We start from the raw sequence: 115,343 nt of genomic DNA on the forward strand, positions 1-115,343 counted from the left end.
TGAGGATCAGAAAGCTTGTTTGAATCGATGTATTTCATCCGCAGATTATGCACGAATGCTAAGAAATCCGGAGTGCAAATATTAACCAAAAAGAAGATCGTTTTTTGATTTATGAAAGAGATCTATTAAAGGGTATTAATAGATTAGATAAAACAAATATTATCGAAAATCTTTAATACCCCAAATTACCAAGAATAAAATCAGAAACCTGTAAACTAGGCAAAAACTAGCACTATAAAGTCTTGCACTTATAGAATCACACCAATTACGTTTAATTACACCCACCGGTAGTCCATTTATTAACTACTTCACTATACCACTCCATAATCTTTACACGCTCATCCCAATACTGTGCTCGGTTATATGCAGAACGAATGCGGTTCTGTGGCACATGGGCAAGCTGACGTTCAATTGCATCCGAATTAAACAAATTTGATTCATTTAGCACAGTACTAAACAAAGATCTAAACCCATGAGTTGTCATTCGACCTGTATAACCAGAACGCTTAATGACAGCTAAAATTGATTCACTACGCATAGGTTCTTTATTATTTAATCTGTGTGGGAATAATAGATCTTGGTTGTGTGTCAAACGTAGCGCCTGAAGCTCATCAATCATCATATCTGTTAAAGGTACACGATGGGGTAAACCGTTCTTCATACGCTCAGCAGGGATATCCCACTTACGTTCTTCAAGATCAAATTCTTCCCAACGTGCTTGCAACAACTCACTTACTCGAACGCCAGTCAACATAACAAGAATGATTGCATGGTGAGTCTGAGCATCTGCTGGATAGGCTTTAATCCTTCTAAGAAATTCAGGCATTTCACTTTCAGGTAATGACGCTAAATTCTTCACTTTTTTATTCTTAAGCGCATAAACCAAATCACTGGCTGGATTGTCATATCGGTAGCCGTGGGCTATGGCATATTTCATCACCATACCGCATCGAGATAGCGTACGTTTAGCTACTTCAGTAGAACCTCTAGCTTCAATTTTTTTAATAACCTGCAAGATCTCAGGTGCTTGAATCTGATTGATTCGTTTATTTGCAAGTGTACAGTAAAGCTCGTCCAAAGAAGCTCGTACATTACTAATATGTTTAGATGACCAAGTCTCTCTTTGATTATCAAACCAATCTTCTGCCACCTCTTTAAAAAATGGCTTGATGTCTTCGTATAAGACTGACTTAGAATGCTTGTATTTCAGGTCAAGGGCAAGCTCTCTTGCTTTCTTTAAGCTCATATCAGGATATGGACCCAGTGACTCTGACTTGCGCTCACCATGAACGGTATAGCGTACATTCCAATATTTTTGCCCTGCCGGCATCACCAGAAGCGACAGCCCATTCTCATCCGAAAGACGATATCTTTTATCTTGTGGTTGCGCTTTTCTGCATTCTGTATCTGTGAGTTTCATCTGTATTCACCCTTTATCTAGACTAAAAATAATTGGGTAAATTTTCCCAATTATTACCCGCAGAAGGCAAAAATTGGGTCACACAGCTTAGGACAGGATCGGACAATACAGCCAATAAAAAAGCCCTTAAACATTGAATTTAAGGGCTTTTTTACATTCAGTCGAACATCTCTGAATTGAATTTTGGTGGAGATGGCGGGAGTTGAACCCGCGTCCGCCAGCACTACGCTCGAGAATACTACATGCTTAGATATCGTCTATTGATTTAGCTCTTTGTGACCCGACGAACAGGGTACAAATCGCGATCCTTTAAGATTTAGTATAAGACCCCAAGGCTTGATCTTATACGGACTTGTGTGCGTTCGCTTCAGTCGGGACCCCTAACCACAAGTATTCAGGGATGCGGACAAGCTGCCCTTAGGCAGCTAGAGCGTAAGTTTCGTCGTTTGCGACTAAAATATGCAAATTTGATTTACGAGAGAAAATGCGCTCTCGACATGCATCTATGAGTTTCATCACCAGCGTCGAAGCCAGAAACATCCCCAAAGTAGCGTCATCATAGCATAACTGCAAAAAATTGCGATGCAATTTCGAAACAATTACACATTGATCTGCGCTTAATTACATAATTGCGTTAATATTTTATTTTTCAAGACCGCAAAAGAAAAATATATGAGCTATTTATTGGCACTCGATCAAGGAACGACTTCAAGTCGTGCGATCATTTTTAACGAACATGGACAAGTTCAAGCTACAGCTCAACGGGAAACCCATATTCAAACCCCACATTCGGGTTGGGTGGAGCAAGATGCTCAGGAAATTTGGAGTACCCAAATTGCCGTCGTACAGCAAGCGCTCGCTTCTGCCCGTATCCTCGCCAAAGACATTAAAGCCATTGGCCTGACCAATCAGCGTGAAACCACTGTGGTTTGGGATAAACGCACAGGTCAACCGCTCGCTCCTGCAATTGTCTGGCAAGACCGCCGTGCAACCGAGTGGTGTGGGCAACTAACTCAACAAAACCTCAATGACCTCATTCACAAAAAGACCGGTTTACGTATCGACCCCTATTTTAGTGCTGGGAAATTGGTCTGGTTATTAGAACACACCCAAGGTCTACGTGAACTCGCAGAGCAAGGTCATGTGGCTTTCGGCACGATTGACAGTTGGTTGGTGTGGAACCTGACACAAGGTGCAGAGCATGTGATTGAAGCAAGCAATGCCTCACGAACCATGCTAATGAACTTGCAGCAACAAGCTTGGGATGAAGAACTCTTAGAATTATTTGATATTCCCCTTTCGGTCCTTCCTAAAATCATCAGTTCAGATGAATATATTGCAGATACCGCTACAGGTTTACTTGGCGCAAACATTCCCATTACCGGCATTTTAGGTGATCAACAATCTGCGCTATTTGGTCAATCTTGTTTTGAAGCCGGTACAGCCAAAAATACCTACGGTACAGGCTGTTTCATGTTGTTTAATACCGGCACTGAAGTTCAATATAGTCAAAATAAACTACTCTCGACATTGGCGTGGAAAGCACAAAACCAAACCCATTATGCACTCGAAGGCAGTGTCTTTATGGCGGGTGCCATTGTGCAATGGCTAAGAGACGGTTTAGGGATTATTCAAAAAAGCAGTGATGTTGAAAAACTCGCGTGCCAAGTGGAACATACCGATGGCGTAGTTTTGGTTCCAGCCTTTACTGGGCTAGGTGCTCCGCATTGGGATAGTGATGCCCGCGCCCTCCTCTGTGGAATGTCACGTGGTACCAATAAATCCCACATTGCACGTGCCGCTCTAGAGGCCATTGCCTTTCAAGTGTCGGATGTATTGACCGCCATGCAGTCAGACCTGTCTAGTCCACTTAAAGAACTCAGTGTCGATGGCGGTGCCAGTAGCAATGATATGCTGATGCAATTTCAGGCCGATATTTTAAATGTGCCTGTACTGCGTCCTAAACTTTTAGAATCAACTGCATGGGGCGCTGCCGCAATGGCCGGACTCAAAGCGGGTGTGTTTTCAAATCTTGATGAAATTGCTGCATCATGGCAATTAGAACGTGCTTTTGAACCAAAAATGAATGCTGATCAACGTGAATTTCATTTGGCTCAGTGGCAATCTGCACTCAAACGGGCGCGCTCGGATCTTTGATTTTTTTCAATCAACGCCGTATGCAATAAAAAACCGCTCGAATGAGCGGTTTTTTTATGCTTGATGTTATTTAGTGTGCATGACCACCACCCACACCTGCTTTAGGTCGTGGACAGAGCCAAATGATCAATGCAGCGAATATAAATATACCCGCCAGTACTAAAAACACATGATTGGCTGAAAGCGTTAAGGCTTCTTTATCCACCAAACTGGAGATATATCCCAAAGCAGCTTCTGAACTCATTCCATGATTCACCAAGGTATTTTGTACCTCAGTAGCATGTAAATTACTGACCATTTCACTGCGTGCGACTTTGGTTTGATCATCCCAAATGGTAACAGCAATCGATGCGCCAATAGCCCCAGCCATGGTTCTTAAGAAGTTCATCAATCCTGCTGCAGATGCCATGTCTTGTGGCAGTACCGATGCCAAGGCCATATTGGACAAAGGAATAAAGAAAAATGGAACGGCAAAACCTTGTAATATTTGCGGTAAAGCCAAAGCCATAAAGTCTGCATCCGTGGTCCAAAAGGCGCGCATAAGAGTTACACCGCCCAAGATACTTAAACCAAAACTCGCTAAAGCACGTTGATCGTACTTGGTTGCAAGCTTCGCAACAATTGGCGACATGGTCAGACTACCGACGCCCATCGTTGCCGTGAGATAACCTGCCCACGTTGCGGTATAGCCCAAGTTGATCTGTAACCACTGCGGAATCAGGACAATACTGCCAAAAAAGGCACCAAAACCAAAGGCCAAAGCCAAGACCGAAATGGTAAAGCTTCGGTACTTAAACAGCAGTATATTCACCACTGGATGCCGCTCAGTCAGCTCCCAAATCGTAAAAACGATCAACCCGACAAATGCCGTCAGTGCCAGTACCACGATAAATGGATGATTAAACCAATCTCGTTCATGACCCAAGTCCAACATCAATTGCAAGGCACCGATCCACAACACCAACAGCAGTAAACCACCGCGGTCAATTTTCAATTTCTGTGTTGGAGTTTCAGCCGTTTTCAGTAAGCGCATCGCTGCGATTGCACAACCGATCCCGACAGGAATATTGATAAAGAAAATCCAATGCCAAGATAAATTATCACTGATCGTACCACCCAAAATTGGACCTAAAATGGGGCCAACAACAGTGGTCATTGCCCACATCCCCATGGCTTGGGATTGCTTTTCAGGAGGGAAAATGCGCATTAACAACGTTTGGCTCAATGGCATAATCGGGCCACCAAACAAGCCTTGCCCAATTCGGCAAAACACCAACATTTCCAAACTGGTCGATAAACCACACAGTATCGAAAATACGGTAAAGCCAAACAGGCTAATCACAAAAACCCGTACAGAACCAAAGCGCCCAGCGAGCCAACCCGTTAATGGCACGCAAATCGCCTCGGCTACGGCATAGGAGGTAATGACCCATGTCCCTTGGGATGCCGACACTGCAAGACTACCGGTGATATGCGGCACTGATACATTGGCAATGGTCATGTCGAGCACAACCATAAAGTTCGCCAACGCCAAGACCAAGGCAGCGAGAATCAGACGACCACCTTTTAGGTCAGTCATTTGCATTTGCTGATTCATAGGCAATTACTTCGATTTCAGATCAATCGTCGCTTCCATAGACAGCCCCACACGGAGTGGGTGTTCTGCCAACTCTTTTGGATCCAAACGAATCCTCACAGGTAAACGCTGAACCACTTTAATCCAGTTTCCTGTGGCATTTTGTGCCGGAATCAAGGCAAATGCTGAGCCTGTGCCACCAGAAAAACCGGTCACTGTGCCATTAAATTTAACTTTGTCACCATACAGATCAGACGTCAGTTCAACTTTTTGACCCGCTTGCACCCCTGCCAATTGACTTTCTTTAAAGTTGGCATCGACATATAACTGAGAGACAGGCACCACCATCATTAATGACGTTCCCGGTGCAATGCGTTGCCCAACTTGAATATTGCGACGTGTCACTACACCATCAAAGGGTGCTTTAATTTGTGTACGTTCTAAGTCCAACTGAGCTTGTTGTAGACGTGCTTGTGCAATTAAAACATCTGGGGTTGAATTTTCATTGCTGTCTTGAATTAATGCATCATTTGCAGCTTTATTACTTTGTGCCGCTTTTTGACTAGATTTGGCTTGAGCAAGTCCTGCTTGTGCCACATCAAAACTGGCTTTAGCGGTATTCACAGCACTCTGCGCTGTGCTTAATTCTTCTTTAGAAATCGCACCTGAAGCAGCCAATTGTTGACGACGTTGTAATTCATCTTGAGCTTTATTCAGATCGGCTTGTGCCTTGGCGACTTGTGCGCTTGCACTATGAATTGCATCATCACTGACAAAGATTTGTGAGTTTAAAGAACTACTATTCGCCGCAGTTTGTTTGTATTGGCGTTTTGCTTTAAGTAATTCAGCCTGTGCCTGAGCTAAGGCAATTTCAGCATCACGAGCATCAATGCGAACAAGCACATCGCCTTTTTTCACTTGCTGCGTATCACTCACCAAAACCTCTGCCACTTGCCCCGTGACCATCGAGGTAATCGACGCTGTTTCTGCACCGACATAGGCATTATCGGTACTGACGGAATGATTTAGAAATATTGACCAAATCAAATACATCACCAAAGCAATCACGATCAATACAGCCACTATACCAAGGCCTTTTTTTCTGCGTGCTTTTAATTCCTGATCGGTGGGCTGCTTTGTAGATGGGGTTTCTGGCAGGTTACTAACGGTATCTGTCATAGATTTGTCCTAAATCTAGCAGACTTGGTCATGGCATCATGAGCTTTGCAAAGCATGTCAACTTTGCTGTCAGATAATGGTGTCGTGAGAAAGTCTATCTTCTTCAATTTTCCGGCATTTTAAAGCTAAAAAATCATATCCTGAGAATAGAAAATGTAACTCGTCAGTCTTTTTTTCGTCGGCAACAGGATAAAATCATGCCCTGCTGCCAATACTGGACTTTATTTTTTCATCATTTTGAATGTGTTAACTTAAAAATGGCTTAATAAGCATACGATGCAATCGCCGTTGCAATCGCTTTACCTTCATCATTAACCATGGTCATACGCATAGTGCAACCCTTACGGCCTAAACGTAAGGTTTCAGCTCGTGCAACGAAATACTGTCCACGTCCTGGCGCCAAATAATCCACACGCATATCGACGGTCGCTAAGCGAGATACCTTTTTACTCGTTTCTGCTAGATCTTCAGCTGTGGCCTTTTTATACAATTCTGCCATTGCAGAGATACCACCGATACTGTCGAGTAAAGTTGCCGCAACACCACCATGTAAAATTTGGAATGCGACATTTCCAATTAAATTACTGGCCATATCCACACGTGCTTCGATCTGACCATCAATCACCGTCATTTTCATGGCATTGTGTACAAAAAATGGGGAGCTGTTAAATGCTTGAGCAATGTTATTTAATAAAGTATCGATTTCAATCTTCGAGTTTAGGTCAATATTACCGGTCCAACTCTTATTTACATCTGTCATAGCCTACTCGAATCGCTGTCATTGAATAAAAAAATAATACGGGGTGCGCCAAACCCTCATTATGCGTCTACAATAGTCAAAGTTTAATACTGATCAATGAGATTGTTATGACCTATACGTTCAATCGTCCAGCTTTTCCTGCTACCCGCATGCGTCGCATTCGTAAAAATGACCAGCTTCGTGCCATGGTGCGTGAAACTCAACTGACGACTGATCATCTCATTTATCCAGTATTTGTGTTGCCAGGCCAGCAACAAACTCAAGACATTCCAAGCATGCCAAACGTACAGCGTCTATCTGCTGACTTGTTACTAAGAAAGGCAGAACGTTTACTCGAATTGGGTGTTTCAAAATTAGCTTTGTTCCCAGTTACACCACAGGAAGATAAAAGCTTAACGGCTGAAGCAGCTTGGCATGAAGATGGCTTAGTCCAAAGCACCATCCGCTTATTAAAAAAAGAACTACCAGAAATGGTTCTCATCACTGATGGTGCGCTCGACCCATACACCACACATGGTCAAGACGGTATCATTGATGATACCGGCTATGTACTGAATGATGAAACCGTTGAATGCTTAATTAAACAAGCGCTCAGCCATGCCGAAGCGGGTGCAGATGTGGTTGCACCTAGTGACATGATGGATGGTCGTATCGGTGCAATTCGCCAAGCCCTTGAAGCCAATGGCCATATCTATACCAACATCATGGCTTATTCTGCAAAATATGCGTCTAGCTTTTACGGGCCATTCCGTGATGCGGTAGGTTCTTCAAGCAACCTCAAAGGTGGCAATAAATATAACTATCAAATGGACATCGGTAACCGTGCAGAAGCTTTACATGAAATCGCACTGGATATCCAAGAAGGCGCCGACATGGTGATTGTAAAACCGGGTATGCCGTATTTAGATATCGTCCGTGAAGTCAAAGATAATTTCGGTGTTCCAACATTTGTCTATCAAGTGAGTGGCGAATACGCCATGTTGGCAGGTGCCATTCAAAATGGTTGGCTGTCTGAAAACGTGATTATCGAATCGCTTATGAGCTGCCGCCGTGCAGGTGCAGATGGGATCTGGACTTACTTTGCTGAAGATGCAGCACTCATGTTGAAAGACATGAAATAACCTGCAAAGCCTTCCTGAAATGGTAACGTTCAGGAAGGCTTTTTTTATATCTGTAAAATTTAAAAAACAGTCTTGGAAGAAAAACTTCGGCGTTGCTGAAGTTAAGATCAAACTCATACATTCATCGGTTAAAAGAACATGAATATTGCCATTATTGGGGCGGGTATTAGTGGTTTACTCAGCGCATTAGAACTGGTTGAACGCGGTTGTACGGTGACGATTTTCGACCAACAACGCACAGGCTCTGCCGCATCATGGGCTGGTGGTGGCATCCTCTCCCCGATGTATCCTTGGCGATATCCCAATGAAGTCAATGCGCTCGCACGTTATGGCAAGCAGAGCTACCAAAAATGGAATGAAAAATTAAAACCTATGACTGGGATTGATTTTGAAATTCATGAAACTGGCATGTTGATTTTTGATGAAGATGATTTTGAAATTGGCTTAGATTATGCCCGTTTGCACCAAGACCCAATGCAACACGCTGATTATTTACAATCCGATCAAATTGAGCAGATTAATCCTCACATTTCAGCACGCTTTGCACATGGAATTTATTTTTCGCAATTAGCCAACATCCGTAATCCACGACTTTTGCAGTCATTAACGGCTTATTTACAGCAGCATCCCAAAGTTCAGATTTATGAACATTGCCCGATCCGCCAATTAAACCGTTCGGACAATCGTATCCAGTCCATCACCACCGCAGATGGTACGCAACATACAGCAGATCAATTCGTTATTGCCACGGGCGCTTGGTCAGCCGCATGGAGTGAACAACTAGACATTGAGATACCCGTACAACCCGTGCAGGGACAAATGCTTCTCTTTAAAACTCCGCAGAACTGGTTGCCGACCATGTGCATGAATAAAGTTATGTACTTAATTCCACGCCAAGACGGTCATGTGGTTTGCGGCTCAAGTATGCGCCAATGTGGCTTTGATACTCAGACCACAGATGCAACCTTGCGGCATATTCAAGAATCCTGCTTTGACATGGTACCAGAGCTTGCCAACTTTCCGATTGTGAAGTCTTGGGCTGGCCTGCGTCCATCTTCCCCTGAAGGGATTCCGTATATTGGGCAGATGCCAAATTACGACAATCTATGGGCAAATTTTGGGCATTTTAGAAATGGTTTATGCATGGGACCAGCTTCAGCTCAGTTATTGGCTGAACTGATGACTGGGGAAACACCTTCATTCAATGCAGACAACTATAGTCCAACTCGCCTGTTTCAAGATGCGTTATTAAGCGTCGACTAATGGTCAATAGGCCAATTTCAACTAAGCCAATAAATCCTGTAAGGCTTCTTTTAACGTCGGAAATTTAAACTCAAAGCCTTGCTGTAATAAAGCAACTGGCTGAACCAATTGACCATTTAAAATTAATTGCGATTGCTCACCCAATAAAATTTTAAAAACAATTGCAGGCACATTGAGCCACGGCTTTTTGGCTAATTGACGTGCTGCAATCTGCGCAAATTGAGCCTGTGTCGATTTTTCAGGCGCAACTAAATTAAAAATATGCGGATCGATTGGCGTGGGTTCAAGCAATGCATGTTTTTTCTCTGCTTGTTTCATTAAAAACAGCATACTTCGGATCACATCTTGTATATGTATCCACACAAAAGGCTGCCGACCGGAACCTATTTTGTTGACCAAATTGAGCTGAATCGGTCGCAGCATTTGCGGTAAGATTCCGCCACCTTCAGCCAAGACCACACCTAGTCGTGTGATAATGGTATTTTGTTCAGGAAATTGGCGTGTGACTTGCTCCCAACTTTGGCATAGCTCTGACATAAAAATGGCTTGTGGTGCAGCATTTTCATCGCACACTTTTGTCCATTGTTCTTCAATATCAATACCATAATAGCCAACAGCCGAACCTGAAATAATGCATTTCGGAAAAATTTTACGTTTACGTAAATATTGATACAGCGCTTCTGTGGTTTTGACCCGACTTTCTAATAATTGCTGTTTACGCGTCTCTGTCCAGCGACCTTTGCCGATACTTTCACCTGCAAGATTAATCACATAATCAATTCTGTCATGAGGAATTTGATCGAGCTGCTGTACCCAAGTTAAATGTGGTGATTTAGAAATACGCCCAGCCTTACGACTGAGCCCAATCACTTTATAATCCGCAGCTAAAAGTGCCTTGATGAGATGTGTGCCAATAAAACCGCTGCCACCCGTCAGCAGTACTGTGGGCTGATGCATAATTTGTTCTTATCTATATGAAATAATACTGTTATCTATAGAACAAGATCACCAGATGATCAAGCTTTATGCGCCAAACTTTTGAGAAGCCATCCGCTGTGCTTGCGGACCATAAAACCAATAGGTGATTAAATACAAAGGGATAGCCATCAGTAATAACATGATCACCATTAAACTCATAAACTGAGGATGTTGAACATAGAGCATTAAATTTTGCCAAATTTCAGGATCTTTTCTTGAAAAAATTGCGATACCCAAAAGTACAAAACCAAAATTATATAACCAAAAAATCAGGCTAAAACCTAGGGTAAATTTTTTACGTTCTGCCTGTGTCGGTGCTCTCTGATTTTTATTTAAAAACCGAAATAACACCACGATCATGGCAATCAGATAGGGTACGACCGTTAAAATACCACCCACACCCTGTGGCAATAATGCTGCGATCACACCGCAAATACAGGTCATGATTAAACAAATGAAAAAAAACAAGAAAAAATAACGTGTTAAAGACACCATGACCCTAACCCAAGAAGAAGTTGACACCTAGTATAAAAAAAAATGCATTTTTTTTCATTTTCATGTCAACCAATCTGTAATCAGCTACGTTATATAGGGTACAAGGTCTGTAGCAACCGATGATTTGGACGGCATCCACAATGTTTCGGTGACCTTTTTAAAAGCAATAAGTTTCATTTTGAATTTAAGTATAAACAGCAGCCATCACTTAAATTTGAAATCGATTTTTTGACCGACGATTTCATCATCACTCGAATCGTCGGTCTTTTATTTTGTGCCTTATGTATTCAGCATTTAATTTTTATATTCTACACCCAAAAAAATCAGCCGATAAAATATCGACTGACTAAAAACTTGCTGCAACTTTAAAATAAGTCACAACAGCAAAGCCATGTTATGCAGCACAATAGCGATTACGCCCCTGTCTTTTCGCTACATAGAGGTTTTTATCGACCTGATCCAAAAATTGCATTCGATTATCTAGATCTGATGGAATAATGGTTTTTACCCCCATGCTGAGTGTGACGAGTTCAGACACCGCTGAAGCTTTATGCGGTAATCGTGCAGCACGCACGGCCTCCATAATTCTATCGGCCATCACTGCTGCTGCTGCCTCATTGGTTTCTGGTAAAATCCAAGCAAATTCCTCACCACCAAAACGCGCGACTAAATCACGAGGTCGTGTACAACAAGATTCCAAACTTTTCGCAATTTGACGCAGACATGTATCCCCAATCACATGACCATTCAAGTCGTTGTATTGTTTAAAATAATCCAAATCGATCAGAATTAAACTCAGTGGCTTTTGTGTGCGTATCGCGTTCAACCATTCGCGTTGATAAAAGTCATCAAACAAACGTCGATTGGCAATACCGGTTAAGCCATCTTTATATGAATATTCTTCGAGCTGACGTTGCAATTTTTGTAACTGTTCTTCTTGTTTTTTACGTTCGGAAATATCAAACATAAATCCTACGAGGCAATCTACATCACCATTTGGTTTACGCACGACATGCACAACATCACGTATCCAAAGATATGAACCATCCTCTTTAAGTGCGCGATAATCTGCCTCATGATCTATACCAGCCATCGACTGCGAAACACAATAATTCAGCACAAAATCACGGTCTTCCTCATGCATACGTGATGCCCAGTCCTGAACGGTGCGCCAAGTATTTTGCTTCCAACCGAGCAACTTTTCAATTTGCGGTCCAATATAGCTGAATGTTTTACTGTCCCAATCAATACACCAAGGAATGGCTAATGTAGACTCTAATAAAGTCTTATACACCATACTATTTGCAAGTTTTTCTTCATCAAAAGGATTATTTGGCATGTTGCATCTCCTGCTACCCCAAATGCAGGTAATACACCTGCTGTACAACAATTGATCTATATACAGGATTAGAACAACATTTTATATTCCTAGTTCTTGGTATTTTTTAGCCTAATTTCAAATCTCTGCTATTTGAAATGTGCAATCCATCAAACAAAGAGTAATAACAATGAACCAGCTCTGCTATTTTGAAATTCAAAGCTCCGATCCAAAGCGTGAAGTGGCCTTTTATTCTGCGGTTTTCGGTTGGTCATTTATCCCAGTTGAAGGGCTACCGATTCAATACTTCCGTATTGAAACTCAAGGCATTCATGGTGGCCTCTTAGAGCGCCCTGCTCAGACTCCACCAACGCACTGCGGCACCAATGCATTTACCTGTAGTTTTGAAGTTGAAGATTTCGACCATATCGCTGAGAAAATTTTGGCGCAGGGTGGTCAAATTGCCATGGAAAAATTTGCGATTCCTGGTCAATGTTGGCAAGGCTATTTCTTAGACCCAGACCACAATACCTTTGGCCTCGTACAAGTCGATCCAAATGCACAGTAACAGCTTAGATTGATGACCTTGTAACTGTCGAGAACGACTTAGTTTGACGTATGAATGATTAATCACCCTCGAAAATGTGAACATCTGTGATACTTTAGACCCCAATCAATTTTTTTGATTTTTGGGGGCTTGCATGACTGTTCGTTTTTTTCATACTTCTGATTGGCATTTAGGACAATTCTTCTATAACCACTCACGTGACTACGAACACGAACAGTTTCTTCATTGGTTACTCGAACAAATAGAACAAAAGCAGCCGCATGCCCTGCTGATAGCTGGCGATATTTTTGATGTCATCAACCCAGCTTCCAAAGCGCAAAAACAGCTCTATCAATTTTTAGCCGATGCGCATGTGCGTGCCCCGCACATGCAAACCCTGATGATCGCAGGCAATCATGACTCAGGTTACCGTATTGAACAAGTTGAGCCATTATTAGAAAAATACCATGCCAAAGCTGTTGGCGTGGTCCATAAAAATACTGAAGGTCAGCTCGATTTAGACCGATTACTCGTGCCTATTTATGATGAACACAAAAATATTGTGGCATGGTGTCTAACCTTACCTTTTTTACGGGCTGCCGAGATCACCGGATTCAATGATCAAACCACCAATAGCCAAAACGCTATTACCTATGTGCATCAGCAATTAATTGCGGAAGCCAAAGCACGTAAAACTTCAGATCAAGCCTTAATTTTAATGTCACATGCCCACATGCAAGGCGGTGAAACGTCGGACTCAGAGCGCCCGATTATTATTGGCAATGAAGAAGCGCTTTCGACTGCCCTATTTGATGATGTAATTGACTATGTCGCACTTGGGCATTTGCATAAACCGCAAAAAGTCGCACAGACCCATATCCGTTATAGCGGCTCACCGATTCCCCTGTCATTTAGTGAAATTAATTATAAGCACCAAGTGCTTGAGATCAGTATTGATCCAACTCAAACAGATGAATCACGCTTTCAAATGGGGTCCTTAGCAATTCCGCGCAGTGTGCAATTGCATCGCATCAAAGGCACAATTCCAGAAGTTTTGGCACAATTATCTGCTTTGGCGAGCGGTGAAATTGAAGATATTGATCAGCGTGAATATGTCGAAATTGAATACCATACCGACACCCCGCCTGCACCTAATTTAAGACAGCAGTTTGAAGAGGCTTTAGCGCCGAACCGTTATCGGTTGGTGCGCATCAGCCGCCGTTATTTAAACTCAGATCAAAATAATCAGCAACAAGCCGCAATCAACCTTGATCCACCTACGCCTGAAAAATTATTCCAAAACCTTTGGGAAAAACAAGGCTATGGTGCTGATGACACCGTAATGAAAGATTTTTTAAGTTTGGTCGATGAAGCACAAAAATCACTTGAAGATGATGTGAACGCTTAAGGAATTGCCATGAAAATTTTATCTATACGTATTAAAAACTTGGCATCTTTAGCGGGTGAACATTTTATTGATTTTGAATCTGAGCCTTTAGCCAGTGCAGGCTTAGTAGCAATTATTGGCAAAACTGGTGCAGGTAAATCAACCATTTTAGATGCCATGTGTTTGGCGCTGTTTAATCGTGTGCCACGTTTAAAAGACAGCGATGGTAAACTGATCGATATCGATGGTTCAGAGTTGCCAACCAACTCACCGCAAACCGTATTACGCCGTGGCACAGGTCAAGGCTTTGCCGAGCTCAGCTTTGTTGCCCAAGACCAAAAAGTCTATTCAGCGCGTTGGGAAATTAAACGTGCCCGTGAAAACCCAAATGGCAAATTGCAAAGCGTACAGCGTTCACTGAAATGCTTAACGGATGGCAGTGTCGTTGCAGATAAAACTAAAGCGGTTGAGAGCCAAATTTTACGCATTACTCAACTCAGTTTTGAGCAATTTACTCGTGCTGTTTTACTGGCTCAGTCAGAAGTGACCGCTTTTTTAAAAGCGCGTGATAATGAACGTGGCGAGCTATTGGAATATCTGACCAATTCCAGTATTTTCGGAAAAATTGGTCAATTGGCCTTTGAAAAAACTAAACAAATTGCCAATCAGCGTAAAGAGCTGGAAAATGTTTTAGGACATATTGAAATATTGTCTGATGAAGATCTAATAACAACCACGAATCAATTCAATACGGTTTCTACAGAATATAAAAAGCTGGAAATAGAAAAATCAGCGTTCGAAAAAAATCAACAGTGGTATGAACAAAAGCAAAAATACGAAACTGATGTGCAAGCACGTCAGCAACAACTACAAAATCAGCAACAACAACTTGATGCACTTGCGCCTGAAAAGCTACAACTGCAACAACTTGAACGCTTTTCATCTATACGCCCAAGTGTAATTCAACAAAAAAATATCAAGCTTGAAATTGCACAATTACAGCCGCAATTGACACATGCACAACAGCATTTTTCAGAGATTGAACAACAATTCAATGCTGAAAAAACCATCTTTGAAAAAATAGATACAGAACAAAAACAACAGCATCAATTTGAGATTCAACATCAAGACAAAATTAAACTGGTGCGTGACCGGATTGCTGAACGTCTTGTATTGGTAGATCAATTACGCAAAGCGCAAGGTGATTTTAAAGAGATTGAAAACCAACTTGTTCCGCATATCAACAATGAAAAACAGATGAAGGAACAGCTTGAGCAACTGCAAACCAATATTGCTCAACACACGGCACAGCTAGAAAGTTCAAATCACTTTGCCTCACTCGATGATGCACTTTCAGCGCATATCACACAGACTCAACGATTTATTCAAAGTTATGCACAATTTGAAAAAAATTATGGCAATGTGCAACAAGCCAATACACAATTACAGACACAACAAAAACAACTTGAAAAATTAACGCAAACATTTGGGCAAGAAGATGCGCTCAATCAGAAAATTTCATCACTACGTTACGAACGTGACCAGCTTTTACAAAAATTAAATCAGCTCAATGTTGTTCAGCAACAATGGCAAAGCTTCCAAAATATTGATGCTGAAAACAACAATCTCATGACGGTGAAACGTACACTAGCTCAGCAAATTAAACAAAGTCATACGCAGCTAAAAACGGCCGAACTTACCTATCAAACGCAGAAAAATGAGCGTGAAAAACTGCAACACATGTTGCAACAACAGCGCTTACTGAATACGGAAAATATTGAAAAATTGCGTGCAGATTTGGTCGATGGCGAAGCGTGTTTAGTCTGTGGAAGTACCCATCATCCTTATTCAGAAAAAGAAGCTTTTTCTGATGAATTACTGAAACTACAAACGCAACAAGAACAACAAGCACTTGCATTGGAAAAAGTGGCTTTCGAAGCTTGGCAAAAATTACAAACCACCTCCACTCAGCAAACCGCGTTAATGGATGCCAATGCGCAACAGCTAGCGACCTTAAAAATACAACTAGATCAGGCAAAAAATGCGCTTCAACAACAATTAAATATTCTAAATATTTCTTTTGATTTTTCACATCAGCATGAAGCCTTGGCGCAACTGATTCAGACAAGAATCAATGAATCACAACAAGCGCAAAAACAAACTGAAGATGCCTTAATTTCACATGAAAATGCTCAAAAACAAAGTCATGCACTCATAACTTCAATTCAACAAACCACACAGCACTTATCCAGTGTGCAACAAGCTGAAATCAATATTCAGCATATTCTCATTGTGTTGAATGACGTAGAAAAAAAATTATGGGAACAGTCGACTTTAAGCGCGGCTGAACAGATTTATCACACACTACAACAACGTCAAAATTACTTAAAGCAACGCCACGAGTTAAATACTCAATATAATCAAACTTCACAACAGCTTGAGCACTATCAGCAACAAATTAAATTTAGTCAGGAAAAAATTCAAACGGCTCAAAATCTAATTGAAAATTTAACAATTGAGGGCAAAAAAAATAGTGATATTGCGATTCAAACTATTTTTGAGATGACCCAAACACAAGTTGAAAAACCACATGATTGGTTAAATGATTTTGACCAAAACAGACAACTGTTACAGACGAGATTCAATCAGGCTCGTCAAACATTCGATCAAGTACGTCAAGCCTTTGAAACCAGTCAAAGTCGCTTAAAAGAATACCTCACCCAGCAAACACAATTAGTCACTCAAATGAGGCATGTTGAAAATACGCTTCAACAATGGATGAGCCAAAATTCAGAATTTAGTGAAACGCTGTTAGCACAACTTAGTGCAATTTCATATGAACAAGAACAGCAGCTTAAACAGCGTGTTTTAAATGCAGAACGTGCCTATTCAGATGCTCAAGCAGGTATTCAGGCTATTCAAGAAACGTTGAAACAGCATTTAAAAACACAGCCTGAAATACAAATTTTACAAATCGAGCGTGTCATTGCACTAAATCTTAAAGCCCTTGCAGAACAGCAAAAACTTAGAGATCAACTTAAAAGTAAGTTAGATGTTCATTTTTCTAACCTCAGCAAACAAAAACAATTTGCCGATCAGATTCAACAGATCCAATCTGAAGAACATCGTTGGAATAAAATTTCGAGCTTAATGGGCGATGCAACGGGCAAGAAGTTCCGTGATTTGGCGCAGCAATATAACCTTGATATTTTAATCGAGTATGCTAACCAGCAATTGGCGATACTTTCACAGCGCTATACCTTAAAGCGCCTTGAAAATTCCTTAAGTCTAGCCATTATCGATCATGACATGGATGGCGAAACTCGCTCTGTCTCTTCGCTTTCAGGTGGTGAGTCGTTCTTAACAGCACTCGCTTTATCCTTAGCCATTGCAAGCATGGCATCAGGAACAACGAAAATCGAAAGCCTATTTATTGACGAAGGATTTGGCACGCTAGATGCCTCAAGTCTACACATGGTGATGAATGCTCTAGATCAGTTGCAAAACCAAGGCCGTAAAGTAGTATTGATCTCGCATATTCAAGAAATGCACGAACGAATTCCTGTGCAAATTCAGGTCAATCCTGTCGGAGCAAGTGCAAGTACCATCCAAATCGTGTCTTAAAAAAGCCTGCTTAAAGCAGGCTGTATAATTTTTGCTTCTCTAGCTCGCTACGTCCCAAGTGGACGTAGCGTTAAAATCTGTTCACTGCGTCCAAATGGACCTTGTAGATCATGCAGAATCGTACTACTTAAACCGATTCCATCTGTTCCATATTGTTGAACCGTTTCTAGTCCAAGCCATTTCCCTGCCGGGATACGGTACAAATGAATCTGCAAATCTAAGTTTGGAAAGCCCCATTTTACGGGAAATTCCTGCCGCGGTACGATGCCATTCGCGGTGTCAACTAACCCCATTAACCTGACAAAATCTACGGTTGTTTGACCTTCAATCATGTCATATGTTGTAGTCAACCAAACAATACCTTTACCAGCTCGTCGCTCATGACTTCGAGCTTCAATCGACTGAATAAACCCGCCCGGCCATTGGTATATCCCTTCCCAAATGGGCGCATTTTCTGGCCCCCAAACCTGATGATCTTCAACTCCAGAAATATCTATTGAGTTTTGCGTCATCATTCGCCATGTCCTTGCGACAATACAGCTTTTGCCCTGCGCCCGCATTTCAGATTCAATCAACTCAATAGTTTTTCCAGGACGGATCACTTGCGTAATTATTTGAAACTCTCCAGCAGGAATTAAGCCCAAAATATCTAGGCTGATGCGCCCGATTCGCATGCCTTCACGTGGCGAAAATTGATTTAATTCAGCACAAATAATTCCTGTAGCAGGCGCCATGTGCTGTTCATGTGCATTCCATGCACCTTGTGCTAAATCGGTCGAACGGTAATGTGCCGTGACACAGCCTTGCGCATCTACTTCGCGTTGAATCAACTGATAATATGCCGTCATGAACTTCCCTATTTGTCCTAGTGTTGAATTACTTCAAAATCAAAAACATCCTGATTATTTTGTACTCAACTTTAATGGAAAGTTCAAATTAAAAGGCTCACTTTGAACCCATAGGTTTCATCCATTGTGAAAACTTATCTGCTGTGCTTACACTTTATAAGCTTGGTTTTTGAAAGCAGGCTGAATCTTCTGTCCTATTTCGAATAATCACGTGCACCAAACAGCGCTGTTCCCACACGAACCATCGTTGAACCTGCAGCAATCGCATCCACCATATCACCTGACATCCCCATACTTAAGGTATCCCAATCTTCAGGTTTCACATGCTGTGCTTTGACGTGTTCAAAGAGCGCTTTGGCATCAGCAAACGCTTGCGGATTGTTTGGAGCAGGAATCACCATCAGTCCACGTAAGCGTAAATTCGGTAGCGTAGAAATCTGTGCGACCAAACCTGCTACTTCATTCGGCTGACAGCCATCCTTCGTATCTTGCGCATCAATATTGACTTGTAGGCAAATATTCAAAGGTGCTTGCGTCGCTTCTCGCTGGCTTGATAAACGCTCCGCAATAATCAAACGGTCTACCCCATGCACCCAAGCAAAGTTTGAAGCCAAATGTTTGGTTTTATTGCGCTGTACATGACCAATGAAATGCCAATCAATCTCTAAATCTGCCAAAGCCTCAATTTTTTCAAGCGCTTCTTGCAGATAATTTTCACCAAATGAGCGTTGCCCCGTTGCATACATTTCTCTTAGCATTTCAGCAGGATGCGTCTTAGATACAGCCAACAATTCAACCGATTGCTGTGGTCGACCCGCAAGTTGGCAAGCCTGCTCAATTTGCTGCAAGACTTGATTTCGTGCTTCTTGAAGTTTATTCATTGACGGGGTTCTCATTTCATTCATCTTTTTTTGCATTGCCCTGCAACTAAGTGTTGGTTAAGCTGTGGGAAAGCCTTATTATTCTATCAAAATAATTAAGATTTAATTTTTATCTCGGGGATTTTATGGACATTACAGAACTATTGGCCTTTGCTGCCAAAAATAACGCTTCGGATTTACATTTATCTTCTGGTATGCCACCAATGATTCGTGTGGATGGTGAAGTTCGTCGTATCAACCTTCCTGCTCTTGAACATAAAGAAGTGCACAAATTGGTTTACGACATCATGAACGATAAACAGCGTCGTGATTACGAAGAAAAATTAGAAACTGACTTTTCATTTGAAGTACCTGGTGTGGCTCGTTTCCGTGTGAACGCATTTAACCAAAACCGTGGTGCTGGTGCCGTATTCCGTACCATTCCTTCAAAAGTACTAACCATTGAAGATCTTGGCATGGGCCAAATCTTCAAAGATATTTGTGAATATCCACGTGGCATCGTATTGGTGACCGGTCCAACAGGTTCGGGTAAATCAACCACGCTTGCTGCGATGGTCGATTACATTAACGACAACCGATATGACCATATTTTAACGGTCGAAGACCCGATCGAATTTGTACACGAATCAAAAAAATGCTTGGTCAACCAACGTGAAGTACACCGTGATACGCACGGCTTTAACGAAGCACTTCGTTCCGCACTGCGTGAAGACCCGGATATTATCTTAGTCGGTGAGATGCGTGACCTTGAAACCATTCGTTTGGCGCTGACAGCTGCTGAAACCGGTCACTTGGTCTTCGGTACACTCCATACAACCTCTGCCGCAAAAACCATTGACCGTGTGATTGACGTATTCCCTGCTGAAGAAAAAGACATGGTTCGTGCCATGTTATCTGAATCACTTCAAGCCGTAATTTCACAAACCCTACTCAAGAAAAATGGTGGCGGTCGTGTGGCTGCGCATGAAATCATGATCGGTATTCCTGCGATCCGTAACTTGATTCGTGAAAACAAAGTCGCGCAAATGTATTCTGCGATTCAAACGGGTGCCAACTACGGTATGACCACACTCGATCAAAGCTTAAAAAACCTTGTCGCAAAAGGCATTATTAGTACGCAAACTGCACGGACTGCAGCGAAACAACCCGAATCTTTCTTGTAATTTTTTTATTTTTCTGGGGCGATCGTTATGGATTTTAACGGCTTACTTGATTATATGGTGGAGAAAAAAGCATCGGATTTGTTTATTACAGCCGATGTTGAACCCTCGATTAAGATCAATGGGCAAATTTTGCCAATTGGCTCGACTAAGTTACCGGGCCCGACTGTCGGTCAAATCTTACATTCGATTATGTCTGACAAACAGCGTAAGGAATTTGCCGATACGCGCGAATGTAACTTTGCCATTAGTAATACCAGTAAATCTGCTCGTTTTCGTGTCAGCGCCTTTCAACAACGTGACCAGCCAGGTATGGTGCTGCGTCGTATCGAAACCGTTATCCCAACGATGGATGAGTTGAAATTACCGCCGATTTTAAAAGAATTAGCGATGACCAAGCGTGGCATTATCATTTTCGTAGGTGCAACGGGTACAGGTAAATCAACCTCTTTGGCATCTTTGATTGGCTATCGTAATGAAAATAGCAAAGGTCATATCATTACAATTGAAGACCCGATTGAATTTGTACACCAACACCGAGGCTGTATCATTACCCAACGTGAAGTGGGTATTGATACCGACTCTTTCGAAGTTGCCTTAAAAAATACGCTACGTCAGGCACCTGACGTGATTCTGATTGGTGAGATTCGTTCACGAGAAACTATGGACTATGCGATTGCCTTTGCTGAAACCGGTCACTTGGTTTTTGCAACACTGCATGCCAACAACGCCAACCAGGCCATCGATCGTATCATTCACTTCTTTGAAGCAGATCGTCATAGTCAGCTATTCATGGACTTGTCTTTGAACTTAAAAGCAATGGTTGCGCAGCAGTTGATTCCAACCATTGATGGTAATTCACGTCGTGCTGCCATTGAGATTTTGATCAACTCACCTTTAATTTCAGACTTAATCCGTAAGGGTGAAGTGCATGAAATTAAAGACCTGATGAAGCGTTCTCGTGAACTAGGTATGCAAACCTTTGACCAAGCCTTATATGACCTTTATAAAGCCAAGCAAATTAGCTACAAAGATGCGCTCAAACATGCCGACTCACCGAACGACCTGCGTCTACAAATTAAATTGTCTGAAGAAGGCGGTGAGCATTTACTGCGTGCAAATTCAAATATTACCTTTGATGGTCAACATTAATTTTGCTTAAACGCTTTCGGAAATAAAAAACAGACTTCACATGAAGTCTGTTTTTTATTCATTCTCATCCGCATCGGATTATTTTTTACGATATGCTTCTTGGCATTCAGGCGCATCACAATAGCCATAAAGATTTAATGAGTGACCTGTAAGTTGGAAACCAAATTTTTCTGCCACTTGATGTTGCTCATGCTCAATCACATCATTAGTAAATTCCACCACTTTATTGCAGTTTTGACACACAATATGGTCATGGTGATCTTCTTGCATAATCTCAAAAACAGAATGATTGTTTTCAAAATGATGGCGTTGAATAATACCTGCAGCTTCAAACTGTGTTAACACGCGATACACAGTTGCTAAACCCACATCTTCACCCTGTTCAAGTAAAGTCTTATAAATATCTTCTGCGCTTAAGTGATGTTGTCTTGAATTTTCAAGCAATTCCAATATTTTAATTCGTGGAAGTGTAACTTTAAGTCCAGCTTTACGTAAATCTTGATTTGAAATAGGCATGAAAAAAGGTCTCTCAACAAAATTAAAGTTGGAATATGCAACAAAGTTTAGATGCAGTATGATCTATCCTTGGATCAAATGCATCATAATTAATTTGGGATAGTTTAGCAAAATGCAAAAAATCATGCTGACGTTATTTGTCACTTCATTGCTCGTAGGCTGTTCAACCTTGGGCGTTTATAAAGTTGATATTCCACAAGGTACACCTTTAACTCAAGCACAAGCGGCTAAAATTCAAGTGGGAATGAGCCACCAACAAGTTCGCTTTTTGCTAGGTAGTCCAACTGTTGCCGATCCAATGAATCCGTTACGTTGGGACTACATTTATAAGTATACCCCAGGAACATATGCTAAAAAAGCCAAGATTCCTGCTGCACATGGTCAACACTTAAAAATCTTCTTTGACCAAAACGGTATCGTTCAAAAAATTGAAGGCTTAGAAACCATTCCAGAGTCTCAACCTGGCTTACCAGGTTCTAAAGAAGCGATTTTAACGGCGCCACCACTATAGTCGCTTTCAGATAAAAATAAACCCCTAAATTTAGGGGTTTTTTTTATAAGTACAATTGTTTGAAACGATTGCCTCGACAATAACGACCAACGGGATTTTTCTTGGCGCGATTACGACGAATATCTTTCGGATTAATGGTTAATGCACGATAGATTTCGACACGATCACCTGCTTCAAGTAACTGAGATGAATCGCTTACACGCGCCCCGAAGATTCCTAGTGTTAATACTTCTGGTAAATCTACTTGTTTTCGAATGCCACTTTGCACAATAGCATCTTCAACCGTCATACCGGGATTAAAGATTAGAGGAATTAATATCTGCTGTTCCACGCTCGCATAAGCCACCCACACTTGTAACTGAGCTGTCATTAGAATAACTGCCCAATCACAGCCACCAATGCCAATATTATTGACAAGGGCACTACGATACGTACGGCAATACGCCAAATATTATAAAAGGTTTCATGACTGAAGTTCATTGACTTACGTAGATGACTAATCTTCATAATCCACCCTGCGAAAATCGCATAAATCAGACAAATAATTAAGCCCCAAATCAATAAGGCAATATTAAATACTGGAACAACAGTGCTCAGTGCCCATACAAAAACCGCAACCAATAAAATCGCCCATTGCACCACTACGGCCAATTGGCGTTGTTGTAATTGTTCACGTGCCATTTGAATCAGCAATGCTGAAGCTGCGACTAAACCCACAACCAGTGCTAAAGCAGGTACTTGTGCTTTTGCTGCGAAAAAGGCAAAAGCAACCACTGCCAAAAGTTGAGCGATCCAAATTGGAAATACCGTTTTGCTTGCAATCTCTTGTTGCTTCACGGCTGGTAAACTTGACTGCCAGTACAAGCCCATCCCCAAACCACTTGCTACGAGCGCCAAGACAGTTGCATTGCCCCATTCACTAAATTCGAGCGCAGTCATTTTCCACTCTGGTAAGGCAGTTCCCATAACATTCGCTAAGACTACTGCAGCAATCACACCAATAGCGGTCAAAATCACTAAAAATTGGCGTGGTACAAACGACAATGCAAATGCAATGACCGCAAGGACAGCCAAAATCATGCTATAGGCAAAGCCATTAGCTGTAAAAATTGCCACATATTGCGATGCGGCTGAAAGCATGGCACCTGCTAAAAATGGAATAAATACTACGGCAAGCCAACCGACTACACGCCATTTGGGTGAAGCATCCGCATCACGTGTTAGCGAAGACAGTGCTTGAACTGCTGTGGTTTTTGAACGTTTTGCTAAAGCAATTTCCAAATAACATAGCGGTAAAGCTAAAATAAGCATTGTACCTAGCCACAACAGCCAGAAATCTAGCTGACGTTCAATTTGAATACCTGTTACCGGTGCTAAAGTTGCAATAATGATAAAAGATAAACAGAACGCCATCAGTGGCGATAACCATTTCGACATCGCATTGTCCTGCATGACAAATTCCTTTGAAAATTCTAGCGCTATTTTGCCTTGCTGTGCCTTGAAAATCAAAAACAAAAAGCAAATCACCTTAAAGGTGATTTGCTGCGCAAATGATATTATTAGAATTTAATTGTTTTTATTTCATTTTTTGAGGTTATGAAAAGAAACGTGCAAACCAATTTTTGCCTTTTTTCTTTTCTTTTTCTTTGATGATACCCATCATATTTTCTTTAACCGCACCGACATAATCAGCATCATCGTGCTGAATATGGTTAATCAGCCATTTTGAAAGCACTTCATGTAATTCATTTTCAATCGCATGCCCCATTTCAAAACGGTCACGATAAGATTCAATTTTTTTAATAAATAAATCATGTACACGTTTATGCGGCACACGATATTTATAACCCGCTTCTTCTTGTAAAGATTCTTCGAAGGTAAAATGTGATTGAGTGTAATCAATAATGTTTTCCAGAATTTGTTTTACACGATCACGATCTGTATTTGCGTCAATGCCATCAATTTCATTGATGTAGTCAAGAATCCGTTTGTGTTGATCGTCAATCACATCGATACCAGTATTGTATTCTGGAACCCATTTCATTTTCATTACGACCACCTATAAATATGAAGGACTTATCACGTAAATTTCATCATATAATTAAAGAACTTAAATAAAAATGAAGTAAAAAGGTTGGTTTTAATTGAAATACTGCCATTTATATTGTAATCAATTGTTTTTATTATGTTAATTTATTTAATCCCGAGTATAAAGCTAAGATATTTTTTAATCAATTCAATATCTTAGAAAACACCCTTAATTCAATAAAGTGTAAGATATTCATTTTTATAATGAATATCTTTCATTCAAAATTAATACTGATCTGCACGTGTGACACGTTTTAAAGATGGGTCCAGCCGCTCACGTTCTAAACGTTCAACAACCGTCTTTGCAGCACGAATTGGACGACCATGTTGAAATAAAATCATTTCACCCGGCTCAAATGCTGTCCAAACTTCGTTTTGCGTTAGGGGTTCAGTGGTAATCACGGCAACACGGTCTTCAGGCGTAGTGACTTCACTAAAATCGACTTCAACATCAATATCAATCAACTGTGCAGGCTGAAATGGAAACTCTCGAACCAGCCAATGCAGCTTGGTAATCGCATAACTAAATAGCGCCTGCCCATTCGACAAACAAAAATTAAAGGTGCCATGTTCTGCAATTTTAGGAGAAATTTCTAATAACAGATCAAACACCTGATCGAGTGTAGGTTCGGTATAACCAAAACGTTTCACCATTTGCTCGAGCAAATAGCAAAAGGCCAATTCACTGTCGGTATTGCTGACGGGGCTGAAGCGCCCTGTGAGCTCAGGCTGAAAGCCATGCAGGTCGCCATTATGCGCAAAAATCCACTGTCTGCCCCACAATTCACGACTAAATGGATGTGAGTTTTCAAGATTAATTTTGCCTTGCGTCGCTTTACGAATGTGTGCAATCACATTGCGAGATTTAATCGGATAGTTTCGGATCAGCTCAGCAATCGGAGACTCTACAGCAGATTGATTGTCGACAAATAAACGACATGCTTTATCTTCAAAAAAAGCGATACCAAAGCCATCACAATGATCTGAGGTAATTCCTGCTCGCTGCGAAAATCCCCGAAACGAAAAAGTAATATCGGTAGGAGTCGCACAATTCATTCCGAGCAGCTGGCACATATCGATCATTTCTGCAGTAAATCTATGATTTCTCTATTGTGCATGACAGTTTTAGTTGTTGTAAATCTAAAATCGGCGCCATTATAAGAGTTTTTATAATCCAACAGGGCAAATACATTATTTGATCTTTTCAAAAGTTACTTAGCCAACTGATAAATAATAAAAAAGCCTCAAAAGAGGCTTTTTTATATCAAAAAATGCTAAGTATCTTAAGCTTTTTTCACATTGGTTCGATTGGTGATTAATGTACCCACACCATGATCCGTAAAGATTTCAAGTAATGTTGCATGAGGTACACGACCATCAACAATATGTGCGCTGATTACGCCGCCTTTGACTGCATCTAATGCACAGCCAACTTTCGGAATCATGCCGCCATAGATCACGCCAGTTTCAATCAAACGATCGACTTCTTGGGTGGTTAACCCAGTCAGCAGATTTTTATTTTCGTCTAAAACACCCGTGATATTGGTCAATAAAATTAGCTTTTCCGCACCCAATGCTTCAGCCACTTTACCTGCAACCAAGTCAGCATTGATGTTATAGGTGTTGCCGTCTTCGTCTACACCTAATGGTGCAATCACAGGAATAAAATCGCTTTGGGTAAACATTTCAAGTACGTCAGTTTTCACACCAACCACTTCGCCAACTAGACCTAAATCAATCTGTTTTACTGAACCATCTTCGGCTGTTTTTTCCATCAATAATTTTTGCGCACGGATCAAATTACCATCTTTACCCGTTAAACCAATTGCACGGCCACCGTGTTTATTGATTAAGTTCACAATCGATTTGTTCACGCTGCCGCCCAAGACCATCTCGACAACTTCCATCGTTGCAGGATCAGTCACGCGCATACCGTCGATACGATCAGACTCACGGCCTAATTGTTTGAGGAATGAATCCACTTGTGGACCACCGCCATGAACCACAATCGGATTTAAACCAACCGTTTTCAGCAGCACGATATCACGTGCAAATGAGCTCTCAAGCTCAGGATCGGTCATGGCATTACCACCATACTTCACTACCAGCGTCTTACCCGCAAAACGTTGAATATACGGCAAAGCTTCCGTCAGGATTTGTGCTTTGTCGATGCCAGTATGTTGATGTGGCATTTGCCTCTCCTTATTGAGCATCTGGAATGTCATGAGCAATGTCTGGATAGTGCTCAACTAACATGGAAACAAACAGATCTCGTATTTCTTTTAAGCGTGCTGATGAGTTGGCATCAAAGCGTAAAGTGAAATACTCACCTGTATTCGATGCTCGAATGATGCCAAATCCATCATCAAAATCAAGGCGTATTCCATCAATTTTACTGATTTGTGCCGGAATTCGCGTAGAATTGGCTTCAACCTGCTTTAAAACTTCCGCTGGATCATGCTGATGCGTACTGACATATAAATCTTCGGTACTAAAGCGCTCCGGATATTTCGCCAAAGCTTCTGACAATGTCAGCCCCTGAGTTTGAATATATTCTAATACCCTTAAGGCAGCATATAGACCGTCGTCATAGCCACCACCACGACCGTCATTAAAAACATAATGCCCTGCGTATTCACCACCAAAAACCGCTTTGCCTTTAGATTGGGAAATATACTTTCGCAAAAAACTACTGCCTGTTCGAATCATGACAGGCTGCGCATCTAGATCACTCACAGTATCGCGAATCATCGTTGAACATTTCACATCAAATACCACTTCTGCATGTGGTTTTTGAGTCAAACAAATTTCAGCAAATAAACATAATAATCGATCTGCAGAAACCACTTTGCCAGTTTCATCAATTAACACTAAACGATCACCATCACCATCTAAAGCAATGCCAATATCGGCCTTTTGCAACTGTATGGCTTGGCGAAGGTGAGTTAAATGTTTGAGCTGTGATGGATCTGGAGCATGATCAGGGAAATGACCATCGGCTTGGCAACGTAGTGCCAAAACTTCACAGCCTAATTTGTTTAATAATAAGGCTGCACAATGCCCAGCTGAACCATGCATGCCATCGATCACCACTTTAAGCGGTTGCTGTAAATGAATGTCATCTAAAATAAATTTCTGATAGGCCAAACAATATTCAGGCTTGATTTCGTGTGGCTCAAGTTTAGTCATCAAATGCACACGTTCCGATGAGAAACAATTTCGTGCTTCGACTGCGACGTGTTGAATCATCTCCGGGCAAGGTGGCTCACCTTTGATAATCCACTTGATACCATTATCTGATTTTGGATTATGGCTCGCCGTCACCATAATGCCATTGCCTTGAAATTGTCCCGCAATAAAATACAACATCGGGCTTGAGCAGCAGCCAATAATTTCCGCTTCAAGGCCAGCATCATGGCAGACTTTTTGAATTATTGTTGCATAGGTTGGACTGGTTAAACGCGCATCATAGCCAATAGCAAGGCTCTTTTGACCTGCATCTAAATATTGTTTTACTAAGCCGTAAGCAATCGACTGAACTAAATCAGCATTTAATAGCGATATTTTCCCGCGAATATCATATGCACGAAAAATATGTTGCGGAAAGTGATTAAACAGTGAACCCATACTATGTTCTTCTAATTACATCTTTATTAATTAAAAAATCTAAAATTCTCATGAGAATTTAAGCTTTTAATTAAAGGATAAAATCCTGTAAAAAAGTATAACTTTTTTATAACAATTTTAGTTAATAATCAATTAATAATATTTAAGCACTGACCAAAAATCTGACAACAATCTAACATTACTTCTTGTTTTCAAGATTATTTTCATAAATAAATCTTTGAGTTACATTTAATTAACTTGCTTATTTTCTTTTATCTAATTAAATTTTTACTTTTCCAAGATTTTTTATATTCAAAATCCACTCTGTACACATATAGTAAATTGATCAAAATAAAATCACTCATCATTGATTCAGATATTCATGTCATTCAAAAGTATAAACGTATTAAGTTCATCAGAATTCAACACTCTCTGGTAGGCACCATAATCTTTCACGATAAAAATCTAGATATTATGAATAAATTTAAAATTTAAATAAAAAACCATCACGAGGATGGTTTTTTATTAGCTACTTGATTGCAGGCATGTTACTTGTCAACGCACTGCAGCAATATGTTTAGCGCTGATTAGTTTTTACCTGTATGACCAAAACCGCCTGCACCACGTTCAGTGGCTTCAAACTCATCCACAATATCAAACTGAGCTTGTACAACTGGCACTAAAACATATTGTGCTAAACGCTCACCCGGCTCTAGGCTAAATGCCGTTTGGCTACGGTTCCAAACAGATACCATCAATTCACCTTGGTAGTCTGAGTCAATCAAACCGACCAAGTTACCCAACACGATTCCGTGTTTATGACCTAAGCCTGAACGCGGCAAAATTAAACCTGCAAAGTTAGTGTCTTCGATATAAATCGATAGGCCTGTTTTTACCAGAACAGTTTGACCCGGCTCAATCACGGTAGTCTCTTCTACACATGCACGTAGATCAAGGCCTGCCGAACCTGCTGTTGCATAAGTTGGCATTGGCCATTCTGTACCTAAACGTGTGTCGAGAACTTTAACTTGAACTTTCATGGTTCATTCCTGTTTCAATAAAACGAATTTTCAAAAAATAAAAATAATCTACGCTTTAAGCTTTAACGCTTAATCAGCGCACGTAAATTTTCTAAATAATGCTGTGCTTGCTGTTTAGGATCGATATCCCCTGCTAGCTTTTTCTTGCGTCCTAACCACTCCAATTCATCTTGTGGTAGTTCATCCAAGAAACGGCTTGGTGTCATTTGTCGCATTTGCCCACCGGCTTTACGTTGCTCAGCCAAAGTCATGGTTAAACCTTGACGTGCACGAGTAATCCCCACGTACATCAGTCGACGTTCTTCCTCGACCGTGTCGGCAGCAATGGAGTTCTTATGCGGCAGAATTTCTTCTTCTAGACCAATCAAATAAACAAATGGAAATTCCAGACCTTTCGACGCATGGAGTGTTAACAAATTGACTTTATCAGTGTCTTCTTCTTCTTGTTGCTGTTCTAACATATCGAGCAACACCATTTTACGAATCACACTTTCAATGTTCTTTTCATCTACATCTTCTGCACGGTTAATCAAACTTTGAATACTGCTATACAGCACTTCAATGTTATCGAGTTTGGTTTTTTCCTGTGCTGGCGTTGCTGCCGACTCTTTCACATAGTCGATATAACCCGCTTCTATCATCATGCGACGAATGATCGGAACAGGCTCATCATCTTCTAACAATTCACGGGTAAAGGTCGAAATAAAGTCCGCAAATTCGGCCAATTGGGTTGTGGCTTTTTTCGGAATCGCCATACTTAAGCGCTGGTCGCCTGCTGCACTGAGTAAGGATAAATTACTTTCCTGCGCAAATAGACCAAGCTTTTCCAAAGTCACAGGGCCAATCGCACGTTTTGGTGTATTGATAATTCGTAAGAATGCACTGTCATCTTCAGGGTTGATGATCAAACGTAAGTAGCTCATCAGGTCCTTAATTTCAGCACGAGCGAAGAAAGACTGACCACCCGATAATTTATACGGGATCTGCATTTGGCGTAGCTGTGTCTCCAAAGCACGCGCTTGGAAATTACCACGGTATAAAATGGCGTAGTCTTTCCAATTTTTACCGTTCATCAGCTTGTGCGTAATCAAGTCTTTTACGACGCGTTCTGATTCATCATCGTCATTACGACAAGTAATCACGCGGATCACTTCACCATGGCCTTTATCTGACCAAAGCTTTTTATCGAAAATATGTGGGTTATTGCCAATAACTGTATTGGCAGCTTTTAAAATACGACTGGTCGAGCGATAGTTTTGCTCAAGCTTAATCACTTTCAGATTACGGAAATCTTCCTTCAATAAAGCCATATTCTCAGGCTTAGCACCACGCCATGCATAAATCGATTGGTCATCATCACCTACCGCGGTGAACTGTCCCATGACACCCACGAGTAATTTCACCAAAATATATTGCGCGGTGTTGGTATCTTGATATTCGTCGACCAATAAATAGCGGATTCGATTTTGCCAACGATCACGCACTTCTGCATTTTCTTGTAATAAGCGCGTCGGCATGACAATCAAATCATCAAAATCCACAGCATTGTAGGCACGTAAATTACGCTCATACAGTTGATACAGATGTGCAAACTGAACGTCTTCTGCTGTTTCACAGGTGGTATGCGCTTGCTCAGGTGGAATCAGATCGTTTTTCCAATCTGAAATCATTTTCATGGCTTTGGCAATCAGCTCTTTACTTTCTGCACCGGATAAATTGTCGCGATGCATTAAGTCCATCAAAATGCGTTTGCAGTCATCTGCATCTAAAATTGAAAAGTTATTTTTCAGTGGTGTATTTTTTAATTCCAAACGGAGCATGTTTAGCCCGAAGTTATGGAATGTAGAAACCGACAGCCCTTTTGCCTCTTCACGGCTCATCAGCTTCGTCACACGCTCTTTCATTTCACGCGCAGCTTTGTTGGTAAAGGTCATCGCGGTGATACGGTGCGCAGGAATACCACAATGCTTCACCAAATAGGCAATTTTACGGGTAATCACCGATGTTTTGCCTGAACCTGCCCCTGCAAGTACTAACAAGGGTCCTTGAGTGTATTTCATTGCTTCAAGTTGCTTGTCGTTCAACTGACTTGCCAGTGACATAGTCTTTCCTCTTATTAATTCGAGGATGATTATAGTCATCTGAAACGATCTTGCCTAATGCAAAATGTATTTTATCGGTCATTAAAAATGCCATAAAAAAAGCCACCCGAGGGTGGCCTTTCGTTTCGAACTAAAACTTATTTAGTTTCGTAAACTGAGATTTCTACGCGACGGTTTTGTTCACGACCTGCAGCAGTTGAGTTATCCGCTACTGGAGAAGTTGAACCGTAACCACGTGCAGTAATACGAGTTGAAGAAATACCTTGAGATGCTAGGTAGTTTTTCACTGAGTTTGCACGGTTTTGAGAAAGTGGGTTGTTGATCGCATCAGAACCAGTGTTGTCTGTGTGACCATGTACAACGATTGCAAGTTTGTTTGCAGTACCGTCTTCACGCAATACTTTAGCAACGTCATTCAACGCAGATTGGAACTGAGATTGAATAGTTGAAGAGTTAGTTGCGAAAGTTACTGATGGCATTACAAGGTTGATCGAACCATCTGGATTACGACCTACGTCAACACCAGTACCAGCCAATTCTTGTTTAAGACGTTGTTCTTTCTTATCAAGAAGAAGACCAGCACCCGCGCCAACTACAGCACCAATTGCAGCTGCTTGACCCATTTTGTCTTTATCAGCATTAGAATAAGCAATACCAGCGCCTAAAAGAGCACCTAGACCAGTACCGATTGCTGCTTTGTCATATTCCATGTTTTGACAACCAGTAAGTGCCATTGCCCCAACTACTGCCGAAATTACTAGTGCACGCATTGCATGCCTCCTTCTTTGTGTTTTGTTGTATGGTTGAAATGATGAAGTAAAACAAATGGCTGAACCATTGATTTTTTGTTAATAATAAAACGTTTAGTTACAATTTGTAATATGAATACGAGATTTATTTGTTAATTCCATCACAATTTCTTCACAGTTCTGCAGATGCCCTTTTTTATTTAATCAACTCGAACTATATTTATTAGAATCAATCATTATTTGGACAATTTCCGCTAGGACTTTTTATATGTCATCTCAAACAAATAAGCAACCGACACTAAAAAAAATTAGCAAAGGACTTACCGTCGGTTCAGTTATGACAGGCAGTACTTTTTTCCATGGTCCTCCTGTACTAGCCCTTGGTCTAACCAAACTCTTTAAAAAATCAAAAAAGGTTGATGAAACCAACATAAAAATTACCAACAGTTGGCTCACGGTCAATAACTGGTTAATTGATCACGTTTTACCCAACACAAAATGGGATATCACCATCGATGAAGGCCTCGACTTAAATTTGCATGGTCGCTATCTCATGACCTGTAACCATCAGAGTTGGGTCGATACAACAGTTAACCAATATTTTGGTTTAACCCGTATGCCACTGACACGTTTCTTTACCAAATGGGAGCTCATTTTCATTCCATTTGTGGGACAAGCTTTTAAAATTTTAGGCTTTCCAATGATGAAACGACACAGCAAAGAACAAATCGCGAAAAATCCTGAACTTAAATATCGAGATATGGAAGAAGCGCGTAAATCTTGTGAACAGTTATTGAGCCAGCCTTTTACCCTGCTGAACTATTTGGAAGGCACTCGCTTTACCCCTGAAAAACATGCGCAACAGCAATCACCGTATCAAAACCTTCTTAAGCCAAAAGCGGGTGGTTTAGCACTAGCACTCAATATTTTAGGGGATCAAGTTGATGCTCTCGTAGATATGACCATCGTCTATCCAAATGGTGCACCAGGTTATGGCGAATTTTGGCTAGGTGAAGTTCCACGTATCGCCGTGGATTTACGTAAAATTGAAATTCCAACGTGGGTGCATGGCGGCAACTATGAAGATGATGCAGAATTCCGTGAAAAATTTCAGCATTGGGTGGATGAGCTGTGGACGGAGAAAGACCAACTCATTACTCGTATGAAAGCTAAATACTCAGTTACTGAATAATTAAGAAGAAGTTTTATGTCGCAGAACAGCATGCCGCAAAACAAGAAATCTAAATATCATCATGTCAATCCAAACAGTTGGTCATTCAAACTGTTTTTGATTTATGACATATTCATGGTGTTTATTATTGTTTTTAACTTGTTCTGCCTGTGCATGAACTTTTTCCTCATGAGCAATCTTGGCAGTTGGTTCTTTAACAGTATCCACCTGCCCGATGTGCTGAGTTTTTACCGTGAACATTTACATCCATGGGTGATTACTACCGAAGCGTGGTTCATTATCTTTTTGATTGTAGAATTGTTGGTGCGCTGGGCGATTGCCATCATCAACAAGCACCATCAGCGCTGGTTCTTCTTCCCGTTTATACATTGGTACGAAATTTTAGCTATTGTGCCGCATTTACGTTTCCTGCGTTTATTTCGTGCGGGCATTATTGCTTATCGACTGTATGAAATGGGCTATCAAATCGTGCCTTCTGCATGGCAGAAAAAGGCATTGTTCTACTATCGAGTCGTGATGGAAGAACTGTCAGATCGTGTGGTACTTACCGTGTTAGATGGTGTTAAGCATGAGCTCAATACCAGTACAACCCATAAAGACCTAATTAGTAATCTTGTGCAGCATCACCGTGAGATGTTCACCCAAGTTTTAGCTGAGATTTTGCAAGAAAATTTAAGCAAAGAGCTACGTACTGAACGTGAATTGATCGCCAAAAATGTCGGACAAATCGTCAGTCAGGCCATTGAAGATACCCCCGAGCTCACGCAGCTATTGCGCTTAGTGCCAATCGTTGGCAGCCGCATTGAACAGCAGATTCAAAGTATCGGGCAACGTTTGGGTGAAAATATTACCCAAGGTTTAATTTCCCCATTGGCTTATCCCAATACATCGACGGCTCAAAAACCCAATCTATATTTAGACATTTCACAGCGTGTTAGCCGTATTGAAATCGAAAATAATGTCCAGCTGGATGAGTTGGTTCGCTCTGCGGTTTTTGAAAGTCTAGAGGCTATTCGTAAGCAAGTGAAAGTAAAACAGTGGCAGCAGATTATGCAGGAACAGGACCAAGCTACAGAATAAACACTTAGTCAAAAATAATTGCGAACTCCGCTAGAGTATTCATGCAAATTGTTCTAGGATTTGCTCTATTTACAACATAACTACTTCGGCACAAAAGTAATAGTTAGAAGTCTCAAGGATTCAATATGGCTGATATACGGATAAAAGGCAAAATGGTCAATGCGATTCGCATTCACCTCGATACCAATGATCATGATGCGATCCGCCAGCAACTTACTCCAATGTTCCAAAAGGCTTTTCCACCCGGAACATTAGCCGTGATTGAAAGTACGGTTGATCAAGAACTAATTGCACTGATTCAACTGCTTATTAGTATTGAAATTCAACCGATTGGTGTCACTGAAGGTCCGCTATCTGACCAAGCGCGTGCCATCCAATTTCCCGTGGTTCCTGCAGATCGTAAACTACAACAAGTTAAACCGACACGCGAACAAGTGGTTGAAGAGCCCGCGCCTGCAGAAGAAAAAACCGAAGATAAAATTGCTGCAGTCGAAGTACCGACCATTCGTCATGCTACGTCGTATCACAATGAAATTTTGCGTACAGGTCAATGTTTAGTTCAAGACCATGGCGATATCATTATTAATGCTGGGATTAATAGCGGTTCAGAAGTAATTGCTTCAGGAAATATACATATTTATGGTAGTGCTCGTGGTAGAGTCATTGCCGGAGCTGGTGGGAACACGACTGCACGTATTTTTTGTCACTCTTTGGAAGCAGAATTGGTTTCTATTGCAGGGACTTACTGCGTGGCAGATGACATTCCGCCGCATGTCGTCAAACAACCGGTACATATTTATTTAAATGACCAGCAAGAGCTCGTATTTGAAGCTTTGCAATTTTAATGTATAAATAATCACCAAACCCCTATTCAAAAAAGGGGATTTAAACCATAACAGGAGTGGATTCGGTGGCGAAAATTGTTGTCGTAACATCAGGTAAAGGTGGCGTAGGTAAAACAACTACAAGCGCATCTTTTGCAACAGGCCTAGCTCTACGCGGCCACAAAACTGTTGTGATCGACTTTGATGTGGGTTTACGTAACCTAGACTTGATCATGGGCTGTGAACGCCGCGTGGTCTATGACTTTGTCAATGTTCTGAATAACGAAGCTCGATTACAGCAAGCGCTTATTCGCGATAAAGATATTGAAAATCTCTACATTCTGCCAGCATCTCAAACACGTGATAAAGACGCGTTAACAGATGAAGGTGTAGCACGTGTTATGGACGAACTTTCACAAGAGTTCGATTACATCATTTGTGACTCACCTGCGGGTATTGAGCGTGGCGCTATTCTTGCGATGTATCATGCTGATGAAGCGATTATTGTGACTAACCCTGAAATTTCTTCAGTACGTGACTCTGACCGTATTATTGGGATGCTAGATAGCAAAACCAAAAAAGTCGAACAAAACGAAGGTCGTATTCGTAAACATTTATGTATTACACGCTTCAACCCAGAACGTGCTGATAAACAAGAAATGTTGACGGTTGATGACATTTCAAAAGATATTTTGCGCGTACCAACACTTGGCGTAATTCCTGAATGTAAGAGCGTGCTACAAGCATCAAACGAAGGTAAACCTGTTATTCTATTTACAGAAGATGCAGCAGGCCAAGCCTACGATGACTTGGTGGCTCGCTTCTTAGGTGAAGAGCGCCCTTACCGTCACATTACGGTAAAACCTAAAGGTTGGTTAGCACGTCTATTTGGAGCGTAATCATGGCAGGGTTCTGGAGTAAACTTTTTAGCAGCGACGAAAAACCATCTAGTGCACAAACTGCAAAAGATCGTTTAAAAGTTATCGTAGCGTCTGAAAATGGTTTAGGTAAACGCTTAAGCCAAGACAAAATTGACATGATGAAAAAAGAAATCATGCAAGTCGTTAACCGCTATGTGCGTGGTGTCGATGAACAACACATTCAAATGTCTGTACGTTCTGAAGCAAATATCGAAATGCTTGAAATGAATATCAATTTGCCTGAAGAACGTTAATCTGAATACTGATTAGTCAAGCAAATTGAATCAAGGCAAAATATGAGCCAGAACAAAGCACTGCTTTGTTCTGGCGCAAGACCAGAAGCTTTGCTTCGAATAGACTAAATGAGTAAAGCCTTGCTTTGCTGATCTAGTCTCAAATTTTGCTTTTTTATATATCAAACCAGCAAGGAGATTGCGATGGCATTATCTCAGCCAGCAACGTTCAATGAAGAATGGTCAGATGAGCGTGTATTTGCCTACTTAACTCAGCTTCCTCCTGAAGGAGTGAATGGCGACTTTCACGTGCTTTACCATGCTTTCAAACATATGCGTCCAAATGACTATGAGCGTCTTTTGACTCAATTCGTTGCCGATGGTCGTGATGTGAACGCAACTAATCCTGAAGGTCAGCGTATTCATGACGTGATTGCTCAATATCCACGTCAAAGCGCAGGTTTCCTCGAAGTATTGGCAAAATTTGCTTAATTTCGAGTACCAAAAAAAGCCCGCATGATGCGGGCTTTTTTATCTTATTTAATACCGGCGTTATTGAATATCATCATAATCAATGCACGGTCAACATGAGCAATGGAAACATCAAGCCAAAACCAATGGTTTGCACACTAATAATCGCCGCCATCAGTTGTGAATCGCCCTGATAATAGCGTGTCAAAATATAGGACGATGATGCCGTCGGCAAAGCAAAAAAGACCACTAAAATCATCCGTTCAAAATCAGTCAAACCCATCCATGTACTCAATAGATAAGCCATACATGGCATTAACATGAGGCGCCCTATCGTATTTAAACTTAAACGACGTAGATCGGCGCGCATTTGCTGAAACTGTAATGCTGCCCCAACGGAAAGTAGTCCGAGCGGTAAACTCATGGCTGCCAATATTTTTAATAATTCAGGTAAGCCTTTAAACAGACTCAAGCCTGATAAATTAAACAATACCCCTGCCACACAGCCTAAAATTAAGGGATTTTTTGCGATGGACTGACAGGTCTGCCCCAATTGCTTCACACTTAAATTTGAAAAAGCCAATACTGAAATAATATTAACTAAGGGCACAGCAACGGCAATTAACATGGCAAACATTTGCATGCCTTCTGAGCCAAACAGCGCCCCCATTAATGACAAGCCAATATAGGTATTAAAACGAATATGACTTTGGATATACACGCCAAAACGCTGCACGGGGATATGCATAAACTGCTTGATCCCCCACAACACGATGCTGATCAAACAGGTGCCCGCAACCAGTACTGTCAACATTCGTGAAACAGTGTTCATATCCAATTGCACGGCTGATACATTCAAAAATAGCAGCACAGGAAATAAAACGTAGTAATTGAGTTTTTCTGAATTTGCCCAAAATTCATCCTGAACAAACTGTGTGCATTTAAGCATATAGCCCATCGCTATTAATGCAACGAGGGGAAACAATGCGACGACGATATTCATGCTGTACGCCTTGAAATAAACAAGCTATTTCATCTTTAACCATTTATGTAGCACAATATAATCCTCATCTAGACTCATAACAAAATGAGTAATTACTCATGGCAATGACATTTTCTCAGCTTGAAATTTTTATTAAAGTCGCAGAACAACAAAGCTTTACTCTCGCTGCTCGACAGCTGGGAATTACTCAGTCAGCTGTCTCTCATACCCTAAAGTGTTTAGAGCAACATTGGAATGTCAGCTTATTTAGCCGTGAACAAGGCGAAATTAGCCTGACTCATATTGGTCAGCAGTTATTACTGCATGCTAAAGAAGTCATCAATACCGCACAAATCATGCAACAAGAAGTGCATGCCGCACATGGTATTCAACAAGGAACGCTGAGAATTGGCTCTTTTGGTTCTTCTAGTTCGATTCATCTGCTTCCAGAGCTATTAAAGGCATATAGAGAGCGCTATCCGCACATTGAGATCTATGTCGAAGAAGGTACCGATGCAGAAGTGTCTCGTTGGATTTCTGAACGTCAGATTGATGTGGGTTTTGCCGTACTCCCTAAGCCGCAGCTGTTCACCTTCCCGTTAATTCAAGACATTTTCATTGCCTTGATTCCAGATAGTTATTCAGTTTCCAAACACAGTCATTTAAATATCCAAGACCTGCAAAATTACCCCTTTATTATGACCCGTGCAGGCAGCCAGTCCCATGTCGAAAAACTGCTTAAACAACACCACATACAACCTAAAATCACCTATCAAATGTCGCAACTGTTAACCATTTTAAATATGGTGAATTTACAGGAAGGGATTGCTATTGTTGCAGATATGGCGATGCCTGCTGAGCTGTTGGCATTGCATCCACATGTGGTGAAACGTCCACTTTCACCTAATACGCAACGGCAGATTGGACTCGCGGTAAAAAATCAAAAACTCATGAGCCCTGCCTGCAAAGCCTTTATCGAAATTGCCCAGTCCATGTTCTACCAAGAAGAGTTCACAATCTAAAAATAAAAAAACCTGCCGAAGCAGGTTTTTTGTTTTAGGACTTAGACCAAAATATCTCGTTTACCATTTGGCCCCATCCCACTGACGATACCATTTTCTTCCATCTGATCAATAATCCGTGCAGCACGGTTATAGCCGAGACTGAATTTACGCTGTAAAGATGAGGTCGATGCTTTACGTGTTTCTAAAACGAAACTAACACATTGATCATACAACGCATCACGGTCTGAGCCACCATCACCATCTTCAAAACCCCGAGATGTCGGCTCTTCATCATAAGGCGTGAGGATTTCATCGACATAATTCGGTTCACCGCGCTCACGCCATGCATCACAAATACGGTTCACTTCATCGTCTGAAATAAACGCGCCATGTACTCGTTCAGGCTCAATTTTACCCGGTCCGAGGAACAACATATCACCATGACCCAGTAAGTCTTCCGCACCACCAGCATCTAAGATAGTACGTGAATCCAGTTTACTGTTCACACGTAGCGCAGCACGCGTTGGAATATTGGCTTTGATCAAACCTGTCACCACATCTACGGTTGGACGCTGTGTCGCCAACAGCAAATGAATCCCTGCCGCACGTGATTTTTGCGCAAGACGGGTAATCATTTCTTCGGCTTTTTTACCCACTTGCATGATCATGTCGGCAAATTCGTCGGCAACAATTACGATCAACGGCATAGGCTGTAAACGTGGCGCACGACTTTGCGTTGCTGAGTCATCTGGCTTCCAAGTTGGATCAATCAGATCTTCACCATTGGCCATTGCTTCTTCAATTTTGCGGTTAAAGTCAGTCAGCTTACGCACTTTCATCAAAGACATCAGCTTATAACGACGCTCCATTTCATTGACACACCAGTTCAATGCACTCACCGCATCTTTCATGTCAGTTACAACAGGCGTTAATAAATGTGGAATATCGTTATAGTTGGCAAGTTCCAACTGTTTCGGGTCAATCATAATAAGTCGCAATTGCTCAGGTGTATATTTCAACAACATCGACAACAACATGGCATTGACTGCGACTGACTTACCAGAACCCGTAGTACCTGCCACCAACATATGCGGTGCTTTCGCCAAATCTGCCAAGACAGGATTACCCGAAATATCTTTACCCATCGCCATACTAAGTAAGGCATTTGGATCACGGTATGCCGGCGTTTCTAACAGCTCAATAAGTCGAACCATTTCACGTGAACTATTCGGAACTTCAATCCCGATATAGGGTTTACCTGGAATCACTTCCACCACACGTACAGAGGCCATAGACATTGAACGCGCCAAGTCACGTGAAATATTGGTGACTTTCGACGCTTTGACACCGGGTGCCAAGTCAAGTTCAAAACGTGTCACGACAGGGCCCGGCTGTGCCTCTACTACTTTGGCTTTGACGTTAAACTCTTGCAGTTTAATTTCTAAAAGTTCAGACAAGCGAGACAATTGCTCTGCAGTGAAATTAACTTTCTTATTCGGATCAACCGGATCTAATATTTCCAAGCCTGGCAAAGTCGGTAAATCCAAGCGTTTTTGTGCCACTTGCATCGCACGTGACATTGGACGACCAGAAGCATCGGTTAAAGGCGCATCAAAGTCAAAATCATCTTCGAGATCTAAATCGATGTCTTCAGGTTTACCCGCCGTTTCTTGCCACACTTCACGGAATGCATCTTTATTCGAGCTGATTAAGGCTTTTTCATCATCAGATACAAAAGTCTGCGGCTGTGTATTGATTTCAGCACGAACCAAAGGCGTAGATTGCGCATAACTACTGGTTGTACGAACTGGCTGTGCCTGTTCTATCGCTCGCTCTGCTTCTTCAACCAGCAAATCATCGAGATCATTAAATTCGGTTTCAGCACTGATATTTTTCGGTGTGGTCAGCGGTGTAATCTGTGCAGCAGCTACACCTAAACCTGCAACTGTGGCAGCAGCACCTGTAGCAAATTCATTTGAATGCGTTGTTGGACTTTCATTTTGCGCTGTATTAAATGGGCTATGCACATCCGTCGCTGTTTTACTATTCGGGACAGCCGCTAACAGCTCATCGAAGATTTCATCATCATCCCAATCCACTGATTTTTTAGCAGGTTGCACCGCTTCTGTCGGAGAATTCGAATGCACATCTGCTGTTTTGTTGAAATATTCAGTTTGATTGGCAGGCTGCTCTTCTTCTGCCGCTTTCAGTAAAGCATCAATATCTTGTTTATGACGTTGGTCATCATTGGAATGTAATGCGCGCCAAACTTCACCTGTTGCAACAACACGTTGTTGATCTTGTTCAAGCTGATGCACTTTCGCCAAGGTATGTTCAAAATCTTCATCAGATAGCGTAGCAGTCTCTGCCAAATCTACCGCAGATGAATGCTGTGCGTTCCATTCTTTGTCTGCCCATTCTTTATCGGCAATATCATCAAATAAACGTTCAGCGACGCGATCACGTACCACAGGATCGACATCGACCGCATGATGTTCGTCGGCCGGTGTTACTGGTGCAACCACTTTTGATGCATGCGCAGCAGCACTATCTTTTTTAGTCGTTGGTACTGTACGGTCAAATGCGGTGTCGCCTTCAGGCACATTGCGATAGAACAAATCTTGGAGATAAGCCGGTGTGGACTTCATGGTTGCCCATGTCTTATTCCACTTGATACCAAAGGCCAAAGTGAACAACATGATCCAAAATGCAATGAGAAATACTGCTGCACCATAGACCGTTAATATTTGTTCAAGACTTTGACCCAGTTCATAGCCAATGATCCCGCCCGATGCATTTTCTAAAGTATCTTCGGGAACATTCCAAAACAGGAAAAGTAAACTTGAAGTTGCCAGTAAAATAAAGAACTGAGCAGCATAGCGAAATGGACGGTTTAGAAAACTACGTGGCCACCAGACTTGAATTGCTTCGAGAAATAAATAGACAGGTATCAGCAAACTTGCCCAACCTAAAAATCCATAGAGTAAGTCAGCTATCCATGCGCCTGCGACGCCGCTGGCATTTGAAACTTGCTGAGTATCACTGGATAAATGCATCCATCCCGGATCAAATGGCGTATATGTGACTGTTGCAAGGAACAGATATATCCCAAATGAAACAAGGAATAATGTCATTATTAAGCGCTGTGCATATGCACCCGACACCGCTGTCATATACGTTCCTGTAACCAATTCTTCATGAATGTTTTTGTCATTACCCACAACAAAATGGGCTGAATCTAAACCTGTTATTATGCACCTGTTCAATAAAAAAGATGCAAGATAATTTAAGTATAGTTGTTAACTTTCTTCTATATAGCTCAAAACGATTTCGATGATCAATAATATCGACTTTAATCTCACACAATCGTTTCAAACTTTGACGTATAATTCCACAAATTATCATATAAAAAAAGGATTCTACGGATGAGCGCTCGTCACTCACGTCTAATTATTTTAGGTTCTGGTCCTGCAGGTTATAGCGCTGCGGTATACGCTGCTCGTGCGAACCTGAAACCGACACTCATCGCAGGTATTCAATTAGGCGGTCAATTGACTACAACAACAGAAGTAGACAACTGGCCAGGTGGTGCAGAAGGCTTAACTGGCCCTGCCCTAATGGAACAAATGCAATCACATGCTGAGCGTTTTGGCACAGAAATCGTGTATGACCATATCAATGAAGTTGACCTCAATGTTCGTCCGTTCGTACTTAAAGGCGATATGGAAGAGTTCACTTGTGATGCATTAATTATTTGTACAGGTGCAACTGCACAATATTTAGGTCTTGAATCTGAAGCTGCATTTATGGGTCAAGGCGTAAGCGCATGTGCAACATGTGATGGTTTCTTCTACAAAAACCAAAAAGTCATGGTTGTCGGTGGTGGTAATACTGCTGTCGAAGAAGCGCTGTATCTATCGAACATTGCCTCTCATGTGACTCTAGTACACCGTCGTGATACTTTACGTTCAGAGAAAATTCTGCAAGATCATCTTTTTGCAAAAGAAAAAGAAGGTAAAATCAGCATCATCTGGAATCACCAAGTGGATGAAGTCATTGGCGATAACACCGGTGTGACATCTGTACGTATTAAATCTACACAAGATGATTCAACTCAAAATGTTGATGTCACTGGTATGTTTGTGGCAATTGGTCACAAACCAAACAGCGGTATTTTTGATAGTCAATTAAACCTACGTGATGGCTACATCCAAGTTCAAAGCGGAACTGCGGGTAATGCAACACAAACATCTATTCCGGGTGTATTTGCTGCGGGCGATATTGCCGACAGCATTTACCGTCAAGCGATTACTTCTGCAGGTTCAGGCTGTATGGCTGCACTCGATGCTGAAAAATACCTTGATGCACTCGGTGAATAATCTTTTGCTTAAGTCATTTGCTTAGCTAAATAGTTTTAAAAATTAGCCGACCTGATGGTCGGCTTTTTTATGTATGATAAAAATCCGTATACCTCAATAAGAAGCTTGGCATGCCAATCCTCCCTCCTTCTGAATTTACTTTCCCCGATCCTGTTGAATGCGATCCCGAAGGTGAAGGCTTAATTTGCATCGGTGCTGACCTCTCCCCTTCCACACTGTTTGAAGCCTATAGTCACGGTCTTTTCCCATGGTTCAGTGAAGGTGATCCGATTTGTTGGTGGTGTCCTGAACCCCGCTGTATTATTCGACCGCAGGACTATCATCCAAGCAAATCCTTATTACGCAGCATGAAAAAAATGGACTATAAGATCACCATTAATCATGCGTTTGAAACTGTAATTCGCTCATGTTCTTTGCCGCGTAGTTATGCCAATGAAACATGGATTTCAGAAGATATTATTCAGGGATATTCTGCGCTGTTTGACGCAGGCTATGCTTATAGCATTGAAGTTTGGGAAAACGAGATCGTTGTCGGTGGCCTCTATGGGGTCAATATTGGTCATGGCTGCTTTGGCGAGTCTATGTTTAGTACACGAACAGATGTCTCTAAAATGGCGTTTTACACCTTAATGCTCATCGGGCAAGAGAATCAACTACCATGGATTGATTGCCAATTGGTCAACGATCACCTCTTAAGCTTAGGTGCGAGTACACTTTCTCGCCAACAATACCTTAATTCGTTACAAGATGTTGTTAAACAACCCTCTATCGATTGGAAAAAGTATCAGGACAGTGTATTTTCAAGTAAAACAATAGCGCAATGGGCAAGTCTCAGCGCATGACAATAAAAGAGGGATATTACAATGAATTCCTATCAACCGAAGTCCCTGTTGAACGAATTACAGTACTACATCACGCCTCCGCATGATTGTAGCTACTTAGAAAATAAATCTGCTCGGATGGTCTTTCTTGATCCTGTCCATCGTATTGATGTGGTCACGTTATCTGAACTTTCCCGCATGGGTTTTCGTCGTAGTGGGGATTTTGTCTACCGCCCTGAATGTCATCTTTGTCGCCAATGTCTGTCCTCACGTGTGCCTGTTCTTGAATTTCAAATGAACAGCGTGCAAAAAAAAGCGTGGAAACGGAATCAAGATTTAACGGTGAAAATTAGCCGCCCTCAAGATGCCGATGCAAAGCATTATGCCCTGTACGAACGCTATATCAATGAACGGCATGCTGATGGTGATATGTACCCACCCAGCCAAGATCAATTTGAAAAATTTTTAATCAATAGCTGCACTGACAGTTTCTTTTTAGAGCTGTGGTTGGATGAGCAACTGATCAGTGTATCTACCTGTGATCCACTCGATGATGGTATTTCAGCGGTATATACCTTTTTTGATCCTGATGAAAGCCGTCGCTCATTAGGTACTTTTGCCATTCTGAAACAAATCGAGCATGCACAAAAGCTTGGACTGCAATATGTCTACTTGGGCTATTGGGTGCCCGATTCGCAAAAAATGAATTATAAATCTCAGTATATTCCACTGGAACTTCTGCTTGATGGACAATGGCGTCGACTCAACCGACCACTGACCCAAGAAGAAATCAGCCAACTGGGGGATTCCCTTATGACCACCCTGCCTTCTGGTTGGAATAATCCTATTATTAAATAAAAGGGATCAACAAAAGATATTCAATAAAAAAGCATCCGTTTATTCACGAATGCTTTCTTTAAATCTGACTACGCTTCACCACTTTTATTTAAATAAAGCTGCAAAATCATCACTACAAGCCTTCACCATAATAATGGCATGTTCTCGTGTTCCATCGGCATTTGGATAATAATTCTTTCGCAAATCGATTTGATGAAAATCCGCTTTTTCATATAAACGGATCGCAGGTTGATTACCTTCTCGTACTTCTAAGAAGATTTGAATGGGGTTATTTTTGAGTAAAGCAATAGATTCATCGAGCAATTGAAAACCTAAGCCTTTGCCTTGCTGGCCCGGATCGATCGCCATTAGCAATAAATTTGCTTCATCCAAAACGGGTTGTAAAATGCAAAAACCTACAACTTTTCCTTGTCGCTCAATCACTGTACTTTGATAGGCAGCAATCGATTCTTGAAATTGTTTTATGGTCCAAGGATGGCTTTGTACGCGGCGCTCGATATCGTAAACCTGCTGTACATCAGCGTCTTGCATCAAACGAATCATCTTCGTTTATCTTTCTATAGCTAGGGTATGCGCATTATAAAAAGTTTGCCTCTAAAGTTGAATAAAAAAAAAGAGCGATTTACATCGCCCTTCTCAAAAAGTCACCACAGCGCTGTGATTAGAGCCCCAAATATACTTTCCACGTTTTTAACAAACCTGAAGTATCTAAATCATTCGGGTGAAAACCGGGTTTAAAATACATCAGCATTTCTTTCCCCATACCAGTGATGATGCCTTTTGAAGGGCTATAACCATAGGTATAAATATCTTTTAATGCTTCAAAATTAAGCTTGTTATCTTCTTTTAATAAACGAGCGACAAAATAACTTTGTACGAAGAATAAAGTCACCATTGCGCCAATCAATGAACCTGTACGGAGTGCGTAGGCCTTTATTCCCTGACCAAAGACACCTTCAAAAACATCATAAGCCACGGCTTTATGTTCATTTTCTTCAATCGCATGCCACAACCACATATTTTTCATGGTTTCATCTGTCATTAAAGCTTGAATATGCGGGTTAACTAATAACTGTGAAGCAATGGTTGCAGTGAAATGCTCAAGTGCCGTGGTTGCGGTTAGATCCACCATTTCTTGAGTAATGCCAACAGGTTTACCAATACGTGCAAAGACTTTGCGCACACCTTGGATAACACGACCCGTTGCCTTATCAAGTGTTTCGACATCATGACCGTATTTTTGTGCAGAAGCATTAAAACCCTCATGCTCTTGCGTATGCATCGCTTCTTGACCAATGAAAGCACTAATTTCTTTTTGTAGGGCTTCATTATTTGCGATTGCTGGGTGTTTACGTACGGCACGCACACTATCAATAAAGAACATTTCACCCGCTGGAAATAAAGCAGATAATGCGGTCATAAAATGTGTCAAACCTGCTGAGCCATTCATCCAGTACTCTGGTACCGCATCAAAATCAAAATTCATGCGACGTACAGGGAAACTTGCACCTGCTCGATTAGTAATCTTTACTTTAGCGTTCATGCCTAACTCCTTTTTTGAGTTATTAAATACTCAAACTTTTTATTGGTTTTCTTGAGTTCATATTACGGTTTTATTGAATTGTTATTATTTCAGTTAAGGACAGTGAATTATCACTAAAGGACAGCTTTCAAAAATATTGTCAGACAATTTTCCTATCATATTGAATAAGCAAAAAAAAGCGCCTCAAAGAGGCGCTTTTTTCACACATTTAGTGATTATGCAGTTACTTTAGAAACTACACCAGCACCAACTGTACGACCACCTTCACGGATCGCGAAGCGTAAGCCAGCGTCCATTGCGATTGGGTGGATTAATTCTACTGACATTTCTACGTTGTCACCAGGCATAACCATTTCTACGCCTTCTTTAAGCGCGATCGCACCAGTTACGTCAGTTGTACGGAAGTAGAACTGTGGACGGTAACCGTTAAGGAATGGAGTGTGACGACCACCTTCGTCTTTAGAAAGTACGTATACTTCTGCGTCGAATTTAGTATGCGGTTTGATTGTACCTGGTTTAGCAAGTACTTGACCACGTTGAACGTCTTCACGTTTAGTACCACGTAGAAGAACACCACAGTTCTCGCCCGCACGACCTTCGTCAAGAAGTTTACGGAACATTTCTACGCCAGTTACAGTTGTTTTAACTGTATCTTTAATACCAACGATTTCAACTTCTTCGCCTACTTTCACGATACCAGTTTCAACACGGCCAGTTACTACTGTACCACGACCTGAAATTGAGAATACGTCTTCGATTGGCATAAGGAATGCAAGGTCGATAGCACGTTCTGGCTCTGGAATGTAAGAGTCAAGCGCTTCAACAAGAGCAACTACAGCGTCTTCGCCGTATTGACCAGCTTCACCATTAAGCGCTGCAAGAGCAGAACCACGGATTACTGGAGTGTCGTCGCCTGGGAAGTCATAAGTAGAAAGAAGTTCACGAACTTCCATTTCTACTAATTCAAGAAGTTCTTCGTCATCAACAAGGTCGCATTTGTTTAAGAATACAACGATGTAAGGTACACCTACCTGACGAGAAAGAAGGATGTGTTCACGAGTTTGTGGCATTGGACCATCAGTCGCAGCACATACAAGGATCGCACCATCCATTTGCGCAGCACCAGTAATCATGTTTTTAACATAATCGGCGTGACCTGGGCAGTCTACGTGAGCGTAGTGACGGATTGGAGAATCGTATTCTACGTGTGAAGTATTAATTGTAATACCACGTGCTTTTTCTTCTGGTGCAGAGTCGATTGCAGCGTAATCTTTCGCTTCACCACCGAATTTTTTTGCACATACAGTTGCAATTGCAGCTGTTAAAGTAGTTTTACCGTGGTCGACGTGACCAATTGTACCCACGTTAACGTGTGGCTTATTACGTTCGAACTTAGCCTTAGCCATGAGATCTTCCTTTTTAAACTACTCATGCAGGGATACTGCATGAGCATTTGGTTTTTAACTATGAATTAGTTTGGGCTTATAGTAATCGAAAGATTACTCGTCGTCACCTTTTTTACCGCCAGATTGGAACTTAGCGATGATGCCTTCAGCCACGTTACGTGGTGTTTCAGCGTATTTAGCGAATTCCATAGAATAAGTCGCACGACCTTGAGACATAGAACGCATATGAGTTGCGTAACCAAACATCTCAGAAAGTGGAACTTCTGCACGGATAGCTTTAGTACCACCAGGTAAATCGTCCATACCTTGAACAAGACCACGACGACGGTTTAAGTCACCCATGATATCGCCCATGTAGTCTTCTGGAGTTTCTACTTCAACTTTCATGATTGGTTCAAGCAAGATAGGATCTGCTTTCATGAAACCGTCACGGAATGCGTAAGAACCCGCCATTTTAAACGATAATTCGTCAGAGTCGACGTCATGGTAAGAACCATCGAACAATGTCGCTTTGATGCCAACCACTGGATAACCAGCTAGGACACCATTCTTCATACGTTCTTGGATACCTTTGTCAACCGCACCGAAGAATTCTTTAGGTACTACACCACCTACAACTTCTTCAGCGAACTCGTAATCTTTGCCAGCATCTTCAGCAAGTGGTTCTAAACGTACGTATACGTGACCAAACTTACCTTTACCACCAGTTTGACGTACAAACTTACCTTCTTGTTCAACTGATTTTTTGATCGTTTCACGGTAAGCTACCATTGGTTTACCAATGTTCGCTTCAACGTTGAATTCACGCTTCATACGGTCAACAATAATGTCAAGGTGAAGCTCACCCATACCAGCAATAATTGTTTGACCAGATTCTTCGTCAGTACGTACGCGGAATGAAGGGTCTTCTTTCGCCAAACGACCTAAAGCAACAGACATTTTTTCTTGGTCAGCTTTAGTTTTAGGCTCAACCGCAAGCGCAATTACTGGCTCTGGGAATTCCATACGCTCTAGTGTAATTACATTGTTTTCATCACATAATGTATCACCAGTCGTAGTATCTTTAAGACCTACACATGCTGCGATATCACCCGCACGAATTTCTTCAATATCGTGACGGTCATTTGCGTGCATCTGTACGATACGGCCAACACGTTCGCGCTTCATTTTAACTGGGTTATAGCAAGGGCTACCTGCTTTAAGCACACCAGAGTAAACACGTACGAATGTTAAGTTACCTACAAATTTGTCGTTCATGATTTTGAACGCAAGCGCAGAGAACGGAGCATCATCAGACGCTTCACGAGAACCTTCAGTTTCGTCTTTGTCGTCAAGGATACCTTTAATCGCCTCGACATCAGTCGGCGCAGGTAAGAATTCAATTACAGCATCCAACATACGTTGAACACCTTTGTTTTTGAACGCTGAACCACAAAGCATTGGTTGAATTTCATTCAACAATGTACGTGCACGTAAACCTGAAACGATTTCTTCTTTAGTTAACTCACCTTCTTCAAGGTACTTGTCCATGAGTTCTTCTGATGCTTCCGCAGCAGCTTCAACCATGTTAGTACGCCATTCGTTAGCCAGTTCAACTAATTCAGCAGGGATTTCGCCATATTCAAACTTCATACCTTGAGACGCTTCGTCCCAGATAATCGCTTTCATTTCGATTAGGTCAACAACACCCTGGAAGTTTTCTTCTGCACCGATTGGAACAACGATTGGCACTGGATTACCACCAAGACGTGTTTTAACTTGTTCAACAGCACGGAAGAAGTTCGCACCAGTACGGTCCATTTTGTTCACGAATGCAATACGTGGAACTTTATATTTATTTGCTTGACGCCATACAGTTTCAGACTGAGGTTGTACACCACCTACAGCACAGTAAACCATGCATGCACCGTCAAGAACACGCATAGAACGTTCAACTTCAATAGTGAAGTCTACGTGTCCTGGGGTATCAATTACGTTAATACGGTGCTGTTCGAATTGGTTACCCATCCCTTTCCAGAAGCATGTTACTGCCGCTGAGGTAATAGTAATACCACGTTCTTGCTCTTGTTCCATCCAGTCTGTAGTTGCAGAACCTTCGTGAGTTTCACCAAGTTTGTGACTCTCACCTGTGTAGAACAAAATACGTTCTGAAGTGGTAGTTTTACCAGCATCAATGTGCGCAGAGATACCAATGTTACGATAACGAGAAATTGGGGTTTGACGAGCCATGATTTCTAGCATTCCTAAATTTTGTTGTTTAAAACAGGACGCTTTAAGCTGCATAGCAACTTAAAGCGATTCGATGACAAAACAGTGACAACTGATTTGTCACCCTCCTGAATAGGGGCTGTTTTATCCGCTTAGAAACGGTAATGAGAGAAGGCTTTGTTGGCTTCAGCCATACGATGCACATCTTCACGTTTTTTGATCGCTGCGCCTTTACCTTCAGCTGCATCAAGCAACTCACCAGCAAGACGTAAAGCCATAGTTTTTTCAGAACGCTTAGCAGCAGCATCTACTAACCAACGCATAGCCAAGGCAGTACGACGGGATGGGCGTACTTCCATAGGCACTTGGTATGTAGCACCACCAACACGGCGTGCTTTTACTTCGACCATAGGACGAACTTTTTCAAGAGTAGTCTCGAAAAATTCAACTGGGTCTACTTTAGATTTTTCTTGAACGCGGTCTAAAGCACCGTAAACGATACTTTCAGCAATAGATTTTTTACCATCTTGCATTACGTGGTTCATGAATTTAGCGATTGTTTGGCTGCTGAACTTAGGATCCGGAAGGATTTCACGGGCAGCAACTACGCGACGTCTTGGCATTTTAATACACCTAATAAATATGACACTTCAGGTTACTCCAGCAGGTGCACAAAGTGTCATGTGCTTTCGCTGGCCTTACTATACGTCGCTTGGAATTTTCACAAAAAATGCAGAAATCAGACAAGCGAGACGATAAAGGATTGCAGTTCTAACGAACTAAGAAGTTAATCTTTTCAGATTATTTCTTAGGACGTTTAGCACCGTATTTAGAACGAGACTGGTTACGATCTTTAACACCAGCACAGTCTAAAGAACCACGAACGGTATGGTAACGTACACCCGGTAAATCTTTAACACGACCACCACGGATAAGAACAACACTGTGCTCTTGTAGGTTATGGCCTTCACCACCGATGTAGCTAGAAACTTCGAAACCTGAAGTTAAGCGAACACGGCAAACTTTACGCATTGCTGAGTTAGGTTTTTTAGGTGTAGTTGTGTAAACACGTGTACAAACACCACGACGTTGTGGACAAGCCTTCAACGCAGGAACTTTAGATTTTTCAACTAAAGTTGTACGACCCTTACGGATCAACTGATTTGTTGTTGCCATTTGGCAATTCTCCCGTTAATAAAAAGCCCCAAAAAATACTACTTTTTGAGGGCATGCAATTGTAAGCGAAGACTTAAAATTGGTCAACAATATACGATCATCGAAAACATTTATTCATCGTGATTTGCGCAATTTTTCACCCACAAATAAATAGTTTATTTTTCAGAAGAATCTGCTGATTTTTTTGTAACTTTATCTACGGCTGCTGTTTTGGCTTTACGCGGCTTAGTTTTGGGTGCAGCTTTTTCCACTGGGACATCCTCCTGCTGTACAGATTCCAACACATCAAACTCATCTTTTTCAGCTAAAGTAGGTTTTTGCGCAGCCCCGGGTGCATGAGGCTCAACAACTTTCTCCGCAAGTGCCTCCAAACCTTCTGAGACTTTTTGTTCCTGCTCTACTTCCACTTCGGCTGCATCAGAGTTTTTAACTTGTGCTTTTTTGATGACTTTTACTGCGCGGATACTCTCATGACCTGCAACATCTATGGTCTGATCTAGTACCGGCTCAGCCAAATCAATATCTTTCGCCTTAATACCTTCTAGTAATTTAGGTGTTGCTTGAGCAAGCAACTCAAGAGAACGCTCATAGGCATGTAAAGGTGACAAGCTAATATCCTGATGCTGCAAAATATATTGGCGCGCATTAGAAAAGACTTGCTGTGCCTTCTGATTCACTTCATCCACTAAACGGCGACTATACACTACACTTACACCAACACTCGCCACAGGAGATAATCGTGATAGCTGATTTAACAATGAAACTTTTGGCATTTGATTGAGCCATGCCCACTTAAACTGACCATTTTCATCTAGTACATATTTTTTCAATGCTGCTGCATCAGTATCTGAACCCACCAATTGCTGCAATTGATGTAAATCACTATTTTGTAGCGTACTACTCAGAGCTTTTATTGCCATAAGCAAAGTTTGTTTTTCTGCAATTAAACTCAAGTCGACCTGTTTAAAAATAAACTGAACAATATCTTGGTCACTTTCTTTGCTTAAGTCGAAACCATAAGAACGTCCAACTTGATAAATCACTCGCAGAGTCATAATCAGTGAAGCAGGGATATCAATACTTGAACCAATGACACCTGTCGCACCTGTTAAAGCCCCTTGAATCGAAGCAATCCATTTATTTTGCTCACCCAGAGCCTGACTAATACGACGCGAACGATCGACATCTTGTGTCAACTCTTCTAAATCACGTACGCCAGCTTCATCAAGCACTGCATCTACAGATGAAATATCCGAACTAAAATGATTCAATCGATCAAAAAGATAGTCAGAAATCTTGTCGCTAAATTGAGGGGCAACAAAATTAGCTACATTATTTACGGTATTAAAATGTCGACCGAATAATTGTCTAGAAACATTCGGAACATGTTCACGCAGAATTTGCTGCGGATTATCATATTTTTTCACATCAAATACGCTCATCTGACGTGACTGACCTTCCAAGGTTTGACCATTCTTTTGTGGCTGAATGACCTTAGTTACAGATTCGGGTGCAACATGATTGATAATAGACACCCCTGTAGAACTGAGCTTTTTAGCCACTCCAAAGGCGTTTGAGAGCAGACCAGCCGTTGGTTTATTATTCGTTTTCGCCATTCCCTACCCCATTCAGACTATTCTTGAAATTCTTGATAAATACTAGGTGTAGTCAAACTTTATCACAACTTGAATATGTATCTTTAAGTTAAGTTTTTTGCTGCATCGTTGCAAATTAGCTCAGTCAAAAATAGGCATAGGATTTGCCATAAGAATTCAAAAAGCTTTCTGCTATCATTATTCCAATCAAATTATATGAGTTCGTCTATTTAGAAAGTTTCCTTCGTATACTTTCAATAGCTTGCTCACACACTACCTATAAAGGATCTGTAGATGAAACGTGTTGTAATCACTGGTATGGGCATCAACTCATGCATTGGTAATACATTAGAAGATGTCACTCATTCTTTGCAAAACGGGATTTCTGGAACACGTTTCAACCCAAGTTATGCTGAACTTAATTTCAAAAGTCATGTCAGTGCGGCTGCAGAACAAAACTTTGACGGTATTGACCGCCGCTTAAAACGCTTTATGGGCGTATGCGCAATGTATGCATACAACTCAGCTTTGGCTGCAGTAGAAAATGCAGGCTTAACAGCAGAACAAATTGGTGGTAATCCACGTTACGGTATTGCGGGTGGGTCAGGTGGTGGTTCAACTGCATCTGTTGTTGAAATGAAAGAACTTCTAGACACTAAAGGTGCACGTAAAGTTGGTCCATTCTTTGTACCACGTAACATGACCAACACCATTACCGCAAACGTGGGTGTTGCATTTAAAATGCAAGGTATTGCACACACCATTACTAGCGCATGTGCAACATCTGCAGATGCCATTGGTTATGCATACAACCTGATTCAATTGGGCAAACAAGACTTAATGCTTGCCGGTGGTGGTGAAGAAGACCATTGGTCACAAAGTCTTTTATTTGATGCAATGGGCGCACTTTGTTCAAAATATAACGACACTCCAGAGACTGCTTCACGCCCTTACTCTGCTGACCGTGACGGTTTCGTGATCGCAGGTGGTGGTGGCTTCGTTGTACTAGAATCTCTTGAACATGCTCAAGCACGTGGCGCAAACATTTTGGCTGAAGTTGTCGGCTATGCAGCAAATTCAGATGGCGCAGACATGGTTGCACCATCAGGTGAAGGTGCGACTCGTTGTGTCCTGATGGCGCTTGAAGAAGCAAAACAACACGGCGTAGACAAAATTGACTATGTAAATACACACGGTACATCTACTCCGGCTGGTGATGTTACTGAACTTAAAGCGATGGAACGTGCTTTCGGCGAAGGACAAGTTCCTCCGCTCAGCTCGACTAAATCAATGACAGGTCACAGCCTCGGTGCTGCAGGTGTACAAGAAGCGATTTACTCTATTTTGATGATGCAAAATGACTTTATTGCACCAAACATCAACGTGACTGAACTTGATGAAGGTGCAAAACCTTTTGATATCGTACTTGAAAAACGTGATGCAAAATTGAATACTGTGATGAGTAACAGTTTTGGTTTTGGCGGTGTAAACGCTTGCCTCGTTTTCAAAAAATGGGAAGCTTAATATAAAGTTTGCTGCTTTGGCGCTTCGGTGCCAAAGCACACACCCACCGCCCTTTTAAGGGTCAATATATGGATGCTCCATCAGATGCTTTCCTCTGGGTCAAAGCATTACATATCATCGCAGTTGTTTGCTGGTTCGCAGCGCTATTTTATCTCCCTCGCCTTTATGTCTACCATGCCATGAGTGATGATGCTACGAGTCATCAGCGCTTTCAAATCATGGAACGCAAGCTATATCGCGGCATTATGTGGCCCGCAATGATTGCTACACTGATCACGGCGCACTTCCTCGTCGATTGGGGTGATGCAACTCGACACTACCATGAAGCGCTTTGGTTCTACCTAAAAGTTGGATTAGTTGGACTATTGGTGATTTATCATTTTGTATGTGGTTATTACCGTAAAAAGCTTATCGAAAATGCACATTATAAATCGCATAAGTTCTGGCGTTATTTTAATGAAATGCCAACTTTGATTTTATTTGCGGTTGTCATTTTAGTGGTCGTGAAGCCAAGCTTCTAAACGACTGTAAAAAAGCCCCTACTCATTGGGGCTTTTTTATTTCTATACCAAAATGTTTATATACAAAAACTACAACTGCACACAGCTATCTAAAATATTCCAATTGTGTGCTCTAAATTGCTCACGCGGATACGACACTTCAGCACACAACACCCCCTCTTTCTTAAAGAAACGTCGACCGTGGCTATTTTGACTCAACTGCGTTAAATCAGTCGCCCCCTGATTCAACAAATTAAAAATCATAATACGATTATTCAAAATGTGCCCTGCAAGCACAGAGCGCCCCAAGGCACCCCCTCTATATTGGACAAAGTATTGCCCAAATAGTTTTTGATATGCCAAGATGAATACTGTCCCTGTTTTTAACCACCCTGCATCCTAAACGAATCATAAGAAAGCTCAGATAGCTGTGCCGCCTCTTCATATTGCTTAAACAATTGATTTGCAGTTTGATTTGGCAAATACAACCAATACATCAAGGAGGTATTCCAGCCCGATGATTGCTGCACCTGCTTCAACACCGCATATACACCATAGGCTTCCAATTGCGCTGCTGAGCGCAAACTTAACTGACTGGCACTTAAAGGCTCTAAATAAACAACTTGTCCAGTCTTTAATTGCTCATTACGTATAATTCGAACATAACGTGCCAGCCAGCTTTGAATCAGCATCCTTTCAACCAATGAGATCGGGCGCTCAAGCATCTGCTGCAATCTTTGATATTCAGCCATATATGCATCCAGCTTATCCTCTTTATTTAACGCAATATTGATCTGATAAAGGATCGCCAACTGATTTAAATACTTAAAGTCTGGATATGCGGAATTGCTCGGCATACTTAAACTGCGGTATTGGTCTGCATGCTGCAACCATGTGTTAAAGCGCTGCAACGGCACCTTTTCTTGCTGTATCAGCGCACCGAGCACCTGATGATGCTCAACAACAAATGCGCTAGCTGCCTTAGGATCATCGACCAGCAATTGCTGAAACTCCGCAACTAAATTCGTCTGTTCTTCTGACCACTTTTCACGTGTTAGCTTCGCATTCAATGGCTGGCCCAATACATTCTGATGCTCTTGCCCCAACAAACTAAATGCCCAATCTTGATGATAACGATAGCGCCCAACATTCAATGCCGAAAACCGATCTGCGGCATTCAGCCCAAGCAAGTTAAAATACGGCTCTTGTGTGTAATTTGAATGATAAGAAATTTCAGACTGCTGCCACTTGAGCACCCGAGGATCAATACGCTCATCCCACCGCAGCCAAAGACAAAAACACACAACAACTGCAAGCAACAGCAAGAAAATAAAGATGATTTTTTGTTTCATTGATTTCTTATTTTGAATTATTTCAGCCGCATTATATTCAACTTCACCATTCACGCATACAAAAAAAAGCCATCACAAGATGGCTTTTTTTACTTTAAACACAAATATTTATGCAGGAATACGAAGCACCTGACCTGGGAAAATGTCATCGGCATTTTTTAGCAAAGGACGGTTTGCTTCAAAAATTTTATTGTATTGATTTGCATCACCATAAAATTCTTTAGAAATCTTAGAAAGATTATCGCCTGATTTAACTGTATAAAATTTACTTTCTGGTTCTGGCGTTGCTACAGTCAACTGATCATCCACTTGCGCCACATGATCAATATTCCCTACCGCCAAGATAATCTTTTCACGATCTGCTTGGCTTTGCACCTGACCTTTCACTGTTGCTAGATCTGAAGTCCCGTTATAACTCACAGACAAGCCAGTTACAGGTAAGCCCAGTGCTTTGATATGACCCAATAACTTATTGGCAATTTCTTGTGCAGATGGTTCAGAAGGTGTTGCTGGCGCTGCCTGAGGTTCTGCAGGCGCTGTATTTTTTTTACCAATTCCTTTTACAAAATCAAAAAGACCCATGTTTTTCTCCGTTGTTTTTACTGTTTTAAATAATTTAACTATTATTCAAACTCTATTTTTATAGCTAAAAAATAACCGCTTTTGAGTTGTTGTTGGTGACAGAAACGTAAGCTAATGTAAAAACAAAATATTCAGCATAAAAAAAGCCACCGAATGGTGGCTTTTTAAATCAGCATCGCTGAAATCTAAAATTAACCTAGTTTCTTAGAAACATAGTCAATTGCAGATTGTACAGTAGTGATTTCGTTTGAATCTTCATCAGGAATAGTGATGTCGAAATCGTTTTCGAAAGACATAACTAATTCAACTAGGTCTAGAGAGTCTGCACCTAAGTCATCCATGAAAGAAGCTTCGTTTTTGATCTCGTCTGCTTTAAGACCAAGTTGTTCAGCTACTGCTTGTTTTACGCGTTGTTCGATATCGCTCACAGGAATTCTCCTCATTGCTTGTGGCGTTTTTAATGCCGTTAGTTTAATTGAATCTAAATCGTTTTGAAAGTTTATACTTGAGCGCTTAGCTCATGTATAAACCACCATTTACATGTAATACAGTTCCGGTAATGTAACTTGCCTTTTCAGAAGCAAGAAAACTTACGGCATTTGCGATATCTTGCGGCTCACCTAAACGGTTTAAAGCCACTTGATCACTCATCTTTTTACGAATTTCTTCGCTTAACTGTTCTGTCATTTCTGTTGCAATAAAGCCCGGAGCCACTGCATTTACAGTGATTTGGCGGCTTCCCATCTCTTTTGCAAGGCTGCGACCAAAGGCCTCAATCCCTGCTTTTGCAGCAGAATAGTTTGCTTGTCCTGGGTTAGCAAAATGTGCAACCACAGAACTAATATTAATAATTCGGCCAAAACGTGCTTTGGTCATACCCTTTAAAACACGTTTAGAAAGTCGATAAACGGCTTTCAAATGAATGTTGAGAATGTCATCCCAATCATCTTCTGACATACGAAGTAACAAATTATCTTTGGTAATACCCGCATTGTTCACCAAAACCAATACAGAACCAAAGTTTTGCTCAATGTCTGATACCAATGCATCAATTGCAGTTGCATCACGTACATCTAAAACTCTACCCGCACCTTTTTCAGCAAAAGCTGCAGATAATTTTTCTGCACCCGCTTCTGAAGTTGCAGTACCTACAACAAAATAACCGTCTTGAATCAATTGCTGAGCAATTGCTGCTCCAATCCCTCGGCTCGCACCTGTTACTAAAGCAACTTTGCGTTCTTGTGTCATGCAATTTTCCCTTCTGCCACTAAAATGGCATTCAGTGCATCTTCCATACGACCTTTCGTGTCGAGTGGGAATGCTTTTTCAATATTTGGCAAACGTTTTGCGAGATTCGCAAGGACATTACCCGGACCACATTCAGCAATGTACTGAATACCTTGGTCTTGCAAATACTGCATGGTCTTTGTCCACTGTACAGATTGGTATAACTGTGCAGTTAACGCCTGACGTAATTGCGCTACATCAGTCGCGATTTCAGCGCCTACATTTTGTATTACAGGTATAGTAGGCAGCTCAATGGCAGTTTGTTCCAATGCTGTCGCAAACTGTTCAGCAGCAGGTTTCATCAATGCACAATGCGATGGCACAGAAACCGGAAGTGCGATTGCCTTACCGCCATTTTCTTTAGCAGCAGCCATAACCGCTTCAACCATGGCTTTATCGCCAGCAATGACAACTTGACCTTGTGCATTGTAGTTTGCAGCATCTACTGAACCTGGGCCTTCTGCTTGAGCACAAAGTTCAATGACTTTGGCATCATCTAGACCCAAAATTGCCGCCATTGCACCTTGACCTTCAGGTACAGCACTTTGCATTAACTGACCACGTAGGTTCACCAGTTTAACGGCATCACCTAGGCTCATCGCACCTGCAGCAACCAAGGCGCTGTATTCACCTAATGAGTGACCTGCAAGGTATTTCGGTGCAACACCACCTAACTCTAACCACACACGCCATAAAGCAATACTGGCAGTCAGTAGTACAGGTTGAGTAAATTCTGTTTGGTTTAACCCTTCACCACTTTGAGCAATTTGCCAAAGATCAAAGCCAGCCGCTTCTGATGCTTCTGCAAATGTTGCTTGCACAATACTAAACTGTTCTGCAAGTTCAGCGAGCATGCCGACTTTCTGTGACCCTTGACCCGGGAACACGAATGCAGTTTTAGTAGCTTGAGCTGCTTGCTCGAGTTGTTTAGCAGACATAAAAAAATCCTTTATCAAGACTGGTGAATTTATGCTATTTGGACATTTATTCAACACAATCCCATGTAAGCTTGTTTCAGGGACGGAAATTTAACACTTAATTTTTGTCTTGGTAATTGCCAAATGCAACAAAAAATCGGTACAAAAAAAGGGAGCTTAACGCTCCCATTTTTTCTACTAAGCTTGACGCTTAATACATCACCAATTATTCAGCAGATGCTTTAGCGAATAATTGACGACCACGGTAGATACCATCTTTAGATACGTGGTGACGACGGTGAGTCTCGCCAGTAGCTTGGTCTACAGTTAATGCATTCTCGGTTAAAGCGTCATGTGAACGGCGCATGTCACGGCGAGAGCGACTTTTACGGTTTTGCTGAACGGCCATGATGGCTCCTTACAAAGATCGAAAAAATGGATCAGAACAAATTCGATTGTCTTATACTCAAGAGTATAACACAAAAATTAGTTAAGTTTACCCTTCAAACCTGCCAAAACATCAAACGGGTTGTCCCGTTTTTCTTCAACAAGCTCTTCAGCGGCAGGTTGATGCTTATGTTCACAAGCGTCGTGCTTAGGTGACAAAGGCATCAACAATAACAATTCATCCTCTATCAGTGAGAGTAAATCAGCAGTCGCAGGTGCATCATATGAACCTTTGGTTGTTGCTTCACTTTCACCTAAAACGATGAAATCAGCATCCTCATCCAAGCGCTCTATCAGTGACTCGTCATCTACAAGAGCTAGATGAAAACTTAAAACAAGTGGAATCTCAACAGTATCCAGACAACGCTGGCATTCCATTGGAACATTTGTTTCAACATGACCATCTAGCCATACAATGCGATGATAAGCATCCATTGATAGCTTACAGTCTATGTTAATCAATTGATCATCAATTGATCCAACAGCTTCACGAGCAATACGAACAAAGCGAGATAATGGCAGTGTTCCTGACCATTTAAAGCCCTGTTCAGCCCATTTAAACGGCTCAATCTGTGCCGGAAAGGTATTTGCTGACATAATTAAGGCGGCAATTCTACAAATTCATCAGTACTCTGTCAAAGATTAAGATACAATTTTGTACTTATTTAGACAGACCATTTGGGTAACTTAAGTTATGCATCTGTTGCAGCCGCAAACAGAAGTGAATGTTTCATCACTTATGAGCACAATTTCAACGCTTGATTCTGACATTTCAACCGACCAAGTGCAACTCTCGGCTTGGGAGAAACTTTCCACAGAAACAGAACACGTCGATTGGCTCATCTTACACTTTAATCATTGGTTTTCCCACCTGAATGTGAGCTTAGTGAAAGGTGACTTTGAGCCCGAGTACTTTCCTGCTGATTCAAACGGCCCTGCCCGTATTCAATTTGCTCATGGTTATTTCAATAGCGCTTTGCATGAAATTAGCCATTGGACTATTGCTGGCGAGCAACGCCGTTTACTTCCCGATTTAGGCTATTGGTATGCACCTGATGGTCGTAGTAAAGAGCAACAAGCCCTCTTTGAACAGGTAGAAATTAAGCCCCAAGCGATCGAATGGTTATTTGCCAAAGCCTTTGGACGTAAGTTTCGTGTATCACTCGATAACCTCACTGGTGAAGGAGGAGATGGCAGCAGCTTTAAAGATAATGTCTATGCACAATTACAGGCTTATTTTAAAGGTGAAGCCAAACTTCCACGCGATGCTTGGCGCTTTATCCAATGCATTTGCCACTGTACACGTGCTGGCAAAATGTTACAGGCGAATGAATTTCAACGTGAAATGCTTGATTAAATTATACAATTTGACTGCATTTCACGTTGCACAAAGCAAATAGACCGCGACATAATGTCTAGAGCTTTTAATAATAAGAGGAAAACGACATGTTGCATTTAAGAATACATCCGGAAAATCCTCAGCCCCGTTTAATTACGCAAGCCGTTGAACGGATTCGTGCCGGCGATGTGGTGGTTTATCCTACAGATGCCGCCTATGCCATCGGTTGCCAAATTGGGAACAAAAATGCCATGGAACGCATTGCCCAAATTCGTCAGCTCGATGCTAAACATCAATATGCGATTATTTGTGCAGATTTATCTGACATTGCCACGTATGCCAAAGTCGATAATGCCATGTATCGTTTATTGAAAAATAACACCCCTGCGGTCACTACCTTTATTTTGCCTGCGACCAGTGAAGTTCCTCGCCGTTTAATGCATCCTAAAAAGAAAACCATTGGACTACGCATTCCGAGCAACCCGATTTGCCAATTATTACTCAAAGAATTGGGTGAGCCTTTATTAACATCGACCTTAATTTTACCTGGCCAAAAAGAACCGATTGATGATCCTTATGAAATTGAACTGCAAATCGGCAAACGAATAGATGTATTAATTGATGGCGGTTTAGGTACTTTAAATACCACTAGCGTTGTAAACCTTGCAGGTGAATACCCTGAAGTGATTCGCCGTGGTGTCGGTGATGTCAGTGCCTTTGAATAGCATGTACTGTTAAATACATGCTGTATCCGATCAGAGGCACAGCATGTAAAGGTCATCTGCTCAAAGCGCGGTTAAATTACCTTTCGATAAAGGAATCGACCTGATGACTTTATTTCAGATTTTACTCAAGCTCCAAAATGCGACAGACCTCAATGTCTCCGAACAAAACCGTCTTAATCATCTTGCTATATATGCCACTGAGCCTTGGACTTTAGAATCCACGGCTCAACTAAGGGCAGCATCTGATAAAAATTTAATTTCACCAATAGCGACAACACCGCCGCAGGCTTTTTCTTACTTTCTGCATGCATCAACGGTCAAATCGCTGTTTAAACGTAGAGCTAATCAAAATCTCTGCTCGCAAGCGCAGTGCCAACTCATCATCGAATTTGCACTTGAGCAAAGAGTCTTACCAACATACTCACAGCCTTGATAATTAGCTTTCGCTCAAACGCAATAAAGCTGCATAAATTCCTTTAAATGAATTTTTTGTTGCCCTTGCTCATCAAAATTATTTGTATCGAGCCAAGCTGCATAAGCTTGAGACAACATTGGCCAATCCTGATCTAACATCGCAAACCAAGCGGTATCACGGTTACGACCTTTCACAATCACATGTTGACGAAACAACCCTTCAAATTGAAAGCCAAAACGCAAAGCAGCGTTTTTCGAAGGCGTGTTCAAGTCATCACACTTCCACTCCACCCGTCTATATCCCGCTGAAAAGCATGCTTTTAACAATAGATAAATGGTTTCTGTTGCGGCGGTTGATCGCTTCATTAAACTTGAAAAAAAGACATTGCCAATTTCGATGACAGCATGTGCTGGGCGTACATTAAGCAAACCAACCCATCCTACAATGGCATCACCAACCTCAATGACATAATGCATCGAACCGGTAAAATGAAAGGATTGCTGAAAATAATCACGCAATTGCTGCATGCTTTGAATTTGAGAATAAGGCAAATACGTCCAACAGCGTTCATCAGGTTCTTGTTGTACTGTCTGCCATAGCCGCTGTAAAAGACTATCATCAAGCTGATCGGGTAGCATCGGAATAAGCCGAACAGATTGCCCCACTTCGGTTTTACATCTGAACTGGCAAGGTTCAAAATGCGTCAACGTCATCCCTACAGACTGACCCCATTGATTATATTGTTGTGGCATAGCTAATATTCTTTTAGTCAATTCATTCAAATCATTTCATGAAGGATGCCCATCATCCAGACATCACAGCTTAAATGAGTTCACGGATTGATGAGTGTATTTTTTATAATTAACACAAGATGTGATCGATATCACAGCTTTAAAATTTTACGTGTGTATAAATAAAGCCTATTCCCTATAAATTTTAAGTTTTTTACCCAATTCAACCGTTCAGTAATTTCTTTAAACGCATTTTTCCATTACACTATTCCCTATAACTTTTGTGCTTTTACTTTCGATGTGAGATCGAAGCGAAAGTTGTCTGCATGCCTTTGAAAATTCGCGTGGCCTATAATTGCAATGAACCAAACTGTCCATAATTCTATGGAAGATGCTCCACACATTCGCGTTTTGGATGAGTGGCAAGAAGCTATTCCAGAAGATTTGTACATTCCACCCGCTGCATTTGAAATTCTATTAGAGCATTTCGAAGGACCACTCGACTTTCTGATTTACCTCATTCAAAAAAATGGCTTCGACTTATTACAAGTCGATATTGCCCCGATTGCATCCCAATATTTGTCTTATATGGATGCAATGAAATCTCTAGATATTGAATTAACCGCAGACTATATGGTGATGGCAGCCCTATTGGCCGATTTAAAATCGCGTCTATTATTGCCAAAACCTAAATCGACCGCAGCACATGAACAAGATCCTAAACAAGAATTAATTGACCGTTTAGAAACGTATTTGCGCATCAAACAAGCTGCGGAAAGATTAGGTCAAATGACAGTATTGGATCGGGATAATTTCGATACCAATGTCAGTTTAGGAACGATTGTCGAAACCAATGATGGTTATGACATTCAATTACTTCGTGATGCCATACTCTGTGTTTTTAATCGACCAGAACCAGTTACCCACCAAATTCTACAAGAGCCTGTCTTACTCGAAGAACGTATTGCTTATATTGAAACTAAGCTTGAGTCAGGTGAAGTATTAGATTTTGCAGACTTACTCAAGCCAAACCAAGGCCGCATGGGTGTTGTCGTGACATTTATGGCCGTGTTGGAACTGACACGCCAACAAAAAGTTCAAATTGTCGCATCAGGTGTAGAAGCACCGCTTGCAATTCAGGGAGCACGTGCATGAACACTGAACTTAAACAAATGACTGCGGTGTCTTCAGAAGATAATCTGCATGAAATTTTGATGCAGCTTGAAGCCATTATTTTTGCCAGTGAAGCGGCGGTGAGTATTGCCCGTTTAAAAGAGGCTTTCCAAGACCGTTTCAGTAAAACCGAATTACGCCAATATTTGCAGCAGCTTTCAATGCTGCAACACGGCAGATCAATTGAACTTGTTGAAACCGCTCAAGGTTTCCGTTTTCAAGTACGTGCAAAATATCGTAATATTATTGCACAGACCTGGCCTGAACGACCAACTCGTTTATCGCCATCCTTGCTCGAAACTCTTTCTGTCATTGCTTACCATCAACCGGTAACCCGCGCAGATATTGAGCAAATCCGTGGGGTGACCAACAATAGTCAAATTTTACGTACGTTATTTGACTGGAACTGGATTAAAGAATCTGGTTTTCGTGAACTCCCAGGACGACCCGCGTTGTTAGTTACAACGCCTCAATTTTTAAATGCTTTTGGTCTAACCTCTTTGGGCCAATTGCCTCCCCTGCAGGATGCCAAGGAAGCTTTTATGGCCCTCGATGCGAATGCACCGAAGTCATAAATAGGTGAACTGTTGATGATAATTTCTAAGGTTATGCTGTCATGAGTGAAAAATTGCAAAAGGTGCTCGCACGCGTTGGTTTGGGTTCTCGCCGTTATATGGAAGAAGTCATTGCCGCTGGTCGTGTGAGCGTAAATGGGCAAGTTGCCCAAGTGGGTGAACGTATCGAACCAGGTGATGAGCTTCGCATCGATGGTCGTAAAGTTCAGTTCCAAATTGAAGACGAAATTCGTCGCCGTGTGTTGATTTACTACAAACCAGAAGGCGAAATTTGCTCACGCAATGACCCTGAAAACCGTCCAACGGTATTTGAACAATTACCTCAAATTACCGGTGATCGCTGGGTAATGGTAGGTCGTCTAGATATCAACTCTACAGGTCTATTGCTGTTCACAAATGATGGTGAACTGGCGAACCGTTTAATGCACCCTTCTAGCGAAATCGAACGTGAATATGCCGTTCGTGTCATGGGTGAAGTCACTCCTCAGTTAAAAAACAACATGTTACAAGGCGTTGTTTTAGATGATGGCCCTGCAAAATTTGAGTCATTCTCTGAAATTGGTGGTGACGGTATTAACCGTTGGTATCAAGTGGTCGTAAAAGAAGGTCGTAACCGCGAAGTTCGTCGTATTTTCGAATCTCAAGGCTTAAAAGTGAGCCGTCTTTTACGTACACGTTATGGTTCAGTAATTCTGCCACGCGAACTACGTACTGGTCGCTGGATCGAGCTAGATAAACAAGATATCGACAACTTAACCAAGTCCGTTGAGCTTAAACCACGTCAAGGTACTGGCCTGTTTGGTATGGCGAAACGTCGTACTGAACGTATGCAAGATAAACCAATGGCAGCACGTCGTGGTGGTTACTTACGCCAACAACGTCGTGACAGTGACGAAAACCAGCCACAACAAAGCAATGGTTATCAAGACAACCGTGGCGAACGTCGTACTGGTCGTACTGAAGGTGGTTTCCAAGGCAATGGATTTAACCGTTCAGAGCGTCGCAACGACGGTTTCAACAATAACCGTAATGATCGCAACAGTGAAAACTTCGGTAACCGTGAACGTCGTAACGACAATTTTGGCAATCGTGAGCGTCGTAATGACTCTGTGCCAAGTCGCGCATTTAGCGGAAACAACAAAGGCTTTAAGAAATTTTAATTTCTTAAGTATAAAAAAACCGCTCATTTGAGCGGTTTTTGTTTATAGGAACGCTAAACAAATTGTTCAGTGGTTTGTGGAATCGCACTCAGCAAACGCTTGGTATATTCATGCTGCGGCGATCTATACAACTCATCCGAGTTTGCAATTTCAACGATATCACCATGGTTCATCACCATGATTTGGTCAGAAATATATTTCACCACAGATAAATCATGTGAAATAAAGATATAGCTCAAACCAAATTCATCTTGTAAATCTTGCAATAAATTTAGAACTTGGGCTTGAACCGAAACATCTAGGGCAGAGACAGACTCATCACAGATCAAAATTTCTGGCTTTAAGGTCAAGCATCGTGCAATGGCAATACGTTGACGCTGACCACCAGAAAACTCATGTGGATAGCGATAAAATGCTTGGGCAGGCAAACTGACTCGCTCTAGTAAATCAAACGCCATTTGCTCTCGTTCTGCATCATCCTTCCCTATCTGATGCACTTGCATCGGCTCCATCAGAATTTGACCCACCGTAAAACGTGGATTAAGCGAAGCATATGGGTTTTGGAAAATGATCTGTATTTTGCGCTGATATTGGGTAAATTCTTTTTCGCTCATCGCCAAAATATCATGACCTTCAAACAGCGCCTGACCACCTGTCGCTTCCTGTAGACGCATCAGTAAAAGGCCGATTGTGGTTTTACCTGAGCCAGATTCTCCAACCAACCCGAGCGTTTTACCTTTCGCCAGTTGAAACGAGACACCTTTGACCGCCTGATACTCATCCTTACCAAATAAACCCTTGCGGCTATAAAACGATTTTTTCAGGTCTTTGACATCTAAGATAATCTGTTCATTACCTGTGAGACCACGCGTTCGTTGTCTACGGGTTTCTTCTGATAAATGCACATCCTCAATCAGCTCATCACCATTTTGACGCATAAAATCACTGATCATCGGTAATTTATAAGGACGTTCTGACATCTGCGGACGGCACTTGAGCAAAGCGCGTGTGTAAATATCTTTAGGATGGTCGAGCACTTCATTGACCAAGCCTTGTTCACGGATTTCTCCATGACGCATGACAATCACCTGATCGGCAATTTCGCTTACCAATGCTAAATCATGCGTAATGAATAGCATCGACATCTCACGTTTCTTTTGCAAGGCTTCAAGTAAATCTAAAATTTGCTTTTGAATCGTCACATCAAGTGCTGTGGTTGGCTCATCGGCAATCAATAACTTCGGCTCACATGCAATTGCCATTGCAATCATGACCCGCTGTTGTTGGCCACCTGACATTTGGCTAGGATAGGCATCAATTTTCGTTTCAGGAGAAGGAATACCCACTTCCTTCAATAATTCCAAAGTCCGTGCTCTTGCCTGCTTACGTCCCATACCTAGATGAAGTCGTAATACTTCGGCAATTTGATCACCCACCGTAAAGACTGGATTGAGTGACGACATCGGTTCCTGAAAAATCATCGCAATATCTTTACCACAGATATTACGCATTTCTCTTGGAGACAGACTCAGTAAATCCTGCCCTTCAAAAACTATTTTACTGCTTGCATCTATACGGCTTTGATCACGTGGCAACAGCCCCATGGTTGCCAACGAGGTCACCGACTTGCCACTACCAGATTCTCCCACAAGCGCCACAGTTGTATTGGCAGGAATGTCAAAAGATATTCCTTTGACCGTTTCGATATAACTTTTATCTTCGGCTTTAAAGCTCACTTTCAGGTTTTGAACACTGAGGAGCGTTGGTTTAACAGTTTGATTTTGTTCCGTCATCCTTTACTCCTCCTTATTTCAATTTTGGATCTAATGCATCACGCAGTGCATCAGTAAACATCGAAAATGCCGTAACCAAAACCGCCATCGCTACAGATGCTGCGATAAGTTGCCACCATTTACCTAAAATCAATTCACTTTGTGCTTCATTAAGCATACTTCCCCATGACACAACCCCAACAGGAACGCCAAATCCCAAGAAGCTCAAAATCACTTCTGACTTAATAAAGGCCACCACTAAAATCGAAATTTGCACCAATGCAATATGACTGACGTTAGGAAAGATATGCACAAAGATACGTCGGAAATGACTCACCCCTATCGCTTTGGCAGCGAGCACATATTCACGCGAAGTATGCTTCATATACTCTGCACGAATCAGGCGATACACCCCCGTCCATCCAGTAAGCCCTAGAATGAGGACAATCGATAAAATCCCCTTTTGTTGTAATACAGCTGCAATCGCAAGAACCAAGAGCAAATACGGAATCGAGGTAAAAATGTTATAAAACCAGTTTAAAATATCATCGACCCAACCACCGAAATAGCCAGAAATTGCCCCTAAAATTGTCCCAATCACGACAGCAAGTAATGCAGCTACCACGCCAACAATAATAGATGTTTCAGCACCTTTAATGGTTTTTTGCAGGACATCCTGCCCCCATTTATCCGCACCAAACGGTAAAGTTTGTTTTAGCTCGCTTTGTTGATCTAACAAATGGCCACCCAATTGCTGATCAATCGCTTTCATATCTTCTGCTAGTGGATCGACAACGCCATAGTAGTCAATTGCATTGGCACCATCTTGCTCAGTTGCAATCTCTGCATTCAGTTCAGCAATTACATCCTTTAAAGGATCAACAGGATTTTCAGGCAATGCCATATCTTCTGCTGATGCTTTGGTTTTGGCTGTTTCATTGAGTTCCGCCCCAATAAAACTTGGAGGTGCATAACTCACAGCCACTTCTTTATTCCAATTGGATGCAACCACGCCTGTCATCGACAATAGCAACACCACGAAATAGCACAGTACAACGAACAACGACACCATCGCTAATTTATCGGCCTTTAGGCGTCGCATCGCCAACTTCCACAAGCCAGTCGATGCAGGTGTTGATGCCGTTGCTTTGGTCTTATTGAATATTCCTAGCATAGGCCACCTACTTCAACTGAACGCGAGGATCGACAAGTTTATAAATCAAATCCGCGATTAAGTTAAAAATCATTGTAGCCGCTGCAACGTAGACTGTAATCGCCTTAATGACAGGGAAGTCACTGCGCTCAACAGCAATAATGACTTCACGACCAATACCCGGAATACCAAAGAATCGTTCAATCAGGAAAGCGCCTATCAGCAGTGCTGGTAGACTCGACATGACATCGGTAATAATTGGAATTGAGGCGTTACGTAGTACATGTACACCTAAAATACGGCTTTCACCCACACCTTTCGCACGCGCAGTTCGAACATAGTCTTGATTGACTTCATCCAATACAAAACTGCGGTATAAGCGCAAAGTTGGCGCAATACTCACCACCAACATAATTAAGATAGGCAGTAAACCGTATTTAAATAAGTTTTCGCTAAAGTGATCACTCCAGCCTTGAACCGGAAACCAACTCAACTGATATGCAAAAACGTATTGGAAAACAATAATGTAAACCAAAATACTAATCGACATACCAATCGTACAAAGCATCATAATCATACGATCGGTTAATGTGCCACGAACTGAAGCCACAGCAAGTGCCAAACCAATTGAAATGATCGTTTGCAAAATAGTTAAAGGAATTAAAATCGTCAGTGATGGTCCTAGTCGGGTCAAAATAATATCTGACACCGACTCACCTGTACTCCAACTCATTCCATAATCAAAAGTTAAAATTTGCTTAATGAAGATCCACAATTGGACATAGTAGGGTTGATCAACCCCCAACTGTTGACGGATGTTTTCAATTTGCTCTGGGTTCGACATTTTGCCTGCTAAAATATAAGCAGGGTCCCCACCTACCCAATTAAATAAGAAGAATATGAGCAGAACAACCCCCAACATCGTTGGGATCATCTGCCATATACGCCGTATGATATATGCCAGCATAAAGTTGTCCTTACTTCACTCGTTGTCCAGTAATTTCATCAAAGAAAGCTTTGTTATCAGGTTTACGACCTAAGAAATCATGTACCAATTTTTCTGCTTCATATTGACCACCTTGCGACAAGATCGTTTTACGGTAGCGTTGTCCCACTTCAGGGTTATTTAGGTTATCTCCGAAAGCAGACAACATATCGAGTGCCATCACTTCAGACCACATATAGCCATAATAGCCAACTTGGTAACCGCCCATGATATGGTTGAATTGTCCTGGGAATTCAGTGCTTGGGACATAGCCTAAAGCTGTCTCGCCTTCCATTTTCTTCCAGACATCTAAAGGTTTAACACTCAAAGCATCTGATGAGTGAAGTGCCATATCATATTTTGCATACAAGGCTTGACGTGCATAATGCAAACCACGTCCATAGCTATGAACTGCTTTTAATTTATTAATCAGTGCATCATCTACAGGTGGACACGCTGGATTACAGTAATTTGCGAGTGTAGATAAAGTTTCTTTACGACGCGCCCATTCTTCATACATTTGTGAAGGTGCTTCTACAAAGTCGCGCTCTACTGAAGTCCCCGATTGGGATGCATAGCGTGTATTGGACAAAATACCGTGTAAAGCATGACCAAACTCATGAACAAAGGTTTCAAGTTCATCACTATTTAGACCTTTACGGTTAAAATTAGTCACCAAAGCAGAAATTGGTTTACGCTTAGTCAAGGTACTACCACCTTTTACGCCCCAAACAGCCGCATGACCATACTTCCCTTCACGTGGGTATTTATCGATATATAAACCACCAAGCAACTCACCGGTCTTTTTATCTTTTACATCGTAATATTCAACTTCTGACTGCCAAACATCGACTTTCGCAGGCTTAAATTCAATGCCATAAAGGTCAGATGAAATGGCAAAAATCCATTCTTGAGATGCTTGGGTTGGGAAATAGTCACGCAATTTTTCTTGATCGATTTGATACTTTTCTTTGCGAAGTTTTTCACTCCAATAACTCTCACTCCAGCGATTGATTTCAGCTTTTTCGAGTGGAATTTTCAGGCTTTTCGCTTTGAACTCACGTAAAGTCTCAACTTCTTTTTTCTCTAAAGGTGCCACCGTTTGATGAACATCGGCTAAGAACTTATTTACTGTTTCAGGGGCTTTTGCCATACGGTGTTGCAACACCCATTCGGCATAGCTTTTTTTGCCAAAGAGCTGCGCAATTTCATAACGTAAATCCATTGCTTGCTTTAACAATACTAAGTTTTTCTCAGTACCACGACGCGTGAATGCAGTTTGGTAACGCTTACGCGCATCATCGCTTTCTGCTAGTTCCATAAATGGACGGTATTCTGGGTATTCAAAACCGAGCAAATAATTGCCCTTTTCATTTTTCTTTAAGCCCGAAATATAGCTGTCTGGCAAGCCTTTCAACTCCGCCGGTGTAAACTCCAGTTTTTCTTTATTATCTCGTACATTACGCGCATATTCTTGTTCAATTTTTGCCAATTCATCAAAGATAGCTTTCAAACGTGCACGTTTTTCAGGTGTAAATTGCACCCCTGTATTTTCAAAACCATCCAAGATGTCTTGACGCATTTTTTTATCAATTTCGTCATTGGTTTTGAGTTTTTTAATTTGCTCATAAAGTTTTGGATTTTGATAAACCGAAGTTTGAAACTCCATAATTTTAATTTCACAATCTTCCGCAGCCTTACGTAAAGCCTCATCAGGATCGACGTTGCTATATAGTCCGATTGGTCCATAAAAATCTTCAAATTTGGCAAAAATTTGATCCCACTCCGCCAAAACAGGTGCTGCTTTTGCATTATTTTTTATCTTTTTTTGCTCAAATGCCGCTAAATCTGTTTTCACTTGCTGAATTTTGGCATCACACAGCGCAGGTATTTCTTTGGCTTGGAACTTTGGCAAAGTACTCCGTATTGAATCTTCGGCTTGAACGAATTGGCTAGCGCCGATCATCAACATACTGAGGGTGGTGAGTTTCAAAGCTTTATTTTTCATAATTTCTCCAGTTTTGTTCCATTTTATTTTTTCGGGTCAATATCGATGTACATCCATTCTGTTGCCAAAATTGGATGCTTTTTATAACCAATCACGCGTGGTTGCGACAACACACTACGGTAACGTGCATAATTAATTTGGACAGGCATATACACTTCTAATATGCGTGACATTTTCCGATAGACTGCATCCCGCTCTGGTCCCGGTTTCATACGCTGTGTTTGTTCATATAAACGGTCGTATTCAGGTATTTTTGAACAGCCGTTGTTGGTGACATTGATATTTTTGCCATAGAACAATTGCATAAAATTGTCTGCATCTGGATAGTCTGCGATCCATGCAGATGCTTTAAACATGGTTTTACACTGTTTTTCGGCTTTTAACGCTTCTGCAAATGGCATCGACTTTGTTGTCATTTTAATTTTGATGCTATCTAAAGTTTTCTTCCAAAATTCGCCCAACTGCTGACTGCGGCTACTATTGCCCGATATCGTCATTTCAATCGTTAGCGGTTTACCATTCGGTTGAGTACGCCAACCATCTGCGCCAACTTTATAGTTATAACGATCGAGCAATAAATTTGCCGCTTTAACTGAGTATGGAATACTCGATTTATAATTAGGGTCATAGCCGACAACGCCGAGTGGAATTGGGCTTTGTAATTTTTGTGCATCACCATTCATCAAAATTTTGATTTGATTATCTGCTGAATAAGCCATCGCCATTGCACGACGTAATGCAATTTTTTCTTTACTAAAACCACCAACCACAGGGTTTTGCATATTCCAATAGTGATAGTCGATAGAGGGGTCAGAAATGCGCGACATTTGGATGCCTTTTTTAGCCAACTCAGGCTTTAGCTCTCCATCTTTTAAGGCTTGTACCGACAAATCTCCATCGAGCACCAACAAATCCGCTTCATTTTTTGCAAAGGTCAACCAACGTGATTGTGATTCTTCCATCACCTGAATATCAATCACGCCAATTTGCGGCATTTTTTTGCCTTGCATGGCTTTTACGATCTTTTCATCTTTGGCATCTGATGCCTTGAAGTCCCAGACAAATCCACGATAGTTTGGATTGGCCTTTAAAATAATTCGTGAGCCGGGTGTCCAGCGTGTCAAAATATATGGCCCTGTGCCCACAGGTTTACCCATCACAAAACCCGCTTTGTCTCGATATTTTTCGACCACTTCACGTGCCATGGCCGATGCAGGTTGATGAGCCAATAACATTGGAAAGTTTTGATCTGGAGAATTTAAACGAATGACAAGGGTATAACGATCAGGAGTTTGTATGCCATCAATGGGCGCATCATAATCAAACTTACCTGTTTTTTTCGCCTTTTCTAAAACCTTCTCCATGCCTAAAATACGACCATCAAGTAGCCAACTGTTTGGTGAACGAAGTTGTGGATCGACTAACCGTCTAAAGGTATATGCATAATCAGCCGAGGTTAACTCTCTTTTCTTGCCCTTAAATACAGGATCATCAGCAAAATAAATGCCTTTTTGCAGGCGAATGGTATAAGTCAAACCATCAGCACTGATTTCTGGCATCGCAGCCGCCGTTTTAGGAACCAACTTTGCCGGCGATGCTAAATAGTCATAGGTATATAAGGTTTCAAAGATTGATGTATTCACATGTGCAGAATACAGATCATGCACGCCAACTGGGTCAAAACCTGTTTCTGCGACAGGGAAAATATGACGTAAAACTTTATTTGGATCTGCTGGATTCTTTGCCGATGCTAATGTCGGCATCGCATTGAACAACACTCCCCCCATCAAACACGCTGTAGCAAATTTGGTTAGCGTAAAATTCGAATTTCGCTTCATTGTAATCCTGACTCAATTATTTTTTACTAGGCTGAATATCGAGATATTGCCAACTGGTGTTCATCATTGGATGTGTTTTATACCCCTGAATTTCAGGGTGAATTAACCAATTACGAATCCGTGTAGAATGGATAATCCAAGGGTTATCCGCTTCAATTTGACGGTTCATTTTTTCATAAAAAGGTTCACGATCTTTAGGTTTCAACACAATTGCTTGTTTATATAATGCGTCATAAGCTTTAGATTGATAACAACTTAAATTCCCTTGTCCTGAATTTGGCCCATATAGTAATTGAGCAAAGTTCTCCCCTTCAGGATAATCTGCAATCCACGCTCCAGACCACATCATATATTTACATTGCATTGCTTCTTTTAAATTATCAGCAAAGTTACTGACCTTAAACTGTACCCGTATCCCAATGGCATCGAGATTTTTTTTCCACAACTCAGATTGAATCACCGATTTAGAGCTATTTTCAGTATTTATTTTTAAGGTCAACGCTTTACCATCGGGCAAGGTTCGATAGCCATCAGCACCTTTCTTATAACCAAATCGATCCAGTAATTTATTGGCCAGCAATGGGTTATATCCCAAACTGCTGCGATATTTTGGATTAAAGCCACTCACGCCTTCTGGCAAAAACATTTCAGCCTTTACGGCCTGCCCTTGATATAACTGTTTAATCGATTCAGCTTGATTGTATGACATGCTGATGGCACGGCGTAAAGCAATTTTTTCAAGGCTTTGACCGCCGACAAGCGGGTCTTGCATATTGAACATGCTGTAGGTGATTTCAGCATCTTTATTTGGATAATGCTTAATGCCGAGCTTTTGCATATCCGGCTTAAGTTTATTTTGCGAATCTAAGGCTTGCGGTACTGCATTTGAGGTCAATTTGTCAAAATTCAGCTGCCCTGTTTTAAATGCTAACCACCGTGACTGTTCTTCTTCAATAATACTGACGGAAACTTTGCCGATTTGCGGCATTTTCTTCCCGTTCATTTCTTTGACTAATTGATTATCCCAAGCTGTGCCTGTCGATTTAAAATTCCAAACAAAACCACGATAATTCGGGTTTGCAACCAGTTCGATCTTGCTACGTGGCACATATTTACTGAGCTGATACGGCCCCGTTCCTACAGGATGTTGTGCAATTTTATTTCCATAAAATTCAACAACTTCTTTTGAAACTGCTCCAAACGTAACATAGGCCAAAATATATTGGAAATTATAGTCAGGGCGCGTCAAAGTAATTTGCAAAGTATAAGGATCTATCGCTTTTAGGCCGGCAATAGCCGCATTGTAATTAAATTTCCCAGACTTCTTTGCATCCGCAACGACCACATCCCCTCCTAAGATTTTGCCATCAATAAATGAATAGGTCGGAGAACGGTTAGCTGGATCTAAAATTCGTTGAATCGCGTAAATGTAATCTTGCGCAACTAGCTCGCGTTTTTTTCCCTTAAAGGCTGGATCATCTGAAAAATGGATGCCTCGTTTGATTTTGAAGGTATAGACTTTTCCTTCTTGTTCAATCTTTGGCATCGCTTCAATAGTATTTGGAACAAGAACAACAGGACGTGCTAGATAGTCATATTTCAATAAGGGTTCAAAAATGGCTTCCGCAATATTGCCACTATAATAATTATAGGTTTTGACCATATCAAAACCATCATCCGGTGCTTCAAATGCAATATTTAAAACTTTATTCGATTGTGCAGAAGCTTGAACCTCGGCCATCATCCCTGTTGAAATTAATAATGCAAGGAGCGCTATTTTAAATTTTCTAGTTTCCAAACCTTTTCCTTTCTGATGATTTTTTAATAATACAAAGCCGCAAGCAGACTTTAAATAAAGCCACCCTCACTAAAATAAAATGAACCAGTTTAAATTGAGTTTTAAACGTAGAACTTAATACAGTAATTAATATAAAGCGAAATTCATGCCACCACTCCTTGGTTGAAAGTTATCTGAATTAAATATCCTTTTAAATTCATTTTTTAAGATAAATTTATACTAATAGTGACTTTCCGAGTAAAGCTCGTTTTTATCAAAAATTCAACTCTTGGATGTGTACTCATCCATGCACATTCTGCACAAATATAATACATTCCTGATTCATAATGGATCACGATCAGATGAAATGACAGATAAAAGACAACTAAGCCACTGAATTTATAATTTTTTATTTTTTATTTATTTATCTTATTAGCCTTATAAATCAAACACATAAATATGAATTAAATCACACTTTTTGAGGTTTAATTTGCACCTAATCATGTTTTTAAATTTTTTTTTGATCAAAAGTTAAATTCCTAATAAAACCTAATTAAAAGGATAACTTTAAAAAAATATACTTACCGTTCATCTTAAAGTTCTCCACTTTAAAACCAATAATGTAGATATTTATTAGTATTTTATATTTGAAAATAAAATTTAAATATAAATTTGGCACTTGAATTGCTTAAAAAGAATCAAGCAATATCGCTAACTACAACAAAAAGGAATACTTTTACTATGAAAGAGAAAAAAAATGCTAAATCTGTGGGGGGCACACCATTTAGCAAAACAATACTTAAATTAAGTACTCTTAGTTTAAGTATGCTGTGTTTATCTTTAGCGCATGCAGCAGAAACAAATGAAGAAGAAACAGTTAAGCCAACGAAAGTAGCCAAAGTAACTGTGACTGGTTCATCCATTAAAGGGGTTTCTGTTCAAAGTTCTTCACCTATTACGGTGATTAAAGTTGAAGAATTAACTAAACAAGGGGTAACAACTACTGAAGAAGCCTTAATAAAAATTAGTGCGAACCAAGCGGGATACAGTACAGCGCAAAACGTTGGTGCAAGTAATACATCAGGCTCAACAGCGAACTTACGTGGCCTAGGATCAGATAAAACCCTCGTCTTACTTAATGGACGTCGTTTAGCTTATAGCCCATTTAGTACCTCTGAGACCAACTTAAATACCATTCCGCTTGCAATGGTTGAACGTATTGAGGTTTTACGTGATGGTGCCTCTGCAATTTATGGTGCAGATGCAATCGCAGGTGTAATTAACTTTATTACCAAAAAACAATACACAGGCTTAGGTATTAGCGGTGGTTTACTCAAACCAGAAGATAAAGGCGGCGAAGAATACGATGTTTCGATTTTTGGTGGCTATGGCGACTTAGATGAACAAGGTTTTAACGTTTATGGCGCAATTGACTACCGTAAAGCCAAAGAAATTATGGCAAAAGACCGTAAAGTCAGCCGTCGTGGTGGCCTTCTACCTGAGTTAGGTATCGATGCTGGTTCAGCAAATGGCTTCCCTGCTAACTTTCTTGATCCAAACGGCGGGCCTTTAGATGCAGACGGAAATCCTGAAGGTGTATTAGCGAACCCGTATGGTGGTGCAGCCAATTGTAATAATTTAACCAATGTCACTGAAGATGGCGGACTCTGCTTCCTCAATACGCAAGCTTTAATTGGTATTCAGCCAGAAACTGAGGACTTGTCTGCAATTGGTCGTGCAACCATCAAACTTAGCGATAACTTCAACGCTATTGGTGAATATGTCTATGCAAAAAGCAAAGTGACGACTTCTATTGCTCCAGACGTCTACAGCCGCTCTGTCACGATTCCTAAAAGCAGTCAATATTATCCAGGCGAGGGTATTACCCCTGGTGTTGATGGTCTAAGTGGTGATCCATTACAACTTTACTTACGCTCTCAAGCAGGCAACCGTGTTTCACAATCTATCAATGAATCACATCGTATTTTTGCTGGACTTGAAGGTGAAGCATATGGTTGGGATATCAACGGTGGCGTAACTTACGCAAAAGGCGAAGCATCGGATAGCTTTGTTAGTGGATACTTAAATCGTAACAAACTACAAGAAGGATTAAATGACGGCACAATCAACCCATTTGGTCCATCTGCAGATGCTAACGTTTGGAACTCTTTAAATGTGAGTGGTACAACAAACGAAGCAACACTTGATTCCACAACATTTGACTTTACCGTGAGCCGCCCGATTTACACCTTACCAGCTGGTGATGTTGGTTTTGCATTTGGTGGAAGTTTTACAACTCAAGATTGGGAAGCAAAAGTTAACTCTGAGTTAGTACGCCTTGTACCGGGTAGTGGTATTGACCCTGACAAACCTCTGAGTAAAGGTGACCGAGATATTACTGCCGCTTTTGCTGAGCTTCAAATTCCAATTACCAAAACGATTGAAGCTCAACTTGCAGCACGTTATGACGACTACAGCGATTTTGGCGACACTTTCAATCCAAAAGTCGGTATTCGTTGGGAACCAATGAAGCAACTTATGTTCCGTAGTACATACAGTACTGGTTTCCGTGCTCCAAGCCTTTGGGAAATTAATGCGCAACAAAGCAAAACCTACACTGGCGCAAAATATAACGACCCTGTCCTTTGTCCAGGCGGTAATCCAACTTCACCTCAATATCAAACCGAATGTAATACTCAGTTCTACCGTATGCAAGGTGGTAACCCAGATCTTCAGCCAGAAGAATCTAAAACATTTACCGCTGGTTTTGTTTACGAACCAATTAAAAACTTAGTTTTAGCTGTTGATTATTACAACATTGAAATTGACGAATTAGTTGGCCAAGTGGGTGAAACTTCAATTTTTGAAGATCCTGAGAAATATGCTTCATTATTCGTGCGTGGTGCCGATGGTCGTATTGAATACATCAATACCATTCTAATGAATACAGGGGGTATTAAAACTCAAGGTATCGACATTAGCTTAGATTATCTTTCACCATTAACCGCGACAGGTCGTTTCGGCTTTGGCATTAATGGTACCTATGTCATCAAAAATGACTATCAAGAAGAAAAAGATGGTGCTTGGGAAGGCTTAGTTGGCGTGTATGACGATCCAGCTGTTTTACGTTGGAAACACACAGCAAATCTAAACTGGAGTTATGAAAACTGGAAAATGATTTTTGAACAACAGTTCTTCCGTGGTTATGACGACCAAAACCAAACTGGGAAAGCACAGTTCGACAAACATCGTGTTCCTGACTACACCCTTTATAACATTGCAACAACTTACAGTGGATTTAAAAACTTAGAGCTCACTGGTGGTATCAAAAATATCTTTGCTGAAGAACCTGCAGCATCGAACGTTTTAGATAACTTCCAATATGGCTATGACCCACGTTATAGCGATCCTACTGGTCGTACATTCTATGTCCGCGGTACTTACAAGTTCTAAAAGCTAAATTTGCAAGTACGATTCCAATAGGAATCGTACTTGCACTATTTATTTAATTAATTAGTCAAACATAAAAAATGCAAAAAACACTTATATCTCAAGTGCCAATTTCACTATTGATTGTTTGTCTCACATTTCAGGAGTAGTAATGGGCAAAAGCTTTTCCGAATTAGAAAATAATTCCGGCAAACGCCTGATCGGAATTGGGGCAGTCATTCTTCTGCATCTCATTGTACTCTACGGATTAATTACTGGCCTTTCCAAAAAAGGTGAGAAAACTGTAGAAGAACCTGTTGAATTAATCATTATTCAAGATAAAAAACCTGAGCCAGAAAAACCGAAACCAATTGAGAAACCACCTGAATTACCAAAACTCGTTAAGGAAGTGCTCAAAACACCAGACCCTCAACCTGAACAAAAGGTCGTTGAAAAAGCTGCACCAACTCAAACAGTTAAAGCCGTTTCAACACCTACGCCTACAGCTTCCCCATCTCCTAGCCCTGTTGCAGCACCTGCACCAGTCGCTGCGGCAGCACCCGCTCCTGCCCCTGCTCCAAAACCAGCTGGGGAAACACGTGGTGCATCTGAGGGAAGCGTTGGATGTAAAGAACCAGATTACCCTCGTGAAGCTGCAATGGCAGAAGAAGTAGGAACTGTCCGCATCTCTGTATTGGTTGGGCCTGACGGCAGTGCGAAACAAGTGAAGGTCAAAAAATCGAGTGGTACTAAATCTCTAGATAAGGCTGCTAGCAAAGCATTCAGCTTATGTACATTTAAGCCTGCACTCAAAAATGGTGAGCCAGTTGAAGATTGGTTTGATATTGAATACGAATTTAAACTTGATTAATGAATCTACAAAAATTTGGAGAATATAAATGAATAAAATGATGAAATCTGCGCGTATTTTTGCATCTGCTACAGTTTTAGTAACAAGTACATTACTCCCACTGCAAGCAGCATTTGCTGAAGAATCTGCAAATACTGCAACAACACAAGTAGAAACTACGAATACAACAAATACACCTGCACCGCCACCAATGCCTACAGCAACCAAAGAAGTCTATAACCCGTATGGCTTAGAAGCACTATGGCGTGAAGGTGACATCGTTGCTAAATCGACACTCTTTATCTTGGTCCTGATGTCGATTGGAACTTGGTACATCATGGTCACTAAATTTATTCAACAAGCTAAAATTAAACGTCAAGGCAAAGAAGCCGAAGCTAAATTTTGGGATGCTGCTTCAATTGATAGCGCAGCAGAAACCTTAGACGAATCGAGTGCATACCGCTTTATTGCAGAAAAAGGCATTAATTCAACCAAAAAACATGGCGGTAATCTGCTGGAACGTATCGACTTCAACACATGGGTAACTATTTCAATCCAGCGTGCTATCGATAAAATTCAAAGCCATTTAAGTGGTGGATTAGCTTTCCTCGCTACTGTAGGTTCGACTGCACCATTTGTGGGTTTATTCGGTACAGTTTGGGGTATTTACCATGCTTTAACGGCAATTGGTATTTCAGGTCAAGCATCTATTGATAAAGTTGCAGGCCCAGTCGGTGAAGCCCTAATTATGACGGCAATTGGTTTGGCTGTAGCAGTACCTGCGGTTCTTGGCTATAACTGGTTAACACGTCGTAATAAAGCAGTTCTAGATAATGTTCGTACCTTTGGTTCAGATCTACACACCGTACTTTTAAGCGGTGAGATCAAAAACAATAATAACGACACAAAATAAGAGAGGCATCAGCCATGGGAATGATGGTCAATTCAGATGGTGACGAAGATGATGTAATTTCAGCCATTAACACAACACCTTTGGTTGATATTATGTTGGTGCTGCTCATTATTTTCTTAATTACAGTACCTGTTGCAATCCATACAGTTCCGGTGAAGTTGCCTGAGGAAAAGAATACGCCTTATGAAACTAAACCGATCAATATTCAGATTGCTGTCAATAAAAATGGCGATATCTTCTGGAATGAAAAATACATTGCAGATAAAGATACGCTGATCAGTCGACTACAAGCGGAAGCTAAAAAGCGTCCGCAACCTGAAGTTCATATCCGTGGCGATCAGGTGACAAAATATGAAGCGATTTATGAAGTCATTAGTGCAACACAAGCAGCAGGAATTGGCAAAATTGCTTTTGTCACCACCCCTGTTGCCGCACCATAATCGGATGAGGGACAAGGTATGGGAATGAATGTTGGTTCCGATAAAGACGATGATGTTATGTTGGACGTCAACATGACGCCATTGATCGATGTGATGTTGGTTTTGCTCATTATGTTTATTATCACAATTCCAATTCCAAATAACTCGATCAATATTGATTTGCCAAACGGTACGCCACCGCCAACCAATGAAAAGCCGCCTGAGCCGGTCACTTTACGGATTGATGCGCAAAGTAAATTATTTTGGAATGGTCAACCCGTTGCCAATAAGCAAGCTTTAGAAACACTTTTTGCTGGTGTTGCACAACAAGCAGATCAAGATACGATCAAAGTGCAACCTGACAAAATGACAGAATATAAAGATGTCGCTATGGTGATGGCAGCAGCACAACGTTTGAATGTCAAAAAAATTGGGGTCTCAGCAAATCAATAATTGCTCCCCAACAAAAAAAGCCAACTGATCACCTCAGTTGGCTTTTTTAATTCTTCACAGAAATCTATACAGTTAGTGACTCAGAAAGAAACTCTTAGTATTTATTAAGTATTTTTCTGCTTCCAAAACTCATATAGCTCATGATCACAGTTTGGCTTTAACTGACTAAAACTCAACCCTTGCTGTTCATAAGGTTCATGTCTTAATTTTTCGGCAATCTCTGCTGTAGATAAGCCATAGGCTTCTGCATCAGCATTTGAATAGGCATACACAATTTTTTCAACTCCAACCATTCGCAGAGCTGCCAAACACATTGGACACGGTTGTCCGCTCGCATAAACGACACAGTCCTTCAAAGACGTCGTATTTAAATTTTGTGCGGCTTGTCTTAATGCATTTAACTCGGCATGAGATGTCGGATCGCCTGAGATTAATATTTCATTCACCCCTGTACTCACCACAGCACCATGCTTAACGATCACAGCACCAAATGGTCGCCCACCTTGCTCAATATTTTCTTTCGCAAGTTGAATCGCAAGTTCTATAAACGCATGATCCGTCATAAATACGCCCAATTATTGTCAATATAAAGAGTTAGCCCATTATGCCAATACAGGAACATCAATCCATAACGCCTCTGGAAAGTGTTTCGCTAAATATGCTTTTAAATATTCAGCAGTATCTTTAGAAATCAATGCATCTTGCGATTCATCATTTAAATTATAAGCCAGTGCATAAAGCACTAAGCCACGACTTTTTAGTGCTTCCAAACTTAAAATCGTATGGTTAATGCTGCCCAAACGACCTGATGTCACCAAAATAACGGGATATTGCTTCTCTACAACATAGTCGATGGTTAAAAGGTCCGTAGTCAATGGCACCATCAACCCTCCCGCACCTTCGAGTAAAACATTGTCATATTTTTCAGTTAAACGTTTTGTCGCATATTCAATTTTAGCAAAATCAATGTCACGTCCATCGATTTTGGTGGCGAGATGTGGCGACGCAGGATAACTAAATATTTCAGGCATCGTGAGTTTGGTTTCATCTTCGACCAACAACCCCGTGCCCATAATTTGACGATGTTGTTCTATATCCTCAGAAATATCGACATTGCCTGTTTGGATCAACTTTTGGGTAATAGTTTTTTGGTCCTGCTCATTCCACAATTTCGCTAAATAACCTGTTGTATAAGTTTTACCAATGCCTGTGTCTATTCCACTGATAAAGTAAATTTGAGCCACTTATTTTTTCCTTACAATACATTGGATGGGATGATAGGTCAGCGGATACTGAAGCACCTCTGAATCAGGAGTAGATACAAACTGTGCATAATCTAGATAAAACTGCTGCAAAGTACTTTTTGTCCAGCGATGCTGCGCCGTTGCAGTCACGCCCGTTGCCTTAATATGCTGAAGCACATCGCGCGGATGCTCAAAATACAGTTGCTGTACCTCTTGCTTCATCATGACAAATTCAAAACCACAATCCATCAAAAACCGTTGCAGCAGATGAATTTCAAAATAATCCAAACCGCAGCCCGTCAGTTGCTTCATTTCACGCAAATTTTCCCTACCAAAACTGCTGAATACAAAATATCCTTGTGGCTTTAAAGCTTCATATATTTTGCTAAACAACTGCGGTAAATCGGACATCCACTGCAAAGCAGAACTTGAAATAACCAAGTCTAAGTTTTGCGGAAGCGCCTGCTTTTCAATATCACCCATCAGCAGATGGGTATGGGTCTTTTGCAAAAAGGTAGCATCTTGCAAAGTGACGATATTTTCAGACAAGTCATTCAAATATAAAGTATCAATTGCACAATGCTTGAGCACTTCCTGCGTGAACATTCCTGTACCGCAACCAATTTCCAAAGCCTGATGCCAATGTTTTTTCCCGACATACTGATCCATCAGTCCTGCCAGCTCTGTGCAGATTCTTTTTTGAACCACAGCCTGCTGATCATAGGTCAACACAGCTTTAGAAAAGCGCTGCTTAATTTGAGATTTATCCAGCATCTTACTCTGCCATTAGTTGCTTGATTAATGTATGCAGCTCTTCTTGACCAATGTTGGAAGTCAAAGAGATGCGTAAGCGCGAACTATGCTGCGGCACAGTGGGTGGACGTACAGGCATGATATAAAAACCTGCCGCTTGCAAAGCTTGAGCCTTGGCAACAGTTTTATTCGACTCGCCAATAATGACCGGCACAATATGTGATGTAGATGGACAATCAAAACCTTTGTCTTGCACAGCTCGCTGCAAACTTTGACTGATTTGCTGTAAATATTGACGCTCTGCTTTTAAATTTAAAACATTCTTGAAGATAAAATCTGTCCACGCCATACAGATCGGGGGCTGTGCGGTACTAAAAATCAACGGTCGCATCGAGTTAATCAAATAGTCACGAATAATCGCATGACAGATGAGATACCCCCCTATTGAAGCCAGTGCTTTACCAAATGTCCCGACTAAAAGATCAATATCATCAATCACTTGATATTGTTCAGCACAGCCTAAACCACGCTCACCGCGCACACCGATTGCATGTGCCTCATCGACATACAACATCACTTTAGGAAATTGTTTTTTGATCCGTACCAATTCAGCCAAATCAGTTTCATCACCATCCATACTGAAAATCGATTCAGTCACCACAATGATCCGCTCAAAAGCCTCATCTTCATGGTATTTACATAAAAGCTGAAATAGATGCGCCAAATCATTATGGCGATAACGTACATATTTCGCACTCGATAATCGGATGCCATCAATCATACTGGCATGAATCAGCTTATCCGCCAATATCAAGGTTTTACTGTCTGCCAGTGCAGGTAAAATCCCGATATTCATGTGATAGCCGCTGTTAAATAACAGTGCTGATCGGCCATGAAAGGCATCACTTAATGTTGATTCAAGTTGCTCATATTCTGGAAAATTCCCCGTCAGCAACCGCGAAGAGGATGAACTCATCCAACGCTGTGCGTTCGGGGTTTCATCAAAAAATTGTTCACGTAGATGTTGGTTTGAAGCCAAACCTAAATAGTCATTTGACGCTAAATTCAACATGTTGTGATCGTGAATACTAATGTAACGATCGTGCTGATGATTTGAAGTGAACTGACGTAAGTTGCCTTGCTGTTTTAGTTGATCAAGTTGATCTGAAAAATGGTTGAGCAGATTCATGCTGGCTGCTCCATGTTTTTCACCACCTCAACCATTTGTTCTAGCAAAATTTTTAATTCATGCTCAGAAATAATATATGGCGGCATCACATAAACTAGCTTACCGAATGGACGAATCCAAATGCCACGACGGACAAACTCCTGTTGTAGCATTTTCATATCTACATTGAAGGTCAATTCCACCACACCAATAGCACCAAGTATTCGCACATCTTTGACATGTTCAAGCGATGAAAGTGCTAGTAAATGAAACTTCAATTGAGTTTCGATACGTCGAATATTGGCTTGCCAATCTTGAGAAAGCAGCAGTTCGGTACTTTTTACAGCCACAGCGCAAGCCAAAGGATTTGCCATAAAGGTTGGGCCATGCATAAACACGCCGGCTTCGCCTTGGCTAATCGTATTTGCGACTTTCTGCGTAGTCAGGGTTGCAGACAAGGTCATATAACCGCCTGTCAGCCCTTTACCAATACACATAATATCTGGCTCGACTGCAGCCCATTCCCAAGCAAAGAGTTTTCCTGTTCGCCCAAAGCCAGTCGCAATCTCATCAAAGATCAGCAAGATATTGTATTGCTTGCAGAGTAATTTAGCTTGACGCAAATATTCAGGATGATAGAAACGCATACCTCCTGCGCCTTGTACAATCGGCTCAAGAATCAATCCCGCAATATTTTCATGCTGTTCAATCAGAGTCTTTTCTAGTTCAGCAATATCCGCTGAATTCCACGCTTGGTCAAAGCCAATTTGCGGCGCAGGAACAAAAATTCGATTGGGCAAACTTGAACCAAAAATTTGATGCATCCCTGTCACGGGATCACACACAGACATCGCATTCCAAGTGTCGCCATGATAGCCAGAACGTGGAGTGACAAAATTGGTTTTATTCGGTTGATGCAAAGACGCCCAATACTGCACTGCCATTTTCAAGGCTACTTCGACAGCAACCGAACCTGAATCAGCAAAGAAGATTTTATCTAAACTGGGCGGTGTGATTTTTAACAGTAATTTAGCCAGTTGAATCGCGGGATCATGTGTCAATCCACCAAACATGATATGAGACATCTGTTGCAGTTGATCGGTCACAGCTTGATTTAGCTCAGGATGGTTATAACCATGAATCGCACACCACCATGAAGACATACCATCAATCAATTGACGACCATCTTCAAGCTCAATCATCACCCCTTGCGCACGTTTCACTTTAAACGTTGGAAGGGGCTGAGTCATCGATGTATAGGGATGCCAAATATGCTGCTGATCAAATTGTAGATCGGTTAAATTGGCCATCCCTCACTCCATGTATCAGGCTAAAACATCAATGTGGCAAGATGTTAAACCCACGGCAATAAAAAATAAATTGCCATAAAGCCCAGCTAGTCAGAGATTTGTTCTATTTTCTTTAAATATTGGCATATTTTGCAACTTATGACTTCAGATTGAAACAATGGAAAGCCATGTGAGCCAGAAACCAATTCTGTCTCCAAAAACTTTACAGCTAAATTACGCAGTAAGCGTTCAACTTTGTAACTAACTAAAAAATCTTGCTTAGCAAACAAATGGTATTGATGACCAGTGTAATTTTTCAAGATACTGACATTATTAAGCTTCTCCAAACAGTTCAATCCTGCTCGAAGCACATCTAAATTTTGCGCTTGAATCAAACTTTGCAAGGTGATGAAATCTTGCTTGCTGCTATCAGTGCCCTGACAAACCATATAACCAAACTTTTTTAGGGTCGAAATTGCATCTTGCTCGAAAGATTGTTTAAAGCTTTGAAAACTGGTTTGATCCATCGCAGCAGGCCACTGTTCATCAGCCACAAAACTTGGATTTGAGCCAAGTGTGATCAGCACTTTTTGTTGTTGATATTTTTTTTGAATTTCATCTACCAAAATCGTCGCCAATTGACCGCCAAGAGACCAGCCAATAATCACATCAAATTGCTTCGCCAATTTAACTTTCTGTTCCAGCACTTCTAGATTTAAGGCATCAAAAATATTCCATAATTCGACCTGATAACCTTGAGCGATCAATGCCTTCTGTAAAGGAGCAAGTAATTTACAACCGCCGCCCCAACCAGTAATAAGTAAAATCTGTTGTTTCAATGCAAACTCTAAAATTAAACGATTCCAAATAGTATAAAAGTTCAGAGCAAGTTTGATAGTGGCATTTCAGCACATCAACCGGTTTGCCAAAAGACATTCGCAATCGACTTCAATAAATATAAAATCAGCCAGCCTACAGCGCTTTAAAATTTGCTAAGATCAGATAAAGAACAATATAAACTGATGCTCTATGAAAGTTTCTTCATTGCTAAAAATCTGTTTCATGACATGTGCTTTAATAGCAACTACCCAAATCACAGTTGCTGAAACATCAATACTCAGCACCAGTCAAAACAAACAAAAACAATGGGTAGGCACACCCGCACCCAACTTTAAATTGCAAGATCAAAATGAAAAATGGCACGAACTGAAGCAATATCAAGGGAAATGGCTCGTTCTGTACTTTTATCCCAAAGACAACTCACCCGGTTGTACAGAAGAAGCCAATCAATTTAAAACCCTATATCCACAATTTTTAAAAAGTAATGCGGTTGTTTTGGGTGCAAGCTTAGATGATGTTGCATCACATCAAAAGTTCTCTAAAGCACTCGGACTTCCCTTTCCAATTCTTGCCGACCTCCAACATAAGCTGGCGACACAGTTAGGTATTGTACGAAACTTAGGGATTTTGAAAGTTGCCAAACGTGAAACCTTTCTGATTGATCCGAAAGGCATTATTGTTTATCACTACACCAGTGTGAATACACAGACACATGCGGCGCAAGTCTTGGCAGATATTAAAAAACTACAACAATAGTTTTCATGGCCCAATAAAAAACCCAGCAGAAGCTGGGTTTTTTGGATATTTTTTAAATTACATTTGAGACTGAATATAGTTTGGTAGACCAATAAGTTCGATCAAACGCATTTGCTTTTCAAGCCAGTAAGTATGATCTTCTTCAGTATCTGACATTTGCTGACGGAGCATATCACGGGTCACATAGTCACCCTTTTCTTCACACAATTTTACGCCTTGTGCAAGTTTCTCACGAACATGATATTCAAGCGCCAAATCCGCTTTTAAACAAGTCACAACGTCTGTACCGACTTCAATATCATCACGATTCATATTCGGCGTTCCTTCAAGGAACAATACGCGCCGAATCAATGCATCTGCATGTGAGCCTTCTTCTTGGCTTTCATGATCGATACGTTCAAAGATTTTACTTAAGCCCCAATCTTCATACATACGGGAATGAATTAAGTATTGATCACGAGCAGCCAGTTCGCCACCGATCAGCATATTTAAGTAGTCTACGACTTCTGGATTGCCACGCATTTTCTTCACTCCATACCCTTTTCAAATATTATGGACAAGTTTCAAAATGAATGCAAAATATAATTTTTGTAAGTTTATGATTTATATAAAATTTAAATGATAAACATACGCATTTGCAGTTCAATTCCGCGCATTTTTCACATATAAAAGAAGCCCTTGCAGAAAATTTAAGGCATTTAGAACACGAAATAATTAAAAATCGCTAGATGCTGTTTTTTGTAACAATTAACAATGCGTCTTGTTTAGCAAAAATATCCCCAAATTGATTCAAGACTCCATACTTGCACTGCCTCGCCTCTATTCATGGAATTGTGCACTGATGACCCATGCATTGCTGTCAAAGACAAGGCGAAAATCTCTAAAGAAGACAGACTTAAGCTGAAGTCCAACGTGCATTCTTCCACGCTTGCTGTTGCCTTAAATCTAGAAAAGTCCAAGCGATAAAACGGCTTTCTTTTTGTCCCTGCGCCATTTTAATAGTTTTCACATCCACTGCACCGCTCTTCGCTAAGGCCTTTAAAAGCACTGGCAATGTTGTTTTCTTGGAAACCAGCGTACTAAACCAAAGACATTGTTCAGCAAACTGGATGCTCTCTTGTACCATTTGGCAGACAAATCGCTCTTCGCCGCCATCACACCAGAGTTCGTTCTTTTGACCGCCAAAGTTTAATACCACCTTGCTCCGATCAACTGGCTTGCCCAGTTTTCTTAATTTTTGCGTTGCTGTCGCGTTGGCTTCATCTTGCGAGGCATGAAATGGTGGATTACACATGGTCAAATCAAAACGATCTGAAGGTTTAATCACACCATTGAAAATATTGCTCGCTTTTTTCTGCAATCGAATCTGAATGCCTTTACGCAGATTCGGATTGGCCTCCACAATAAATAGAGCACTTTTAACCGATGCAGCATATATGTCTGAGCCTACAAATTTCCAGCCATAGCTGCGATGACCAATGATCGGATAAATACAGTTCGCGCCCACCCCAATATCTAAGACTTGAACGTTGTGTCCTGTTGGAATCTGCCCTTCGTTGTTGGCACTCAACAAGTCAGCCAAATAGTGAATATAGTCAGCTCTGCCTGGAATAGGCGGGCAAAGAAAATCTTTGGGAATATCCCAATATTGAATGCCATAAAAATGCTTGAGCAATGCTTTATTGAGCATTTTCACAGCCTGTGGATCAGAAAAATCTACCGATAAATCATTATATTTATTTGGGCTGACAAAAGGCGTAAGTTCCGGACAGCTCTGTATCAACTGAGGAAAATCGTAACGACTGCGATGCAGATTTCTTGCATGTAATTCCGATTTTTGCTGCGGAAAAGATTTCTTTACTTGCGCCATGTGTATGCCAATAATCAACGGGAGAACAGAATTATCTGATAAGGCAGGGTCTATACCTGCAAATGAATCGATATTGTACGTGAATTTAATGCTCAATGACGCCCTAAACCTCTTATTTGTCTATCTTCAGAATGAATAACGACTTGGATAACTATTCATATTTAATCTGGACATTTTTGTTTGCTATAGCATTAAATTTCATTAAACAAAACCGTGAAACATTGCTCAAAATTTAAGCATGGAACGGAAAGAATCTCGTAAAAAGCCCAATCACACATGATTGGGCTTTTTACATCAAGATAAAATCTTGTAATTTAAAGATAAATAAAAAGATGTTATTCCCAAGTAGAAATGTCCTACCTAATAACCAAATAGAAATGTCCTGTTTTTAACTACAAGAGTCAAGCACAGGATTTAAATTTCTTTGTTCAATAACAACTTTCTGAGCTTTACGACTCGGCATACTTTTCTTGAGACGGGAACGTTTATTCTGTTTCTCCAATTCCTCATGTTGCTGCTGGATATGGGCCAGGACCGAACCTAATCTTTTATTCTCAACCACATCATTCTGCTGTAGTCCAGCCAGTTTATTGAAGACGCTATAGTTGATCTTCCGTCCTTCATGCATGATTGCCACAGTACCATCCGGGTACTCCAGAAATGAAATGTATTGCCCAACAAGCTTATGATTCAGCTCTGTCGGTTCAAGCATATAAATACACTTGTCATAGGTCAGGGTCAGATTCTTGGTGACCTTACGCGGTTCCTGCCAGGTAAAAATATCATCCAGTTCAAGATCAGATTCGCTTAATGGCCGATGCAGGTTCTTTGAGTTTCGCGCACATTTGGCGAACTTCTGATTGAACTGCTCAATAAAGCAGGGTAACCATATATTGGCCTCTGCAATCGAACCGATGCCTTCCAGGCGCATCTCCTTGATCAGACGGTCCTGAAGGGTTCTGTTGGCACGTTCCACACGACCTTTGGCTTGGGGTGAGTTGGCAAAGATAATATCGATGTTCAAATTATTCAGAATCCGCCCAAATTGCGTAATCTGGCTGTCTTGCCTGGATTTCTGATTAACTCTGAATACCGAATGCTTGTCGCTATAAAAGGCTAGAGGTTTGCCGTATTGTTCAATGTAGGCTCGGGTTGAAAGCATGTAGTCAAAGGTCGTTTCAGCCTCACAAAAGCGCAGATGCAACAGCTTTCCAGTAGCATCATCGATATAAACCAACAAGCAGCATTTTGCAGCTCGACCTTCAAACCAGTCATGATATGAGCCATCAATTTGGATCAGTTCACCGAAGCAATCCCGGTTATAACGTGGCTGATATGGACGCTTCAGGCGCTTGGATCGCGGAATCCACAGGTCATTGGCCGTCATCCAGCGCCGAAGCGTTTCTACCGGGATATTCAGGTCAAACATGCTGCTGAGCTTCTCATGCGCCAAGGTGGGTCCAAAGCCCAGCAAATGTTCAGCAATAATGGAAAGGCACTTTGATTTTAACAAGTCATCATGGCGACGATGGCCAGGTTGACCACGACTGGCATGTGCCATACCTGAGACACCATCTTGATTGAGCTTCTGCAATAACCGGGTAATTTGACGGGTGGAAAGATTTAGGATTTCAGCAGCACGGACCTGGGTAATACGATGATCTCGAACGTCTTGCAGAACTGCAAGCCGTTGAATTTCTTTGTCAGACATAGTGATCAGCATCTATATTTATATCCAGTCCATGGTGATAAAAACCATCATAAACTAGACATTTTTATTGGTGAGAATATAGACACTTTAAATGGGTTCTAACAAAAGAATTTCGTATAACGTGTATTATGTTAATTTTAGATAATATTAACAATGTGGGAAATATGAATGAAAATAATTGAAGGTATTGAGTAATGCAAGATATTGGCGATCTATATCCAAATGGTGAAGTTGAAAAGAAAGTAATTCAAAACTTTGCTAATACTCTAGGTGTAGAATTCCCACCTGAATATATTAAACTTATTTCACAACATGATGGATTTTATCCCCAAATTAGTAGCTTTGATTTTGTTGATACTAATGGAGAGCTAAATATTTCTTGTATTGCTGAATTTGGTGGATATATACATACGCCTCGAATAGAAGGTATGCAGTTCCCTGAAGGTGACGATGACTATAGTGGCAAGTTAATTGGATTTGGTATGACGCCTGGAGGCGACTTTATTTGCTTTGATTACAGATTTCCATGGATAAAAGATCAACCTAAAATTGTCTTAGTCCTACATGATGATTTCTATGATTATGGTGTAAATGAGGATAAGAGAAAAGTTCTTTATTTAGCTGATAGATTTGAATATTTTATAAATTCATTACATGAATATATTGAATATTAAAAGGTTTCAAAAGACTATTTTTTATTTAAAATGATGGCTGTTATAGAAAATGAAGAAGCCTAGACCGAAGATCTAGGCTTTAAATTTAAAAAATATATAAAAATTAAGTCTATAGTATCAATTTTTTCAACTTCGCATCACGTGTATTATGCTAATTTTAGAGAAAATCAAGAATCAGTTGGAATAATCAATGACATTAAAAGCGTTATATATAGAACTTTGTTATGGAGAATATTCTTACTCAGAAAGGAGAAAAAAATTAATTGAATATATTGATAACAATGAAAATATTCCTGCTGAATTACTTGAACTATATCCTAATTATGAACCACTATTACTCAGTGTAATACAGATAAAAGATTCTGAATTTTCATCCAATTGTTTAGAAGCCGAAATATTGGCAGCTAAATTCTTTTTAGGTGTTTTAGCTGACTATAAAAATGTAATTTAAGCCCTCTTAAGCTATGTAAAATTTTTAGTAATTTAGAAAAAGGGTTCCTTGATGCACCAAGAGGACTTGAAAATAACATAGCTTACTATCCCGAATGGATAGGTGACCTCTATGACGCTTGTGACTGGTGCGATGAAACATGGACAATCGAAAATTCACCTCATTTAATAGATGCTATACAGCATCAGATTAATGTCATTCATGGGTGGCTTTTGAAGCCTATTTAACATCATAGAGGTTATACGAAATAAAAAACCAAGACCTAAGATCTAGGCTTTAAATTAAAGCGCACAAGTTAGATATGACTCTTTGTCCATTTTTCTGTGAGATTTTGCATCCATACTCATAAGAATATACATCTATCCAACATTCATCCCATATTCACACTTTTTAAGATCATAAAAAAGTACTTTTACAGCATTCACATGCATTCTCTGCTGAATTTAGTGCGCATTAAACCCAATCATCAACATATATTTTTTCAAATCAATCAAAGACAAAACTAAATATTCTCAATATGATAAAAAAATGCGTCAATTAAAGTTGAAGAATATGAATAGCAAGACAACAAAACAGATACTCGTCACAGGCGCGACAGGCTATATTGCCAGTTGGGTCATTAAAAACTTACTTGAATTAGGGCACACGGTACATGCCACAGTTCGTGATCTGAATAAAACATCAGGATTTGCACATCTCGAAAAAATTGCAGCTGATACAACTGGCACTTTAAAACTGTTCCAAGCCAATTTATTAGATGAGGGTGCATTTGATTCAGCCATGCAAGGTTGTGACATTGTGATCCACATGGCATCCCCTTTTGTAGTGACCAACTATAAAGACGCAATAAAAGACATTATTGAGCCGGCTATTTTAGGCACTGAAAATGTACTCAACAGTGTCAATAAAACAGAATCTGTACAACGTGTTGTCGTGACTTCAAGCATCGCATCAACCTATGGTGATGCCATTGATATTCTACAGACCGAGCATAATGAATTTGATGAATCGCATTGGAATACCTCCAGTTCAGAAACTCATCAGCCTTATCCATATTCAAAAGTGATGGCTGAGCGCAAAGCATGGGATATGCAAAAAGCACAACAACGCTGGGATTTGGTTTGTGTAAATCCAGCCTTAGTGATGGGCCCTTCATTAACAGCATCGACTCAGTCTGGCAGTGTTGAGGTTTTACAGCAGTTTGCCAACGGTATGACTTTGGCGGGTGTTCCACCAATGTGGAATGGAATTGTCGATGTCCGTGATGTCGCCGATGCGCACGTACAAGCAGCATTAAACCCTAAAGCATCAGGTCGTTATATCATTAGCGGTGGTACTTTAAGTTTATTAGAAATGGGGAAAATATTACGCTCGCATTTTGGTAATAAATTTCCTTTTCCACGCAATACCTTACCGAAGTTTGCCTTTAAAGCATTTGGCCCTCTTGCAGGTTTCCCACGTAAGTTTGTTGAACTGAATATGGGTTACCCAATTTACTTTAATGCTGAAAAAAGTAAAACAGAATTAGGCATTGAGTACCGAGATATTCAACAAAGTGTGGTTGAACATTTCCAACAATTACTCGATGACGGTGTGGTTAAGCAATATATTCCGTAAATAATTCATCAGCAAAAAAGCCACCTTGAATAGGTGGCTGTTTATATTAAAAAAACTAATCTAACTTAGAAATCAAAAGTCACACCTACTTTATAGGTACGTGGGCCACCCACTAAGGCATAACCTGAGTTAAATGTACCTTCCCAATATTTTTCATCAGTCACGTTATCAATATTAGCTAAGAACGTTGTGTTCACACCACCTAATTGAGTTTTATAGTGCGCACCAAGATCTAAAATTGTGTAGTCTGGGAGTTTAAGTGCATTGGTTTCATTTAAGTACTGTTCACTCACGTAGTTTGCACGCGCATTGACATTCAAACCATCCACATACGGTACTGCATAATCTAAACCAAGCGTTGCGGTAAAGTCAGGAATACCATACACCGTATTGCCTTGATTAGTTACACCATTTTTCACCGCTGCTTTGGTATATTCAGCATCGATATAAGCCAAACTACCCATCAGATTTAGACCTGTATAAATCTCTCCTGAAAATGCCCATTCCACGCCACGTGAACGTGTTTCTGCATCATCTGTGGTAATTTGATTGATTGTACTATTGGGTTGACCATCAGAATATGAAGATACCATCGTCGATGGTTTTTCAATTTGATAAAGTGCAAATGTATTTAACCAACTACCTGTTTGATATTTAGTACCCAATTCATATTGTTTGGTTTGGAATGGCGCAAAGGTGACATTATTGTTGGCATCTGCAACATTATTCACCGTTACACCTTCAGAAAGACCTTCAACATAGTTTGCATAAATAGAAAGATTCTCACCAAATGGTTTAACCACAACACCTAAGCTTGGGGATATTTTATCGTCTTGATAGCCTGTATTTTTCTGTAAATTCTTTGTGTCGATATCTTGATAACGTGCACCAACAATAAATTGCAACTTATCATCTAACATTGAAATCTGATCAGATACCGTATAGCTGGTATATTTATTATCTAAATTCGGTTTAACCACTGGGTACGCAGAAGGCATCCCTACAGTCGTATCAGGATCATACAAATTAGTTGAATTAATTTTCTCTTGTGTTGCCGCAACATGCTGATCTGTTTCTTTGGTCAAATAATCAGCTCGAACATTTACAGCATGTTTTACAGCACCCGTATTAAACTTATATTGAACACCTGTATTTGCTGATGTAATCGACTCTGATGACCCCGTACGATAGTACTGAGATGTGGCATGACCATCTGCTTGGCCAACGACAAGACGCGTACCAAAAATATGGCCACTATAGGCCTTTTCAATATGTCCTACACCTGCATAAACATTTAAGTCAGGTGTAAATGCATATTCACCACTTAAGCCTACAAACTCACTATCAGTATGGCCTTCCAAATTTTTAAAATAATTGGTATCGCCTTTAGGTGCAGCAAGCACGCCATTATAGGTATGGCCATGAGCATCTTTGACACCAAATGCCACCATCGCAGGTGAACCACCATTACGATCATCACGTACCGCATAGGCATCAAAATTAAATTTTAACTTATCCGTTGTATAGTCTGCAGCAATTGCACCTGATGCATGTTTATCTTCCATGCCTTCAATAATGTGCTCACCTTGACCATAAGCACCATTCACACGTAGACCAAATTCTTTTTCAGCACCAAAACGTCGCGAAACGTCAAAACCTGATTGGTAAAAACCACCTTCTTCCATTGAAGCTGAAACTTGAGTTTTTTCTTTATCTGCACGCTTAGTTTTAGCGATGACCACACCACCGACCCCGCCAGCAGGCGACATACCTGCAACCAAGGCATTCGAGCCTTTTAAAACCGTTACCGAATCTAGAAATTCAGTCGGTACGCGTCCATAAGGCGCCATACCGTACATACCATTGAGTGCAATGTCATCGTGATTGATGTCAAAGCCACGAATATTAAAGTTTTCGTTTAAATGACCTTGGTTTGTTGTGATACGAACACTCGCATCATTTCTCAGCACTTCACCCACGGTGGTCGCTTGCTGTTCTTCAATTAATTTTTCACTATATGCAGCAACGCTAAATGGCGTATCAACAATTTTTTTATTTCCCAAAGCACCAAGGTCTGTCTGCGCTTTCAACTTACCATTTGCAAGTTGCTTTTCTGCAGGTACCTCAACTTCAATTGTTTCAAGCACGGTTCGCTCTGCTGCATTTACTACTGCAGATGTGCCCACCCCTAAGATCGCGATTGAAATCGCACGGACTAAATGAGTTTTTGGAAAATTGATCATTGTTGAACGCTTAATTTATTTTAATAAGAATCATTATTATATTTAGAATAATTCTCAACTGTATTATGAATCCCGATGATTATACTTTTTTAATGAGAAATATAAATATTAATTTTTTTATAAATTGTAGATTAAACAAATGTAAATAATTGTTTTTAATTACTTTTGTAAAAAATAAAAATATAGCCTGTGTATGTTCAATTTAAGCTCTAAGGTAAACAAATGATTAATTAATATACAAATAGTTTGAATTTTTACATGCTTTATTGTCCCTTGAATAGATATATCCATTTACATCCAACGATTATTCAAAAAGTTAACACCTTAATTGTGTTAGAGCTTTTTCCCTATTTAAGACTGCTTTTTTTAATTTTTTGACATAAAAAAAAGCGACTCAAAAGAGCCGCTTTTTTCTAACCGAAGTTAAACTCAAATTATTGAGCTTGACCAGGTTGAGCCACTACAGTACGGCTACCAGAAATCGTAGCGAATACGCGACGGTTCATAGCACGGCCTTCTTTAGTGTTGTTGTCAGCGATCGGTTGATCCCACGCGAAACCTTGAGTAGATAAACGAGCTGGGTCAACGTTGTATTCGTTAACAAGTGAAGATTTAACAGAGTTAGCACGAGCTAGTGATAAACGTTCGTTTAGAGCACGTGGACCAGTGTTATCTGTGTGACCTTCGATGTTAGCTGTAGCATTAGGGTATTCGCCTAATTTTTCAGCTACTTTAGCGATTTCAGGTTTGTATTGATCTTTGATGTTTGATTTGTTTGTATCAAAGAACACACGAAGTTCCATGTTAAGATCTTCAGTCAACTCTTGAGGAGCTGGAGCAACTGGAGCAACTGGAGTTACAGGAGCAACTTCAACTACAGGAGCAGCAGGTTTCAAGTGACCACCAAGAACTACGTTAAGACCAGCTAAAGCTGTGTAGTTCCAGAAATCTTCATCAATGTTGTAAGTAGCACGAGCTTCAGTACGTAGAGATAAAGCATCGTTTAAGCGCCAGAAAGCACCTAGACCAGCATTACCCAAAGTACCTTCTTCAGTAGTACCACGGTCAGTGCCATTTAAACCACGAGCTGTAGCATTGTCAAATTTGTATTTGTAGTGACCAGCACCTAACAATACATATGGCTTAACTTTGCTGTCATAGTTTTTAGTGATCAAATCAGAAGTAGCATAGAAGTTACCGTTGATTTGAGTTTGTTTGTATTCACCTTCCTGAGGATCAACATCACCTTTAACTTGGTTGTATTCAGCTTCGAAACCTAACCATGGAGTTAATTCAACACCTAGTGCTGCACCAACAAACAAGTCGTCTTGTAGCTCAGGACTTTCAGTTAAGTTGTCGCGGCCGTTGTTGTGTTGAGAATCTTGGAAAGTGTAACCAAGCATTAATGGAGTAACAGTTACGCCTGCGTTTGCAGCTGCTAAAGGAGCAGCTACGAACATTGCTAATGCAATACGACTCATTTTCATGGATTTATCCTCCAGAGATAACAATTGTTGTTCAAGCTCAAGCCGAAAAATTGGCTATCCTGAGATAGGCTTTCTTAATACCCCAGTTTTTTTTTTAAGCTATTCACGCTGAATCATACAAACACTTTATTCTTTTTCCAAGTGCTTGATTAATCTAATCAAGTAAATTATTGACAAAATTACTTACAATTTCCGTTGTAATTCGGTAAATTTTTACTCAATTTTGAGCAGTGAATCGCCTATTGTCACTTGCTATTTTCATTTTAACAGCTTTATCTAAAATTGAGTAATAAAATTCTATACTCAAAATTAATATCGCCATTAAAAACACATATAACATTAGACATATAAAAATAATATTAAATTTTGGATTAAATCAATGCCTTACAATAAAGAAACCGGCTTTACGTTATTTGAACTTTTGGTCTCAATTGCGATTATGGTCATTATCGTGACGATAGCTTTACCACATTTCAACAATTTAATGGCGCAGCGAGAAGCGAATAACATCAAATTGACTATTCAGAATCACAATGCATTCGCACGGGCTCAGGCCACTATTTATCATTCCAATATTGTGATTTGTCCTAGTCTTAACTTTAAACTTTGCCAACCTAACAACTGGAACAGTGGTCTGATCATATTTATTGACAGTAATAAAAACCGTCAAGTCGACGCAAATGAAAAAATATTGCTGCAAGATAAACTCAATTTAAAATATGGCGATCTATCTTGGCGTGGGACTCTACACATTCCAAGTCTCACCTTTCAGGCTAGCTCCGGTTTACCCAATGGTTCAAATGGTAGTTTCTACTACTGTTCGAAATCAACGCTTCAACCGATCCGAGCAGTCTTAAGTCGAATGGGACATATCCGATTTGAAAACCCAACCAGTTGCTAATTTGAGAACCGGTGAGTCCAAAGCAGCCTTTTAAATTTGCTTTATTCCTGTTCAATTTTACTTATACTGCTGACGTATTCAAAAATTAATGTATAAGAAAATGGAGACATGTAATGACTGATATCGTCATCGTGAATGGTGCCCGTACAGCAATGGGTGGTTTTCAAGGGAGTTTAGCCGCTGTCACTGCACCTGAATTAGGCGCAGTTACGATTAAAGCAGCCATCGAACGCGCGGGTTTACAACCGACAGATGTTGAAGAAGTCATTATGGGCTGTGTGCTTCCGGCTGGTCTGAAACAAGGTCCTGCCCGTCAAGCGATGCGTAAAGCTGGTCTTCCAGATTCAACTGGTGCCGTAACCATCAACAAGCTGTGTGGTTCAGGTATGAAGGCCGTGATGCAAGCGGCAGATATGATTAAGGCAGGTTCGGCTCAAGTCGTGGTTGCAGGTGGTATGGAGTCAATGACCAATGCCCCTTATGTTTTGACCAAAGCACGAGCTGGCTACCGTATGGGCCACGGTGACGTTAAAGATCATATGTTCTTAGATGGCCTAGAAGATGCAGAAACGGGCCGACTCATGGGGTCTTTTGCGCAGGATATGGCAAACACAAAAGGCTATACACGTGAACAAATGGATGACTTCGCCATTCGCTCGCTTAAACGTGCGCAAACTGCAATTACTGAGGGATATTTTGCTGACGAAATCGTGCCTGTCACTGTTTCGAGTCGTAAAGGCGATGTGATTATCGATAAAGACGAACAGCCTTTTAACGCTAATATCGAAAAAATTCCAACGCTGCGCCCTGCTTTTGCTAAAGATGGAACGATTACCGCTGCCAATGCCAGTTCTATTTCTGATGGCGCATCTGCTTTAGTTTTAACATCAGCAGATCAAGCTTCAGCAAAAGGTTTAAATCCGCTCGCAAAAATTGTGGCTTATGCATCAAATTCACAGCATCCTTCAGAATTTACTATTGCACCTGTAGGCGCAATTCAAAAAGTTCTAGATAAATCGGGTTGGAATGTTGCTGATGTCGATTTATGGGAAATTAATGAAGCTTTTGCCATGGTCACGATGTGCCCTATTGATGAATTTAAATTAGATGCTGAAAAAGTAAATATCAATGGTGGTGCTTGTGCGCTTGGACATCCAGTTGGTTCTACAGGTTCACGCATTATTTTAACGTTGATCCATGCATTAAAACGTACAGGTGGTAAGCGTGGTATTGCAGCACTATGTATCGGTGGTGGTGAAGCGACTGCTGTGGCGATTGAATTGCTTTAATGCTCTGTAGACTCCCTTCGCAAAGGGCGATTTAGAGGGAATATTCTTTAATCCTCCCCTAACCCCTCCTTTAATAAAGGAGGGAGACTGAAAATCCCTCTGTAAGAGGGATTTTTTATGCTTACATTTTAGACATAAATTGTTCACATACAGGTCAGCAAAGGCTCTTAAAATAAATGTCAACATAATAAAAAATGGATGACCATTATGCAGCTCAATCACTACTTGAATTTTCAAGGCAATACCGAAGCAGCCTTTAATTTTTATCGCTCTGTACTTGGTGGAGAATTCCTCAATGTGATGCGTTATGGCGATATGCCTGCCGAGGAAGGCATTTCACTATCCGATGCAGATCGGCAAAAGATTATGCATATTTCCCTGCCAATCAATGAATTTACCGTGCTGATGGCCTCAGATGTCAACGAACAATTTTGTGCACAAACCAATCAACCCTTTACCTTAGGCAGCAATCACTATATTTCGATTAATTTAGAAAGCAGTGAACAAGCTGAAGCCAAACGATTGTTTGATGCATTGTCCAAAGGTGGCTCTATAGAAATGCCTCTCGAAAAGACCTTTTGGGGTGCACTCTATGGCGCATTTACCGATCAGTTCGGTATTAAATGGATGGTCAATTGCCAGCTTAAAAATGAATAATCACTCATTAAAAGTATTTCGATCAATAAAAAAGCCTCCGAATGGAGGCTTTTTTATTGATCAAGGCACTTAAGCACCTGTTTGATAATGCGCTTGCGGCACAGCAGTTGAAGCTTGGTATGGATTGGTAAAATCACCTAAGCCAGCAGCAGCTTCAGCAATATCTTTACCTTCTTTCACCACAAATGTATCAAAACCTGAACGCTTCATGTAGTTCAACACATCTTTGAATACATCACCTGTCGCACGTAGTTCGCCTTGGAAACCTTGGCGACGTAACAATGCAGCAAATGAATAGCCACGACCATCATTAAAACCGGCAAATTCGATGAAAATAGCATCTAACTGGTCAAGCGGGAATTCATTGGTTTCAGGTGAAGCATCCACCGTTACGAAAAGTGCTTTTTTACCAGACACATTCGCAAGTTGATCTAACTGCTCAACTGTTAAAACCACGTCACCTTGTGGCAACACACCATCTTCACCAATGACTTGGTAAGTATTGTCTGCAATCGAGCCATCTTTAGAGAGGACTTGTAGTGCTGTATTAAGCATATGCACGCTCCTTAAATGGTTGGATGCCAACACGGCGGTAAGTATCAATAAACTCTTCGCCTTCAGCACGAAGGTCTAGATAAGTATTTAAGATTTCTTCAATGATGTCTGGTACAACTTCGGCTGCAAATGATGGGCCTAAGATGTCACCAATTGATGCATCATGGTCGGCATTACCACCCAAAGTGATTTGATAGAACTCAGCACCCTTTTTATCTACACCTAAAATACCGATATTACCGACATGGTGGTGACCACATGCATTCATACAACCAGAGATGTTCAGATCCAATTTACCTAAATTGTAAATGGTATCTAAGTCATCAAAACGACGAGAGATCGCTTCAGAAATTGGAATCGATTTCGCATTTGCCAATGAACAGAAATCACCACCTGGGCAGCAAATGATGTCGGTTAAGAACCCAATATGCGCACGTGCAAGATTATGTTGATCAAGGATTTTCCATAGATCAAACAAATCTTTTTGCGGTACATCAACAAGCGCAATGTTTTGCTCATGTGTGGTACGGAACTCACCAAAGGTATATTTGTCAGCCAAGTCAGCAATCAGGTTCATTTCTTCAACGGTCATATCGCCCGGTGCAATACCCGCACGTTTCAAAGAAATCGTAACGATGCGGTAACCTTTGACTTTATGTGCATTGGTGTTGATGTTGAACCATTGTTTAAATTTCGGCTCTGCGGCAAATTGCTCTGCGAAATCTTCATCTGCATAATCTTGGTAATCAAATGGTGTGAAGTTCTCATCCATTTTCGCCAAGGTATCAGCATCAATTTTTAAAGTTTTGATGGTATGTGCAAATTCAGCTTCCACTTTCTCTGCAAATACTTCTGGTGTTAATGCTTTCACCAAAATTTTGATACGTGCTTTATATTTGTTATCACGACGACCGTGTAAGTTGTATACACGAAGTACCGCTTCTAAATAAGCAATCAAATCTTCACGTGGCAAGAAGTCACGAATAAAGCTACCAATCACTGGGGTACGGCCTAAACCACCACCAACTTTGATTTTATAGCCAATCTCGCCTGCTTCATTTTTCACGATATACACACCGATATCATGGAAAGACGTTGCCGCACGATCAGTTTCTTCCAGTGCTGAAACTGCAATCTTGAACTTACGTGGCAAGAAAGCGAATTCTGGGTGGAAAGTTGACCATTGACGAATCAATTCACACGTTGGGCGTGGGTCAGCAATTTCACCCGCAACCACACCTGCATATTGGTCAGTGGTTGTGTTACGAATACAGTTACCCGAAGTTTGAATCGCATGCATTTGAACAGATGCGAGCTCTTGTAACATATCAGGCACATTTTCTAGTGCAGGCCAGTTAAACTGAATGTTTTGACGAGTAGATACGTGCGCATAACCACGGTCATAGTCCTGAGCCAATGACGCAATTTTACGTAATTGTTTAGAATTCATCAGGCCATAAGGTACTGCAATACGTAGCATCGGTGCATAACGCTGTACATAAAGGCCGTTTTGAAGACGCAGTGGACGGTATTCATCTTCCGTCAATTTACCTGCTAAATAACGTTCCGTTTGATCACGGAACTGTGCAACACGTTCATTAACCAGTTGCTGGTCAAAATCAGTATATAAATACATGGCGTACAGCTAGTAATTTCTATTATAACAATGCACAGCATAACGAGATTTTATCTATCAAGAAAATGCGTTTTTTACATATTTAATAGCGATTTTATTGATAAGACTGTCGCAATTTCACTGATATAGCGGATTCCGGTCATTTACTTTTTATTTATTAATATATTGAATTATTTCTCCATTACTTAGCATAAATTTACATAAAGAATTTAAGCCAATAAAAAGCCCGATAAATCGGGCTTTTTATTTAGCGATGTAAAATCACTTATTTTTTATCTGGTAAAGCATACGCAACAAGGTAATCACCAAGTTTTGTACCAAATGAACCATGACCACCAGCCATGATCACAACATATTGTTTACCATTTGCTTCATAAGTCATTGGAGTCGCTTGACCACCTGCTGGTAGACGACCTTCCCACAAAGTATCACCATTCGTTACATTGATTGCACGGATATAGTTATCTTGTGTTGCGCCTACAAACATGACATTACCAGCAGTCGAGATTGATCCACCAAGACCCGGTACACCAATTTTCACAGCAGGTAATTGGAACAATTTCGGTAAACTGTCACGAATTGTACCTATACGTTTTTTCCAGACTACTTCATGTGTATTTAAATCTACACCTGCAGTAAAGCCCCATGAAGGTTGTTTACAAGGTAAGCCAAGTGGTGACAAGAATGCTTTGATTTCCACACCATAAGGTACGCCATACATCGGTTGCACGCCTTGTTCAGTACCCGCACCTTTCGCAGTTTGCTCACGGTTTGGATCTGTAGGAATCAACTTAGTCACAAATGGCAAGCCAATTGGGTTCATCACAGCAACTTGACGGTCTTGGTTCACCGACATACCACCCCATTCGAATACCCCAAGGTTACCAGGGAATACCAATGTGCCATTTTCAGATGGTGGTGTATAAATACCGTCGTAGTTTAATGATTTGAAATACACACGACACATCAACTGGTCAAACATAGTGGCACCCCACATTTGTTTATCAGTCAATTTATCTTTTGGTGCTAAATCAAAATCAGAGAACGGTTGAGTTGCAGAATAATGCTCACCTTTAGTTTGTGGACCACGTTTTACAGTTTGTGGAACTGCTTTTTCGGTGATTGGCACAATCGCTTTACCGGTACGACGGTCAAGGACGAATGCATTACCTGTTTTGGTTAAGACATAGATCGCAGGAACAATATTACCTGATTTATCTTTGATATCTGCCAATGAAGGTTGTGATGGTACATCCATATCCCACAAATCATGATGTGTGGTTTGGAAATTCCAAATCAATTTACCAGTCGATGCATTGATCGCAAGCATTGAGTTTGCATAGCGTTCATCTAATGGCGTACGGTGACCACCGAAGATATCCGGAGTACCCACACCTGTTGGAACATAGACGATATCTAATTTTTCATCATATGCTAAAGGTGCCCATGCGTTTGGAGAAGCAACAGAGAAGGTTTTTCCTTCGCCAGGCATAGCATTCGGGTCTTGTGCACCCGTATCAAAGATCCATAATAATTCACCAGTATTAACATCATAACCACGGATGACACCAGATGGCTCTTTAGTCGAGAAGTTATCAGTTGTTGAACCGCCAATCACAATGGTTGTGCCAGTAACCACTGGAGGTGAAGTTGGGATATAACCGCCCGGATACGGATAAGGCATATCTTTTTGTAGATCGACTTCGCCGTTATGACCAAAATCACTACATGCCTTACCTGTGTCAGCATTGACTGCAACCAAACGACCATCATTTACAGGCAAGATCACTTTGCGCGGACATTCAGTTGAAGTCGAGCGTTTGTTCTCTAAGCTTTTTGCAAACTGAGTGGTATTTGCAGCGTCAAAATAAGACACACCACGACATGTTAAATGTTGATAGGTATTGTCCGCTTTAAGTTTAGGATCGAATGCCCATTTTTGTTTACCTGTAGCAGGATCAAGTGCAATTAAACGTTGGTGAGTTGTACACATAAACATGTCATTGCCGACTTTAATCGGAGTGACTTGGTTTGTGGTTTCACCTGAGTCATTTTCTGTTGGTAACTCACCTGTACGGAAAGTCCATGCTACTTCTAAATCTTTAACGTTGTCGCTATTGATTTGGGTAAGTGGAGAATAACGTACACCACCTTGTGTACGACCATAGGCAGGCCAATCTTCAGGAGCAATACCCTCAATCGCTTTGGCTGTTTGAGGTTGTGCATTTTTAATTTCACCGTGAATTTCTTGTGGATCATTAAAAATTGAATAGATCATCACGATAATCGCAATCACCAATGTGCCTGATAATGCAATTTTCGCAGTTTTGCCATTTTCCATACCGCGTGTCACGGCAGGAATCAGTAACCAAAGGCCCAATAAGCCTAAAATATCAAAACGCGGTGCAAGTGCCCAAAAGTCAGAACCTGCCTCCCAAAGTCCCCAAATCACTGTACCCAGCATCAACGCTGCATAAATGTATAAAGAACTGTTTTGAATTTTTCTTAAGTATATTGCTGAAGCCAGCATTAACAGGCCGGCGATTATGTAGTACCAAGAACCGCCAAGGACTGCCAGCCAGATACCACCAATCAATAGAACTAAGGCGAAAACTGCCATCACAACGACGGTAAAAGTTCGCATCCCAGTTCCAGTAGATGGGTTGCTCATGTTGACCACCTCTATTGTCGAATGTTGTATTCGGTGCGTGAAACACATTCAACACACCACCATTTTTATGTCGCAAAGAGAAGTTGTTACAAAAACAATTCAAGAGGAAATATCGTAATTTTTCTCAGAATTACCGAATTGCTTTTATAAGAACTCTAATTTGACATCAATTAAAATGCTGTTTGAAATTTGATACCGCCGACCCACGCATTCTCACCATTTTTGTAAGCACCGACGTGACGGATATATTGAATATTTGGACGAATAGTCAGCCAGTTTGCTGCATGAATACCGTAGTAAATTTCTGCGTCATACTCTTCACTTTGTAGACCGCGTGCATCAACGCTGTTATTGGCATCATTCACATCATCATTAATGCTGATACGACCTAAACCAATCGCAATTTCATCCTGAGGACGTGCATCGAATGCACCTTTGTAGACCAAGCCAATGTTTTGCATATCACTCACATTGTTGGTGTCTGAGTCATGCACGGTGACATTCACAAAACCGCTTAAGCCACGTGAAGCATCGTCTTTGTGTGCTGTCAGTTGTTGTTTCGCCACAATCCAACCACCTTGATGGTGATCTTTTTCATTTACTGGGCTATCAATGACATCGGCATCAGCGGTACTGTAGTAGTAACCTGCACGGTATTCACCCGGTAGCTTTTGTGTCCCCACTTTTGGAGTCCACACCACTTCAGCAGGAATAATCGCACCTTTAGAACCATCAGTACTCAAGTTCCAACCTTTACCACGTTTTAGATTTTCAGGGTTGTATTCATACACACCAGTTTGTACATAAAATTCTGGGTTTACGTTGTATTTAACACGAGCCGCCCATTGTGAAACTGGCCAGTTGTACCATTGGTCGCCCACCCAGTTACCTACTTGTGAACCACATAAAGCTAAGTTCTGAAAATCACAATCGAAACTGTTAAAATCCTCACCCTCACCAAAACGTCCGACTTTGATATCTAATTTTTGATCAAAGAATTTTTTCTTGATCCAAAAGTCTGTTAAACGCCAAGTTTGACCGCGACCCCATACCTCTTGTGCTGAGCTTAAATGTCCATTTTCAACACCTGTAGATTGGCCATTTAAAGCACCAGAGGTTTGAGAGAGAGATCGACCATTACGCTCTGTAATGTTAATTTGCGCTTCGGTATCCTTCCAGCCTGCTATCTCTTCTAAGTCTAAGTGAGCACCTATAACAAATTGATCTGCATATTCAGTGCCATGACTTGAAGCATGCTTTGCATCTAACAAAGTGGCTAATTCGCCACCATAACTAAAACTAAAATCGTAACCTTTCTGTTGAAGCGCTGTTCGTTGACCGTTCCAATCACCGAACATCCATGGGCTTTCAGAACTGAAAGCATCTGCAGCAGTTGCCGCTTGGGTTGCTGAACCCGCAAGCATTATTCCGAGGCTAAGATATAAAGATCCAAGTTTACTCACAGCTATTTTCATTTGGAGACCTATATACCAATTGTGTTAATAGCTCATATAATACTCTCACATTTGTATAATTTATTTATTTTTTTGTTAACAACGCTCAATATTTATATGGATATTTATCTAATTAAGAGATTTTAAAGGTTTTATTGTTTAACTTATAACCTTTTTTCATACCATTCATAACCAATTATCCGCACCTAAAGTTTTACCCACATGGGTATAAATCAATGCTGATCTAGAAAATTTAATTGGGCATGCCAGTTGAGTTTGTGTCATTGTGTCGCCTTCTTGTAGCGGAACTTCAACACACCAATGCCGCTCTTGGGCCAATTGTGAATTTAGAGCTTCATCCAAACTTAAAACTGGCTCCACACAGACATCTTGAGTGGCAAAGATCATTTTCCACTCATCCCATGTTTTGGTCAGTATCTTGCTGGCAACTGCATGCTTAATTTCAGTCTGATATTGTGAATCAAATGACATGCCTTGCGTCGCTAAAGCGGGTAAATCTAGAATTTGCGCCAATCCATGTAAAAACTGCGGCTCTAGACCACCTATAGACAGATAACGACCATCTTGAGTTCGATAATAGTCATAGAAACTTCCGCCATTCAGATGTGCAGTTTCTGCCGCGGTTACCGCATTGGCAGCCAATACGCCAGCTGCAGCCATATTGTTCAATGCGACGGCACAATCGGTCATGGAAATATCAATATATTGCCCTAAACCGCTACGGTAACGCTCAATCACCGCAGCTAAGATGCCAGTAATTGCATGCATTGATCCGCCTGCGACATCGGCGATTTGAATCCCCATCGGTGGCGGGCCACTATCTTGGCGTCCGCTATGACCTGAAATGCCTGATAAAGCCAAGTAATTGATGTCATGCCCTGCGCGGTCTTTGTAGTGCCCAGTTTGACCATAACCCGTAATCGAGCAGTAAATAAGTCGCGGATTAATTTCGGCCAAATCTGCATAATCCAAACCCAGGCGTTGCATGACACCTGGACGAAATTGTTCTACGACGACATCAAAATCTGAAATTTTGGCTTTGATCAATTCAATACTTTTCGGATCTTTTAAATCTAATGCGATGGATTGTTTATTGCGATTTAAATAACTATGCGCTGTGGCTTGCCCATTGGCATAAGGTGGCATCAAACGAACCAGATCGGGACGCGTCGGTGACTCAATATGCACAACTTCCGCACCCATGTCAGCCAAATACAAGGTCGCAAATGGCCCTGGGAGTAATGTCGAAAAGTCGAGTACTTTCAATCCTTTTAAAGCAGCTTCCATGGATATTTTTCTCTAATTGTGTAGATTTTTTATCCATGGTAGAAATATAAAATGATTAAAACAATGTCATGTTCAGCCATTTACCTTGATAGTTTCGGCAATTTACCATGTAAAAATGGTAAAACCGCTGTTGTAAATTGCCATGATTTCTTTTTTTAGCGTCATTTAGGTCAAACATTTGTGAACATTAAAGAGACTGAAGGATTAAACATGAGTCGTGATACGATCAGTATCCATTTCGTCAACGCAGCCTTAACTGGTGTGAAACGTCTCGGCATGGATGTCGAAACTTTATTGTCTCATGTTGGCATTGAGGCTGAACTTCTACGCCAACCCAAAGCGCGTATTTCACCTGAACAATACACACGTTTTATTAAAATGTTGTGGATGGTGACCCAAGACGAACACGTCGGTTTTGATATTCAGCCGCGCCGCTTGGGTACTTTTGCCATTATGTGCCAATTGATTATTCATGCTAAAACCCTCGGTGATGCACTTGAACTGTCTTCGCAGTTCTACAAACTGTTTGGTGATGAATGGTCGGTGACACTAGAACGTGATAAGCACGAAGCACGTTTAGTTCCTCAAATTCCAAAATCTATGGACCCAGACCATTTCATTACAGAAAGTATGCTGATGATTTGGCATGGTCTCGCTTCTTGGTTGATTGAACGTCGTCTGCCTTTAGAACGCGTACACTTCGGTTATGAACGACCTGAACATGCTGACGAATATGATGCCTTGTTTTTTGCACCTGTCATGCAGTTTGATACACCACGAACTGAAATTACATTTGCAGCGGATTATTTAGATTTACCCATTCGTCAAAACGAAGAAACGCTTGAAGAATTCTTAAAAGCAGCTCCTGCACAGTTATTGGTTAAATTTAAAAATACCAATTCATTAACATCTCGTATCCGTGATGTGCTGAAGAGTCAAATTGGTGAAGAAATGCCAACCTTGAACGATGTTGCGTCAATGCTGTATCTATCGCCGCAAACACTACGTCGTCGTTTAGCCGCTGAAGGTAAGAGCTACCAAGGTGTAAAAGATGCTTTACGTCGAGATGCTGCAATTCACTTATTGCTTAACCCAGACTTAACGCTTGAAGATGTTGCACAGCAAGTCGGCTTTAGTGAAACAAGTACTTTCCACCGCGCATTTAAAAAGTGGACCGGTGTAACACCAGGCCTATATCGCCAATTACATGGTTATCACTAAGCAATATTCAAAAATAGCATTCTCTAAAACCTGATCTTGATCAGGTTTTTTATTTCGGAAAATCTGCACGTTGTTTTTGACAAAGCAATGGATCGACGGGCGTGATCACGCGTTTGCCATCCTGTATCCGATACATTTCTGCCTTGGTCACATGATCATTTCGATCATACTCACAGGCTAAACCGCCCGTCCCTTCATCTGAAGGATGAATGCCATAAATCATATAAATATAAAAAACGATTATGCATACAAAACCTAAGCAGCCAGCAAAAACAAGCCAAGCCAGACTTTTCAACACTCGCTTCACATTTTTATGCATAAGCAGATCTTCAATTTGTACTGAATCGATAGCAACTGATCTTAACCGACCCTCGGTATCAATATGCAGTTTGATTTTGACCTTATTCAGCAGCAAGCGTTGACCAAAAATATCAAACGACTCGCCCGTTCTCATCATTGCACTGGCTTGATTAATCCGTACACTCAAAAAACCAATAAAAATTTATAGATCATAGGGACAGGATTATGAGCGAGGCTTACATTATTGATGCCATTCGCACACCGCGCGGCAAAGGTAAAAAAGACGGTTCGCTGCACCAAGTCAAACCAATCAGCCTACTGACCGGTTTATTGAACGAATTGCAAAACCGCCATCAATTTGACACAGCTGCAGTAGACGACATTGTACTGGGCTGTGTGACTCCCATTGGTGATCAAGGCGCGGACATTGCCAAAACCGCAGCGATTGCAGCAGGTTGGGACAATGATGTAGCAGGCGTCCAGATCAACCGTTTTTGTGCATCAGGTTTAGAAGCCGTGAATATGGCAGCGCAAAAGGTCCGCTCTGGCTGGGAAGACCTTGTGGTGGCTGGCGGTGTAGAGTCGATGTCTCGTGTGCCAATGGGCTCAGATGGCGGCCCTTGGGCGCTCGACCCTGAAACCAATATGGCCTGTGATTTTATACCACAAGGCATTGGGGCAGATTTAATTGCCACCATTGACGGTTATAGCCGAGCAGATGTGGATGCCTTTGCAGCCAACTCTCAGCAAAAAGCAGCCGCAGCTCAAGCCAATGGTTATTTTGACCAATCTGTCGTTCCTGTTAAAGACAAAGCAGGCGTGACTATTTTAGCCAAAGATGAATTTATTAAACCAACGACCACAGCAGAAGGCTTAGGCAAGCTCAATCCAAGTTTTGCCATGATGGGGCAAATGGGCTTTGATGCCATCGCCTTACAAAAATATCCTGAAGTGGGTGCTGTTAACCATGTACACCATGCAGGCAATTCATCGGGCATTGTCGATGGCGCTGCAGTGGTGTTGCTTGCCTCTGAAAAAGCCGTAAAAGAACAAGGCCTAAAGCCACGTGCCAAAGTGCTCGCAACTGCATTAGTGGGCGCAGACCCGACCATTATGCTGACCGGCCCTGCACCTGCTGCACGTAAAGCCTTAGCCAAAGCTGGCTTAACCATTGATGATATTGACCTGTTTGAAGTGAATGAAGCTTTTGCAGCAGTCGTGATGCGTTTTATGACCGAACTCAACGTTGACCCTGCCAAAGTCAATGTGAATGGCGGCGCAATTGCATTAGGACATCCGCTGGGTGCAACAGGCGCCATGATTTTAGGAACCCTGATGGATGAACTGGAACGCCAAGGTAAAAAGCGCGGTTTAGCGACTTTGTGCGTAGGCGGCGGTATGGGCATCGCAACGATTATTGAGTTGGTATAAGGAGAATAAAAATGAGCGCAATTCAATTTGACAAAAATGCCGACAATATCGTCATTTTAACTTTAGATTCTCCAAACCAATCTGCCAACACCATGAATGCAGACTTCCGTACGGCACTGGCTGAAACACTAGACAAACTGCAAGCTGACGAAAACATCGCAGGGATCATTTTCCGATCGAACAAAAAAACCTTCTTTGCCGGCGGCGACTTAGACGAACTGATTCAAGCTACACCTGAGCATGCAACTGAATTCTTCAATATGATTGAAGAGATGAAAGCCAAACTTCGTTATATCGAAACCCGTGGCATTCCAGTTGTCGCAGCCTTAAATGGCACAGCGCTTGGCGGTGGCTGGGAGTTAGCTCTTGGCTGTCATTATCGTATTGCGCTGAATGATGCTAAGGCGAAATTTGGCTTACCAGAAGTGACCTTAGGCTTACTGCCGGGCGGTGGCGGTATTGTACGTATGGTACGTTTATTAGGTCTGCAGAATGCATTTCCGCTCCTGATGGAAGGCAAACAAATTGGTGTCGATAAAGCTAAATCACTGGGACTGATTCAAGACACGGTAGATAGCCTTGAAGAATTGATGGATAAAGCCATCTCTTGGGTCAAAGCTAATCCAAAATCACAGCAGCCCTTTGATGTAAAAGGCTACAAAATTCCGGGCGGTACGCCATCTTCACCTGCAGTGGCGCAAATGCTCGCCATTGCCCCTGCTATGCTGCGTGACAAAACCAAGGGCTGTTACCCTGCACCCGAAGCCATTATGTCGGCTGCGGTTGAAGGCGCTCAAGTCGATGTCGATACGGCGCTCACGATTGAATCACGTTATTTTACTTACCTTGCAACTGGTCAAATTTCTAAAAACATGATCGGCACCTTTTGGCATGGTCTTAACGCCATTAAGTCAGGTGCAAGCCGTCCAAAAGACGTGGCGAAATGGCAAGCCACTAAAGTCGGCATTTTGGGTGCAGGCATGATGGGTACAGGCATTGCTTATGCCACAGCATCAAAAGGCATTGCAGTTGTACTCAAAGATGTTTCTCTTGAGGCTGCTGAAAAAGGCAAAGCCTATAGCCAAAAACTGCTAGATAAAAAAGTATCTCAAGGCCGTTTAAGTGCAGAAAAACGTGATCAAGTTTTAGGACTGATTCATGCCACTGCAAATGCGGCAGATTTACAAGGCTGCGACTTGATCATTGAAGCTGTGTTTGAAAATGTCGAATTGAAAGCCAAAGTGACGCAAGAAACAGAAACCTATTTGGCAGATGGCGGTATTTTTGCATCCAATACCTCAACCTTGCCAATTTCAGGCTTAGCCAATGCATCTCAAGATCAAGCTAAATTTATCGGTCTGCATTTCTTTAGCCCTGTCGATAAAATGCAATTGGTCGAAATAATTAAAGGTAAAAACACGTCAGCTGAAACCTTAGCCAAAGCCTATGACTATGTACAGCAAATTGGCAAAACACCAATTGTGGTGAATGACAGTCGCGGCTTCTTTACCAGCCGTATCTTTGGCACTTTTGTACAAGAAGGTTTACGTCTACTGTCTGAAGGCGTACACCCTGCCCGCATTGAAATGGCTGCACTAAAAGCTGGCATGCCTGTAGGCCCATTGGCGATTCAAGATGAAGTGTCTTTAACACTCTCTGAACATGTCGCGGCCGAGACACGTAAAGCCTTGCAAGCTGAAGGCAAAGACCTGCCTCGCTCAGGAGTGGATGACGTGATTCAAACGATGATTCATGAGTTTGGCCGTAAAGGTAAAGCTGCCGGCGCAGGTTTTTATGAATATCCTGAAGGCGGTAAAAAGCACCTCTGGGAAGGCTTGAGTAAATGGCAGAAAGATAATGCTATTTCTGAACAGGAAATGATTGACCGCTTCCTATTTGTACAGTCGCTCGATACGCTACGCTGCCTAGAAGAAGGTGTTTTGGAATCGACTGTCGATGGCAATATCGGTTCAATCTTCGGGATTGGTTTTGCCCCTTGGACAGGTGGTGCACTTCAATTTTTAAATCAATATGGTTTGGAAAAAGCGCTATTGCGTGCCAATACACTAGAAGCAAAATATGGCGAACGCTTCAAAGCACCGCAATTGCTGAAAGACAAAGTGGCGAAAGCTGAGAAGATTTAATTATTCATTTTGAGCATGCAAATTTTGCTGTTCAATCACATCAAAAGGAGCTTCGGCTCCTTTTAATTTTCCTTCGCATTCGCGTGTTTGCAAACAAGTCTAGATTTTAAGCGAACTCTCATCTGTTTTATGTTATAAAGTAACAAGTTTTTTGATTTCTTTTTATCCGATTGAGTAGCTTGTTATGACTGATCATACTTCTCCTGAAAAATCACCGTGGGGCTGGAAAGCACTGATTATCTTCTGTATTTTAGGTGCGCTATTCATGGGTATTTTCTGGCTTGCTGTGACCAATGAACCAGACTATATGCCGAGCCAACAGAAAAAAGACAATACTCAACAGCATGCATTTAAAAATGCCCCTGTGATGTCAGAAGAAGCGTTGAAAAAGGCGCAAGCTGATCAAGCAGCTCGTGAAGCTTCTGCGCCGACTGCAGCAGATATGCATATGACCGAAGAACAACATGCACATATGGATGACATGAGCCCTGAACCTACTGCATCGAATGATCATGGTCACTAAGCTTTGACCCAATCTATGCAAATAAAAAACGCTTAAAATATTAAGCGTTTTTTATTTATAGCTGTCCAATTTTAAGTATTTAAGCCAAAGCCATATACATATCTTGATGCGGAATACCACAATCTAAATATTCATCACCTTCAACAACAAAACCCAACGCTGCATAAAAAGGGATAGCATGCACTTGTGAAGATAGTTTTAAATATTCACGTTGCTCTAATGTCGCTTGTTGAATGATGGCTTGCATCAAGATTTTACCAATCCCCTGACCGCGATGAGCCTTTAAAGCAGCAACACGGCCGATACTGTTATTTTTCAACAAACGAGCAGTTGCAACAGCTTTCATCCCATCATGAACAATAAAATGCAGTGAAATCGCATCTTCTGCATCCCACTCATCCGCGGGCGATATCTGCTGTTCTAAAATAAAGACCTGTTCACGTATCGGTCGAGCTGCAGATGCCAGTTGCTCCCACGGTCCGAATTGAATATTTAACTGCTGCATCCCTTCATCCTTTAGCATTTACAGCCAATATCTTGCTGGTCCCATTGATCATTCAACAATAATTCTAACGAATGCTTTTGAATGCCATACATGTCTTTTAAAGCTTGAATCTGTGCCAATACCGCTTGATCAGGTTCGACATAGTCTGCACGTTTGGTTGCCAAGATCATTTTATTTTTACTGGTATGTTCAAGTGCCACAAATTCAAAGACTTTGGTTTCATAACCATATGCTTTTAATAAAAGTGCACGAATCGTGTCAGTAAGCATCTCTGCTTGCTGGCCTGCATGAATACCAAATTGCAACATCGGTGCAAGTACTTGCGGCGCTTTCAATTGCGGACGCAGTTCTTTATGACAACACGGCGCACACATGATCATTTGCGCATTTAATCGAATACCGGTATGAATCGCAAAGTCCGTTGCCACATCACAGGCGTGCAGCGCAATCATGACATCTAAGCGCTCAGGCGCATATGTACGCACATCGCCTTGGAAAAAATCGAGTTTGCTAAAATTCGACTGCTGCGCAACGCTTTGGCAAAATTCCACCATTTTCGGATTCAGCTCAACCCCTGTCACTTTAGGCACTTGCTGGTGTTTTGCTAAATAATCATATAGTGCAAAAGTCAGATAGCCTTTACCTGAACCAAAATCCACGACATGTAGAGATTGATTGGTCTCTTTGATCTGGCTTAAAGCGCCTGAAAAAATTTCTACAAATTTATTAATTTGTTTCCATTTACGTGCCATGCTCGGAATAATTTGTGCTTTTGCATCCGTAATACCGAGTGGCTGTAAGAAATAACTGTTTTGATCGACATAGCGATGTTTCGCTCGATCATGTCCTTGCTGCTCCGTAGGAATTTTCCCTAAGGCTGGCTGCTTTTTGCTGATGCTTAGCATCGCTTTCTTTTTATTTTTTTTGAGCTGAATTTCTTCATCCAAGGTCATCAGGTTGGCTTGCTTACAACAACTCAATAAACTTTCGACTTGTTGATATGCGGATGCGATTGGATAGTTTTTGGTGATGTCTTGGGTTTTGTAACGATATAAACAGCTGAGAAATGACTCACCTTGCAGCGAAATGACTCACCTTGCAGCGAAATGACTCGTAAGGTCATTTTTTCTAATTGGTCTAATTCACCTTTA

The 115,343-nt window shown here is 41.1% G+C and carries 104 protein-coding genes, 1 other RNA gene and 1 pseudogene (1 of these 106 running past the window's edge); 43 read left to right on the forward strand and 63 right to left on the reverse strand.

Translation table 11 applies throughout. The features are described 5' to 3' along the window. Positions 1-271: 271 nt before the first annotated feature. Positions 272-1,420 (reverse strand): tyrosine-type recombinase/integrase, encoded by a 1,149-nt coding sequence (locus FTV04_RS09535; protein WP_180089327.1) that lies wholly within the window; start codon positions 1,418-1,420, stop codon positions 272-274. 184 nt (positions 1,421-1,604) lie between these two features. Then, positions 1,605-1,964: a transfer-messenger RNA gene (gene ssrA / locus FTV04_RS09540) on the reverse strand. A gap of 128 nt (positions 1,965-2,092) precedes the next feature. Here ssrA and glpK point away from each other — a divergent pair. Continuing rightward, positions 2,093-3,577 (forward strand): glycerol kinase GlpK, encoded by a 1,485-nt coding sequence (glpK, locus tag FTV04_RS09545; RefSeq protein WP_180089328.1) that lies wholly within the window; start codon positions 2,093-2,095, stop codon positions 3,575-3,577. Between the two features lie 70 nt (positions 3,578-3,647). Here glpK and FTV04_RS09550 read toward each other — a convergent pair whose 3' ends face one another. The 3 genes from FTV04_RS09550 to FTV04_RS09560 form a co-directional block, all read right to left on the reverse strand. Continuing rightward, positions 3,648-5,174, reverse strand: a complete 1,527-nt coding sequence (locus FTV04_RS09550; RefSeq protein WP_180089329.1) for a DHA2 family efflux MFS transporter permease subunit — start codon at positions 5,172-5,174, stop codon at positions 3,648-3,650. Positions 5,175-5,180: 6 nt separating this feature from the next. After that, positions 5,181-6,332 carry an efflux RND transporter periplasmic adaptor subunit gene (locus tag FTV04_RS09555; RefSeq protein ID WP_180089330.1) on the reverse strand — a complete coding sequence of 384 codons (1,152 nt, stop codon included), beginning with the start codon at positions 6,330-6,332 and terminating at the stop codon, positions 5,181-5,183. A gap of 262 nt (positions 6,333-6,594) precedes the next feature. Then, a complete protein-coding gene (locus FTV04_RS09560) occupies positions 6,595-7,092 on the reverse strand; it encodes a thioesterase family protein (protein WP_180004269.1) in 498 nt (165 codons plus the stop codon). Between the two features lie 107 nt (positions 7,093-7,199). Here FTV04_RS09560 and hemB point away from each other — a divergent pair, with 107 nt between their 5' ends. Together hemB and thiO are read left to right on the forward strand one after the other, a co-directional pair. After that, the gene (hemB, locus tag FTV04_RS09565; protein ID WP_111885258.1) at positions 7,200-8,213 is read left to right on the forward strand and encodes a porphobilinogen synthase; all 1,014 of its coding nucleotides are present in this window, start codon (positions 7,200-7,202) and stop codon (positions 8,211-8,213) included. A gap of 138 nt (positions 8,214-8,351) precedes the next feature. Beyond that, positions 8,352-9,476 carry a glycine oxidase ThiO gene (gene thiO, locus FTV04_RS09570; RefSeq protein WP_180089331.1) on the forward strand — a complete coding sequence of 375 codons (1,125 nt, stop codon included), beginning with the start codon at positions 8,352-8,354 and terminating at the stop codon, positions 9,474-9,476. 21 nt (positions 9,477-9,497) lie between these two features. Here the strand turns inward: thiO and FTV04_RS09575 are convergent, their stop codons facing one another. The 3 genes from FTV04_RS09575 to FTV04_RS09585 form a co-directional block, all read right to left on the reverse strand. Next, complete coding sequence (locus FTV04_RS09575; protein WP_180089332.1) at positions 9,498-10,433, reverse strand: TIGR01777 family oxidoreductase; 936 nt, start codon at positions 10,431-10,433, stop codon at positions 9,498-9,500. Positions 10,434-10,499: 66 nt separating this feature from the next. Further along, positions 10,500-10,949, reverse strand: coding sequence for an ABZJ_00895 family protein (locus tag FTV04_RS09580; RefSeq protein WP_168379056.1), 450 nt, complete (start codon positions 10,947-10,949; stop codon positions 10,500-10,502). Between the two features lie 394 nt (positions 10,950-11,343). Beyond that, the gene (locus FTV04_RS09585; RefSeq protein ID WP_180004261.1) at positions 11,344-12,288 is read right to left on the reverse strand and encodes a GGDEF domain-containing protein; all 945 of its coding nucleotides are present in this window, start codon (positions 12,286-12,288) and stop codon (positions 11,344-11,346) included. Between the two features lie 169 nt (positions 12,289-12,457). On the opposite strand from FTV04_RS09585, the gene FTV04_RS09590 reads away from it, so the two are divergent. From FTV04_RS09590 to FTV04_RS09600, 3 genes are all read left to right on the forward strand, one after another. Further along, the gene (locus FTV04_RS09590) at positions 12,458-12,835 is read left to right on the forward strand and encodes a VOC family protein (protein WP_180008234.1); all 378 of its coding nucleotides are present in this window, start codon (positions 12,458-12,460) and stop codon (positions 12,833-12,835) included. Positions 12,836-12,968: 133 nt separating this feature from the next. Then, complete coding sequence (locus tag FTV04_RS09595; RefSeq protein ID WP_168379059.1) at positions 12,969-14,222, forward strand: exonuclease SbcCD subunit D C-terminal domain-containing protein; 1,254 nt, start codon at positions 12,969-12,971, stop codon at positions 14,220-14,222. A gap of 9 nt (positions 14,223-14,231) precedes the next feature. After that, positions 14,232-17,825, forward strand: a complete 3,594-nt coding sequence (locus FTV04_RS09600; RefSeq protein WP_180089333.1) for an AAA family ATPase — start codon at positions 14,232-14,234, stop codon at positions 17,823-17,825. A 47-nt stretch (positions 17,826-17,872) separates the two neighbouring features. Here FTV04_RS09600 and FTV04_RS09605 read toward each other — a convergent pair whose 3' ends face one another. Further along, positions 17,873-18,673: a thioesterase family protein gene (locus FTV04_RS09605; RefSeq protein ID WP_180089334.1), complete on the reverse strand. Its 801-nt coding sequence runs from the start codon at positions 18,671-18,673 to the stop codon at positions 17,873-17,875. Positions 18,674-18,867: 194 nt separating this feature from the next. Continuing rightward, complete coding sequence (locus tag FTV04_RS09610; protein WP_180089335.1) at positions 18,868-19,554, reverse strand: YggS family pyridoxal phosphate-dependent enzyme; 687 nt, start codon at positions 19,552-19,554, stop codon at positions 18,868-18,870. 125 nt (positions 19,555-19,679) lie between these two features. On the opposite strand from FTV04_RS09610, the gene FTV04_RS09615 reads away from it, so the two are divergent. Together FTV04_RS09615 and FTV04_RS09620 are read left to right on the forward strand one after the other, a co-directional pair. After that, positions 19,680-20,717 carry a type IV pilus twitching motility protein PilT gene (locus FTV04_RS09615; protein ID WP_078190026.1) on the forward strand — a complete coding sequence of 346 codons (1,038 nt, stop codon included), beginning with the start codon at positions 19,680-19,682 and terminating at the stop codon, positions 20,715-20,717. A 27-nt stretch (positions 20,718-20,744) separates the two neighbouring features. Continuing rightward, positions 20,745-21,866, forward strand: coding sequence for a PilT/PilU family type 4a pilus ATPase (locus FTV04_RS09620; protein ID WP_168379063.1), 1,122 nt, complete (start codon positions 20,745-20,747; stop codon positions 21,864-21,866). Between the two features lie 78 nt (positions 21,867-21,944). Here the strand turns inward: FTV04_RS09620 and fur are convergent, their stop codons facing one another. Then, positions 21,945-22,382 (reverse strand): ferric iron uptake transcriptional regulator, encoded by a 438-nt coding sequence (fur, locus tag FTV04_RS09625; RefSeq protein WP_078193101.1) that lies wholly within the window; start codon positions 22,380-22,382, stop codon positions 21,945-21,947. 112 nt (positions 22,383-22,494) lie between these two features. Between fur and FTV04_RS09630 the strand changes: the two genes are divergently transcribed. After that, positions 22,495-22,893, forward strand: coding sequence for an outer membrane protein assembly factor BamE (locus FTV04_RS09630; RefSeq protein ID WP_078193102.1), 399 nt, complete (start codon positions 22,495-22,497; stop codon positions 22,891-22,893). 43 nt (positions 22,894-22,936) lie between these two features. Here FTV04_RS09630 and FTV04_RS09635 read toward each other — a convergent pair whose 3' ends face one another. The 9 genes from FTV04_RS09635 to FTV04_RS09675 form a co-directional block, all read right to left on the reverse strand. Continuing rightward, complete coding sequence (locus FTV04_RS09635; RefSeq protein WP_180004252.1) at positions 22,937-23,263, reverse strand: RnfH family protein; 327 nt, start codon at positions 23,261-23,263, stop codon at positions 22,937-22,939. Beyond that, on the reverse strand, positions 23,263-24,345 hold the full coding sequence (locus FTV04_RS09640; RefSeq protein ID WP_180022273.1) for a hypothetical protein: 1,083 nt from the start codon (positions 24,343-24,345) through the stop codon (positions 23,263-23,265). The genes FTV04_RS09635 and FTV04_RS09640 overlap by 1 nt, the downstream gene beginning before the upstream one ends. Before the next feature lie 142 nt (positions 24,346-24,487). Next, positions 24,488-24,943: a bacteriohemerythrin gene (locus tag FTV04_RS09645; RefSeq protein ID WP_078190032.1), complete on the reverse strand. Its 456-nt coding sequence runs from the start codon at positions 24,941-24,943 to the stop codon at positions 24,488-24,490. A 263-nt stretch (positions 24,944-25,206) separates the two neighbouring features. Continuing rightward, positions 25,207-26,055, reverse strand: a complete 849-nt coding sequence (locus FTV04_RS09650; RefSeq protein WP_180089336.1) for a class II glutamine amidotransferase — start codon at positions 26,053-26,055, stop codon at positions 25,207-25,209. Positions 26,056-26,264: 209 nt separating this feature from the next. Then, positions 26,265-27,173, reverse strand: a complete 909-nt coding sequence (argB, locus tag FTV04_RS09655) for an acetylglutamate kinase (RefSeq protein WP_078190033.1) — start codon at positions 27,171-27,173, stop codon at positions 26,265-26,267. 10 nt (positions 27,174-27,183) lie between these two features. Then, the gene (locus FTV04_RS09660) at positions 27,184-28,608 is read right to left on the reverse strand and encodes a phosphomannomutase/phosphoglucomutase (RefSeq protein WP_180089337.1); all 1,425 of its coding nucleotides are present in this window, start codon (positions 28,606-28,608) and stop codon (positions 27,184-27,186) included. A 566-nt stretch (positions 28,609-29,174) separates the two neighbouring features. Next, positions 29,175-29,627, reverse strand: a complete 453-nt coding sequence (gene dut, locus FTV04_RS09665; RefSeq protein ID WP_111885270.1) for a dUTP diphosphatase — start codon at positions 29,625-29,627, stop codon at positions 29,175-29,177. A gap of 62 nt (positions 29,628-29,689) precedes the next feature. Then, positions 29,690-31,729 (reverse strand): UvrD-helicase domain-containing protein, encoded by a 2,040-nt coding sequence (locus tag FTV04_RS09670; protein ID WP_078193107.1) that lies wholly within the window; start codon positions 31,727-31,729, stop codon positions 29,690-29,692. 137 nt (positions 31,730-31,866) lie between these two features. Next, positions 31,867-32,499 carry an OmpA family protein gene (locus tag FTV04_RS09675; RefSeq protein WP_078190036.1) on the reverse strand — a complete coding sequence of 211 codons (633 nt, stop codon included), beginning with the start codon at positions 32,497-32,499 and terminating at the stop codon, positions 31,867-31,869. A gap of 247 nt (positions 32,500-32,746) precedes the next feature. Between FTV04_RS09675 and FTV04_RS09680 the strand changes: the two genes are divergently transcribed. The 6 genes from FTV04_RS09680 to FTV04_RS09705 all read left to right on the forward strand — a co-directional run bounded on the left by FTV04_RS09680 (position 32,747) and on the right by FTV04_RS09705 (position 37,219). Then, the gene (locus FTV04_RS09680) at positions 32,747-33,670 is read left to right on the forward strand and encodes an acyltransferase (RefSeq protein ID WP_180063877.1); all 924 of its coding nucleotides are present in this window, start codon (positions 32,747-32,749) and stop codon (positions 33,668-33,670) included. A gap of 15 nt (positions 33,671-33,685) precedes the next feature. Further along, complete coding sequence (locus tag FTV04_RS09685; RefSeq protein ID WP_373683471.1) at positions 33,686-34,750, forward strand: preprotein translocase subunit SecA; 1,065 nt, start codon at positions 33,686-33,688, stop codon at positions 34,748-34,750. Between the two features lie 125 nt (positions 34,751-34,875). Further along, positions 34,876-35,595, forward strand: coding sequence for a septum site-determining protein MinC (gene minC, locus FTV04_RS09690; RefSeq protein WP_180089338.1), 720 nt, complete (start codon positions 34,876-34,878; stop codon positions 35,593-35,595). 65 nt (positions 35,596-35,660) lie between these two features. Continuing rightward, positions 35,661-36,473, forward strand: a complete 813-nt coding sequence (gene minD, locus FTV04_RS09695; protein ID WP_180089339.1) for a septum site-determining protein MinD — start codon at positions 35,661-35,663, stop codon at positions 36,471-36,473. A 2-nt stretch (positions 36,474-36,475) separates the two neighbouring features. Then, positions 36,476-36,748, forward strand: a complete 273-nt coding sequence (minE, locus tag FTV04_RS09700; protein ID WP_078190039.1) for a cell division topological specificity factor MinE — start codon at positions 36,476-36,478, stop codon at positions 36,746-36,748. A 183-nt stretch (positions 36,749-36,931) separates the two neighbouring features. Beyond that, positions 36,932-37,219: a PA4642 family protein gene (locus tag FTV04_RS09705; RefSeq protein ID WP_067766167.1), complete on the forward strand. Its 288-nt coding sequence runs from the start codon at positions 36,932-36,934 to the stop codon at positions 37,217-37,219. Between the two features lie 79 nt (positions 37,220-37,298). Here the strand turns inward: FTV04_RS09705 and FTV04_RS09710 are convergent, their stop codons facing one another. Continuing rightward, positions 37,299-38,201, reverse strand: coding sequence for an AEC family transporter (locus FTV04_RS09710; protein ID WP_180089340.1), 903 nt, complete (start codon positions 38,199-38,201; stop codon positions 37,299-37,301). A 104-nt stretch (positions 38,202-38,305) separates the two neighbouring features. Here FTV04_RS09710 and FTV04_RS09715 point away from each other — a divergent pair, with 104 nt between their 5' ends. After that, positions 38,306-39,202: a LysR family transcriptional regulator gene (locus tag FTV04_RS09715; RefSeq protein ID WP_180089380.1), complete on the forward strand. Its 897-nt coding sequence runs from the start codon at positions 38,306-38,308 to the stop codon at positions 39,200-39,202. A 41-nt stretch (positions 39,203-39,243) separates the two neighbouring features. Here the strand turns inward: FTV04_RS09715 and FTV04_RS09720 are convergent, their stop codons facing one another. Next, the gene (locus tag FTV04_RS09720; RefSeq protein ID WP_180089341.1) at positions 39,244-42,357 is read right to left on the reverse strand and encodes a DNA translocase FtsK; all 3,114 of its coding nucleotides are present in this window, start codon (positions 42,355-42,357) and stop codon (positions 39,244-39,246) included. A 252-nt stretch (positions 42,358-42,609) separates the two neighbouring features. Here FTV04_RS09720 and trxB point away from each other — a divergent pair, with 252 nt between their 5' ends. The 3 genes from trxB to FTV04_RS09735 all read left to right on the forward strand — a co-directional run bounded on the left by trxB (position 42,610) and on the right by FTV04_RS09735 (position 45,242). Then, complete coding sequence (gene trxB, locus FTV04_RS09725; RefSeq protein ID WP_180089342.1) at positions 42,610-43,563, forward strand: thioredoxin-disulfide reductase; 954 nt, start codon at positions 42,610-42,612, stop codon at positions 43,561-43,563. Positions 43,564-43,673: 110 nt separating this feature from the next. After that, the gene (gene aat / locus FTV04_RS09730) at positions 43,674-44,405 is read left to right on the forward strand and encodes a leucyl/phenylalanyl-tRNA--protein transferase (protein WP_180089343.1); all 732 of its coding nucleotides are present in this window, start codon (positions 43,674-43,676) and stop codon (positions 44,403-44,405) included. A 21-nt stretch (positions 44,406-44,426) separates the two neighbouring features. Then, positions 44,427-45,242 (forward strand): arginyltransferase, encoded by an 816-nt coding sequence (locus tag FTV04_RS09735; RefSeq protein ID WP_168379088.1) that lies wholly within the window; start codon positions 44,427-44,429, stop codon positions 45,240-45,242. An 84-nt stretch (positions 45,243-45,326) separates the two neighbouring features. Here FTV04_RS09735 and rimI read toward each other — a convergent pair whose 3' ends face one another. The 7 genes from rimI to FTV04_RS09770 all read right to left on the reverse strand — a co-directional run bounded on the left by rimI (position 45,327) and on the right by FTV04_RS09770 (position 53,191). Further along, on the reverse strand, positions 45,327-45,785 hold the full coding sequence (rimI, locus tag FTV04_RS09740; RefSeq protein WP_168379089.1) for a ribosomal protein S18-alanine N-acetyltransferase: 459 nt from the start codon (positions 45,783-45,785) through the stop codon (positions 45,327-45,329). Positions 45,786-45,903: 118 nt separating this feature from the next. Next, complete coding sequence (locus FTV04_RS09745; RefSeq protein ID WP_168379090.1) at positions 45,904-46,785, reverse strand: metal-dependent hydrolase; 882 nt, start codon at positions 46,783-46,785, stop codon at positions 45,904-45,906. A gap of 215 nt (positions 46,786-47,000) precedes the next feature. Beyond that, the gene (gene tuf, locus FTV04_RS09750; RefSeq protein ID WP_078190047.1) at positions 47,001-48,191 is read right to left on the reverse strand and encodes an elongation factor Tu; all 1,191 of its coding nucleotides are present in this window, start codon (positions 48,189-48,191) and stop codon (positions 47,001-47,003) included. 93 nt (positions 48,192-48,284) lie between these two features. Beyond that, positions 48,285-50,420 (reverse strand): elongation factor G, encoded by a 2,136-nt coding sequence (gene fusA / locus FTV04_RS09755; RefSeq protein ID WP_180004228.1) that lies wholly within the window; start codon positions 50,418-50,420, stop codon positions 48,285-48,287. 131 nt (positions 50,421-50,551) lie between these two features. After that, entirely contained in the window at positions 50,552-51,022 is a 471-nt protein-coding gene (rpsG, locus tag FTV04_RS09760; protein ID WP_005011815.1) for a 30S ribosomal protein S7, read from the reverse strand. A gap of 178 nt (positions 51,023-51,200) precedes the next feature. Continuing rightward, entirely contained in the window at positions 51,201-51,575 is a 375-nt protein-coding gene (rpsL, locus tag FTV04_RS09765) for a 30S ribosomal protein S12 (RefSeq protein WP_000246374.1), read from the reverse strand. 155 nt (positions 51,576-51,730) lie between these two features. Continuing rightward, entirely contained in the window at positions 51,731-53,191 is a 1,461-nt protein-coding gene (locus FTV04_RS09770) for an EcsC family protein (RefSeq protein WP_180089344.1), read from the reverse strand. Positions 53,192-53,464: 273 nt separating this feature from the next. Here FTV04_RS09770 and FTV04_RS09775 point away from each other — a divergent pair, with 273 nt between their 5' ends. Together FTV04_RS09775 and hemJ are read left to right on the forward strand one after the other, a co-directional pair. Beyond that, on the forward strand, positions 53,465-54,694 hold the full coding sequence (locus FTV04_RS09775; RefSeq protein ID WP_078190050.1) for a beta-ketoacyl synthase N-terminal-like domain-containing protein: 1,230 nt from the start codon (positions 53,465-53,467) through the stop codon (positions 54,692-54,694). Between the two features lie 68 nt (positions 54,695-54,762). Further along, positions 54,763-55,215, forward strand: coding sequence for a protoporphyrinogen oxidase HemJ (gene hemJ, locus FTV04_RS09780; RefSeq protein WP_180022661.1), 453 nt, complete (start codon positions 54,763-54,765; stop codon positions 55,213-55,215). A 69-nt stretch (positions 55,216-55,284) separates the two neighbouring features. Here the strand turns inward: hemJ and FTV04_RS09785 are convergent, their stop codons facing one another. From FTV04_RS09785 to FTV04_RS09820, 8 genes are all read right to left on the reverse strand, one after another. Beyond that, entirely contained in the window at positions 55,285-55,473 is a 189-nt protein-coding gene (locus tag FTV04_RS09785; RefSeq protein ID WP_180089345.1) for a hypothetical protein, read from the reverse strand. Positions 55,474-55,577: 104 nt separating this feature from the next. Continuing rightward, positions 55,578-56,546 (reverse strand): hypothetical protein, encoded by a 969-nt coding sequence (locus FTV04_RS09790; protein ID WP_180089346.1) that lies wholly within the window; start codon positions 56,544-56,546, stop codon positions 55,578-55,580. Positions 56,547-56,654: 108 nt separating this feature from the next. Further along, positions 56,655-57,128: a peptidoglycan-binding protein LysM gene (gene lysM, locus FTV04_RS09795; RefSeq protein WP_180008199.1), complete on the reverse strand. Its 474-nt coding sequence runs from the start codon at positions 57,126-57,128 to the stop codon at positions 56,655-56,657. Positions 57,129-57,319: 191 nt separating this feature from the next. Continuing rightward, positions 57,320-57,556: an acyl carrier protein gene (acpP, locus tag FTV04_RS09800; RefSeq protein WP_078190054.1), complete on the reverse strand. Its 237-nt coding sequence runs from the start codon at positions 57,554-57,556 to the stop codon at positions 57,320-57,322. Between the two features lie 85 nt (positions 57,557-57,641). Continuing rightward, positions 57,642-58,376, reverse strand: coding sequence for a 3-oxoacyl-ACP reductase FabG (fabG, locus tag FTV04_RS09805; RefSeq protein ID WP_180089347.1), 735 nt, complete (start codon positions 58,374-58,376; stop codon positions 57,642-57,644). Then, on the reverse strand, positions 58,373-59,353 hold the full coding sequence (gene fabD / locus FTV04_RS09810) for an ACP S-malonyltransferase (protein ID WP_180066831.1): 981 nt from the start codon (positions 59,351-59,353) through the stop codon (positions 58,373-58,375). The genes fabG and fabD overlap by 4 nt, the downstream gene beginning before the upstream one ends. 205 nt (positions 59,354-59,558) lie before the next feature. Continuing rightward, positions 59,559-59,741 (reverse strand): 50S ribosomal protein L32, encoded by a 183-nt coding sequence (rpmF, locus tag FTV04_RS09815; RefSeq protein ID WP_004279227.1) that lies wholly within the window; start codon positions 59,739-59,741, stop codon positions 59,559-59,561. A gap of 77 nt (positions 59,742-59,818) precedes the next feature. Beyond that, positions 59,819-60,376 carry a DUF177 domain-containing protein gene (locus FTV04_RS09820; RefSeq protein ID WP_078190057.1) on the reverse strand — a complete coding sequence of 186 codons (558 nt, stop codon included), beginning with the start codon at positions 60,374-60,376 and terminating at the stop codon, positions 59,819-59,821. A gap of 97 nt (positions 60,377-60,473) precedes the next feature. On the opposite strand from FTV04_RS09820, the gene FTV04_RS09825 reads away from it, so the two are divergent. The 3 genes from FTV04_RS09825 to FTV04_RS09835 all read left to right on the forward strand — a co-directional run bounded on the left by FTV04_RS09825 (position 60,474) and on the right by FTV04_RS09835 (position 62,276). Next, positions 60,474-61,136: an elongation factor P hydroxylase gene (locus FTV04_RS09825; RefSeq protein ID WP_180073190.1), complete on the forward strand. Its 663-nt coding sequence runs from the start codon at positions 60,474-60,476 to the stop codon at positions 61,134-61,136. Between the two features lie 89 nt (positions 61,137-61,225). Continuing rightward, positions 61,226-61,843 (forward strand): L-threonylcarbamoyladenylate synthase, encoded by a 618-nt coding sequence (locus tag FTV04_RS09830; RefSeq protein WP_078190059.1) that lies wholly within the window; start codon positions 61,226-61,228, stop codon positions 61,841-61,843. 103 nt (positions 61,844-61,946) lie between these two features. Then, entirely contained in the window at positions 61,947-62,276 is a 330-nt protein-coding gene (locus FTV04_RS09835) for a hypothetical protein (protein ID WP_180089348.1), read from the forward strand. Positions 62,277-62,290: 14 nt separating this feature from the next. Here the strand turns inward: FTV04_RS09835 and FTV04_RS09840 are convergent, their stop codons facing one another. After that, positions 62,291-63,010: a GNAT family N-acetyltransferase gene (locus FTV04_RS09840; protein WP_180089349.1), complete on the reverse strand. Its 720-nt coding sequence runs from the start codon at positions 63,008-63,010 to the stop codon at positions 62,291-62,293. Between the two features lie 339 nt (positions 63,011-63,349). On the opposite strand from FTV04_RS09840, the gene FTV04_RS09845 reads away from it, so the two are divergent. The 3 genes from FTV04_RS09845 to rluB are packed head-to-tail and all read left to right on the forward strand — an operon-like array spanning position 63,350 to position 65,897. Further along, on the forward strand, positions 63,350-64,144 hold the full coding sequence (locus FTV04_RS09845; protein WP_180089350.1) for a ScpA family protein: 795 nt from the start codon (positions 63,350-63,352) through the stop codon (positions 64,142-64,144). Next, the gene (scpB, locus tag FTV04_RS09850) at positions 64,141-64,737 is read left to right on the forward strand and encodes an SMC-Scp complex subunit ScpB (protein WP_078190063.1); all 597 of its coding nucleotides are present in this window, start codon (positions 64,141-64,143) and stop codon (positions 64,735-64,737) included. The genes FTV04_RS09845 and scpB overlap by 4 nt, the downstream gene beginning before the upstream one ends. A 41-nt stretch (positions 64,738-64,778) precedes the next feature. Further along, positions 64,779-65,897 carry a 23S rRNA pseudouridine(2605) synthase RluB gene (gene rluB / locus FTV04_RS09855; RefSeq protein WP_078194228.1) on the forward strand — a complete coding sequence of 373 codons (1,119 nt, stop codon included), beginning with the start codon at positions 64,779-64,781 and terminating at the stop codon, positions 65,895-65,897. 53 nt (positions 65,898-65,950) lie between these two features. Here the strand turns inward: rluB and FTV04_RS09860 are convergent, their stop codons facing one another. From FTV04_RS09860 to FTV04_RS09885, 6 genes are all read right to left on the reverse strand, one after another. After that, positions 65,951-67,690 (reverse strand): ABC transporter ATP-binding protein, encoded by a 1,740-nt coding sequence (locus FTV04_RS09860; protein ID WP_180089351.1) that lies wholly within the window; start codon positions 67,688-67,690, stop codon positions 65,951-65,953. 13 nt (positions 67,691-67,703) lie between these two features. After that, complete coding sequence (locus FTV04_RS09865; protein ID WP_180008185.1) at positions 67,704-68,843, reverse strand: ABC transporter permease; 1,140 nt, start codon at positions 68,841-68,843, stop codon at positions 67,704-67,706. Between the two features lie 7 nt (positions 68,844-68,850). Then, positions 68,851-69,789, reverse strand: coding sequence for an ABC transporter permease (locus FTV04_RS09870; RefSeq protein ID WP_078190067.1), 939 nt, complete (start codon positions 69,787-69,789; stop codon positions 68,851-68,853). 10 nt (positions 69,790-69,799) lie between these two features. Beyond that, positions 69,800-71,815, reverse strand: coding sequence for a M3 family metallopeptidase (locus tag FTV04_RS09875; protein WP_180089352.1), 2,016 nt, complete (start codon positions 71,813-71,815; stop codon positions 69,800-69,802). Positions 71,816-71,838: 23 nt separating this feature from the next. Then, positions 71,839-73,602 (reverse strand): ABC transporter substrate-binding protein, encoded by a 1,764-nt coding sequence (locus FTV04_RS09880; RefSeq protein ID WP_373688126.1) that lies wholly within the window; start codon positions 73,600-73,602, stop codon positions 71,839-71,841. 67 nt (positions 73,603-73,669) lie between these two features. Next, entirely contained in the window at positions 73,670-75,397 is a 1,728-nt protein-coding gene (locus FTV04_RS09885; protein ID WP_180089381.1) for an ABC transporter substrate-binding protein, read from the reverse strand. Positions 75,398-76,171: 774 nt separating this feature from the next. Here FTV04_RS09885 and FTV04_RS09890 point away from each other — a divergent pair. The 5 genes from FTV04_RS09890 (at position 76,172) to FTV04_RS09910 (ending at position 81,494) form a co-directional block, all read left to right on the forward strand. Further along, positions 76,172-78,883: a TonB-dependent receptor gene (locus tag FTV04_RS09890; RefSeq protein ID WP_180089354.1), complete on the forward strand. Its 2,712-nt coding sequence runs from the start codon at positions 76,172-76,174 to the stop codon at positions 78,881-78,883. A gap of 148 nt (positions 78,884-79,031) precedes the next feature. Further along, positions 79,032-79,730 carry an energy transducer TonB gene (locus FTV04_RS09895; protein ID WP_180055273.1) on the forward strand — a complete coding sequence of 233 codons (699 nt, stop codon included), beginning with the start codon at positions 79,032-79,034 and terminating at the stop codon, positions 79,728-79,730. A 28-nt stretch (positions 79,731-79,758) separates the two neighbouring features. Further along, the gene (locus tag FTV04_RS09900) at positions 79,759-80,622 is read left to right on the forward strand and encodes a MotA/TolQ/ExbB proton channel family protein (protein ID WP_078194237.1); all 864 of its coding nucleotides are present in this window, start codon (positions 79,759-79,761) and stop codon (positions 80,620-80,622) included. 14 nt (positions 80,623-80,636) lie between these two features. Then, positions 80,637-81,062, forward strand: a complete 426-nt coding sequence (locus tag FTV04_RS09905) for a biopolymer transporter ExbD (protein ID WP_180089355.1) — start codon at positions 80,637-80,639, stop codon at positions 81,060-81,062. An 18-nt stretch (positions 81,063-81,080) separates the two neighbouring features. After that, a complete protein-coding gene (locus FTV04_RS09910; RefSeq protein WP_180089356.1) occupies positions 81,081-81,494 on the forward strand; it encodes a biopolymer transporter ExbD in 414 nt (137 codons plus the stop codon). 104 nt (positions 81,495-81,598) lie between these two features. Here the strand turns inward: FTV04_RS09910 and FTV04_RS09915 are convergent, their stop codons facing one another. The 6 genes from FTV04_RS09915 to FTV04_RS09940 all read right to left on the reverse strand — a co-directional run bounded on the left by FTV04_RS09915 (position 81,599) and on the right by FTV04_RS09940 (position 86,787). Continuing rightward, positions 81,599-82,057: a nucleoside deaminase gene (locus FTV04_RS09915; RefSeq protein ID WP_180063859.1), complete on the reverse strand. Its 459-nt coding sequence runs from the start codon at positions 82,055-82,057 to the stop codon at positions 81,599-81,601. 39 nt (positions 82,058-82,096) lie between these two features. Next, positions 82,097-82,738 carry a dethiobiotin synthase gene (gene bioD / locus FTV04_RS09920; RefSeq protein ID WP_180089357.1) on the reverse strand — a complete coding sequence of 214 codons (642 nt, stop codon included), beginning with the start codon at positions 82,736-82,738 and terminating at the stop codon, positions 82,097-82,099. After that, positions 82,739-83,512 (reverse strand): malonyl-ACP O-methyltransferase BioC, encoded by a 774-nt coding sequence (bioC, locus tag FTV04_RS09925; RefSeq protein ID WP_180073185.1) that lies wholly within the window; start codon positions 83,510-83,512, stop codon positions 82,739-82,741. 1 nt (position 83,513) lies between these two features. Next, complete coding sequence (locus tag FTV04_RS09930; RefSeq protein ID WP_180089358.1) at positions 83,514-84,680, reverse strand: 8-amino-7-oxononanoate synthase; 1,167 nt, start codon at positions 84,678-84,680, stop codon at positions 83,514-83,516. Further along, positions 84,677-85,969 (reverse strand): adenosylmethionine--8-amino-7-oxononanoate transaminase, encoded by a 1,293-nt coding sequence (bioA, locus tag FTV04_RS09935; RefSeq protein ID WP_180089359.1) that lies wholly within the window; start codon positions 85,967-85,969, stop codon positions 84,677-84,679. The genes FTV04_RS09930 and bioA overlap by 4 nt, the downstream gene beginning before the upstream one ends. A gap of 86 nt (positions 85,970-86,055) precedes the next feature. Then, positions 86,056-86,787 carry a YqiA/YcfP family alpha/beta fold hydrolase gene (locus tag FTV04_RS09940; RefSeq protein WP_180089360.1) on the reverse strand — a complete coding sequence of 244 codons (732 nt, stop codon included), beginning with the start codon at positions 86,785-86,787 and terminating at the stop codon, positions 86,056-86,058. Between the two features lie 223 nt (positions 86,788-87,010). Between FTV04_RS09940 and FTV04_RS09945 the strand changes: the two genes are divergently transcribed. Continuing rightward, on the forward strand, positions 87,011-87,544 hold the full coding sequence (locus FTV04_RS09945) for a peroxiredoxin (RefSeq protein ID WP_373684557.1): 534 nt from the start codon (positions 87,011-87,013) through the stop codon (positions 87,542-87,544). 57 nt (positions 87,545-87,601) lie between these two features. Here FTV04_RS09945 and bfr read toward each other — a convergent pair whose 3' ends face one another. The 3 genes from bfr to FTV04_RS09960 all read right to left on the reverse strand — a co-directional run bounded on the left by bfr (position 87,602) and on the right by FTV04_RS09960 (position 91,137). Beyond that, positions 87,602-88,066 carry a bacterioferritin gene (bfr, locus tag FTV04_RS09950; protein WP_067762676.1) on the reverse strand — a complete coding sequence of 155 codons (465 nt, stop codon included), beginning with the start codon at positions 88,064-88,066 and terminating at the stop codon, positions 87,602-87,604. A gap of 373 nt (positions 88,067-88,439) precedes the next feature. Continuing rightward, a complete protein-coding gene (gene rlmF, locus FTV04_RS09955) occupies positions 88,440-89,414 on the reverse strand; it encodes a 23S rRNA (adenine(1618)-N(6))-methyltransferase RlmF (RefSeq protein WP_180089362.1) in 975 nt (324 codons plus the stop codon). A gap of 388 nt (positions 89,415-89,802) precedes the next feature. Next, complete coding sequence (locus FTV04_RS09960; RefSeq protein ID WP_180089363.1) at positions 89,803-91,137, reverse strand: ISNCY family transposase; 1,335 nt, start codon at positions 91,135-91,137, stop codon at positions 89,803-89,805. A gap of 182 nt (positions 91,138-91,319) precedes the next feature. Here FTV04_RS09960 and FTV04_RS09965 point away from each other — a divergent pair, with 182 nt between their 5' ends. From FTV04_RS09965 to FTV04_RS09975, 3 genes are all read left to right on the forward strand, one after another. Beyond that, positions 91,320-91,799, forward strand: a complete 480-nt coding sequence (locus tag FTV04_RS09965; protein ID WP_168379535.1) for an SMI1/KNR4 family protein — start codon at positions 91,320-91,322, stop codon at positions 91,797-91,799. Positions 91,800-91,989: 190 nt separating this feature from the next. Continuing rightward, positions 91,990-92,250 carry a hypothetical protein gene (locus tag FTV04_RS16955; protein WP_306669640.1) on the forward strand — a complete coding sequence of 87 codons (261 nt, stop codon included), beginning with the start codon at positions 91,990-91,992 and terminating at the stop codon, positions 92,248-92,250. A 528-nt stretch (positions 92,251-92,778) separates the two neighbouring features. Further along, positions 92,779-93,867: an aldehyde reductase gene (locus tag FTV04_RS09975; protein WP_257221013.1), complete on the forward strand. Its 1,089-nt coding sequence runs from the start codon at positions 92,779-92,781 to the stop codon at positions 93,865-93,867. 65 nt (positions 93,868-93,932) lie between these two features. On the opposite strand, the gene FTV04_RS09980 is transcribed toward FTV04_RS09975, so the two are convergent. After that, complete coding sequence (locus FTV04_RS09980; protein ID WP_180089365.1) at positions 93,933-96,110, reverse strand: TonB-dependent siderophore receptor; 2,178 nt, start codon at positions 96,108-96,110, stop codon at positions 93,933-93,935. A 434-nt stretch (positions 96,111-96,544) separates the two neighbouring features. Beyond that, positions 96,545-97,597 (reverse strand): outer membrane protein Omp38, encoded by a 1,053-nt coding sequence (gene omp38, locus FTV04_RS09985; RefSeq protein WP_180089366.1) that lies wholly within the window; start codon positions 97,595-97,597, stop codon positions 96,545-96,547. A gap of 379 nt (positions 97,598-97,976) precedes the next feature. Between omp38 and FTV04_RS09990 the strand changes: the two genes are divergently transcribed. From FTV04_RS09990 to FTV04_RS10000, 3 genes are all read left to right on the forward strand, one after another. Beyond that, entirely contained in the window at positions 97,977-98,498 is a 522-nt protein-coding gene (locus FTV04_RS09990) for a GspH/FimT family pseudopilin (RefSeq protein ID WP_180089367.1), read from the forward strand. A gap of 113 nt (positions 98,499-98,611) precedes the next feature. Continuing rightward, a complete protein-coding gene (locus FTV04_RS09995) occupies positions 98,612-99,787 on the forward strand; it encodes a thiolase family protein (protein WP_180011606.1) in 1,176 nt (391 codons plus the stop codon). A 207-nt stretch (positions 99,788-99,994) separates the two neighbouring features. Beyond that, entirely contained in the window at positions 99,995-100,444 is a 450-nt protein-coding gene (locus FTV04_RS10000; protein ID WP_180089368.1) for a VOC family protein, read from the forward strand. 69 nt (positions 100,445-100,513) lie between these two features. Here FTV04_RS10000 and FTV04_RS10005 read toward each other — a convergent pair whose 3' ends face one another. From FTV04_RS10005 to FTV04_RS10025, 5 genes are all read right to left on the reverse strand, one after another. Then, positions 100,514-100,999, reverse strand: a complete 486-nt coding sequence (locus tag FTV04_RS10005) for a DUF934 domain-containing protein (RefSeq protein WP_168379542.1) — start codon at positions 100,997-100,999, stop codon at positions 100,514-100,516. Beyond that, positions 100,992-102,635: a nitrite/sulfite reductase gene (locus FTV04_RS10010; RefSeq protein WP_078190090.1), complete on the reverse strand. Its 1,644-nt coding sequence runs from the start codon at positions 102,633-102,635 to the stop codon at positions 100,992-100,994. Before FTV04_RS10010 ends, FTV04_RS10005 begins: the two co-directional genes overlap by 8 nt. Positions 102,636-102,900: 265 nt before the next feature. Then, the gene (locus FTV04_RS10015) at positions 102,901-105,306 is read right to left on the reverse strand and encodes a glucose/quinate/shikimate family membrane-bound PQQ-dependent dehydrogenase (RefSeq protein ID WP_180089369.1); all 2,406 of its coding nucleotides are present in this window, start codon (positions 105,304-105,306) and stop codon (positions 102,901-102,903) included. A gap of 170 nt (positions 105,307-105,476) precedes the next feature. Further along, positions 105,477-106,730, reverse strand: coding sequence for a carbohydrate porin (locus FTV04_RS10020; protein ID WP_257221018.1), 1,254 nt, complete (start codon positions 106,728-106,730; stop codon positions 105,477-105,479). Between the two features lie 216 nt (positions 106,731-106,946). Next, positions 106,947-108,068: a CaiB/BaiF CoA-transferase family protein gene (locus FTV04_RS10025; protein WP_180089371.1), complete on the reverse strand. Its 1,122-nt coding sequence runs from the start codon at positions 108,066-108,068 to the stop codon at positions 106,947-106,949. 210 nt (positions 108,069-108,278) lie between these two features. Between FTV04_RS10025 and FTV04_RS10030 the strand changes: the two genes are divergently transcribed. After that, complete coding sequence (locus FTV04_RS10030; protein WP_078190094.1) at positions 108,279-109,289, forward strand: AraC family transcriptional regulator; 1,011 nt, start codon at positions 108,279-108,281, stop codon at positions 109,287-109,289. A 49-nt stretch (positions 109,290-109,338) separates the two neighbouring features. Here FTV04_RS10030 and FTV04_RS10035 read toward each other — a convergent pair whose 3' ends face one another. Beyond that, positions 109,339-109,746, reverse strand: coding sequence for a hypothetical protein (locus FTV04_RS10035; protein WP_257221015.1), 408 nt, complete (start codon positions 109,744-109,746; stop codon positions 109,339-109,341). A gap of 68 nt (positions 109,747-109,814) precedes the next feature. Here FTV04_RS10035 and FTV04_RS10040 point away from each other — a divergent pair, with 68 nt between their 5' ends. From FTV04_RS10040 to FTV04_RS10050, 3 genes are all read left to right on the forward strand, one after another. Then, positions 109,815-111,020 carry an acetyl-CoA C-acetyltransferase gene (locus tag FTV04_RS10040; RefSeq protein ID WP_180089372.1) on the forward strand — a complete coding sequence of 402 codons (1,206 nt, stop codon included), beginning with the start codon at positions 109,815-109,817 and terminating at the stop codon, positions 111,018-111,020. Between the two features lie 11 nt (positions 111,021-111,031). Beyond that, entirely contained in the window at positions 111,032-113,164 is a 2,133-nt protein-coding gene (locus FTV04_RS10045) for a 3-hydroxyacyl-CoA dehydrogenase NAD-binding domain-containing protein (protein WP_180089373.1), read from the forward strand. Positions 113,165-113,348: 184 nt separating this feature from the next. After that, positions 113,349-113,687 (forward strand): hypothetical protein, encoded by a 339-nt coding sequence (locus FTV04_RS10050; RefSeq protein WP_078190097.1) that lies wholly within the window; start codon positions 113,349-113,351, stop codon positions 113,685-113,687. Between the two features lie 79 nt (positions 113,688-113,766). Here the strand turns inward: FTV04_RS10050 and FTV04_RS10055 are convergent, their stop codons facing one another. Both FTV04_RS10055 and FTV04_RS10060 read right to left on the reverse strand, forming a co-directional pair. Further along, positions 113,767-114,192, reverse strand: coding sequence for a GNAT family N-acetyltransferase (locus FTV04_RS10055; protein ID WP_257221016.1), 426 nt, complete (start codon positions 114,190-114,192; stop codon positions 113,767-113,769). A gap of 11 nt (positions 114,193-114,203) precedes the next feature. Next, a pseudogene (locus FTV04_RS10060) lies at positions 114,204-115,343 on the reverse strand (SAM-dependent methyltransferase); it runs 104 nt beyond the window's last position.

Origin of the sequence: Acinetobacter sp. YH12219 (assembly GCF_013417875.1) — a bacterium.
Lineage (GTDB): Bacteria > Pseudomonadota > Gammaproteobacteria > Pseudomonadales > Moraxellaceae > Acinetobacter > Acinetobacter amyesii.

Bases quoted from the DNA above. Each gene is read 5' to 3' on its own strand.
- FTV04_RS09535 (WP_180089327.1), bottom strand. From the start codon at position 1,420: ATGAAACTCACAGATACAGAATGCAGAAAAGCGCAACCACAAGATAAA.
- glpK (WP_180089328.1), top strand. From the start codon at position 2,093: ATGAGCTATTTATTGGCACTCGATCAAGGAACGACTTCAAGTCGTGCG.
- FTV04_RS09550 (WP_180089329.1), bottom strand. From the start codon at position 5,174: ATGAATCAGCAAATGCAAATGACTGACCTAAAAGGTGGTCGTCTGATT.
- FTV04_RS09555 (WP_180089330.1), bottom strand. From the start codon at position 6,332: ATGACAGATACCGTTAGTAACCTGCCAGAAACCCCATCTACAAAGCAG.
- FTV04_RS09560 (WP_180004269.1), bottom strand. From the start codon at position 7,092: ATGACAGATGTAAATAAGAGTTGGACCGGTAATATTGACCTAAACTCG.
- hemB (WP_111885258.1), top strand. From the start codon at position 7,200: ATGACCTATACGTTCAATCGTCCAGCTTTTCCTGCTACCCGCATGCGT.
- thiO (WP_180089331.1), top strand. From the start codon at position 8,352: ATGAATATTGCCATTATTGGGGCGGGTATTAGTGGTTTACTCAGCGCA.
- FTV04_RS09575 (WP_180089332.1), bottom strand. From the start codon at position 10,433: ATGCATCAGCCCACAGTACTGCTGACGGGTGGCAGCGGTTTTATTGGC.
- FTV04_RS09580 (WP_168379056.1), bottom strand. From the start codon at position 10,949: ATGGTGTCTTTAACACGTTATTTTTTCTTGTTTTTTTTCATTTGTTTA.
- FTV04_RS09585 (WP_180004261.1), bottom strand. From the start codon at position 12,288: ATGCCAAATAATCCTTTTGATGAAGAAAAACTTGCAAATAGTATGGTG.
- FTV04_RS09590 (WP_180008234.1), top strand. From the start codon at position 12,458: ATGAACCAGCTCTGCTATTTTGAAATTCAAAGCTCCGATCCAAAGCGT.
- FTV04_RS09595 (WP_168379059.1), top strand. From the start codon at position 12,969: ATGACTGTTCGTTTTTTTCATACTTCTGATTGGCATTTAGGACAATTC.
- FTV04_RS09600 (WP_180089333.1), top strand. From the start codon at position 14,232: ATGAAAATTTTATCTATACGTATTAAAAACTTGGCATCTTTAGCGGGT.
- FTV04_RS09605 (WP_180089334.1), bottom strand. From the start codon at position 18,673: ATGACGGCATATTATCAGTTGATTCAACGCGAAGTAGATGCGCAAGGC.
- FTV04_RS09610 (WP_180089335.1), bottom strand. From the start codon at position 19,554: ATGAATAAACTTCAAGAAGCACGAAATCAAGTCTTGCAGCAAATTGAG.
- FTV04_RS09615 (WP_078190026.1), top strand. From the start codon at position 19,680: ATGGACATTACAGAACTATTGGCCTTTGCTGCCAAAAATAACGCTTCG.
- FTV04_RS09620 (WP_168379063.1), top strand. From the start codon at position 20,745: ATGGATTTTAACGGCTTACTTGATTATATGGTGGAGAAAAAAGCATCG.
- fur (WP_078193101.1), bottom strand. From the start codon at position 22,382: ATGCCTATTTCAAATCAAGATTTACGTAAAGCTGGACTTAAAGTTACA.
- FTV04_RS09630 (WP_078193102.1), top strand. From the start codon at position 22,495: ATGCAAAAAATCATGCTGACGTTATTTGTCACTTCATTGCTCGTAGGC.
- FTV04_RS09635 (WP_180004252.1), bottom strand. From the start codon at position 23,263: ATGACAGCTCAGTTACAAGTGTGGGTGGCTTATGCGAGCGTGGAACAG.
- FTV04_RS09640 (WP_180022273.1), bottom strand. From the start codon at position 24,345: ATGCAGGACAATGCGATGTCGAAATGGTTATCGCCACTGATGGCGTTC.
- FTV04_RS09645 (WP_078190032.1), bottom strand. From the start codon at position 24,943: ATGAAAATGAAATGGGTTCCAGAATACAATACTGGTATCGATGTGATT.
- FTV04_RS09650 (WP_180089336.1), bottom strand. From the start codon at position 26,055: ATGTGCCAGCTGCTCGGAATGAATTGTGCGACTCCTACCGATATTACT.
- argB (WP_078190033.1), bottom strand. From the start codon at position 27,173: ATGCCACATCAACATACTGGCATCGACAAAGCACAAATCCTGACGGAA.
- FTV04_RS09660 (WP_180089337.1), bottom strand. From the start codon at position 28,608: ATGGGTTCACTGTTTAATCACTTTCCGCAACATATTTTTCGTGCATAT.
- dut (WP_111885270.1), bottom strand. From the start codon at position 29,627: ATGAAAGTTCAAGTTAAAGTTCTCGACACACGTTTAGGTACAGAATGG.
- FTV04_RS09670 (WP_078193107.1), bottom strand. From the start codon at position 31,729: ATGTCACTGGCAAGTCAGTTGAACGACAAGCAACTTGAAGCAATGAAA.
- FTV04_RS09675 (WP_078190036.1), bottom strand. From the start codon at position 32,499: ATGCGTGCACTAGTAATTTCGGCAGTAGTTGGGGCAATGGCACTTACT.
- FTV04_RS09680 (WP_180063877.1), top strand. From the start codon at position 32,747: ATGTCATCTCAAACAAATAAGCAACCGACACTAAAAAAAATTAGCAAA.
- FTV04_RS09685 (WP_373683471.1), top strand. From the start codon at position 33,686: ATGTCGCAGAACAGCATGCCGCAAAACAAGAAATCTAAATATCATCAT.
- minC (WP_180089338.1), top strand. From the start codon at position 34,876: ATGGCTGATATACGGATAAAAGGCAAAATGGTCAATGCGATTCGCATT.
- minE (WP_078190039.1), top strand. From the start codon at position 36,476: ATGGCAGGGTTCTGGAGTAAACTTTTTAGCAGCGACGAAAAACCATCT.
- FTV04_RS09705 (WP_067766167.1), top strand. From the start codon at position 36,932: ATGGCATTATCTCAGCCAGCAACGTTCAATGAAGAATGGTCAGATGAG.
- FTV04_RS09710 (WP_180089340.1), bottom strand. From the start codon at position 38,201: ATGAATATCGTCGTCGCATTGTTTCCCCTCGTTGCATTAATAGCGATG.
- FTV04_RS09715 (WP_180089380.1), top strand. From the start codon at position 38,306: ATGACATTTTCTCAGCTTGAAATTTTTATTAAAGTCGCAGAACAACAA.
- FTV04_RS09720 (WP_180089341.1), bottom strand. From the start codon at position 42,357: ATGACAGCGGTGTCGGGTGCATATGCACAGCGCTTAATAATGACATTA.
- trxB (WP_180089342.1), top strand. From the start codon at position 42,610: ATGAGCGCTCGTCACTCACGTCTAATTATTTTAGGTTCTGGTCCTGCA.
- aat (WP_180089343.1), top strand. From the start codon at position 43,674: ATGCCAATCCTCCCTCCTTCTGAATTTACTTTCCCCGATCCTGTTGAA.
- FTV04_RS09735 (WP_168379088.1), top strand. From the start codon at position 44,427: ATGAATTCCTATCAACCGAAGTCCCTGTTGAACGAATTACAGTACTAC.
- rimI (WP_168379089.1), bottom strand. From the start codon at position 45,785: ATGATTCGTTTGATGCAAGACGCTGATGTACAGCAGGTTTACGATATC.
- FTV04_RS09745 (WP_168379090.1), bottom strand. From the start codon at position 46,785: ATGAACGCTAAAGTAAAGATTACTAATCGAGCAGGTGCAAGTTTCCCT.
- tuf (WP_078190047.1), bottom strand. From the start codon at position 48,191: ATGGCTAAGGCTAAGTTCGAACGTAATAAGCCACACGTTAACGTGGGT.
- fusA (WP_180004228.1), bottom strand. From the start codon at position 50,420: ATGGCTCGTCAAACCCCAATTTCTCGTTATCGTAACATTGGTATCTCT.
- rpsG (WP_005011815.1), bottom strand. From the start codon at position 51,022: ATGCCAAGACGTCGCGTAGTTGCTGCCCGTGAAATCCTTCCGGATCCT.
- rpsL (WP_000246374.1), bottom strand. From the start codon at position 51,575: ATGGCAACAACAAATCAGTTGATCCGTAAGGGTCGTACAACTTTAGTT.
- FTV04_RS09770 (WP_180089344.1), bottom strand. From the start codon at position 53,191: ATGGCGAAAACGAATAATAAACCAACGGCTGGTCTGCTCTCAAACGCC.
- FTV04_RS09775 (WP_078190050.1), top strand. From the start codon at position 53,465: ATGAAACGTGTTGTAATCACTGGTATGGGCATCAACTCATGCATTGGT.
- hemJ (WP_180022661.1), top strand. From the start codon at position 54,763: ATGGATGCTCCATCAGATGCTTTCCTCTGGGTCAAAGCATTACATATC.
- FTV04_RS09790 (WP_180089346.1), bottom strand. From the start codon at position 56,546: ATGAAACAAAAAATCATCTTTATTTTCTTGCTGTTGCTTGCAGTTGTT.
- lysM (WP_180008199.1), bottom strand. From the start codon at position 57,128: ATGGGTCTTTTTGATTTTGTAAAAGGAATTGGTAAAAAAAATACAGCG.
- fabG (WP_180089347.1), bottom strand. From the start codon at position 58,376: ATGACACAAGAACGCAAAGTTGCTTTAGTAACAGGTGCGAGCCGAGGG.
- fabD (WP_180066831.1), bottom strand. From the start codon at position 59,353: ATGTCTGCTAAACAACTCGAGCAAGCAGCTCAAGCTACTAAAACTGCA.
- rpmF (WP_004279227.1), bottom strand. From the start codon at position 59,741: ATGGCCGTTCAGCAAAACCGTAAAAGTCGCTCTCGCCGTGACATGCGC.
- FTV04_RS09820 (WP_078190057.1), bottom strand. From the start codon at position 60,376: ATGTCAGCAAATACCTTTCCGGCACAGATTGAGCCGTTTAAATGGGCT.
- FTV04_RS09825 (WP_180073190.1), top strand. From the start codon at position 60,474: ATGCATCTGTTGCAGCCGCAAACAGAAGTGAATGTTTCATCACTTATG.
- FTV04_RS09830 (WP_078190059.1), top strand. From the start codon at position 61,226: ATGTTGCATTTAAGAATACATCCGGAAAATCCTCAGCCCCGTTTAATT.
- FTV04_RS09835 (WP_180089348.1), top strand. From the start codon at position 61,947: ATGACTTTATTTCAGATTTTACTCAAGCTCCAAAATGCGACAGACCTC.
- FTV04_RS09840 (WP_180089349.1), bottom strand. From the start codon at position 63,010: ATGCCACAACAATATAATCAATGGGGTCAGTCTGTAGGGATGACGTTG.
- FTV04_RS09845 (WP_180089350.1), top strand. From the start codon at position 63,350: ATGAACCAAACTGTCCATAATTCTATGGAAGATGCTCCACACATTCGC.
- scpB (WP_078190063.1), top strand. From the start codon at position 64,141: ATGAACACTGAACTTAAACAAATGACTGCGGTGTCTTCAGAAGATAAT.
- rluB (WP_078194228.1), top strand. From the start codon at position 64,779: ATGAGTGAAAAATTGCAAAAGGTGCTCGCACGCGTTGGTTTGGGTTCT.
- FTV04_RS09860 (WP_180089351.1), bottom strand. From the start codon at position 67,690: ATGACGGAACAAAATCAAACTGTTAAACCAACGCTCCTCAGTGTTCAA.
- FTV04_RS09865 (WP_180008185.1), bottom strand. From the start codon at position 68,843: ATGCTAGGAATATTCAATAAGACCAAAGCAACGGCATCAACACCTGCA.
- FTV04_RS09870 (WP_078190067.1), bottom strand. From the start codon at position 69,789: ATGCTGGCATATATCATACGGCGTATATGGCAGATGATCCCAACGATG.
- FTV04_RS09875 (WP_180089352.1), bottom strand. From the start codon at position 71,815: ATGAAAAATAAAGCTTTGAAACTCACCACCCTCAGTATGTTGATGATC.
- FTV04_RS09880 (WP_373688126.1), bottom strand. From the start codon at position 73,602: ATGGGGGGAGTGTTGTTCAATGCGATGCCGACATTAGCATCGGCAAAG.
- FTV04_RS09885 (WP_180089381.1), bottom strand. From the start codon at position 75,397: ATGATGGCCGAGGTTCAAGCTTCTGCACAATCGAATAAAGTTTTAAAT.
- FTV04_RS09890 (WP_180089354.1), top strand. From the start codon at position 76,172: ATGAAAGAGAAAAAAAATGCTAAATCTGTGGGGGGCACACCATTTAGC.
- FTV04_RS09895 (WP_180055273.1), top strand. From the start codon at position 79,032: ATGGGCAAAAGCTTTTCCGAATTAGAAAATAATTCCGGCAAACGCCTG.
- FTV04_RS09900 (WP_078194237.1), top strand. From the start codon at position 79,759: ATGAATAAAATGATGAAATCTGCGCGTATTTTTGCATCTGCTACAGTT.
- FTV04_RS09905 (WP_180089355.1), top strand. From the start codon at position 80,637: ATGGGAATGATGGTCAATTCAGATGGTGACGAAGATGATGTAATTTCA.
- FTV04_RS09910 (WP_180089356.1), top strand. From the start codon at position 81,081: ATGGGAATGAATGTTGGTTCCGATAAAGACGATGATGTTATGTTGGAC.
- FTV04_RS09915 (WP_180063859.1), bottom strand. From the start codon at position 82,057: ATGACGGATCATGCGTTTATAGAACTTGCGATTCAACTTGCGAAAGAA.
- bioC (WP_180073185.1), bottom strand. From the start codon at position 83,512: ATGCTGGATAAATCTCAAATTAAGCAGCGCTTTTCTAAAGCTGTGTTG.
- FTV04_RS09930 (WP_180089358.1), bottom strand. From the start codon at position 84,680: ATGAATCTGCTCAACCATTTTTCAGATCAACTTGATCAACTAAAACAG.
- bioA (WP_180089359.1), bottom strand. From the start codon at position 85,969: ATGGCCAATTTAACCGATCTACAATTTGATCAGCAGCATATTTGGCAT.
- FTV04_RS09945 (WP_373684557.1), top strand. From the start codon at position 87,011: ATGACATGTGCTTTAATAGCAACTACCCAAATCACAGTTGCTGAAACA.
- bfr (WP_067762676.1), bottom strand. From the start codon at position 88,066: ATGCGTGGCAATCCAGAAGTCGTAGACTACTTAAATATGCTGATCGGT.
- rlmF (WP_180089362.1), bottom strand. From the start codon at position 89,414: ATGGCGCAAGTAAAGAAATCTTTTCCGCAGCAAAAATCGGAATTACAT.
- FTV04_RS09960 (WP_180089363.1), bottom strand. From the start codon at position 91,137: ATGCTGATCACTATGTCTGACAAAGAAATTCAACGGCTTGCAGTTCTG.
- FTV04_RS09965 (WP_168379535.1), top strand. From the start codon at position 91,320: ATGCAAGATATTGGCGATCTATATCCAAATGGTGAAGTTGAAAAGAAA.
- FTV04_RS16955 (WP_306669640.1), top strand. From the start codon at position 91,990: ATGACATTAAAAGCGTTATATATAGAACTTTGTTATGGAGAATATTCT.
- FTV04_RS09975 (WP_257221013.1), top strand. From the start codon at position 92,779: ATGCGTCAATTAAAGTTGAAGAATATGAATAGCAAGACAACAAAACAG.
- FTV04_RS09980 (WP_180089365.1), bottom strand. From the start codon at position 96,110: ATGATCAATTTTCCAAAAACTCATTTAGTCCGTGCGATTTCAATCGCG.
- omp38 (WP_180089366.1), bottom strand. From the start codon at position 97,597: ATGAAAATGAGTCGTATTGCATTAGCAATGTTCGTAGCTGCTCCTTTA.
- FTV04_RS09990 (WP_180089367.1), top strand. From the start codon at position 97,977: ATGCCTTACAATAAAGAAACCGGCTTTACGTTATTTGAACTTTTGGTC.
- FTV04_RS09995 (WP_180011606.1), top strand. From the start codon at position 98,612: ATGACTGATATCGTCATCGTGAATGGTGCCCGTACAGCAATGGGTGGT.
- FTV04_RS10000 (WP_180089368.1), top strand. From the start codon at position 99,995: ATGCAGCTCAATCACTACTTGAATTTTCAAGGCAATACCGAAGCAGCC.
- FTV04_RS10005 (WP_168379542.1), bottom strand. From the start codon at position 100,999: ATGCTTAATACAGCACTACAAGTCCTCTCTAAAGATGGCTCGATTGCA.
- FTV04_RS10010 (WP_078190090.1), bottom strand. From the start codon at position 102,635: ATGTATTTATATACTGATTTTGACCAGCAACTGGTTAATGAACGTGTT.
- FTV04_RS10015 (WP_180089369.1), bottom strand. From the start codon at position 105,306: ATGAGCAACCCATCTACTGGAACTGGGATGCGAACTTTTACCGTCGTT.
- FTV04_RS10020 (WP_257221018.1), bottom strand. From the start codon at position 106,730: ATGCTTGCGGGTTCAGCAACCCAAGCGGCAACTGCTGCAGATGCTTTC.
- FTV04_RS10025 (WP_180089371.1), bottom strand. From the start codon at position 108,068: ATGGAAGCTGCTTTAAAAGGATTGAAAGTACTCGACTTTTCGACATTA.
- FTV04_RS10030 (WP_078190094.1), top strand. From the start codon at position 108,279: ATGAGTCGTGATACGATCAGTATCCATTTCGTCAACGCAGCCTTAACT.
- FTV04_RS10035 (WP_257221015.1), bottom strand. From the start codon at position 109,746: ATGATGAGAACGGGCGAGTCGTTTGATATTTTTGGTCAACGCTTGCTG.
- FTV04_RS10040 (WP_180089372.1), top strand. From the start codon at position 109,815: ATGAGCGAGGCTTACATTATTGATGCCATTCGCACACCGCGCGGCAAA.
- FTV04_RS10045 (WP_180089373.1), top strand. From the start codon at position 111,032: ATGAGCGCAATTCAATTTGACAAAAATGCCGACAATATCGTCATTTTA.
- FTV04_RS10050 (WP_078190097.1), top strand. From the start codon at position 113,349: ATGACTGATCATACTTCTCCTGAAAAATCACCGTGGGGCTGGAAAGCA.
- FTV04_RS10055 (WP_257221016.1), bottom strand. From the start codon at position 114,192: ATGCAGCAGTTAAATATTCAATTCGGACCGTGGGAGCAACTGGCATCT.